This is a genomic window from Nocardioides sp., assembly GCF_025965415.1.
Lineage (GTDB): Bacteria > Actinomycetota > Actinomycetes > Propionibacteriales > Nocardioidaceae > Nocardioides.
Window position 1 is genome coordinate 1 of sequence record NZ_JAOPWY010000085.1, and the last position, 86,006, is coordinate 86,006.

Sequence of the window (86,006 nt, forward strand, 5' to 3'; positions counted from 1 at the left end):
GTAGTCCAGGACGTGGCCGTAGCGCGCGCCCAGCAGGTCCGGACGGCGCACGGAGAAGTCGACGCTCGCGAGGTCGATGGGCGGGTGGTCCGCGGCGAGCCGGTCGACGTGCTCGACGAGCCGCCGCTCGGTCGCGGCCACCGTGGTCACGGGGAGGATCCTAGGGTTCATCGTGTGAGTACTTCGGCACCGGCCAGCGTTCGGCTTGGAACGACGACGGGCCGGGCCGTCGTCGCGGCCGCCGTGCTCGGCTCGGGGATGACCCTGCTGGACGGGACGGTCGTCAACGTCGCGCTGAAGACCATCGGCGAGGACCTCGACGCGAGCCTGGCCCAGCTCCAGTGGGTGACCAACGGCTACCTGCTGTCGCTGGCCAGCCTGATCCTGCTCGGCGGCTCGCTGGGCGACCGTTTCGGGCGGCGTCGGGTCTTCGTGCTCGGCACCTGGTGGTTCGCGCTGGCCTCGCTGCTGTGCGGCCTCGCACCCAACCCGGAGGTGCTGATCGCGGCGCGCGTGCTCCAGGGCGTCGGCGGCGCGCTGCTCACCCCGGGCAGCCTGGCCATGATCCAGGGCGCGTTCGTCAGCGAGGACCGGCCCAAGGCGATCGGCGCCTGGTCCGGGCTCGGCGGGATCGCGGCCGCGATCGGCCCGTTCATCGGCGGGGTGCTGATCGACTACGCCAGCTGGCGCTGGATCTTTCTGGTCAACCTGCCGCTGGCCGTGGTCACGGTCGTGATCGCGCACCGCTGGGTGCCGGAGACCCGCGATCCCCACGCCTCCAGGCACTTCGACGTCCCCGGCGCCCTGCTCGTGGTCGCGGCGCTGGGCGGTACGACGTACGCGCTGATCGAGTGGGGCGGCCGGCTCGCGCCGTGGGCGGCCGTGGTCGCGCTGCTCACCGGCGCCGCGTTCCTCCTCGTCGAGCACCGCACCCCCGAGCCGATGCTGCGCCTCGGGATCTTCCGCGACCGCACGTTCAGCGCCGCCAACGCGATGACCCTCCTGGTCTACGCGGCACTCGGCGCGATCATGTTCTTCCTGACCCTCCAGCTGCAGACCGTCGGCGGGTACGGCGCGCTGGCGGCCGGGCTGGCCACGGTGCCGGTCACGGTCTGCATGCTGTTCCTCGCGGCCAAGGGCGGCGAGCTGGCCGCGCGGATCGGCCCGCGTGTCCCGATGACGCTCGGGCCGGTGGTGATGGCCGCCGGCACCGTGCTGCTCCTACGTGTCGACGCGGACGTCGTCTACTGGACCGACGTACTGCCCGGGATCACGGTCTTCGGGCTCGGGCTCGCGCTGATGGTGGCGCCGCTGACCGCGACCGTGCTCGCCGCGGCGCCCGACGAGGACACCGGCATCGCCAGCGGCATCAACAACGCCGTCGCCCGCGCCGGCTCCCTGCTCGCGGTCGCCGCCCTGCCCATGGCCGTCGGCCTCGCGGGCGACGACTACCGCGACCCGGCCCGCTTCGACACGGCGTACGGCTCCGCGATGCTCGCCTGCGCGCTCCTGCTCGTGGTCGGGGGACTGGTCTCGTGGATCGCGATTCCCGGCCGGATCCGCACAACTCCTGCCTAAGGTCTCTCACATGCGCGTACGACGGGGAGCGGGGGTGGCGGTCGCGGCTGCGCTGACCCTGCTGCTCGGCGCGTGCAGCGACTCGGGCACCCCCGTCGAGCCGGACCCCACGCCCGCCTCCGAGCCCTCGAGCGCCGACCCCTCGAGCACGCCGGCCGTGCCGGTCGCCGACCCCGCGCACGCCGTGGACCCGCCGGGCAAGCGCGACGGACGGCTGTGGAGCGCCGACATCCTCGTGCAGTGGGACAAGCCCCTCGACGACGCGCTGGTGAAGCGGATCGAGAAGCTCGAGGGCGTCGCGCACACCGAGCGCATCGGCCTGGGCCAGGTCAGCCTGGAGAACCGCGTGCTGACGGTCGCGTCGGTCGACCCCGGCGACTACCGGCACTTCACGCAGGCCGACGTGGCCGACTTCCAGGAGGCCTGGGACCGGGTGGCCGGCGGCGAGATGGCGATCGACCAGGAGGTGGCCAAGCGGCTCGCCGACCAGGACGGGATGATCCGGCTCGGGAGCGACGAGCAGGCACCGACCCTGCACGTGGGGGCCTACACCCCCCAGATCCCCACCATCGACATGGTCGTCAACACCGCATGGGCCGGCGACATCGAGATGGCCACCGACAACGGCCTGCTGATCTCCACCGACGACATCACCCCCGCCACGATCCGCAAGCCGCTGGAGAAGCTGGTCGGCAAGGACGCGTCGGTCCAGATGCTCGACGTGGCCTCGCGGATCGGGCTCGACCCCGACGCCAAGCTCACCGCGATCCCCACCGGTGACACGCTGGGCAGCGTCGTCGGCACCTACCGCTACCGCGTCATCGGCGGTGGACGGATCGCCCCGGAGTCCTCGTGGGTCGCGGCCAACATCCGCACCGAGGTGGTGCCGATCCTCGGCAGCGTCACCTGCCACAAGGACCTCTTCCCGCAGCTGCGCGCCGCCCTGCTCGAGGTGCAGCAGCGCGGCCTGTCCGACGCGATCCACCCGGGGGAGTACGCCGGGTGCTACTACCCGCGCTTCATCGCCAACACGACCACGCTGTCCAACCACTCCTTCGGCCTCGCGCTCGACCTCAACGTCCCCGGCAACGGCCGCGGCACGGTCGGCCAGATGGACCGCGACGTGGTGGCGATCTTCAAGACCTGGGGCTTCGCCTGGGGCGGGGACTGGCGCTACACCGACCCGATGCACTTCGAGCTCAGCGAGGTCAAGGCCGTCGGCTAGCCTCCGGTCCCATGAAGGCAGTCCAGGTCGTCGCGCTCACGGGTCCCACCGACATCGAGGTGCGCGAGGTGGACCCACCCACCCCGGCCGCCCACGACGTTCTGGTCGAGGTGCACAGCGTGGGCGTCGCCTTCCCCGACCTCCTGCTGAGCCGCGGGGAGTACCAGTTCAAGCCCGAGCCGCCCTTCACGCTCGGCGTCGACTTCGCCGGCGTGGTCCTCGACCCCGGTGCCGGTGACTCGAGCGGCTTCACCGTCGGCCAGCGGGTCGCGGGCGTCAACCTCCACGGCGGCGCCGCCGAGGTCGTCGCCAACCCGGCGATCTTCACCTTCGCGCTGCCCGACGAGATGTCGTACGACGAGGGCGCCGCGCTGCCGATGAACTACCTCACCGCCCTCTTCGCGCTCGAGGAGCGCGGCGGCCTGCGCGACCGCGAGACGGTCCTCGTGCACGGCGCCGCCGGTGGCGTCGGCACGGCGACCCTGCAGGTGGCCAAGGGCCTCGGGGCGCGCACCATCGCCGTCGTCAGCACCGAGGAGAAGGCCGCGTTCGCACGGGCCGCCGGTGCCGACGAGGTCGTCATCGGCCCGGACTTCAAGGGTGCGGTCAAGGAGCTCACCCAGGGCCGCGGGGTCGACGTGGTGCTCGACGTGGTGGGGGGCGACGCCTTCACCGACTCGCTGCGCTGCCTGGCCGAGCAGGGCCGGATCCTCGTGGTCGGCTTCGCCGCCGGCCAGGGCATCCCCGAGGTCAAGGTCAACCGGCTGCTGCTGGGCAACACCGACGTCCGCGGCGTCGGCTGGGGCGCCTATGCGATGACCCGCCCGGGCTACATGCAGAAGCAGTGGCACCGCCTCGCCCCGATGATCGAGTCGGGCGTCATCAGGCCGCCGATCGGCGCGACCTACGACATGGCCGACTTCGGGCGGGCGCTCGTCGACATGGACGAGCGCCGCACCCTCGGCAAGTCGGTCGTGCGGGTGCGCTGACCGCCGGCGGCGCATTTCCAGTCGTGCCAGCACGTGGTCTGGACCAGTGCGCGGTGGTCTGTCTGGCCTGCCGGGTTAGGGTCGGCGGGTGACGATCCTCGACGCCGCCCGCGACGGCATGAACCCCGACATCCGACCGCAGGACGACCTGTTCGGCCACGTCAACGGCCGTTGGCTGGAGGAGACCGAGATCCCCTCCGACAAGTCGAGCTGGGGCGCGTTCATCGCGCTGGCCGACGCCGCCGAGCAGCAGGTGCGCGACATCATCACCGACCTCGCCGACCGTCCCGCCGACGAGCTCGACGAGGACGAGCGCAAGGTGGGCGACCTCTACGCCTCCTTCATGGACACCGACACGATCGAGTCCCTGGGCCTGCGACCGGTGCAGGGCCTGCTCGACCAGGCGCACGGGATCAGCGATCTCACCGAGCTCGCGGCGTTCCTCGGCATGTTCGAGCGCATCGGCGGCCCCGGGCTGTTCGGCTCCTACATCACGCCCGACCGCGGCGACGCCTCGAAGAACATCGTCTACCTCGCCCAGGGCGGGCTCGGCCTGCCCGACGAGTCCTACTACCGCGACGAGAAGTTCGCCGAGATCCGCGAGAAGTACGTCGCCTACCTCACGAAGCTGCTGACCCTGAGCGGGCACGACGACCCGACGGGCGCGGCCGCGACCGTGCTGGCGTACGAGACCCGGCTGGCCGAGGGCCACTGGGAGGCCGCCGAGACGCGCGACGTGCAGAAGACCACCAACCACAAGAGGCTCGAGGAGCTGCAGGAGCTCTGCCCGGCCTTCGACTGGATCACCTACGTCACCGCCCTCGGCGGCACCGAGGAGACCCTGCGCACCACGATCGTGATGCAGCCCGACTTCTTCTCCCACCTCTCGGCGGTGCTCGAGGAGACGCCGATCGAGGCGTGGCGCGACATCCTGCACGTGCGGATCATCCGCAGCTCCGCGCCCTACCTGCCCGACGAGTTCGTCCAGGCCAACTTCGACTTCTACGGCCGCACCCTCAACGGGACCCCGGAGCTGCGGGCCCGCTGGAAGCGCGGCGTCGACTTCGTCGAGGGCGCGATCGGCGAGGCCGTCGGCAAGGTCTACGTCTCGCGCCACTTCCCGCCCACGTCGAAGCAGATGATGGACGAGCTGGTCGCCAACCTCGTCACGGCCTACCGCCGCTCGATCGAGACGCTCGACTGGATGGGGGAGGACACCAAGCAGAAGGCGTACGACAAGCTCGACCGCTTCTACCCCAAGATCGGCTACCCGACGGAGTTCCGCGACTACTCCGCGCTCACCATCTCCGCCGATGACCTGATGGCCAACGTCAACGCGGCGTCGGCCTTCGAGACCGACCGGCAGCTCGAGAAGGTCGGCCAGCCCGTCGACCGCGACGAGTGGCTGATGCTCCCGCAGACCGTCAACGCCTACTACCACCCGGGCACCAACGAGATCTGCTTCCCGGCCGCCATCCTCCAGCCGCCCTTCTTCAGCCCCGACGCCGAGGAGGCGGAGAACTACGGCGGCATCGGCGCGGTCATCGGCCACGAGCTGGGCCACGGCTTCGACGACCAGGGCGCGCAGTACGACGGCGACGGCAACCTGCACGACTGGTGGACCGCGGCCGACAAGGCCGCCTTCGAGGCCAAGTCGCAGGCCCTGATCGCGCAGTACGACGAGTTCGAGCCGCGCACCCTGCCCGGTGAGCACGTCAACGGCAGCCTGACCGTCGGCGAGAACATCGGCGACCTCGGCGGCCTGACGATCGCGCACAAGGCGTACGTCATCAGCCGCGACGACCAGGCGACGCTCGAGGAGCGGCGGACCCTGTTCCTCAACTGGGCGCACGTCTGGCGCACCAAGCGCCGCAAGGAGCAGGAGCTCCAGTACCTCACCATCGACCCGCATAGCCCGGCCGAGTTCCGCGCCAACATCGTGCGCAACCTCGACGAGTTCCACGAGGTCTTCGAGACCCAGCCGGGCGACGGCCTGTGGCTCGAGCCGGAGGGTCGCGTCCGGATCTGGTGATCAGGGACGCGGAGCGGACCTGATCGATGGTGGTCGAGCAGCGACCACGGCTGAGGGACCGCCTGCGTCAGTGGAGCGCGGGGACGGACCCGGCGCCCCCGCGCTCCAGTGTCGGAGGGGTCAGCGCGCGACGGTGGCGCAGACCACGTCGAGGTCGAGGCTGTTGGCCCCGATGGGCAGCGCGCTGAGCGCCGTCGCCTTGAAGGCGGTGTCACTCAGGCGCGTGACCTGGGTGAGCACACCGAGGAGGGGGTTGCTGGCCCCCCCGGTGGCCGCGATGGCCTGCTTGCCCGCGGGGCACGCGGCACTCGTGACCCCGCTCAGCAGACCGGTGAGGGGGATGGAGGACCTGACCACCTCGAAGCCGCTCAGCCCGGCAGGTCCTGCAGGTCCTGCAGGTCCTGCAGGGCCGGTCGCTCCCGTGGCACCCCGATCGCCCGCGGATCCGGCCGGGCCGCGGAGCGTGCTCTTCGCACCGGCGGAGAAGTCCCTGGCCTTGAGGGAACGGTTCTTCACGTCCGCGGTGGTGACGGTCCCGTCCTTGATCTGCTTGCCGGTGATGAGGATCGACGCGGTGGCTCCGGCGCCCGCCGAGAGGATCAGTGCCAGGACGGCGACGAGGACGGCGACGGCCGTCCGGGGGGTTCCCTTCACGATGACTCCTCGTGGATGTTCTGTGGATTTCTGGGTTACCAGAGAGTAGGTGGTCCCGACACTCGCGCGCGGAGAAATGACGCAACCGCCGGCTCCCACCACGCAGACGTTTCCGGGATCACGATCCGCGGCTGTTGAATGGTCCCGTGACGCTGCCCGGCCATGACCAGTCCACCCACCGGCTCCGTATGGAGTGGGGGCCGACGGGTGCCGCCGAGGTGCCGGCGGACTACGCGGTCGTGGTCGACGTGCTCTCCTTCACCACGACCCTGAGCGTTGCCCTCGAGCGCGGCATCGAGGTCTTCCCCTTCCGCTGGAAGGACTCCCGCGCCGCCGAGCACGCCCTGCGCCACGGCGCGACGCTGGCGATCGGGCGCTTCGAGGCGCTCTCGCGCGGGGATGCGCGGCACGTCTCGCTCTCGCCGGCGAGCCTGTCGGAGGTGGAGGGGATCGAGCGCCTGGTGCTGCCCTCGCCCAACGGCTCGACCATCGCCTTCGCGCTCGCCGACTCCGGGGCCGAGGTGGTCGGGGCGTGCCTGCGCAACGCCGGCGCGGTGGCCCGGTGGTTGGCGCCCCGGGTGGCCGACGGCGCCAGCGTGGTTGTCGTACCCGCGGGGGAGCGGTGGTACGACGACACGCTCCGCCCGGCCGTGGAGGACCTGTGGGGTGCGGGTGCGGTCCTGGCGGCGCTGGTCGGTGAGCTGGAGTCCCCGGCCGCCGCGAGCCCCGAGGCCCGGATGGCCGTGGCCGCCTGGCGGGCGACCGCCATGCCCGCCGACCTGCTCAACGCGGCGAGCGGGATCGAGCTGGCCGAGGCCGGCTTCATCGCCGACGTGGAGATCGCCGCCCAGCACGACGTCAGCGAGGTCGTGCCGGTCCTCGTGGGCGAGTCCTTCCGCGACGCCGCGGCCCTGCCGCCGCCCGGTCCCCGGCTGCGCCGCGTGCGGTCCTGACGGGCGATCGGTCCGGCAGCCCTGACCGTTCGGTCTGGTGGCGACGGCGGTGACTCCCTAGTGTGATGGCGGCCACACTCGGGTGGCCGTCGATCTCGGAGGACCCACGCATGACTCGCACGCCTTCATCCCGCCTCGTCGCGGTGCTCGGCTCGGCCCTCGTCGGCCTGCTCAGCCCCCTGCTGCTCCAGCCCGCCCAGGCTGCGGCGCCGGCCTATGTCGCCCTCGGCGACTCCTACGCCTCCGGCACCGGCACCCGCTCCTACATCAGCGACGGCACCAGCTGCCAGCGCTCCGCGCAGGCCTACCCGAGCCTGATCGCGGCGGCCCGCGGCTACGCCCTCAACTTCCGCGCGTGCTCCGGCGCCACGATCCCCGACGTCACCAACACCCAGCTCTCCGCGCTCACCTCGGCCACCACCTACGTCACGATCTCCGTCGGCGGCAACGACGCCGGCTTCGCCAGCGTGCTGACCGAGTGCGCCCTGCCCGGCTGGGCGAGCAACTGCAACGGCAGGATCGACACCGCCCAGGCGTTCGTCAACAGCACGCTCCCTGCCCAGCTCACGACCCTCTATTCCTCCATCCGCGCGCGGTCGCCGTACGCCAAGGTCGTGGTGGTCGGCTACCCGCGGATCTTCATGGGCGAGGACTGCAACGCCCTCACCTGGTTCTCCCCGGCCGAGGAGGCGCGCCTGAACCAGATGGCCGACCTGATCAACACCAGGACCGCCGCGGCCGCCTCGGCGGCGGGGTTCTCCTTCGCCAACCCGACGAACGCGTTCATCGGCCACGCGGTGTGCGACAACCCGGAGTGGATCAACGGGCTCTCCAACCCCATCAGCGAGAGCTACCACCCCAAGGCCGCCGGCCACGCGGGTGGCTACACGCCGACCGTGAGCCCACTGCTCACCGGCGCCGCCGTCGCGGTGACCGCGCAGGTCGCGGCCGACGCGTCCGCCAGCGGTGCCGAGCAGGCCGCCCTCCAGAGCCAGTACGCCGACGCCGACCGCTCCATCGAGCCGGAGGTCGTGCTCGCCCCCGACCTGACGACGACCGAGGTCCGCCGGGCCGCGCGCAAGGCCGGCATCGACCTCGACCGCTTCATCGCCGACAGCCAGCGCCGCTGACCTCCGGGCCCCGTGCCACGCACGGCGTCGGTCCCTGTTGGTAGACAGTGCGCATGAGCACCTCCGCCCAGCCCGCCGTCACCGACGACGTACGCCAGTCCGCCCGCGCGGCCGCCGAGCGCCACCTGAAGGCGCTGGTCGGCCGCGACGACGCCGTGCTGCGGGAGGACCAGTGGGCTGCCATCGAGGCGCTCGCGGTCGACCGCCGCCGCGCCCTCGTCGTGCAGCGCACCGGATGGGGCAAGTCGGCCGTCTACTTCGTGGCGACCAAGCTGCTGCGCGAGGCCGGTGCCGGCCCGACGGTCATCGTGAGCCCGCTGCTGGCGCTGATGCGCAACCAGATCGCCGCGGCGGAGCGCGCCGGCATCCGGGCGGTGACGATCAACTCGACCAACATCGACCAGTGGCAGCCCATCCACGACCAGATCGCCTCGGGCGAGGTTGACGTGCTGCTCGTCAGCCCGGAGCGGCTCAACAACCCCGGCTTCCGTGACGAGGTGCTGCCCCGACTGGCCGCGACGTGCGGGCTGCTCGTGGTCGACGAGGCCCACTGCATCTCCGACTGGGGCCACGACTTCCGCCCCGACTACCGCCGCCTGCGCACGCTGCTCGCCGAGCTGCCGTCCGGCATCCCGGTGCTGGCCACCACGGCGACCGCCAACGCGCGCGTGACCAACGACGTCGCCGAGCAGCTCGGCGTGCACGCCGACGGCTCCTCCGACGCGGTCCTCGTGCAGCGCGGCACCCTCGACCGGGAGTCGCTGCGGCTCGGGGTCGTGCAGCTCAAGATGCCCGAGCAGCGGCTGGCCTGGCTGGCCGACCACCTCGCCGAGCAGCCGGGGTCGGGCATCGTCTACTGCCTCACCGTGGCCGCCACCCAGGAGGTCGCGGGCTACCTCCGCGCCCGCGGGCTGGAGGTCGCGGCCTACTCCGGCCAGACCGAGGCCGACGAGCGGCACGGGCTCGAGCAGGCGCTGGTCGAGGGCCGGGTGAAGGCGCTCATCGCGACCAGCGCGCTGGGCATGGGCTTCGACGCCAGCCTCGGCTTCGTGATCAACCTCGGGGCGCCCCAGTCGCCGGTGGCCTACTACCAGCAGGTCGGCCGCGCGGGCCGCGGCACCGACGACGCCACCGTCGTGCTGCTGCCGCAGATCGAGGACCGCGACATCTGGGCCTACTTCGCCTCCCTCGGCTTCCCGCGCGAGGAGCAGGTGCGCGAGACGCTGGCCGCGCTGGCCGACTCCGAGCGCCCGCTCTCCACCGCGACGCTGGAGACCCGCGTCGAGCTCGGCCGCAACCGGCTCGAGTCGATGCTCAAGGTGCTCGACGTCGACGGCGCCGTCCAGCGGGTGCAGGGCGGCTGGGTCGCCACCGGCCGGCCGTGGGACTACGACGCCGAGCGCTACGCCCGGGTCGCGGAGGCCCGCGAGCGCGAGCAGCAGGCGATGCTCGGCTACCTCACGACCGACCAGTGCCGGATGCGCTACCTCCGCGAGCAGCTCGACGACCCCGACGCGACCGACTGCGGCCGGTGCGACAACTGCGGCGGACTCACCCTCTCCACCTCCCTCAGCGAGGCCGCGGTGGCGGAGGCCGGCGAGCGCCTCTCGCGCCCCGGCGTGACGCTCGAGCCGCGCCGGATGTGGCCCACCGCGCTCGCCAACCTCGGCCTCGACCTCAAGGGCAAGATCGCCGACGGCGCCGAGCCCGGGCGGGCGGTCGCCCGGCTCACCGACCTCGGTCACGGCCAGGCGCTGCGCGCCCTCTTCCGCGAGGACACCCCCGACGGCCCGGTCCCCCCGGCGCTGGCGCAGGCCGTGATGGACGTGATGAAGGACTGGGCCCCGGAGTGGACGTCGCGCCCCGACGTCATCGTCGTGGTCGAGTCGGCGACGCGGCCCACGCTCGGTCGCGACCTCGCCGACGGCCTCTCCCGGGTCATGCAGATCCCGGTGGTCGGCACCTGGGCGATCCGCGACGGCTCGGTGCCGCCGCGGGCCGGTCAGTCCAACTCGGCGCAGCGCGTCGCCGCCGTACGCCGCCGGGGCGGGCTGGACGCCGAGGTCCCCGCCGGCGCGACGGTCCTGCTGGTCGACGACCAGGTGGCGTCCGGATGGACGCTCACGGTCGCCGCGACCGCGATCCGTGCGGCCGGCGCGGCCGCGGTGCTGCCGCTGGTGCTGGCCACCCAGGGCTGAGCGTCAGGAGCCGTCGTCCATCGGGCGGCGGTGGAGCCGGGTCGTCAGCAGCCGACGCTCCGCGTCGTTGGTCGTCAGCGCGAGGGCCCTGGTGTTGGCCTCCGCCGCCTCGGCGTCGCGGCCCAGCGCGGTCAGCAGGTGGGCACGAGTGGCATGGAACGGGTGGTAGCCCGCGAGCGGGCCCGCCAGCGACTCCAGGCGCGCGAGGGCGTCCGCCGGCCCGGCCACCTGGGCGTGGGCGACCGCCTGGTTGAGCCGGACGACGGGCGACGGGTCGTGGTGGGCCAGCTCGTCGTAGAGCAGGGAGATCTGGAGCCAGTCCGTCTCCGCCCAGCTCGACCCGGTGGCGTGCACGGCCGCGATCGCCGCCTGGAGCTGGTAGGGGCCCGGCCGGCGCAGGGCTGCGGCCCGCTCGATCAGCCGCTCGCCGTCCGCGATGGCCGCCGCGTCCCAGAGCGCCCGGTCCTGGTCGCGCAGCAGGACGAGGTCGCCGTCGGCGAACCGCGCGCGGCTCCGGGCGTGCTGGATGGTGAGGAGGGCGGCCAGGCCCCACGCCTCGGCCTCGCCGGGCAGCGCGGTGGCGACCACGCCGGCGAGCCACACCGCGTCGGCCGCGGGGTCACGGTCCTGGGTGGCCCCGGTGGAGGAGACGAACCCCTCGTTGAACATGACGTAGACGACGGCCAGCACGTCCCCCAGGCGCGCCGACAGCTCGGTCGGGGGAGGCACGGTCAGTGCGATGCGGGTCGAGACGATCTTGCGCTTGGCGCGGACGATGCGCTGGGCCAGCGTGGTCTCGTGCACGAGGAAGGCCCGGGCGATCTGGGGCGTGGTGAGGCCGACGACCGCGCGCAGCGTGAGGGCCAGTCGCACGTCGGGTGCGAGGGCCGGGTGGCAGCACGCGAAGAGCAGCGCCAGCCGGTCGTCGGTGCCGTTCGTCGGGTCCTCGGACCCGGCGACCCGTGGGTCGGCCCGGGCGGCGAGGGCGCGCTGGCGGTCGCGGTGCCGTACGCCGTCCATCGCGTTGCGGGCCGCGGCGACCTGGAGCCAGGCTCCGGGTCGCTGCGGCGGACCGTCGCGACGCCACGACGTGAGTGCCTCGACCACCGCCCCCTGCACGGCCTCCTCGGCCAGGTCGAAGTCCCCGAACCGGCGCGAGAGCCGGGCCACCAGCGGGCCGGCCTCCTCGCGCAGGGTGCGCGCGAGGAGGTCGTCCGTGGTGGTCGGCCGCCGGTGCGTCACCCCTCCATGTGGGAGTAGTCCTCGACCATGGGCCGGATCTCGACGGCGACCCCGGCCAGGTCGAGCATCGGCCAGGTCCGGACGACGGCGATGGCGGCGTCCATGTCGGGCACGTCGATGACGCTGAACCCGCCGACGACCTCCTTGGCCTCGTTGAAGGGCCCGTCGACCACGACGGGGCCCTCGGGGGAGTGCCGGACCGTGGTCGCGGTCTCGACGCCGAGCAGCTCGGCGCCCGAGTCGGCCATGACGCCGGCGTTCTCACCGAACCACTCGTAGACCCGCTTGTAGGCGGCCTGGGCGGTCTCGGGGTCGACGCCTGCGGCCAGGTCGGGGCGGGAGGTGTACATCAGGACGTACTTCATGGCGGTGCCTCTCGTGCTGCGGCCCCGCCGGTCGGGGCCCCTCATCACCTCGTCGCCGCTCGCCACCGGAAATCGACAGCTCGCGACGATCTCCTTCCCATCATGCTCCGCACGTGCAGCGACCGGGCGGCTCCCCGAGGGGAACCGCCCGGTCGCCGGGACGTGCTGTGCGGTCAGTGACCCATCATCGCCGCCGGGTCGACCGGGGCGACCTTCCTGCGCGGCAGGAAGGCGGCGGGGATCAGGCAGCAGGCGACGAGGATCGTCGCGACGATGAAGACCGTCGCGAACGCGTCGGCGAGCGGCGCCTGACCGGACGCCGCGAAGCCGGCGAACTGGTCGGCGGACATCCCGAACTTCTCGGCGATCGCGGCCAGCACTCCGGGGTCACCCTCGGCGGAGCGCGACGCCAGGTAGGCACCGGCCGTGTCGCTGCCCTTGATCTGGTTGGTGAGGATCACCGAGAAGAGCGCGGTGCCGATGGAGGCGGCGACCTGCTGGGTGATGTTGAGCAGGGTCGAGCCGCGGGCCACGTTGTGCGCGGTCAGCGTCGCGAGCGCGGCCGTCATGATCGGCATCATGGTGCCGCCCATGCCGAGGCCCATCACGAACAGCGCGCCGAGCATGTAGGCGTACGACGTGTCCGCCCCGATCTGGGTGAACATCGCCATGCCCACGGTGATGACCGTGACGCCGACGAGGACGATCTTGCCGGGGCCGATCTTGTCGGCCAGGACGCCGGCGATCGGCATGGTGATCATCGCGCCGATGCCCTGCGGGGCGAGCAGCAGTCCGGCGCCGAGGGCGTCCTCGCCGCGGACCTGGATGAAGTAGAGCGGGAAGAGCAGCGAGGCGCCGAAGAAGGCGATCGCGAACAGCATCATCGCCAGCACCGCGACCGTCATGTCCTTGTTCTTGAACAGGCGCAGCTCCACCAGCGGGTGGAGGTTGCGACGTGCCAGCGCCCACGGGACGAAGGCGGCGATCAGGACCAGGCCGAGCGTCGCGGGCAGCCACACCTCGGTGGCCGTGGCGGTGCCGTGCTCGGGGATCGAGCTGACGCCGTAGAGGAACGCGGCCAGACCCGGGGACAGCAGCACCATGCCCAGCCAGTCGAAGGTCTCCGACGGCTCGACCGAGTCCTTCGGCAGCACGATCCAGGCGTAGACGAGGGCCGCGATGCCGATGGGCAGGTTGATCAGGAAGATCCAGTGCCACGAGGCGCTGTCGATGAGCGCGCCGCCGAGGATGGGGCCGAAGATCGGGCCGAGCAGCATCGGGATGCCGAGCACGGCCATCACGCGTCCGACGCGCTCGGGACCGGCGGCGCGGGTCAGGATCGTCATGCCGAGCGGCATCAGCATGCCGCCGCCGAGGCCCTGGAGGACCCGGTAGAGGACGAGCAGCTCGAGCGAGGTGGCCGTCGCGCAGAGCACCGAGCCGGCCGTGAAGAGCAGCACGGCGAGGAGGTAGAGGCGCTTGGTGCCGAAGCGGTCCGCGGCCCAGCCGGTGAGCGGGATGACGCTGGCGAGCGCGAGGGTGTAGCCGGTCATCGTCCACGCGACCTCGGCGGCGGTGGCGTTGAACTCGCGCTGGAAGGTCTCCAGCGCGACGGAGACGACGGTGATGTCGAGGATCGACATGATGGCGCCGAGGACGACGACGCCGGCCACCATCAGGACGCCCTTGTCGAGCTTGTCGGAGTGGTCCGGATGGGTGTCGCCGGGCTGGATCTGGGTGTCGGTCACCCGACCACGGTATTGGTTGCACACGACAACGACCCAATCCTTTTCGGGGTGGGCTGGATCACGTCGGTCGCGACGACCGCGCGTGACAATCGCGTGTCAGACTGCCCCCGGGTCAGGCGCCGTCGAGGTCCTCGATCCGCGCCAGGCTCGGGCCGCGCACCTGCTGCAGGTCGGTCGCCACCGCCCGGACCTCCCGCATCACCCGCAGGACGTTGCGGCAGGTGAGCCGGGACAGGTCGTCGGCCGACCAGCCGCGGTCGCTGAGGGCCGCGAGCAGCGCGGGGTAGGTGGAGACGTCCTCGAGGCCGGCCGGCAGCACCTCGACGCCGTCGTAGTCGCCGCCGAGCCCGATGTGCTCGATCCCCGCCACCTCGCGCACGTGCTCGCAGTGCGCCACCACGTCGGCCAGGGTCGCCGGGGGCTGGGGGTGGTCGACGACCCACTTCTCCTCGAAGGCGCCGAACCGCAGGCCGTCGGCCTCGGGGATGCCGTCGGCCGCCGCCGCGGCGACCATCTCGCGGTGCCAGTCGGCGCAGGCGGCGTTCACGAACTTCGGCACGAACGTCACCATGCACACGCCGTTGCCGCGGGCCATCTGCTCGAGCACGTCGTCGGGGACGTTGCGCGGGCTGTCGGTGACCGCACGCGCCGAGCTGTGGCTGAAGACCACCGGCGCCTCGGCGACCTCGAGCGCGGCCCGCATGGTGTCGGCCGAGACGTGCGAGAGGTCGACCATCATCCCGATCCGGTTCATCTCGCGGACCACCTCGCGGCCGAAGGCGGTCAGCCCCCCGGCCGCCGGTCGGTCGGTCGCCGAGTCTGCCCAGGGGGTGTTGGCGTTGTGGGTGAGCGTCAGGTACTGCACGCCCAGCGCGTGCAGCTGGCGCAGGGTGCCCAGCGAGCTGTTGATGGAGTGCCCGCCCTCCGCGCCCATCAGCGAGGCCATCCGGCCGGAGGCCCACGCGGCCTCGACCTCGTCCGCGGTCGTGGCCCACGCGAGCTGGTCGGCGTACGTCCGCGTGAGGTGGCGGGCGGCGTCCACCTGCTCCAGCGTCGCGCTGACCGCGTCGTCGCCGGTCAGGCGGCACGGGACGTAGACCGACCAGAACTGCGCGCCCATCCCGCCGGCTCGCATCCGGGGCAGGTCGGTGTGGGTGGGCGTGCCCCCCGCGCCGACGTCGAGGCGCGTGAAGTCGTACGCCGTCGCGACGCGTGCGGTCCACAGCAGGTCGTTGTGGCCGTCGACGACCGGGTGCGCGGCGAGCAGGTCGGCGATGTCCGTGCGGGATCCCATGGGCGTCGACGCTAGCCGGTCGGGGTCGGTGGGGAACGTTGTGTCGGTGCCAGGCGTTACGGTCGCTGTCGAGACGTGGGACCGCTGGTTGAGCAGCGAGCGCAGCGAGCGTGTCGAAACCAAGGTCCTGCTGGAGGTCGCATGAGCTTTGTCCCGGTCACCGGTCCCGCCAGGCTGCTGGTGGGGGAGCCGCCCCGGGAGGGCTCGATCGAGTTCACCGACGAGCGGCGCACGATCGTGATGCCGATCCGTGGCGCGCTGCCGGTGCTGGGCAAGGTCCGCGACCGGGACGACATCCACCCCTCCGTCGCGCTGCTCGCGGGCGCCGCGCTGATGGGGCTCCAGCTGGTCGCCTCCGGCCGGTTCGCCCCCGACCCGGAGGGCCGGCACTGGCAGGCCGCCGGACTGGACGCCGCCGACGAGCGCCGCATCGGCGACCTCGCGCGCTCGCGCGCCGGTGCGGGCTTCGACGAGGCCACCGCGGAGGGCATGGTCCGCGGACTCCTCGACGCCGTCGTCGACACGATGCCGCGCACGACGCCCGGCCGGTCGCGTCGCGGCGCGCTGGCCCCGGTGGCTCGCCCGGCGGCGACCAGTCCCGACGACTTCAGCGACCAGCTGCAGCGGCGCATCGCGCACATCCGCTCCCGCGGTCGCGACGACCGCCCGCACCTGGTGTCGATCTCGTTCCGGATCGAGGCCGACGAGGAGGAGCTCGTCGCCGGCGCGGTGCGGCTCGTGACGCAGGTCCACGCCGTCGACAACGCCGCCCACATGGCCGACGCCTCCGAGCTCTGGGCCGAGACCGGGCCCGACGCCGGGCACGGCTTCGGTGAGCGCGCCCGCACCCACGCGGCCATCGCGCTGCGCTCCGCGGCCGACGCGTGGCCGGTGCTGGAGCGGCTGCTCGACCTGCGGATCCCCGACGAGATCACGCTCGACACCGACGAGATCCTCTCCCTCCTCGACGTCGGCGCCGCCGCGCTGACCGAGGTCGGTCACCCCGTCATGTGGCCCACTTACCTCGACCGCGAGGTGACCCAGCGCGTCGAGCTGGGCCGGCAGTCGGCCGCCGGCACCCGCGACGAGCCGCTGCAGGACGGGCTGTTCGGGCCGCAGGCGCTCTTCGGCTTCGAGTGGCAGCTCTCCCTGCACGGCGAGGAGCTCTCCGACGACGAGATGGACGAGCTCGCCCGCGCCACCAGCCCGATCATCAGGCTGCGCGACAACTGGGTCGCCGTCGACTCGGGCGTGATCAAGCGGGCCCGCAAGCGGCTGATCCGCACCATCGCCCCCGTCCAGGCCCTCGCGGCCACCCTCACCGGGGTCGTCGACATCGAGGAGGTCCCCTACGAGGCGGTGGTCGGCGCGAGCCTGCTGCGGGTCCGCGACCGCCTCCGCGACGCGGCGTCCGGCGAGCCCGTCGACGTACCCCCCGGCCTCCGGGCCGAGCTCCGCGACTACCAGCGCCGCGGCCTGACCTGGCTCGCCGAGCTCAGCTCGCTGGGCCTGGGCGCCTGCCTGGCCGACGACATGGGCCTGGGCAAGACCATCACCCTCATCGCGCTCCACCTGCACCGCGGCGGTGCCCCGACGCTCGTGGTCTGCCCGGCGTCGCTGCTCGGCAACTGGGAGGCCGAGATCCGCCGCTTCGCCCCCGGCGTCGCCGTACGCCGCCACCACGGCAGCGCCCGCGACCTGGACGGCGTCACCGACGGCTTCGTGCTCACGACCTACGGCACCATGCGCAACGACGCCGCGCTGCTGGCCGAGGTGCCGTGGGACCTGGTCGTGGCCGACGAGGCGCAGCACATCAAGAACTCCAGGTCGGCCGCGGCCCGCGCGCTCCGCACGATCCCGAGCAGCGCCCGCGTGGCGCTGACCGGCACCCCCGTCGAGAACGACCTCACCGAGCTCTGGTCGATCCTCGACTGGGCGATCCCCGGCCTGCTCGGCAGCCGCAACGCCTTCCGCAAGGTGTGGGCCGGCCCGATCGAGTCCGGGCTCGAGCCGACCAAGGCGCGGCAGTTCGCCGACCTGATCGGGCCGTTCCTCCTGCGTCGGCGCAAGTCCGACCCCGGCATCGCGCCCGAGCTGCCCGCCAAGACCGAGACCGACCACGTCCTCGGCCTGACCCGCGAGCAGGTGGTGCTCTACGAGTCGCTCGTGCGCGAGTCGATGCGCCGCATCGAGGAGGCCGACGAGGAGACCCGGCGGGGGCTGGTGCTGAAGCTGCTCACCGGCCTCAAGCAGATCTGCAACCACCCCGCCCACTTCCTGCGCCAGCCCAACCCCAAGCTGCGCGGGCGCTCGGAGAAGCTCGAGCTGCTCGACGAGCTGGTCGGCACGGTGATCGCCGAGGACGGCGCCGTCCTCGTCTTCACCCAGTACGTCGCCATGGCCCGGCTGCTCGAGCGCCACCTGGCCACGACCGGCGTGCCCCACCAGTTCCTGCACGGCGGCACCCCCGTCCGCGAGCGCGACGCGATGGTGGCCCGCTTCCAGGCGGGCGAGCTGCCGGTCTTCCTGCTCTCCCTCAAGGCGGGCGGCACCGGGCTCAACCTCACCCGCGCCGACCATGTCATCCACTTCGACCGCTGGTGGAACCCCGCCGTCGAGGACCAGGCCACCGACCGCGCCTACCGCATCGGACAGACCCGTCCCGTGCAGGTGCACCGCGCGATCACCCAGGGCACCATCGAGGAGAAGATCGCCGAGCTGCTCACGCGCAAGCGCTCCATCGCCGACTCCGTCCTGACCCGCGGCGAGACGGCCCTCACCGAGCTGTCCAACGCGGAGCTGCGCGACCTCGTGGAGCTGAGGAGATGAGCTCGACCGGCACGACCCACCCTCGCCTGCCCGCGCGGCGCGGCGGCGGGTCCGGCACGTGGTGGAGCAAGGCCGTGCTCCGCGCGGTCGAGGAGGCCGCCTTCAGTGCCGCCGACCTCCGCGCCGGGCGATCCCTGGCGCGCGCCGGCGCGGTCGGCGCCATCACCGTCGGCGACGGCAGCGCCGTGGCGGCCGTGACCCAGGGCCACGACGCCTTCACCGTGGAGGTGACCGTCCCGGTGCTCGGCGACTCCGACGCGGCGGCCTTCACCGAGCTCGTCGCCGCGGAGTCGGGCCGGATCGCCGCGCTGCTCGCCGGTCAGCTGCCGCACGCCCTGGTCGAGGCGGTGGAGGAGGCCGGCGTCGAGCTCCTGCCGTACGGCGGGGAGCTGGGCTCGGCCTGCTCGTGCGAGGCCTGGCTCGACCCCTGTCCCCATGCGCTGGCGGTGCTGACCCAGCTGGCGTGGTTGATCCAGGCGGACCCGTTCGTGCTCACGCACCTGCGCGGGCTCTCGCGCGACCGCGTGCTGCGTGACCTGCACTCGATCACCCGGCCCCACCCGCACGAGGTCCGCCGTGACGCCGAGGGCGACGAGGCCGGTGAGGGTCCCGACGAGGTGGACGACCTCGTCGTGGCCGAGGACGCGGCGGTGCGGGCGGCACGCCTGCTGCAGCAGGAGAGCCCCTTCGAGGCGATGTGACGGGAGCCGTGGCGATCCCGGTCAGCGGACCTCGGTGGTCGCCACCGGGCGCGCGCCGAGCTCCTCGTCGAGGCGGAGCAGGCCGGGGCCGTCGTCGTCGATCATCTTGACCCGGCCGACGATCTCCTTGACCGTCGCCTCCTCCTCGATCTGCTCGTCGAGGAACCAGTTGAGCAGCGGGCGCGAGTCGAGGTCGCCCTCGGCCTCGGCGAGGCGGTAGAGGTCGCGGATCGAGGCCGACACCTTCTCCTCGTGGGCCAGCGCGGCCTCGAAGGCGTCGAGCACCGAGGCCACCGGCGCGCTCGGCGCCGCGGTCGCCCCGATGCGCGGGTGGTTGTCGCGATCGGCGACGTGGTCGATGAACTTGTTGGCGTGCACGATCTCCTCGTCGGCCTGGTGGCGCAGCCACGCCGCCATGCCGGGCAGGTCCATCAGCTCGAGCTCGATCGCGAGCTGGCGGTAGACCAGGGAGGCCTGCAGCTCGAGGGTGATCTGCGCGTTGAAGGCCTTTTCGAGGGTGTCGCTCAGCTTCATGCACGAGAGCGTAGCGGGGGAAGGAGCAGACGGATCAGGCGAGTCCGAGGGCGCCGTGCGCCATGTCGCGGAGCACGTCGTGCATCTGCGGGTCGGGCAGCCGGCCGCTGTGCGGTGTGGAGTTGAGCAGGCCGAAGAGCACGTGCGCGCGGGTGCGGGAGGTCTCGGGGCTGAGCTCGGGGTGGAAGCGGCGTACCTGCGTGGCCCACACGTCGACGTAGGCGCGCTGCAGGGCACGGACCCGCTCGCGCGCGGCGTCGGGCAGGCTGCTCCAGTCGCGGTCCTGGACGACGATCAGCGCGCGGTGTTCGATGGCGAACTCGATGTGCCACTCGACCAGCGCCACGAGCGCCTGACGGGCACCGTCGGCGGTGGCGACGCGGCTGCGGCCCTCGGTGAGCAGGGTCTCGCTGATGGAGACCAGCATCTCGGCGAGCATCGCGTCCTTGGACTCGAAGTGCTTGTAGAGCGCCGGGCCGGAGATCCCGCAGGCGGAGCCGAGCTCGGCGACGGAGACGCCGTGGAACCCGCGCGCGGCGAAGAGCTCGGCCGCGATGTCGAGGATCTGCTGTCGCCGGGGGGTCACGGGCCTGAGGTTAGTGCCTGTTAACCCGTCGGAGGACGCTCGAGGTGCCGGAAGCGCCACCAGGCGCTTCGGCGTCTCCCAGACAGCAAGCGGAATCACGCGTGCCTCCCCTACCGGTGCTCCCAGTGGGCCGCACCCCCGCAGCGGCCCACTGATCCCCACGATCAGCAGTCCCTCTTCCTCAGGTATCAGTGTGCCTCGCCGTGCCTCGCGAGGGAAGTCGTACCAGCACCCGCCACTGGACGCCGGAGGTTAACGATCGCTAACCTGACCCGGTGTCCGACCCCGTGAGCACCACCCCGGATCCCGCGCCGGTCCCCCCGACCATGCGCGAGCTCGTCGACGACCTCCGCGTCCGGCTGGCCCGGGTCCGACAGGGCGGCTCGGAGCGCGCCCGCCAGAAGCACACCGACCGCGGCAAGCTGCTGGCCCGCGACCGCGTCGACCGGCTCCTCGACCCGGGGAGCCCGTTCCTCGAGCTGGCGCCGCTGGCGGCCCACGGGATGTACGGCGCCGAGGGCGACGACTACGCCGTCCCCTCCGCCGGCGTCGTCGCCGGGATCGGCCGGGTCTCCGGGCGCGAGTGCGTGATCGTGGCCAACGACGCGACGGTCAAGGGCGGCACCTACTACCCGATGACGGTCAAGAAGCACCTGCGCGCGCAGACCGTCGCCGCGGAGAACCACCTGCCGTGCATCTACCTCGTCGACTCCGGCGGCGCCTTCTTGCCGATGCAGGACGAGGTCTTCCCCGACCGCGAGCACTTCGGCCGGATCTTCTTCAACCAGGCCAACCTCTCGGCCGCCGGGATCCCGCAGATCGCCAGCGTGATGGGCTCCTGCACCGCCGGCGGGGCCTACGTCCCGGCGATGTCCGACGAGACCGTCATCGTCCGGGGCCAGGGCACGATCTTCCTCGGCGGCCCGCCACTGGTGAAGGCCGCGACCGTTGAGGTCGTGACCGCCGAGGACCTCGGCGGCGGTGACGTGCACGCCCGCACCTCGGGCGTGGTCGACCACCTCGCCGAGGACGACGCCCACGCCCTGGCGATCGTCCGCTCGATCGTCGACACGCTGCCCGCGGCGCTGCCCGCCCGCGAGCCGCAGGCCGACGTCGAGGAGCCCCACGACCCGCCGGAGTCGCTCTACGACGTCGTCCCCACCGACACGCGCACGCCGTACGACGTGCGCGAGGTGATCCGGCGCGTGGTCGACGGCAGCAGGTTCCACGAGTTCAAGAAGCTCTACGGCGACACGCTGGTGTGCGGCTTCGCCCGGATCCACGGCCACGAGGTCGGCATCGTCGCCAATAACGGCATCCTCTTCAGCGAGTCGGCCCTCAAGGGCGCCCATTTCATCGAGCTGTGCAACCAGCGCAAGATCCCGCTCGTGTTCCTGCAGAACATCACCGGCTTCATGGTCGGCCGGGAGTACGAGAACAAGGGCATCGCCCGCGACGGCGCCAAGCTCGTCACCGCGGTCGCGTGCAGCGTCGTGCCGAAGTTCACCGTCGTCATCGGCGGCTCGTTCGGCGCCGGCAACTACGGCATGTGCGGGCGTGCCTACGACCCGCGCTTCCTCTGGATGTGGCCCAACGCGCGGATCTCGGTGATGGGAGGCGAGCAGGCCGCGTCGGTCCTCGCGACCGTGCGCACCGACCTCGCCGACGACGAGGCGGTGGAGGCCTTCAAGGCGCCGGTCCGCGAGCAGTACGAGACCCAGGGCTCGCCCTACTACGCCAGCGCGCGGCTGTGGGACGACGGGATCATCGACCCCGCCGACACCCGCCGGGTGCTGGGCATGGCCCTCGCCGCCACGTCGTACGTGCCCATCCCCGAGCCCCGCTACGGCATCTTCCGCATGTGACGCGCCTTGTTTTTCGACACGCTCGCTTCGCTCGCTGCTCACCCAGCGGCGCCGCCGGTCGAGCAGGGCCGCCAGGCCCGTGTCGTCACCGAGGCCGCCGAGAAGGAGACACATGAACACCCTCTTGATCGCCAACCGCGGCGAGATCGCCCTGCGGGTGATGCGCACCGCGCGCCGCCTGGGCTGGCAGACCGTCGCGATCCACACCGATCTCGACGCCGACGCACCGCACGTGCGGGCTGCCGACGCCGCCGTCCGGGTCGGCTCCTACCTCGACATCGACGCCGTCGTGGCCGCGGCGCGCGAGAGCGGTGCCGGACACGTCCACCCGGGCTACGGCTTCCTCTCCGAGCGCGCACCCTTCGCCCGGGCGCTGGCCGACGCCGGCATCACCCTGGTCGGTCCGACGGCCGAGGTGATGGACGCGATGGGCCGCAAGGACAGGGCGCGGGACATCGCGGTCGCGGCGGGCGTGCCCGTGGTGCCGTCGTACTCCCTCGATGACGACCCGACGACCTTCGCCTACCCGGTGCTGGTCAAGGCCGCGGCTGGCGGCGGCGGCAAGGGCATGCGCGTGGTGCGCTCGGCGGACGAGTTCGCCGAGGCGTGCGACGCGGCCCGGCGCGAGTCGCTCAAGGCCTTCGGTGACGACACGCTCCTGGTCGAGAAGTACGTCGAGTCCGGCCGCCACATCGAGGTGCAGGTCATGGGTGACGCGCACGGACGCGTGCTCCACTTCTTCGAGCGGGACTGCTCCACCCAGCGCCGGCACCAGAAGGTGCTCGAGGAGGCGCCCGCACCGACGATCGACGACGCTCAGCGCGCGGCCATCACGGCGTCGGCCGTCGCGTTGGCGCAGCAGTGCGGCTACACCGGCGCCGGCACGGTCGAGTTCCTTCTGGACAACGCGAGCGCCGAGTTCTACTTCCTCGAGATGAACACCCGGCTCCAGGTCGAGCACCCGGTGACCGAGGAGGTCGTCCGGGTCCGGTCCGCGTCGGGGAGCGAGCGCGTCGACCTCGTCGAGCTGCAGCTCCTCGTCGCGACCGGCGAGCCGCTGCCCTTCGACCAGGACGACGTGACGCTCGAGGGCCACGCGATCGAGGCGCGCGTCTACGCCGAGGACTCCTTCCACGGCTTCCTCCCGCAGGCCGGGCGTACGTCGATCGTGCGGTGGCCTTCCGGCGACGGTGTTCGCGTCGACCACGCGCTCGAGCCGGACCAGGAGGTCAGCACCTCCTACGACCCGATGCTCGGCAAGGTCATCGCCCGGGGTGCCGACCGCGAGGCGGCGCGCGCCGGCCTCGTCGCGGCCCTCGACGAGACCGCGATCCTCGGCATCACGACCAACACCGGCTTCCTGCGCGCGCTGGCGGCCTCGGACGAGTTCCGCGACGCCGCCATCGACACGGCCTGGCTCGACGACCACGAGGTGCCGGCGCCCGACCCCGACCTGGCGCGGATCTTCGGCGCCTGGACCGAGGTGCTGCTCGACACGATGCCCGGCTCGCGGCAGGGCGGCACCGGCCCGTGGCGGTCGGACGGCTGGCGGATGGGCGCCGACCCGGCTCCCGACACCGTCGTGCTCGGCGACGACCTCGTGGTGGTCGACCGGCACCTCGGCCGCGTGACGCACGACGGGCGCGACCACGACGTACGCCTCGTGTCGGCGGCCGACCACACCGTCCACCTCCTCGTCGACGGCCGCGCCGAGCACGCCGTGCTCGACGTGCAGCGGGACCTCGTCGAGGTCGTGCACCGCGGCCAGCGCTGGACGTGGGAGCGGCCCGACCCGTTCGGCGACCACGGCGTCGCGGCCGGTGACGGCACGCTGCTCGCGCCCATGCCCGGCACCGTCCTCGCGGTGAACGTCGAGCCCGCCCAGGTCGTGGCAGAGGGTGAGACGCTGGGCGTCATGGAGGCGATGAAGATGGAGCTCGCCCTCAAGGCGCCCTTCGCCGGCACGGTCACGACCGTCGGTGCGGCCGTCGGCGACCTCGTCACGCTCGGCGCGACGCTCTTCGTGGTGGAGGCGCTCGATGACTGAGCTGCCCATGACCGTCCCCGCCGACGGACTGCCCGGCCGGGTCACGATCTATGAGGTCGGCCCCCGCGACGGCCTGCAGAACGAGCAGGCGATCGTCCCGGTCGAGGTCAAGGCCGAGTTCGTACGACGCCTCGTCGCCGCCGGGCTCCCGATCGTCGAGGCGACCAGCTTCGTGCACCCCAGGTGGGTGCCGCAGCTCGCCGACGCCGCGGAGCTGATGGCCGACCTCGGTGAGGCCGGCCGCCACCTGCCCGTGCTGGTGCCCAACGAGCGCGGCCTCGACCGGGCCCTGGAGCTCGGGCTCGAGCACATCGCGATCTTCGGCAGCGCGACGGAGACCTTCGCGACCAAGAACCTCAACCGCACCTTCGACGAGCAGTTCGCGATGTTCGAGCCCACCGTGGCGCGCGCCCGGGGGGCCGGGATGGACGTGCGGGCCTACGTCTCGATGTGCTTCGGCGACCCGTGGGAGGGCGCCGTGCCGATCGAGCAGGTCGTCACCGCCGGCACCCGGCTGCTCGACCTCGGCGCGAGCCAGCTCAGCCTCGGCGACACCATCGGGGTCGCCACCGCGGGCCACGTGACCGCGCTGGTCGCCGCCTTCGCCGAGGCGGGCGTGGGCACCGACCGGCTCGCGATGCACTTCCACGACACCTACGGCCAGGCCCTGGCCAACACCTTCTCCGCGCTGCAGGCCGGCATCACCACCTTCGACGCCAGCGCAGGAGGTCTCGGCGGCTGCCCCTACGCGAAGTCGGCGACCGGCAACCTCGCCACCGAGGACCTCGTCTGGATGCTCACCGGGCTCGGGATCGAGCACGGTGTGGACCTCGGCGCCGTCGTCGCGACCAGCGTGTGGATGGCCGACGAGCTCGGCCGCCCGAGCCCGAGCGCCGTCGTACGAGCGCTCGGTGGCGGACTGGCACAATCGCCCCCATGAGCCGCGTCGTCCACCTCCACATCGGCGCTCCCAAGACCGGGACGACCTACCTCCAGGACCGGCTGCGGCTCAACACCGCCTCCCTGGCCCGGCACGGCGTGACCGTGCCCGCCACGCGCCCTGGACGCTCCGACATGTTCCACTTCCGCGCCGCGCTCGACCTGCTCGAGCAGGACTGGGGCGGGCCGCCCGGGCACGCCAGGGGCGCCTGGGACGCGATGGTGAGGCGGGTCAATCGCGGCGAGGACAACGTCGTGATCAGCCACGAGATCCTCGCCGGCGCCAAGCCCGACAAGATCGCCAAGGCGATGAACGACCTCGCCGGCAACGAGGTGCACATCGTCTACTCCGCGCGCGACCTCGCCCGCCAGATCCCCGCCGCGTGGCAGGAGTCGATCAAGCAGGGCCGCAAGTGGCAGTTCCGCCGCTTCATCGACCGCTACGAGTCCGGCAAGACCTTCTTCTTCCGCCAGGCGCTGGACCTGCCCGAGGTGCTGACCGCCTGGGGCGCCAAGATGCCGCCGGAGCGGATCCACGTGGTGACCGTCCCCCACGACCGCGGACCCGACGGCGACGAGCTGTGGCTGCGCTTCTGCCGGGCGTTCGGCATCGACCCCGCGTGGGCCCCGCTGGACTCCGAGCGCGACAACCGCTCGCTCGGGATCGCCGAGACGTCGCTGCTGCGCAAGCTCAACCGCCGCCTCGAGCTGGGCGTGTGGCGCGACCCCGTCTACGACGCCCTCATCCGGCAGCTCCTCGCCCAGGAGGTCCTGGTGGCGCGCGACGCCGTCCCCGTACGCCTGCCCCCCGACCGCTACGACTTCGCCGAGCAGCAGGCAGAGCTCTGGATCGAGTGGGTCAAGGGCAGCGGCGTCGACGTGATCGGCGACCTCGAGGACCTGCGTCCGCGGCGCCCGGCCGAGGACGCGGAGTGGCGCAACCCCGACCGCGTCCGCGCCAAGCTGGAGCTCAGCGCCGCCCTGGACGCGCTCACGGTGATGACGCGCGAGGCCGCCAGCCACGCCTCCAGCGGCGCGGTGGGCGGCCGGCTGCGCGAGACCGCCCGCCGGCTGCGCGACCGTTGACCGGCGCCTCCGCGTCCGACCCGTCCGGCCGCGCCCACAGCTGGATCGCGCACCTGCGCGAGGGGGGTACGACGCCCTGGCTGGCGTGGTCCCACCACGGTGCGGCCGCGGGCGGCCCGCTCCCCGGTGCCCAGCAGCTCGAGCTGCTGCGCCGGATCAACCTCGCTGCCCCGGCCGATCGAGCCCTCGCTGACCGCGTGCTGGCCGCCCCGGCCGCGGGCCGCGGCAAGGCCGACCTGCCGCTCCTCGGGCTCGCCCCCTCCGGCTTCGGTCCCCGCCCGGTCGACCCGGCGACCGTCAGCGCCCACGAGCTGCTGCGCGTCGCCTCGGTCCTGCTCGCCGACGACCTCGTCGGCCTGGGCGCCGACCCGGTCCGCGCGACGTGGCCCCGCCCGTGGCGACGGAGGTTCCGGCTGGTGGGCGACCCCGTGCTGGTCGGCGCCCTCCGCGAGGACCTGCTCGCCCGCGGGCGCCCCGAGGGCGGGCCGCGCACGTTCGTCGTCGCCGTCGGCGCGCCGCTCGACGACCTGCTCGCGCACACCTGGACCCAGCGCTGCTTCGAGACCGGCACCAAGCCGTGGGCCGAGTGGCTGCGGTTCTGGCGCGAGCGCGACCAGCTGCCCGCCAGGGCCGACCTCCTCGCCTCCGTACGCCGCTGGAACGCCCGCCGTCCCTTCGTCCGGATCGTGACCGACCTCGACCAGCTGCCCCGGCAGGTCGGCGTACGACGCCTGCCGGAGGTCCGCGTGCCTGGCGCCGACCAGGCCGAGCTGGCCCGCCGGGTGGCCGCGGTCGTGGGCCTCAGGGTCCCCGCCGACCAGCGCCCCGGCCTGATGCGGACGCTCCAGCGACGGATGCCCGGCAGCGGCGCCGCGCCCATCGGCGTACCTGCCCGCGAACGGGAGTGGGTCGCCGCCTCGGCCGAGCGGATGTCCCGGAGCCTGACGCGCGCTGGCTACTCTGTCGTCGGCGACCTCGCCGATCTCGCGCCGCGCGCCGCGTCGGCCGCGACCGGCACCGGCGGCGCCGACGACCGGCAGGTGCTGGACCTGGCGATCCGGATGGTGGTCGACCCGAGCTGGCGGAGCCGGCGACCGAGTGAGGGGGAGGGGCAGCAGTGAGCAAGCGAGTGCTGCTGCACGTCGGCTGCCCCAAGACCGGCACGTCGTACCTCCAGGACGTGCTGTTCCGCAACCAGGAGATCCTCCGCGAGCACGACATCCTCTATCCGGCCGACCGCTTCGACGCCCACTTCCTGGCGGCCCTCGACCTCATGACGCTGCCGTGGGGAGGCCTGGAGACCGAGGCGGTCGGCGCGTGGGACCGGCTGGCCGAGCAGGTCCGCGAGTGGCACGGCACCGCGATCATCAGCCACGAGATCTTCGCCCGCGCCACGCCCACCCAGGTCGAGCGCGCCCTCGCCTCGCTCGGTGACGCGGAGGTCCACCTCGTCCTTTCGGTGCGCGACCTGGTGCGTCAGATCCCGGCCGAGTGGCAGGAGAACGTCAAGCACCGCAGCCACATCACCTATGCCAGGTTCCTGCAGGCCGTCCGCGACCCCGCGCGCGAGTCGAAGATCGGATCGTGGTTCTGGGCGGTCCAGGAGATCCCCGACATCCTCGATCGCTGGGGCGCCTCCCTGCCGGCCGACCGCGTCCACCTCGTCACGGTGCCGCCCTCGGGCTCCGACCGGGGCGAGCTGTGGCGCCGCTTCTCGCGCACCTTCGGCCTCGACGACCTGCCGCTCGACCTCACCGCCGAGCGGGAGAACCCGTCCCTCGGCGTGCCCGAGACCTCCCTGCTGCGCACCATCAACCAGCGGGTGACCTCGATCCTGGCACCGCCCGACTACCGTCCGCTGGTGCGCGAGCTGCTCGCCCACCAGACCCTGTCGCGCGGCGTCGCCTCGGCGCGCCTCGGGCTGGCGCCGGACGACCACGCCTGGGCGCAGGGCCTGTCCCGCAGCTGGGTGAGGCTGCTCGCGGAGCGCGGCCACGACGTCGCCGGCTCGCTCGACGACCTGCTCGGTCCCGACCTCGGCCCCTTCGCCGACCCCGACACCGCGAGCGCCGAGGAGCTGCTGCCGCCGGCGCTCGATGCGATCTCCGCCCTGCTCGTGGAGGCCGCCCGGCTGCGCGCCGTGGAGGAGCGGCTCCACGAGGAGCTCCGGGAGGCGCACCAGGAGCGCGACCGCGCGCGGCTGACACCGTCGTACAGGATCCGCCGCAAGGTGGTCACCAGCCTGGAGGACAGCGCCGTGGGGCGCGGCACGCTGGACACCTATCGTCGGCTCAAGGGCAGGGGCAAGGGCCCCGCCTGACCCGCTCCTCGGGTGTACTGTCGGAGGTAGCCGCGGGTCACTCCTTCGAACCGACGGTGGGTCTGCAGCGTCTCGTGACGAGCGCCTCTCTGTGTGCCTCCTTCGAGCTCACGCGAGAGAACCTCATGGTCCCTGCATCCGATGCCTCCTCCTCCGACTTCACCCAGTCGATCGCCGAGGCCGCCCGCACGCTGAACAAGCCGCGGAGCCTCGACGACACCCTCCAGACGATCGTCGAGGTCGCCTGCAACTCCGTGCCCGGCTTCGAGCACGTGGGCATCGCGACGCTCGAGAAGAAGGGCGTGATCCAGACCCGGGCCTTCACCGGCGTCCTGGTGCAGTGCCTCGACGCCACGCAGTACGCCCTGCAGGAGGGTCCGTGCTCGGAGGTGCTGCGGGGCGACGGTCCGGTGTGCGTCTCGAGCCTCACCACCGAGGACCGGTGGCCCCGCTACGCCCCACAGGCGCGCGAGGCGGGGGTCCGCTCGCAGCTCGCGGTCAAGCTCTACCTCGACCGGGGCACGCTCGGCGGCATCAACTTCTACTCCACGGTCAACGAGGTCGTGAGCGAGGACGCGCAGGCGCTGGCCCGGCTGTTCGGCACCCACGCGGCGATCGCCCTCGGTCATGCCCGGGAGCGGGAGACCTTCACCGAGGGACTGGAGACCAGACGCGCCATCGGCCAGGCCATCGGCATCCTCATGGAGCGCTACGACGTGAACGAGGACCGGGCCTTCGCCTTCCTCGTCCGGGCCTCCTCGCACGCGAACATCAAGCTGCGTGCGGTGGCGCAGGCGCTGGTCGAGGAGGGCAACGTCCGGTAGCGGGCACCGGACAGCGCTGGCCTGCCCCGTGAGGTCCTGCGAGGCTCGGCGCCATGCCCTCCAGCCCCTGGCCCGTCCGCACCGGCGACCTGCTCCTCCGGGACGCGGTCGAGACCGACCTCGAGGCGCTGCTGTCCTTCCGCAACGACCCGCGCGTCAACCGCTTCATGGTGCACACCTACGTCGACCCCGCTGACCTACGGCGCGACTGGCTCGCCGCGGCGGACCGCCCGACGGACTTCTCCTGCGTGGTCGAACGGTCGGGCCGGGTCGTGGCGATGGGCTTCCTCGACGTCGTCGACGGCCCCGGTCAGCCGGGCAGCCCGACGGGCACGGACGGGCTGATCGGCTACATCGTCGACCCCAGGTTCGCCGGCCGGGGCATCGGCTCGGCCACCGCGCGTGCGCTGCTGCGGGCGGCCTTCGAGGTGCTCGGGCTGCGCCGGGTCACCGCGGCGGCGTACGCCGACAACGCCGCGTCCGTGCGCATCCTCGAGAGCGCGGGCATGCGCCGCGAGCGGCTCTCCCGCCAGGCACTGTGGCACGCGGAGCTCGGCTGGCTGGACGAGGTGGGCTACGCGCTGCTGGCCGACGAGTGGGCGGCGCCCGGCGATCGGTGAAGCGGGCGGGGCCGCGCTCGGTCGACCGGCTCGGTCGCCAACTCACGAGTTGGTCAGCCAACCGGTGAGTTGGCACCACACACGCCAGCCGTGCCGCACCCCCGGGTCTCACCGACGGCGCGGCAACAGCTCCCGGTCGGCGTAGCGACCGATCTTCCACGTCGCGAAGCCGTCGGCGCCGGCCCCGACGACGCCGCCGACGACCGGCACCCGGCGCCCGACCGTGGTGGCCAGGCGCTTGCCGGCGATGCGCGTGATGATGTTGCTGGCGACGACGGCGGAGATCGTGCCGTCGAGCGTCGGGTCGTGCGCGGGAGCGGTGGCCAGGGCCATCGGGGTGGCGGGGAGCTTCTTCTTCGTGACCAGCTCGAGGACCTGCTCCTCGCCGAGCAGGAGGGCGAGGATCGCGTTGCGCACGCGCGGGTCTGCCAGGTCGTGGCCGCGCAGGTGCGCGATGCCGGCGACCATGCGGCACTGGATGACCGCGAGCCCGGTGACGTTGGCGGGCAGGGTGATGGCCATCGTCACGAGCCCGCCGACGTTGGTCGCGAAGCCCTGGGCGCCGGCGATGCGGACGTTGTTCTCGATGACCTCGTGGATCGCCCGCTCGACGTTGCCGCGCTGCTCGGCGAGCTGCTTGTCAGCGGCCGTGGCCGCCGGCGCCAGGGGTCCGATGCCGTCGATGGCGCGGTTGAGTGCCTCGCGCACGAAGCCGGTGGTGAGCCCCGGTGCGAGCTCCTGGATCCTCGGTGCGAGCTGTCGCCCGACGGTCTGCCTCAAGCCCATGCCCCGATCGTACGGTCAGTCGCTAGCGTGAGGGGGTGCCGATCGCTCCCGCTCCGACGCCGTGGGGCTTCCCGCACCACGCGACGTGGGATCCCGACGACGACCTCGTCGCGCTCGGCGCCGACCTGGAGCCGGGCACGCTGATCACCGCCTACGCCGGCGGCCTGTTCCCGATGCCGGTCACGATGGACGGTGACGAGCACCTCGGCTGGTTCTCGCCGGTCGAGCGCGGCGTGCTGCCCGTCGACGGGATGCACGTCTCGCGGTCGCTGCGGCGCTCGGCACGCGACTTCGAGATCCGCATCGACACCGCCTTCGACGAGGTGGTGGCGCAGTGCGGGAGCCCCGACCGGCCCGACGGGTGGATCACGGCCGAGTTCGCCCGCGCCTACGGTCGCCTGCACCGGCTCGGCTGGGCGCACTCGGTCGAGACGTGGCGCGACGGCCGGCTGGTCGGTGGGCTGTACGGCGTCAGCATCGGCGGCCTCTTCGCCGGGGAGTCGATGTTCCACCGCGAGCGCGACGCGTCCAAGGTCGCGCTGCTCGGGCTGGTGGACCTGCTCCGCGACCACCACGCCGAGCATCGGGTGCTCGACGTCCAGTGGCAGACCCCGCACCTGGCCTCGCTGGGCGTCGTGCGACGTCCGCGTGCGGAGTACCTCGAGTCGCTCGAGCACGCCCTCGGCATCCCGCTGCCCCCACCGTTGCAGGTGGACGACTAGCGCTGATCGCGCAAGGGTGGGCGCGAACGTGATGCCGCTACGACGTCCCGATGAAGGGGAGAACATGACCGTCCACACCCGCCTGTCCCTGGCGAGCGTCGTCCTGCTGGTCGGTGCCGTCACCACGGCCTGCGGTGGAGACGGCGGCGATGGTGCCGGTGGAGCCGGTGATGCCGGTGATGCCGGCGCACCTACGAACGCCAGCGAGAAGGAGTTCTGCCAGACGCAGTCGAGCCTCTTCGAGGACCTGCTGCCCGACGACATGGCCGACCCCGAGCTCCCCACGGACGAGGAGATGGCCACCGCCGTCCAGGACTGGGGCACGAACCTCGAGCAGGTCGGCACCCCCGAGGACATCCCGGACGACGCGCGCAAGGGCTTCGAGGTGATCGTCGAGGGCGCTGGCGACGTCGACCCCGCCGACTTCTCCATCGACCAGCTCGAGCAACTCGAGCAGGGGGGCGAGGATGCGTCCGCCGAGGTGAAGAAGCAGGCACAGGCCTTCTCGGACTACCTCGCCAGGACCTGCGGCAACCCCCTGGACGACCTCGACCTGCCTGAGATGCCGGAGGTGCCGGAGATGCCCGACTCCACCGAGGGACAGCAGGATCCGTGACCGGGCGAGTAGCATCAGGGCACTTGGGCGACGGGGAGGGTGGCGGGGGCATGGCGATCACGCGCGAGGGCAGGATCTGTTCCTTCTGCGGCACGGCCGGCGGCCCGGGCACCGAGGTGCCGCTGATCGGCGGTCTCGGGGCCCAGATCTGCCAGGGCTGCGTCGACGACTTCCACGCGCTCGTGCACGACGAGGCGCGGGCCGCCGAGGCCCGCGGCTCGATGCCGTGGGACCGGATGTCCGACGCCGAGGTGCTCGCGGTCCTGCCGCAGATCATGGCCTCGGCCGACCAGAACGTCGCTTTCGCGCATGAGTGGGTCGACCTGCTGCGTGCGCGCCGCGTGTCCTGGGCCGAGATCGGTCGGGTGCTCGGGGTGTCGCGCCAGGCCGCCTGGGAGCGATTCGCCAAGAAATCCGGAGACAAGAGCGCCACCGCGTGAGACGATCTACCCCTGTCAAGCTAGACTTGACGCATCGGGTGTCGGTCGGACTTCACGGGGGTGAGTCCGATCGACACCCGTGACTCATTTCAGCAGCCGTGACATCCGTCGGTCGGCCAACGGCTTCCCGCCGGTCTGACACGTCGCGCAGTACTGCAGGCTCGAGTCCGCGAACGACACCTCGCGCACGACGTCGCCGCACACCGGGCACGCCTGGCCGGTCCTGCCGTGGACCGCGAGGTTGCTCTTCTTCTCACCCTTGAGCTGGCTCGCCGCGAGTCCGCTGGCGCGTCGGACCGCGTCGCCCAGCGTGCTGCGGATGGCGTCGTACAACGTCTGCAGATCGGCCTCGTCGAGGCTGTTGGCCGGCTTGAACGGCGACATCCTCGCGGCGTGCAGTATCTCGTCGCTGTAGGCGTTGCCGATGCCGGCGATGATCGACTGCATCCGCATCACGCCCTTGATCTGCTTGCGCCCCTCCGCCTCGAGGATCGCCCTCAGCGCCTCGAGCGTGAAGGCGTCGCCGAGGGGGTCCGGACCCAGGCGCGCCACGCCCGGCACGTCGGCGGGGTCGCGCACGACGTAGATGGCCAGGCCCTTCTTGGTGCCTGCCTCGGTGATGTCAAGGCCCGGTTGGGTGTCGAGGTCAGGGTCGTCGATGACGATGCGGGCAGCGAGGGGGTTCTTGCTGTTGGGACGGGCGGGCAGGGCGGGCACCTCGTCGCGCCACCGGATCCAGCCGGCGCGGGCGAGGTGGATCACGACGTGCACGCCGCTCGCGTCGATGTCGAGGAACTTGCCGTGCCTCGTCACGTCGTCGACCAGCGTGCCGTGCAGGGCGTGCAGCGCCGGGTCGAAGGTCTTGAGGGCGCTGAAGGCGGTCAGGTCGACCCGGCTGATGGCCTTGCCGACCAGCCGTCCGCGCAGGTCCTGGACGAGGGCTTCGACCTCCGGCAGCTCGGGCACGGAGCGAGTCTAGGCGCGTGACCCTCTTGGAATCACGCCCCGAGAGAGTCACCATGGGACATGGCCCGGCATCACCTTCCTCGCACCGGGGCGGTCTTCCTCGACCCCCGCGCCGATGACCGCTCGCTCCGGGTCACCTGGCACCAGGAGTCGCAGTTGGTGGTGCTCTCGCTGTGGCGCGACAACGTCTGCGCCGGCACCTTCCGGCTCGCCGCCGACGAGGTGCCCGACCTGATCGCCCTGCTCCGCCAGGGCCTCGACGAGGCGTACGACGCCGCGCGGGAGCGGGTCGAGCGCGTCGAGCGGCCGAGCGAGGCGGGCTGAGGCCTCCTCTCACGAACCACCGGGTACCCGGTGGCTCGTGAGGTTCCTGCCCGTTGCAACGGTCGACAAGCCGAGGAACCGGCGGGTACCCGGTGATCGCGACAAAGGCGCGACTCGCCAACTATCCGACCATCTACGATCATCCCTAGATTCCCCGATACCGTCTGATCGTGGACCCGATCCGAAACCCGTACGCCCCGGGCGCGGGCCAGCGCCCGCCCGAGCTCGCCGGTCGTGACGAGCAGCTCGCGGCCTTCGACGTCGTCCTCGAGCGGGTCGCCAAGGGGCGCCCCGAGCGCAGCCTGGTGCTCACCGGCCTGCGCGGCGTCGGCAAGACCGTGCTGCTCAACGCGCTGCGCGGTGCCGCCGTGCGCAAGGGCTGGGGCACCGGCAAGCTCGAGGCCCGGCCGGGCCAGGGGTTGCGGCGGCCGCTCAGCAGCGCCCTGCACCAGGCCGTGCGCGAGCTCGGCCACCGTGACGAGGAGTCGGTCGACCACGTCCTCGGGGTGATCAAGTCCTTCGCGCACCGCGACGCCGGCACCGCCGCCAAGCTCAAGGACCAGTGGAGCCCCGGCATCGACGTGGCGGCCGTGCGCGGTCGCGCCGACTCCGGCGACATCGAGATCGACCTCGTCGAGCTCTTCACCGACCTCGGCGGGCTCGCCGCCGACGTGGGCAAGGGCATCGGGATCTTCATCGACGAGATGCAGGACCTCGGCCCCGACGACGTCTCCGCGCTGTGCGCCGCGTGCCACGAGCTCAGCCAGTCGGGCCTGCCCGTCATCGTCGTCGGCGCCGGCCTGCCGCACCTGCCCGCCGTGCTCAGCGCTAGCAAGTCCTACAGCGAGCGGCTCTTCCGCTACCAGCGCATCGACCGGCTGGCCCGCGACGCGGCCGACCGGGCGCTGGAGGCCCCTGCGGCCGACGAGGAGGCCGCCTTCGAGCCTGACGCCCTCGCCGCGATGTACGACGCCACCGGCGGCTACCCCTACTTCATCCAGGCCTACGGCAAGGCGGTCTGGGACCTCGCACCCCGCTCGCCGATCACGACGGCCGACGTCGCGGTCGCTGCACCCGAGGCCGAGTCCGAGCTCGCGGTCGGCTTCTTCGGCTCCCGCTACGAGCGCGCGACGCCGGGGGAGCGCGACTACCTGATGGCGATGGCCGACGTGGCCGTCGACCAGGACGACGCCGAGGGCGACGCGGTCCTCAGCGCCGACGTGGCGGCGCGGCTGGGCAAGAAGCCGCAGTCGCTGTCACCGGCGCGCGACTCGCTGCTCAAGAAGGGCCTCGTCTACTCCGGCGAGCGCGGCCGGATCGCCTTCACGGTGCCCCACTTCGGCCGCTACCTGCGCGAGCGCGGCTGACGACGTCGGAGTGGCTCAGCACCACTCGCGTACGCCGTCGGGCGTGAGGTCGCGGTCGCGCAGCACCACCGCCAACCGGTCGCCGTACGCCGCGCAGGTCCGCGCGAAGTCGCGGGCGCGGTACTCCACGACCAGCACGTGGTCGCCGTACGACGCGACGTAGCTCCCGCACTCGTCGTAGCGCCCGCACTCCTCGGCGATCGCGAAGTCGAAGCCGGCACTCGAGCCGTCCCACTCGGCCCAGTTCTTCTGCGCCACGGCCAGTCCGGAACGGTGCGCGGCGGCGGTGAGCAGGCGGGCGAACGCCCGGGCGTGGCGGGCGCGGACCAGGCCGCGGCTGCGCGAGAAGGAGTCGAGGTTGTCGAGCTCGACGGCGTCGAAGCCGTCGCGGGAGCAGCCGCCGATCCAGCGCCCGACGATCCTCGCGAGCCGGTCGCGGCGGGCCGACGTGCGGATGTCGAGGAGCCACTCGCCCCAGGCCTCGTCGACCACGAGCCCGCCGTCGTCGCTCAGCAGCAGGTCGCGCCGCTGCAGCCAGAAGCGACGCGCGTCGGGCTGCGTCTGGAAGCCGTTGACGTAACAGACGTTGTAGCGCCCGGGCACCGGCGCGTCGGTGTGATCGCGCACCACGATGCCGACGTGGTCGGGCGGGTCCGCCGCGCCACCGAGCTGGTAGTCGACGTCGGTGCCCGTCGGTGGTGGGACGGGGTCGGTCGTCGTCGTCGCCGTGGCCGTGCCGGGGACGAGGACCAGCAGGAGCAGGACGGTCGCGACCAGACGCATGGGGCCACCGTGCCACAGCCGCTCAGGCGGGCGGCGTCCGGAACTCCCGCGGCAGCTCCTCCAGCAGCCGCAGCCACAGCTCGCTCGCCGTCGGGTACGACGCCACCGCGTGGCGCAGCACGTGGACGGGGACGTCGCCGACGATGGCCACCGTCGCCGCATGGACCAGCTCCCCGGTCTCGGGACCGACGAACGTCGCGCCGAGCAGCAGCCGCGACCCAGCGTCGACGACCAGCTGCGACTCGCCCCTGACGTGGTCGCGCAGCAGGCCGGTGCCGGCCGCGGACGAGGTGGGCACCCGCGTGAGGACGACGTCGTGGCCCGCGTCGCGCGCCTCGGCCTCGGTCATCCCGACACTGGCCACCTCCGGGTCGCTGAAGACGACCTGGGGGACCGGTGCCTCGCGGTCGGGCTCCCACGCGACCTCGCCGACCGCCGTGGCGGCGATGCGCGCGCCGACCACGCGGGCCTGGTGCTTGCCCCAGTGGGTCAGTGGCGGACCACCGCTGGCGTCGCCGACGGCGTGCAACCACTCCGGCAGCCGTCCGCCGGTGACGTCGTCGCGGGTGAGGCCGACCGCGTCGAGGCCGAGGTCGTCGAGCCGCGGCGCCCGTCCGACGGCGAGGAGCAGCTCGTCGGCCTCGATCTCGCCGGCCGTGGTGGTGAGCCGGACGAGGCCTCCGTGGATCCGACCGAGGCCGGTCGCGGCCGCACCGTCACGGCGTACGTCACTGACCTCGGTGCCGAGGAGGACCGTGACCCCGCGATCGCGCAGCCCGGCCAGGACGGCCTCGCCGGCGAACGGCTCCGCGCGGCCCAGCAGGCGGGTCCCGCGGACGACGAGCGTCACCTGTGAGCCGAGCGCGCTCATCCAGATCGCCGACTCGCAGGCCACCACCCCACCCCCCACGACGACCAGTCGCGCCGGCACGTCGACGACGCCGGTGGCGTCCCGTGAGCCCCAGGGCAGGACGTCTGCGTAGAGGGCCGGAACGGCGGCCTCGCTGCCCGTCGCGATCACGACCGCGTGGCGCGCTCGCACGGTGCGCTCGCCCGCTGCGGAGGTGACCCGGACCGTGCGTTCGCCGACCAGCCGGGCCTCGCCGCGCAGCACCGCGATGCCCGCGCCAGTGGCCCAGGACTCCTGGCCGCTGTCGTCGTAGTGGGAGACCCAGTAGTCCCGCCGCTCGAGCAGCGCCTTGGGCGCGGCGTGGGCCGTGGAGACCCCACCCAGGTCGGCGGTCAGGTCCGCCACCGCGACCGGCCGCAGGAGCGCCTTGCTGGGCATGCAGGCGTAGTAGCTGCACTCGCCGCCCAACAGCTCGCGCTCGACGAGCGCCGACGTCATGGCCCGGCCGTCCACGGTCACACCCTCGACGGCGTACTGCGCGGCGTTCTCGCCGGCCGGCCCGCCGCCGATCACCACCACGTCGTACTCCACGGTCCCTGCGCCACCCACCACGTCGCCAGTCATGGGGGCGAGACTACGGCGCCCTCGAATGGCGATCCCCTGGTCCGTTCACCTATCCTTCGGCGTGAGGGGAGTACCCCGCCCAACATCCGTCGGTCAGTACGGTGCCTCGACAGGCACCCCGGCGGAGACCGCCTCGGAGGCGGTGGGGGAGACCTCAGGAGCTCGATCCTGAGGAGACCCATGTCGTCCATCGCGTCCCCCACCCTGTGGTTCATCACCATGGCCGTGGTGCTCGCCCTGCTCGTCGTCGACTTCATCGCGACGCGCCGGCCCCACGAGGTCTCGATGAGGGAGGCCCTCGCGTGGTCGGCGTTCTACGTCGCGCTGCCGCTGGCCTTCGGCCTCTACGTCTGGTCGGCCCACGGCGGCGACCGCGGGCTGGAGTACTACACCGGATACCTCGTCGAGAAGACGCTGAGCGTCGACAACCTCTTCGTCTTCATGCTGCTGCTGGCGGCGTTCGCGGTGCCCGAGGTGCTCAAGCAGCGGGTGCTGCTCTACGGCATCATCGGCGCGCTCGTGCTGCGCGGGATCTTCATCGCCCTCGGTGCGGCCGCCCTGTCGAGGTTCGACTGGGTGTTCCTGATCTTCGGCGGCGTGCTGCTGCTCACCGGCATCAAGCTGCTGCGCGACGCGATCCGCGGCACCGAGCACGAGGTCGACGTGTCCCAGCTGCGCGCCGTGAAGGTCGCGCGCCGCTTCATGCCCGTCACCGAGGACTACGAGGGCGCCAGGCTCACCGTGGTGAAGGGCGGCGCGCGCGCCCTCACCCCCTTCGCGCTCGTGACGATCGCGGTGCTCGCCACCGACATCGTCTTCGCCGTCGACTCGGTCCCCGCCGTCTACGGCATCACCGGCGACCCCTACCTCGTCTTCGTGACCAACGCGTTCGCGCTGCTCGGCCTGCGGGCGCTCTACTTCGTGCTCGAGGGCGCCCTCAGTGCGCTGGTCCACCTCAGCTACGGCCTGGCGGCGATCCTGGGCTTCATCGGCGCCAAGCTGGTGCTGCACTGGGCCCACCTGGTGTGGCCCTCGATCCCGGACGTGCCGACCCTGGCCTCGCTGTTCGTGATCGTCGCGATCCTCGCCGTGACGGTGTGCACCAGCCTGGTCGCCAACGCGCGCTCGAAGGCGGCCACGAAGGCGGGCACGGAGGCCGGCACGGAGGACGAGGCGGACGACGACGCGTTCGTGACGCGCTGACGTCTAGACCATGTCGTCCTGGCGACCCACCCACGTCCCTCGCCGGGGGCACGGTGTCGACACGGGTGGGTAACAGTGACCTCACGGGTCGACCGAGTCCGTACCGTCATTACCAGACAAAAGCGTGGAATCGCGGGAGCAACGCCACGGAATCATTGGCCAATGGGAGGAGTGGGTCATGTTCCAGCACACCGACACACAGCCGTACGACGTGCTGTCCCATGGCGACTCCGTGCTCGGACGTCCGGAGAACCTCGGCATCGGCCGCACGAGCTGCGGAGGTGCCGTCGCCGATCAGGAGGTGCCGCTGTTCGCCCTCCTCCGGTCGACCCACGGGCTGCCGCTCGACGACCGGCGGTGGTGGCCCGAACGCCCCGTGCGCCACCGGCGCGCGCCCGCTGCGGAGGCGACCGACGGGGAGGACCCCTTCGCGGCCGGGGGCCGCACCATCGTGGCGGACGGGGTGTTCCCGACCGCCCGCGAGCTGAGCCCACCCACCACCGAGCTCCTCGAGCGGACCCTCGCCGGGCTCCGGGCCTGGAGCACCGTCGCGAGCGCCGACCGGCTCCGGCCCGTGGGACGGCACCAGCTTGCTCCGAGCGTGACGCTCGCAGGCGACCGGGACGTGATCGGTCGACGGTGATCAGTCGACGGTGAGCATGGTCGCGCCGAGGCCGATCATCATCGTGCCCCCGGTGGCGCTCAGCGCGTCGAGGCGCGTGGGGCGACTCGCGAACCAGGTGCGGGCTGCGCCCGCGGCCAGCGCCCACATGCTGTCGGAGGCCACGGCGAGCAGTCCGAAGACCAGTCCGAGCACCATGGTCTGGACGGCGACGGGCCCGGCCGGGTCCGTGAACTGCGGGAGGAAGGCCACGAAGAAGACGATCGTCTTCGGGTTGGTCGCCCCGACGGTGAAGCCGATCCGCACCGGGTGGCCGCGCCGGACCGGGGTGGCGTCGGCCATCGCCCGTCGCGCGTCGCTGCGGTGCCGGATCGCCTGCACGCCGAGCCAGATGACGTACCCCGCGCCGATCATCTTGATCGCGGTGTAGGCCGTCGCACTGGCCGCGACGACGGCACCGAGCCCGACGGCGACCAGGCTCACCTGGGCGAGCAGCCCGAGGGCGTTGCCGACCACGGACAGCAGCACCTCACGGCGCCCGACGGTGAGGGCACGCCCGATGGTGAAGAGCAGGCTCGGACCCGGCACCTGGATGAACAGGATGGATGCGACGAGGAAGGCGACCCACTGGCTGGACGACGGCATGGCCCCAGTGTGGGGCCACGCCGCCGTCGGTGTCGGACCAGTTCCGAGGAGTGGTGCGAGACGGCCGGGTCAGCAGCCGCAGGAGTAGTAGGTGATGTCCCAGTGGCTGCCCTCGCGGGCGTAGGCGTTGCCCGAGGGGGCCGTGTAGAGCGCCGCCCCGTCGCTGCGCGTGCCGGAGTAGGCGTAGTGGCTGGTGATGTAGCTCGAGACGCACGTCGTCGGGCTGACGTCGACCTTGTAGCCGTTCCAGTGGCTGTAGGTGCCCGACGCGTGCCCGGTCTCGGTGCCGCCGGTGATCGTGATCGCGCAGCCGCTGACCGACCGGAAGGTCTTGATCCCGGTGACGGTGTCCTGGTTGATCTGGTCGTAGGACGTGCAGGTCGAGCCGTTGCGGTTGGTGCACCCGCCGCTGGAGACGCGGGAGATGCCGGATGCCGAGAGCTGGCTGGCCGCCTGCGCGTCCGTGAGCCTGGTGACCGCGTGGGAGGGGCTGGCGAGGCCAATCACCGCGACGAACGAGGCGATGACGGCCAGGGCGGTCCTGCTGGTGCTGGTGGCACTGGGCATGGGGATGACTCCGATGTCGTGGCGAGACCCCCGATGGGCTCGCCGCTCCCTCCACCCGACCCGATCCGCGACGCCGGGTCAACCCCGCGCCCAGCCCACGCGTCGGCCCCAGTCCGTGCGAGATGGCGAAGGGGAGCAGATCCTCGGGCATCCATGAGTCGCATCGTTGACGCCCGCTGCAGCGGCGTACTGGGGACGCAGCGCAGTCGAAGGTGATCACGATGACCAGGGACAGTGACTTCAAGCAGGTCGTGCGTGCGCGGATGGCCGAGACCGGGGAGACCTACACGGTCGCCCGCGCCGCGGTCGAGGCGACCCGCAGCCCGCACGAGGCGTCGTACGACGCTGCGCGGGCCGAGCAGGAGAAGCTGGTGGGCCGGCTCTTCAGCGGCGGCCGCATCGAGCGGGTCCCGGCGAGGCGCAAGGTGCGTGCCGCGGTGCTGCTGGAGGTGCTGAGCCGCTTCGAGCCGGGCCGTGACTACTCCGAGCCCGAGGTGAACGAGATCCTGCTCGGGGTGCACGACGACTTCGCCTACCTCCGCCGCGAGCTGGTCAACTACCGCTACCTCGAGCGAGGCGACGGTCGCTACCGCACCGCAGCGCAGGCGCCGCCGCGTGCGGCGGTCGAGCACCAGGAGATCCCGGCGTGGGAGGCGCACTGGCTGCCGGCCTTCCTCTCGGGCCGATGACGGGGCAGGACCACGTCCTCTGAGGCCCGCGGCGATCAGCAGCCGGACGCCTTGAAGGTGAAGGTGCTGAGGAAGACGGCCTGGTTGCCGTTCCCCCGCGCGTTCCAGTAGGTCAGCGTGATGTCCTGCACGTCACCCACGTAGGTGACCTCGATGTTGCCGGAGGCGTCGCCGTTGTCGGTGGCGACGACCCCGTTGTCGTACATCCGCCAGGGTCCCTCGGTGGTGGAGCTCTCCGCGCCGGAGACGCCCGCGCCGATGACGTAGACGTTGTCCACGTCGCGACTGGTGGCGGTGAAGGTGCGGGTGCCGCTGAGCTCCACACGGTCCCAGAAGTCGGCGGACCGGTTGTTGCCGGCGACGTTGTTGGAGTCGATGTCGGTGATCGTGAACTTCAGGCCGGTCACGGCGCGGTCGAACTGGATCCTGAGCTCCTGACGGCTGGTGTTCCGCCCGGCCGAGATGTCCTGGTGCTGGAGCAACAGGCCGGTGCTGCCGGTGGCGCCGACGTTGGGGTAGGTCGTCGAGTTGACCGTGAGGTTGTTGCCGGTCCGGGTGTCGACGCCGACGTTCCTGCTGGTGAAGGTCGCGACCACGGGCGTGGAGCCCGCCGGCCCGTCGACCGTGGCGGTGCCCGTCTTGACCCGGTTGGCGGCCGGGCCGGTCGTCACAGTGCTGTACGCCACGGATCCCCAGTTCAGCGTGTAGGGGTAGACCGTGGTCCCGCACGAGGCGGCGAAGGCCGGGGCACTCACGCCGACGGCGACGACCGGGACGGTCCAGGCCGCGGTCCGGACCACCGTGCGTCGTGAGGGCAGCATGACGTCGTTCATCGAATCCTCAATCCCACGCGGCCCCTGGCGGATCCCCACACGCATCGATGCGATGCCGCACGCCGAGACTAGGAGTGTCGGGATCGATCACCCGGTCTTGGTGATTCCTGCGGAATACCTTGAGAATCGCGCGGAAGGATGGGATCGGTGGTCCAGACACTGGTGGCGGAGAACCCGCCGCAGCAGTGCGCCCGCACCGATCGGGATACGTGCCATGCTCACCCCATGCGTCGTACGCCGCGCATCCGCCGCGCCCGTGAGCCCCGTCAGCGACCACAGGTGGTGGCGCACCGGGGCAGCAGCCACGACACCCCGGAGCACACCCTCGCCGCCTACGTGAAGGCGCTCGACGAAGGGGCCGACGCGCTCGAGTGCGACGTCCGGCTCACCGCCGACGGGCACCTCGTCTGCGTCCACGACCGCAACCTGCGACGTACGGCGGCGACCCCTGGACTGGTGTCGACGATGAACCTCGCCGAGCTGGACGAGCTCGACTTCGCGTCGTGGAAGAGCCCGTGGGCCGACCTGGACGACGAGGCACCCGCGCGCGATCCCGAGATCGGCAAGGTGCTGACGCTGCGCAAGCTGCTGGAGATGGTCGCCGACTACGACAGGCACGTGGAGCTGGCCATCGAGACCAAGCACCCCACCCGGTACGGCGGGCTCGTCGAGCGGCGGCTGGTCGAGACGCTGGGCGACTTCGGCTGGGACCGGGCGGGCTCGCCGGCGCGCATCATGAGCTTCTCGCTCAACGCGATGAGCCGCGTGCGCCGGCTGGCGCCCGAGCTCGACGTGGTGATGCTCGTCGAGAAGGCGCACCACTGGCCGGTGCTGCGCCCGGTGGTCGGTGACGACTGGATCATCGGCCCCGGCATCAAGGAGCTGCGCGAGCACCCGGGACTCGGCCGGCACCTCGTGAAGGCCGGGCGGGAGGTCCACGTGTGGACCGTCAACACCGCCGAGGAGCTGGAGGTCTGCCTCGACCTCGGGGTCACCGCGGTGATCACCGACCGCCCGTCGTACATGCTGGAGCTGCTGGGCGGATAGGTTCTGGCAATGGCCAAGAAGTCCCGCAACCGCACCCAGTCCGCCGACACCGCTCCCGGGGAGGTCGGTCCCCGCCAGCCCTGCCCCTGTGGCTCCGGGAAGCGCTACAAGGCCTGCCACGGTGCGGCGGGTGGCGCCGCGCCGACCTTCGTGGCCCGTCCCTTCGAGGGGATGCCCGACGAGTGCGACGTGATCGCGCTGCGCGAGCTCGTCCCCGCAGCGACCACGCCCCTGACCCTGGAGGACGGCCGGACGGTCCGGCTGGCCACGCTGCTCCCGGGTGCCGCGCCGGCGATGGTGCGCGAGTCCGGCGACATCTGGCTCGGTCTCCAGGTGCAGCACTCCTACGGCAACCCGGCCCGCGACCTGGGTGCCGTGCTCGAGGCGGCGCTGGCGAGCGAGGAGCCCGGCATCGTCGGCCTCCCGAACGCCCCCGGCGAGGGCCCGAGCCTGCAGGACCTGATCACCGACACGAGCCTCGACATCACCGTCCACAAGGGCTTCGAGTACTGGATCGACGACATCCCCGAGCGCGACGCCAGCATGGAGGCGGCGCTGGAGCAGGCCAACGGCGGCGTCATGCCCACCGTGCGGTTGACCTCGGTCGAGGCCGCCTACTGGACCGACGTCGGCACCAAGGAGCACCTGCGCTGGGTCATGCCCCACCCCGAGGACCAGCTCCTCGACGCGCTGGCGCGCCTCCACGCGGCCGGCCAGGACTCGGTGGCCGAGGGGTCGCGCTTCGTCGGCATGTTCCGTGCCCACGGGTTGCTCGCCCCGGTGTGGGACCTCCCCCTCGGCACGGGCGCCGAGGTGCTCGAGGAGCCGGCCGCACGCTTCGCCGCGGACCTCGAGGAGGCCATGAAGGGCGGCGCGCTGACGGCCGAGGAGCGGTCGGCGCGCGCCGGTCTGGCCAATCGTCAGGTGACGATCCGGTAAGGAACGGTCCACATCGCCACCACGAGCCGAACACAACCGGGACAAAGGTTGTGCGGGCGCTCGCGCGCGGAGTAGATTCGTCTTCGCCCGGTCGTTGTTGTTTCCCCCGTCAACAACGACCGGGCCTTCACGTCTCGGCAGGCTCCGGATGGTCCTCGCGACTGGGCCGCACCCGCCACGCCTCGAGGTGGTCGAAGCCCTTTGCGGAGACCCGGCGGAGCCGGCGCCAGCGCCACGACTCGTCGTCCGCGGCCGTCAGCGCCTCGTGGACGCCCGCGTCGACGAGCACCGTCCCCGGGCGGGCGGCCGAGGTCAGGCGGGAGGCCGCGTTGACGGTCGAGCCGAAGACGTCGCCGAGGCGTCGTACGACGGCTCCGTGGGCGATGCCGGCGCGCACCGCGGGGAACGGGTCGTCCGGGTCGTCGCCGCGGGCGGTCAGCGCGAGCGCGATCGTCACGGCGGCCGCCGGGTCGGCGACGGTGAAGAGCACCTCGTCGCCGATCGTCTTGATGACCTGGCCGGCGTGGTCGACCACGAGGGTGGTCGTGTCCTGCTCGAAGCGGTCCACCCACGCGACGAGCTCGGCGCCGTCGAGGCTGCGGCTCTGGGTGGTGTAGCCGACGATGTCGACGAAGCAGACCGCCAGCAGTGCCTCGCCCTGCGTCAGCGCGCTGGTGTCGGTGAGCAGGTGCTGGGCGGCGCTGGCCAGGTGGCGGCGCCACACGTAGGTCTGCAGCGCCTCGACGCGGGGCAGGACGTCGGTGGCCAGGTCGGCGAGCGTGGTGGCCGGGTCGCCACCCTCCACGGCGAGGCCGGCCAGCAGCGTGGTCTGCCACTCGGCGAGCCGGGCATAGCTGCGGCCCCACGTGCGCACGAGCGCCGCCTGCGACTCGGGCGGCAGGATGCCGATCTCGACCAGGTCGGCGCTCAGCCGCAGCGCCTCGACGTCGCTCTCGGCGAAGGCGACGTCCTCGTCGTCGTGGTGGGGGAAGCCGAGCTGGTGCCAGAGCGTCACGGCCCGGTCGAGGGGTACGCCGGCCCGCTGGGCGACCTGCACCCGCGTCAGGCTGGGCTCCTGGCCGAGCAGGAAGGACTCCAGGGCGTGCGCCACGTCGGCGGGGACGTCGAGCTCCGGCCCGTCCGGCTCGTCGCCCACGGGGTCAGCGTCCCTCGAGGCGCCCCGCGACGGCGGCCCGCAGCGCGGCGCCGAAGGCGGGGACCTCGTCGGCCAGCTCCTCGAGGCGCTCGCTGGTGAAGTGGACGACCTTGAGCGGGGTCAGCGCGATGACGGTGGCCGAGCGCAGCGTCCGGTTGACGATGGCCGCCTCGCCGACGACGGCGCCGGGACCGAGCGTGGCGATCTCGACGCCGCTCTTGCGCACCGACACCTCGCCCTCGGTGATCAGGTAGGCCTTGTCGGCCGGGGTGCCGGCCGCGATGGGCGACCAGCCCTGCGGCAGGGTCAGCGCCCGTCCCGCGGCCAGCACGCGCTCGGCGTCGGCGGGGTCGAGGGCATCGAGGATGGAGTCGTTCATGCTCCGTCAACGATCCATCCGGGCGAACGTGATGCCCATTCGGTCAACAGCTGTCCACTCAGTCGACGAGCAGGGGCTCCCGGGAGATCGGGCAGCTCATGCAGCGCGGTCCGCCACGTCCCGAGCCGAGCTCGGAGCCCGCGATCCGGACGACCTCGATCCCGGCGTCCTCGAGCCGGTCGTTGGTCTCGTCGTTGCGCTCGTAGGCCACGGCCACCCGGGGCGCGAGCGCCAGGGTGTTGTTGCCGTCGTCCCACTGCTCGCGCTCGGCGGTGACCGGGTCGAGGCCGGTGTCGATCTGGTGCAGCGTGTCGATCTGCATCGCCTTGGCGGCGGCCACGAGGAACGGCTCGGACTCGCTCACGCTCAGCGTCAGGTCGGACTCGTCGGAGCCCTGGTCGGCCAGGGTCACGGTCACCGCGCGCAGGGTGTGCGCGACGTTGGGGTACATCACGACCTTGTCGACGTCGACCATGGTGCACACGGTGTCGAGGTGCATCGTCGCGCGCTCCTGCGCGATCGGCACGGCCAGGACGGTGTGCGCGAGGTTGGCGTGGAAGACCTGGCGGGCCAGCCGCTCCACGCCGGCGGGCGTCGTACGCTCCCCGACCCCGACCGCGATCACGCCGGGGGCCAGCAGCAGGACGTCGCCGCCCTCGACGTGCTCGTTGTGCCAGCCGTGGATCTTGCGGGTGCCGGCGAAGCGCGGGTGCTCGGTGTAGATCAGCTCGGTCAGCTGGGTCTCGCGCTTGCGCGCGGGCATGGCCAGGCTGGTGACCGCGACCCGGTCGCGGACCCACACGCTGGAGTCGCGGGTGAAGAGCAGGTTGGGGAGCGGGTCGATCAGGAAGTCGTGCGGGTCGAGCAGGCTGGTCACCAGACCGTGGCCGCCGCGGACCTCGTCGTTGCGGATGCCGGCGGTCAGCACGTCGGTGAGCTCGGCGGGCGCCAGCTCGCGCAACGACTGGGCGAGGTAGCGGCGCATGGTGTCGCCGAGGTGCAGCCCCGACAGCGCACTGGTGATGGCGTGGTTGCGGGCGAGCTCGGTCTCGAGCGTCTCGGTGAGGAGCTCGGTGAGGTAGAGCACCTCGACGCCGCGCTGACGCAGCGTCTCCGCGAAGGCGTCGTGCTCGTCCTGCGCCCGGCTCACCCAGGGGATGCCGTCGAACAGCAGGCGGTCGTTGTTGCGGGGCGTCAAGCGCTTGAGCTCGTTGCCCGGGCGGTGCAGCATGACGGTGGCCAGCCGGCCGACCTCGCTGTCGGCGCCGTGGGGGCCGGATGGGGTGGAGACCATGCCGGGACTCTAGCGCTCACCCACGGGGGGACACATGCCCGAGATGTCGTCGCCCGGCCGGTCGACGCCGGACCGCTCGGCGGACACGTGCCCGAGGTGCGAACGGCATCAGGCCCGCGCGCGCCACTCCTCGGCGAGCAGGGCGTACTCGTAGGAGTCGGTCCAGGTGCCCTTGGACCAGAAGTCGCCGACCTTGTGGCTCTCGCGCCGCATCCCGAGGCGCTCGCAGAGCGCGGCGGAGCGGTCGTTGCGCGCGTCGAGGTTGGCGACGATGCGCCGCAGCCCGTAGTGGTCGAAGCCCAGCCGGAGCACCGCCTGCGCGGCCTCGGTGGCATAGCCGCGACCGCCGTGCTGCGGCAGGATCGTCCAGCCGATCTCGCCCTCGCTGAGCCCGGTGCCCTGCAGGTGCAGCATCGAGTCGCCGATGACCGCCCCCTCGTGCTCGACGGCCATGCCCACGAACCGCCCGTCGCCGGGCTCGGTGCGCCGGCGCACCATCTCCCGCACCTCGGCCGGGTTCTGCTGACGGCTCAGCAGGAGGCTGGTCCACTCCTCGGAGGCCCAGGCGTCGACGAACGCGTCGGCGTCGCGGGCCTCGAAGGGTCGCAGCACCAGCCGCTCGGTGCGCAGCGGCCAGGTCGGCGTCGCCGGCGTCAGGAACTCCCGGCGCGGGGCGTCGACCCACCTCTCGCGCACGGTCGGTCCGGCGAAGCGCAGCCGGTCGTACGCCGTCATCGGCAGCAGCAGCGAGTCGAGCCCGGGGACGGCGAGCACGCCGTCGACCGCCTCGCCGAGCATCCCGCGCGCGACGGGGTCGTGCGGGTCCTGGCGCAGGAGGTCGACCGCGGCGGCGGCCTCGGCCACGCGCTCGGTCTTCTGCCTGATCCGCACCGGCGAGACCTCGCGCAGGCAGACGTGCTGCCCCGACAGGTAGTGGAGCCACTCCCGCTGACCGGTCGCGGTGTCGTCGTCCCAGAACGCGACGAACCAGTCGTGCAGCCGGTCCACCCCGCCGGCGATCTCGGCCGGCCTCCCGTGGGCCGCGGGCACCATCGGCGTGCCGTCGTGGAGGACGTACGACGGCAGCGGCAGGAGGTCGTCGAGCATCAGGGCCATCGCCTCGGGCGTGGCGGGGACGAAGTGCTCGCGGACGTAGGCGTCGTCCTCGGCGGTCATCGGGTGGTCGCCGTTGACGGCGACGTAGCGGTCGTGGACCGCCATCGCGACCCGAGGCGTCAGCTCGTCATCTCCCACACGGTCAACCCTGCCATCAACACGCAGACCGTCGCACCCACGTAGTGCAGGGCCGAGAGCCTGACCCGCTGGAGCAGCAGGCGCCCGACGATCACCGCGAGGCCGGAGACCGCCAGGAGCGCGCCCCAGGCGCCGAGGAAGACCGAGACCGGGTCGTCGTACTTCGCGACGAGGGAGATCGTCAGGAGCTGGGACAGGTCGCCCCACTCGGCGGCGAAGAGCACGAGGAACGACGTGACCACGACGCGGAACCCGTGGGCGGTGGAGTCGGCCTTCGCGGCGTACTCGTCCTCCTGCCCGGGCTCGTCCGCGTCGGCGGTCCGCGCCTCGCGGAACAAGATGACCGCGCCGATCACGAACATCAGCGCGGCGATGCCGTGGACGAGCTGCTCGGGCAGGAAGGAGGCGGCCTTGCCGAGGCCGACCGCGACGCCCGTCTGCACCAGGAAGGCCAGCGCGACCCCGATCCAGACGAAGAGGGGTCGCATCTTGGTCGACATCACCAGCGTGGCGATGAAGGTCTTGTCGGGGAGCTCGACGACGAAGATGGCGCCGAACGCGAGGGCCACCACGAGGAGATCGATCACCGGCAGAGTGTGTCAGCCGGTGCCCGACCGGGGGCTAGGCACCCCGGAACGCGTCCGCCGCATAGACCCCGAGGACCTTGACCTCGGTGGTGAAGAAGGCCAGCTCCTCCAGCGCGTTGCGCACGCCCGGGTCGTCGGGGTGGCCGTCGACCTCGGCGAGGACCTGCGTCGCGGTGAAGTGGCCACCGACCATGTAGCTCTCGAGCTTGGTCATGTTGACGCCGTTGGTGGCGAAGCCGCCGAGCGCCTTGTAGAGCGCCGCGGGGAGGTTGCGGACGTTGAAGATGAAGGTCGTCACGACGGGCCCGTCCCCGGCGCTCGCCTGCTCGAAGTCGCGGGACAGCACCACGAAGCGGGTCGTGTTGTGGTCCTCGTCCTCGATCTCCTCGCGCAGCACCTGGAGGCCGTAGATCTCAGCGGCCAGCGGCGGCGCGATCGCGGCCTGGGTCGGGTCGCCGGACTCCGCGACCTCACGGGCCGCGCCGGCGGTGTCACCGGCGACGACGGGGGTGAGGCCGAGCTCGCGGATCACCCCGCGGCACTGCCCGAGCGCGTGGACGTGGCTGTGCACGGTGCGCAGCGACCCGATACTCGCCTCCGGCAGCGCCATGAGAGAGAACTGGATGCGCAGGAACCGCTCACCGACGATGTGCAGGTCGGAGGTCGGCAGGAAGTGGTGGATGTCGGCCACGCGGCCGGCGATCGAGTTGTCGATCGGGATCATCGCGAGGTCGGCGTGGCCGTTCTCCACGGCCGCGAAGGCGTCCTCGAAGGAGGCGCACGGCACCGCTTCCCAGTCCGGGTAGGCCTGCTGGCACACCAGGTGGGAGTTGGCTCCCGGCTCGCCCTGGTAGGCGATGCGGCGGGTCGGGCCCGGCCCCTCTGGCTGCGTCACGTCGGGGAGTCTGGCACGACCGGCCGTGTCCGACCGGCCCTGACCGCCCCGCGAACATAGGCTCGGGGCGTGCTCGCCCTCTCCGTCGCCGCCGTCGTCCTCGCCGCCCTGGCCTGCGTCCTCGCCGGCCTCGCGCTGCGTCGTACGCCCCCGCGTCCCGGCGGTGACGGTGTCGATGCGCTGCCCGAGGACGTGCACGGCCTCCGGCAGGAGGTCGCGGCCCTCAAGGCGGAGAACGCCGACGCGCTGCGCCACCTCTCGGTCGTGCGCTACGACGCCTTCGGCGACGTGGGCGGTCACCTGAGCTGGAGCCTGGCGCTGCTCGACGACGCCGGCCACGGCACCGTGCTGACCTCGATCCACGGCCGCAGCGAGGCCCGCACCTACGCCAAGTCCATCGCCGGCTGGACGTGCGAGCAGCAGCTCTCCCCCGAGGAGCTCGAGGCGATCGAGCACGCCCGCCCCTGAGCGGTCACCGGCGCACGTGCGCGAGCCGTCAAGATCGCGCACCCGGCGCGTCAGTAGGGCATCAAGACCCTGTTGCCGGGCCTTGCGCGGTGCTTGCCTGAAGGGATGGTCCTCTCGCCGAACCCGGCCGCCGACCAGAAGGCGTGGTGGCAGTCCCCGTCGCTCGTCCGCGGCGCCGCGGTCGTCGTACCCCTGGTCGTGTGCGCCGTGCTCGCCACGGTGCGTGACCTCCTCCCGGCCGCGAGCGCGGTGCTGGTCCTCGTGCTCTGCGTCGTCGCCGTCGCCGCCACCGGCGACCGCCCGGCCGGTCTGGTCGCCGCCCTGTCGAGCGGGGCGTGGTTCGACTTCTTCCTCACCGAGCCCTACCTCCACCTCGCCATCGACGACGGCGACGACGTCCAGGCGGCGGTGCTGCTGGTCCTCATCGGCGTCTCGGTGACCGAGCTCGCCCTCTGGGGACGTCGCCAGCAGGAGCAGGCGTCGCTGCGCTCCGGCTATCTCGACGGGGTGCTGTCGGCGGCCGCCACGGTGGCCGAGGCGGACTCGGGCCCCGACCAGGTGGTGGCCGTCGTGGGTGCCCACATCGCCGAGGTCCTCGGCGCCGACCGCTGTGCGTACGTCGTCGGCCCCGTCCACGACCCCAGGGTCGCCGTGCTCGACCGCGACGGCGTGCTGACCCAGCACGGGCAGCACCGCGACGTCGATCGGACCGGGCTGCCCGTCGACGACTACGTCGCGCTCGAGGTGCGGCGCTCGGGGCGGGTGATCGGGCACTTCCTGGTGACCGCCTCCACCCGGATGGCGCGGCCCTCGCGCGAGCAGTGCCGAGTGGCGGTCCTCCTCGCCGACCAGGTCGCCCCGCTCATCGAGGGCTGAGCGGCAGACAGCGCCGGTGCGGGCGGGCTCACACCGACGACAAGTGGCCGTCAACGGGCGCTAAGACGGCGCCAAGACCGGCCTCTCGAGCCCCACACGGGTCGACGCTCGATGGCATGAGCATCGAGAGCGGCCTGCTCGTGGGCGCGGTCATCGTGATCGCGCTCTACGTCCTCGCGGCCCTGGTCTTCCCGGAGCGTTTCTAGTGTCCGACACCCTCGGCGGTCTGTTGTCGATCGCCCTCCTCATATCCCTGCTGGCTGCCGCCTACGTCCCCCTGGGCGACTACATGGCGCGCGTCTGGACGACCCCAAGGCACCTGCGCATCGAGCGCGGCATCTATCGCCTGAGCGGGGTCGACCCCGACGCCGAGCAGGGCGCGCGGTCCTACTCCACGAGCGTGGTGGGCTTCAGCCTGGTGAGCATCGTGGCGCTGATGGGGGTGCTCGTCGGCCAGGCCGCGCTGCCGATGGACCGCGGCCTGCCGGGCATGCCGTTCTGGATGTCCTTCAACACGGCCGTCTCCTTCGTCACCAACACCGACTGGCAGTCGTACGCCGGTGAGTCGACGCTGGGCTTCACGGCCCAGATGGCCGGGCTCGCGGTCCAGAACTTCCTCTCCGCGGCCGTCGGCATGGCGATCGCCGTCGCGCTGGCCCGGGGCTTCGTCCGCTCACGCAGCGGAACGCTCGGCAACTTCTGGGTCGACCTGACCCGGGGCACGATCCGGATCCTGCTCCCACTGGCCTTCGTCGCGGCGGTGCTGCTCATTGCCGGTGGAGTCGTGCAGAGCTTCGCCGACACGACCGTGTCGACCCTCGCCGGCCACTCGCAGGTGCTCACCGGCGGTCCGGTCGCCAGCCAGGAGGCCATCAAGGAGCTCGGCAACAACGGCGGCGGCTTCTTCAACGCCAACTCCGCGCACCCCTTCGAGAACCCGACCGCGCTCACCAACCTCTCCGAGGTCTTCCTGATCCTGGTGCTCCCGGTGTCCCTCACCCGGACGCTCGGCACGCTGCTGGGCAACCGCCGCCAGGGTCTCGCCTTCCTGGGTGTGATGGGCGTCCTCTGGGTCACCTCCCTCGTCGTCGCGACGTGGGCCGAGGTCGGCGCGCACTCACCCGCGGCCCAGGCTGCGGGTGCTGCGATGGAGGGCAAGGAGACCCGCTTCGGCGAGTGGGCCTCGGCACTCTTCGCCGTCGCCACGACCGGCACCTCGACCGGCGCCGTCAACGCCTCCCACGACTCGCTCACGCCGGTCGGCGGCGGCACGGTGCTGGTCAACATGATGCTGGGCGAGATCGTGCCCGGCGGTGTGGGCGCCGGCATCTACGGCATCCTCGTGATGGCGATCCTCGCCGTCTTCGTCGCCGGCCTGATGGTGGGGCGCACCCCCGAGCTGCTCGGCAAGAAGATCAGCGCCCGGCAGATGACGTACGTCGCCCTCTACACGCTGACCACCCCGGCACTGGTACTGGTCGGCACCGGGGTCGCGATCGCGCGCGGCTCGACCGCCGACGCCATGGGCAACTCGGGCGGCCACGGCTTCTCGGAGGTGTTGTACGCCTACACCTCCGCGGCCAACAACAACGGCAGCGCCTTCGGCGGGATCACCGTCACCTCGGACTTCTTCCAGATCACGCTGGGGTCGGCGATGCTGCTCGGCCGGTTGCTCCCGATCGTCCTGGTCCTGCTGCTCGCGGGATCCCTCGCCGAGCAGGGCAAGGTCCCGGCCACGGCGGGGACGCTGCCCACCCACACACCCCTCTTCGTCGGGATGCTGGTCGGGGTCATCGTGATCATGACCGGCCTCACCTACTTCCCGGCGCTCGCCCTCGGACCGATTGCTGAGGCCCTCGCATGAGCACCCCCGACAAGCGCCTGACCACCGCATCCACCGGCGCCCTCCTGACGCAGGCGGCGCAGCAGCTGCCGGAGGCCGTGCGCAAGCTGGACCCCCGCCACATGTGGCGCTCGCCCGTGATGTTCCTCGTGCTGCTCGGCTCTGTGGCGTCGACCGTCGCCGCGGTCACCGGCCCCAGCGTCTTCACCGTCTCCATCGCCGTGTGGCTGTGGCTCACCGTCCTCTTCGGCAACCTCGCCGAAGCAGTGGCGGAGGGCCGCGGCAAGGCCCAGGCGGCGTCCCTGCGCGCGACCCGCACCGACACCGTCGCCCGCCGGCTCGGCGACGACGGGACCGAGGAGCCGGTCCCCGCTACGCAGCTCAGGGTGGGCGACCGGGTGGTCGTCGAGGCCGGTGAGGTCGTCCCCGGGGACGGCGACATCGTCGAGGGCATCGCCTCGGTCGACGAGTCGGCCATCACCGGTGAGTCCGCCCCGGTCATCCGCGAGGCCGGCGGCGACCGGAGCGCTGTGACGGGCGGAACGCGCGTGCTGTCGGACCGGATCGTCGTCCGCATCACGTCGGCCGCGGGTGACACCTTCCTCGACAAGATGATCGCCCTGGTCGAGGGCACGTCGCGGCGCAAGACGCCCAACGAGATCGCCCTCTCCATCCTCCTCGCGAGCCTGACGCTCGTGTTCCTCTCGGCGGTCGCCACCCTCGCGCCGATGGCGGCGTACTCCGGGGCTCCGCAGGACGTGGTCGTCCTGGTCGCGCTGCTGGTGTGCCTCATCCCGACGACGATCGGGGCCCTGCTGTCGGCCATCGGCATCGCGGGCATGGACCGGCTGGTCCGGGTCAACGTGCTGGCCATGTCGGGCCGCGCGGTGGAGGCGTCCGGCGACGTGAGCACCCTGCTGCTCGACAAGACCGGCACGATCACCTACGGCAACCGGCAGGCCAGCCGGTTCGTCGCGGCGCCGGGGGTGGGGCAGGACGAGCTGCGCGACGCCGCCCGGCTCTCCAGCCTGGCCGACCAGACTCCCGAGGGCCGCTCGGTCGTCGGCCTCGCGCTCGCGCAGGGTGCCGACGACCGCGACCTGCCCGGCGAGGCCACCTTCGTCGAGTTCACCGCGCAGACGCGGATGTCCGGCGTGGACCTCGCCGACGGCACGGAGGTCCGCAAGGGTGCCGGCTCGGCGATCGGCTGCTGGCTCGGCGGCGAACCCTCGCAGGAGGTCCGCGACGTGGTCGACGCGATCGCCCGCGAGGGAGGGACGCCGCTCGTGATCGGCCGCAAGGACGCGTCGGGCGCCGGCACGGTGCTCGGCGTCATCCACCTCAAGGACGTCGTCAAGGAGGGCATGGCCGAGCGGTTCGCCGAGCTGCGCTCGATGGGCATCCGGACGGTGATGATCACCGGCGACAACGCGCTGACCGCCCAGGCGATCGCCGCGGAGGCGGGGGTGGACGACTTCCTCGCCGAGGCCACCCCCGAGGACAAGATGGCCTACATCCAGCGCGAGCAGGAGGGCGGCCGGCTCGTGGCGATGACCGGTGACGGGACCAACGACGCCCCGGCGCTCGCGGCGGCCGACGTCGGCGTGGCGATGAACAGTGGTACGGCGGCGGCCAAGGAGGCCGGCAACATGGTCGACCTCGACTCCGACCCGACGAAGCTCATCGACATCGTCGAGATCGGCAAGCAGCTGCTGATCACCCGCGGTGCGCTCACCACGTTCTCGATCGCCAACGACGTCGCGAAGTACTTCGCGATCATCCCGGCGATGTTCGTGGCGGCCTACCCCTCGCTCGACCGGCTCAACGTGATGGGCCTGTCCACCCCGCAGTCCGCGATCCTCTCGGCCGTCATCTTCAACGCGCTGATCATCGTGGCCCTCATCCCGCTGGCCCTGCGCGGCGTGCGCTTCCGCGCCGCGTCGGCCACGTCGGTGCTCCGGCGCAACATCCTGGTGTTCGGGCTGGGCGGGATCCTCGTGCCCTTCGCCGGCATCAAGCTCATCGACGTGCTCGTCTCCACCATCCCCGGACTGAGCTCCTAGAAAGGGGCTGCCCACCATGCTGCTCTCCGACCTCACCCGCCAGTCGCTCGCCGCGCTGCGCCTCCTCGTCGTCCTCACCGTGCTCCTCGGCGTCGGCTATCCCGTCGCCGTCTGGGGCGCAGGTCAGGCCTTCGGCGACCGCGCCGACGGGCAGCCGGTTCGTCTCGAGGGCCGGGTCGTCGGGTCCCGGCTGATCGGCCAGCACTTCGAGGGGGACCACTGGTTCCACTCGAGGCCGTCCCCCCACGACTACGACACCCTCGCCTCGGCCCCGAGCAACCTCGGCCCGCTCGACCCCGACCTGATCGCCACGATCGGGGAGCGCCGCACCGAGGTGGCGGAGCGGGAAGGGGTGGCCGAGGCCGAGGTGCCCGCCGACGCCCTGACCGGCTCCGGCTCCGGGCTCGACCCGCACATCTCCCCGGCGTACGCCCGGCTGCAGGTCGCCCGCGTCGCCGGGGCCAACGGCCTGGCTGTCGCCGAGGTGGAGCAGCTGGTCGCGGACGCCACCGACGGCCGCGGCCTCGGCTTCCTCGGCGAGCCCGGTGTCAACGTGGTCGAGCTCAACCTCGCCGTCGCGAGCGCGGGTCAGGGTGGAGACTGATCGCATGCCCCTGCCCACCGATCGTGGACGGCTGCGCGTCTACCTCGGCGCGGCCCCCGGTGTGGGCAAGACCTACGCCATGCTCGACGAGGGCCATCGGCGGCTGGAGCGCGGCACCGACGTCGTCGTCGGCTACGTCGAGACCCACCGGCGGCCGAGGACCGAGGGAGTCGTCGCCGGGCTGGAGGTCGTGCCCCGGCGCAGCGTCGACTACCGCGGCACGACCCAGGAGGAGATGGACCTCGACGCGGTCCTGGAGCGGGCGCCGGACGTCGTCCTGGTCGACGAGCTCGCCCACACCAACGTCCCGGGCAGCACCCACGAGAAGCGGTGGCAGGACGTCGAGGCGCTCCGTGACGCCGGCATCGAGGTCATCACCACGGTCAACATCCAGCACCTGGAGTCGCTGAACGACGTCACCGAGGCGATCACGGCGGTGCGGCAGCGCGAGACCGTGCCCGACCACGTGGTGCGCTCCGCCGACCAGATCGAGCTGGTCGACATGAGCCCCCAGTCCCTGCGCCGCCGGATGGCCCACGGCAACATCTACACCGCGGACAAGATCGACGCCGCCCTGTCGCGCTACTTCCGCGAGGGCAACCTCACCGCGCTGCGCGAGCTGGCCCTGCTCTGGCTCGCCGACCGGGTCGACGAGGGCCTCGAGCGCTACCGCGACCAGCACCAGATCGACGCCACGTGGGCGACGCGCGAGCGCATCGTCGTACCCGTCAGCGGTGGTCCGGAGTCCTTCACCCTGATGCGCCGCGCGTCCCGCATCGCGACCCGCCGATCGGGGGGCGAGTGGCAGGCGTTGTACGTCACCCGGCGCGACGGCCTCACCGGCATCGCCCCCGACACCCTCACCCGGCTCGCCGCCAAGGCCGACGAGCTCGGCGGCACCTTCCACACCGTCGTCGGCGACGACCCCGCCGACGCGATCCTGGCCTTCGCGCGCGCCGAGAACGCGACCCAGGTCGTCATCGGCGCCAGCCGGCGCGGCCGGGTGTCGACGCTCGTGCGGCCCGGGGTGGGCGAGCGTGTCGTCGCGGGCTCGGGCGACATCGACATCCACATCGTCACCCACGACTACGCACGCGGCCGCACGGCCGGGCGACGTCCGGAGGTGCACAACGTAGGACCGCGCCGCCGCCTCGCCGGCCTCGCCTTCGGGCTGCTGGTCCCCGCGACGCTGAGCCTGCTGCTCTACCTCACCCCGGACCTGCACGGCCTGCCCGTGGAGGCGATGTCGCTGATGGTCGTCGTGGTGGCCACGGCGCTGATCGGGGGGCTCGCCCCTGCGGTCGTCTCCGCCCTCGCGAGCGCCCTGCTGCTCAACTACCTCTTCACCCCGCCGCTCTACACGCTGACGATCGCCGAGCCGGAGAACGTCGTCACCATCGCGATCTTCGTGACGGTCGGCATCGCCGTGGCGTCGGTCGTCGACAACGCCGCCCGCCGCACGGCCCAGGCCGGTGCCGCGCGGGCCGAGGCCGACGCGCTGACGGTGCTGGCGCACAGCCTGCTCACGTCCAGCCAGGACCTCGAGGGTCTGCTCTCCTCGGCGTGCCGCCTGCTCAACGCCCACGGCGCGGCCGTGCTCCGGCGGGAGGAGACGGGGGCTGAGGTGGTGGTCGCGAGCTGCGGCACCGCACCGACCTCGGTGGAGCGGGCCGACATGTCCGCGGTGATCGACGACCGCAGCACGCTCGTGCTCGCCGGCGGCACGCTGCCGGCCAGCGAGCGCGGCCTGCTCAACGCCTACGCCGCCTACGCCAAGGTGATGGAGGAGCGCCGCCGGGCCACCCTCGCCGACGTGGAGCGCCTGCGCCTCGCCGAGCTGGACCGGACGCGAACGGCGCTGCTGGCGGCGGTCTCGCACGACCTGCGCAACCCGCTCGCCGCGGTCAAGGCGGCGGTGGCCAGCCTGCGCAGCACCGAGGTGACGTGGTCCGCGGACGACGAGGCCGAGCTGCTGGAGACGATCGAGGAGTCGACGGACCGGCTCAGCTCCCTGGTGGCGAACCTGCTCGACATGAGCCGGATCAGCACCGGCTCGCTCAGCGTCCTCCTGAGCGAGGTGGACCTCGCCGACGCCACCCGCGCCAGCATCGCCCCCCTCGCGTGCGGGGAGCGCATCGAGGTCGACGTCCCGCCCGAGATCCAGGTCTGGGCCGACGCGGGGCTGCTCGACCGGGTGCTGGCCAACATCTGCGAGAACGCCCTGAAGTACACCCCCGAGTCCGCGCGGGTCCGGGTGGATGCGACGGTGGTGGCCGACCGCGTGGTCGTGCGGATCGCCGACACCGGGCCCGGGGTGCGCGACCACGACCAGGCCCGCCTCTTCGCCCCGTTCCAGCGGCTCGGCGACGTGCCCCAGAAGGACGGCGTCGGTCTCGGCCTCGCCGTGGCCCACGGGTTCACCGAGGCCATGGGGGGCACGATCACCTCGGAGGAGACGCCCGGGGGTGGGCTCACCTTCGTGCTGGAGCTCGCCACCCCACCGGACCAGGTCCCCGTGGACCGGGAGGCGGCCCCGTGACCTTCGTCCTGGTCGTCGACGACGACCCCGCCATGCGACGTACGTTGGCGATCAACCTGCGCGCCCGCGACTACGAGGTCGAGACCGCCGGCGACGGCCGCTCGGCCCTCCAGATCGTCGACGAGCGGATGCCCGACGTGATCCTGCTCGACCTCGGGCTCCCCGACCTCGACGGCGTCGCCGTGCTCACCCGGCTGCGGTCCTTCACCCAGGTGCCCGTCATCGTCGTGTCCGCGCGCACCGAGTCCGACGACAAGGTCGAGGCCCTGGACCTCGGCGCCGACGACTTCATCACCAAGCCGTTCTCGATCGAGGAGCTGATGGCGCGCGTGCGGGCCACCTCGCGCCGGGTCGGGCGCGAGGAGCCGGAGCTGGTCGTCGAGGTCGACGGGCTGCGGCTCGACGTCTCCGACTCGCGTGCCACGCGCGACGGCGTGGAGATCCACCTGACGCCGACGGAGTGGCGGATCGTCGAGGTCCTCGCCCGCCACCGCGGCCGGCTGGTCCGCCAGGGCGAGCTGCTCGGCGCCGTGTGGGGGCCGCAGTACGAGCGGCAGACCAACTACCTGCGCGTCCACATGGCCAGCATCCGGCGCAAGCTGGAGGTCGACGCGGCCCGGCCGGTCCTGTTCGTCACCGAGCCGGGGATGGGCTACCGCTTTGCCGCCGCGTGAGGCGCGTCAGCGCGGGACGCGCACCAGCAGCCGGCCGTGGACGCACTCCATCCACAGCTCGCGGCCCAGGCCGATCGAGTCGCCGTCGAGCTGGCGGGGGGTGTCGGTGGACGCCTTGATCCGCACCCGCACGCCCGTACGCCGGTCGATCAGCTCGTCGACGGTCTGGCTCTTGGCCAGCACCCGCACGGCCAGCGGGATCCAGGAGAGGAACTTCTTGGGGTGCAGGATCACCACGTCGAGCACGCCGTCGTCGATCGCCGCGTCGGGAAGGAGCGGCATGCCGGCCTGCAGGAAGCCCACGTTGCCCACGAGGACCGTGCGCGCCCGGTGGACGGTCGGCTCCTCGTCGTCGATCTGGATCTCGATCCTGATCGCGGGGAACATCAGCGACTTCAGGCCGGAGATGACGTAGGCGACCCAGCCGATCTTCTTCTTGATGTCCTCGTTGACGCCCTCCATGATCGCGGCGTCGAAGCCCATGCCGGCCATCACCATGAAGTGGGTGTCCTCGATGCCGTCGCCGCCGACGTTGACGAGGTCGATCGCCCGGTCCTGGCCGTTGAGGGCGACGTCGATCGCGGAGCGGAGGTAGAGCGGGATGTCGAGGTTGCGGGCCAGCAGGTTGCCGGTGCCGGCCGGGATGATCCCAACCGGGATTCCGGTGCCCGCGAGCTCGGCGCACACCTCGCGGACGGTGCCGTCGCCGCCGCAGACCATCACCAGGTCGGCGCCCGAGACCGCGGCCCGCTCGGCCATGCCGGTGCCGGGGTCCTCGATCGTCGTGTACTGCCAGGTCGGCTCGGACCAGCCGGACTCCCTCGCCATCTCGCCGACGGTCGCGCGGAACGCGCCGACGTCCTCGACCTTGATCGGGTTGAGGATCACGGCGAGGCGGCGCTCGGAGGCGTAGACCTCCGGGAGCGGCTCGGACCTCGCCGCGGTGGAGCGCGGGAGGGGGTCGATGAACGCCAGCGCGAGGAAGAAGATGGCGACGGCGAGGAGCGACCCGGCGATGACGTCGGTGGGGTAGTGGCGACCGAGCAGCACCCGGTCGGCGCACACGACCAGCCAGAAGCCGAGCGCGAGGGTGATGCCGAGGCGGCGCAGGCTCGCGCGGCGTACGAAGAGCACGAGCAGCAGGACCAGGATCGCCGCGTAGGCGGCCGTCGACGAGGCGTGCCCGGACGGGAAGCTGTAGGAGCTGAGCAGCCCGAGCTTGTCCTGCCAGTCCGGACGGTCGCGGCCCAGCCAGACCTTGAGGCCGGAGGTCGCCAGGGACGTCGCGATCATCACGACTGCGGCCAGCAGCGCGGCCCAGCGCTGCCGACGTACGACGAGGAGGACCACGAGGACGATGGTCAGGATCGTCATCCCGAGCGTGCCGAAGGCCACCTCGATCAGCCGCAGCGCGTGCATCACCCACGCGGAGTCGTTGGCCCAGTCCTCGAGCTGTCGACCCTCGGTGTCGAACGCGTCGAGGGGCGCCCGGTCGCGGGTGACGAGGAAGGCCAGGACGCTGAAGAGCGCGCCGCTGAGGAGCACCCAGGCCAGGCTGCGGTTGCGGGAGGCGGGAGTCACCCGCGAAGTATGCCCAAACCGGTTCGGATTCCCGTGGTCGCGGCGGCTAGCCTTCCCCCATGACGCGACCCCACGACGAGCCTCGCTGCGCTCCCCTCGCCGCAGGGACCCCGGAGTGATCGACCCCCGGCTCCTCCGTGACGACCCCGACCGCGTGCGCGCCGCCCAGGCCAAGCGCGGCCTGTCCGCCGACGTGGTGGACCGGGCGCTGGAGGCCGACTCCGCTCGGCGCCAGGCGATCGCCGACTTCGAGACCAAGCGGGCCGAGCAGAAGGCCAGCGGTGCCCTCGTCGCGCGGGCGCAGGGCGAGGAGAAGCAGGCGCTGCTCGCCCAGGTCAAGGAGCTGGCCGCCGGCGTGAAGGCCGCCGAGGCCGCCCGCAACGAGGCCGAGGCCGCGTGGGACGACGCCATCAAGGCCATCCCCAACCCGGCCGCCGACGAGGCCCCGGCCGGCGGTGAGGACGACTTCGTCGTGCTCGAGCACGTCGGCACCCCCCGCGAGTTCGACTTCGAGCCGCGCGACCACATCGAGCTCGGCAAGATGCTCGGCGCGATCGACCTCGAGCGCGGCGCCAAGGTCAGCGGCTCGCGGTTCTACTTCCTCACCGGCATCGGCGCGCAGCTCGAGCTCGCGCTCGTCAACATGGCGATGGACCAGGCGCGCAACGCCGGCTTCACGCAGGTGATCGCGCCGTCGCTGGTCAAGCCCCGCGCGATGGAGGGCACCGGCTTCCTCGGCCAGGCCGCCGACGACGTCTACCGCATCGAGGGCGAGGACCTCTACCTCGTCGGCACCAGCGAGGTCGCCATGGCGGCCTTCCACAGCGACGAGATCCTCGACGGCGGCGCGCTGCCCTTGCGCTACGCCGCCTTCAGCCCGTGCTTCCGCAAGGAGGCCGGCTCGCACGGCAAGGACACCAAGGGCATCATCCGGGTCCACTGGTTCGACAAGGTCGAGATGTTCGTCTACACGACCGTCGAGGAGTCGTACGCCGAGCACCAGAGGCTGCTGGAGTGGGAGAAGGAGTTCCTCGACAAGCTCGAGGTCGCCTACCGCGTGATCGACGTGGCGGCCGGCGACCTCGGCCTGAGCGCGCAGCGCAAGTTCGACTGCGAGGTGTGGATCCCGACGCAGGGCAAGTTCCGCGAGCTCACCTCGACGTCCAACTGCACCGACTTCCAGTCGCGCCGCCTCGACATCCGCACCCGCGAGGACGGCCAGACCGTCCCGGTGGCCACCCTCAACGGCACGCTCACCGCGATCACCCGCACGATCGTCGCGATCCTCGAGACCCACCAGAACGAGGACGGCTCGGTCACCGTGCCGCAGGCGCTCCGCCCCTACCTCGGCGGCCTGGAAGTGCTGAAGACCGTTGTCTGACTGGACGCCCCGGCTCGTCGCGCTCGACATCGACGGCACCCTGCTCAAGTGGGTCGAGGGCCAGACCGAGGACTACGAGACGATCACCGAGCCGGTGCTGGACGCGGTCCACCGTGCTCTCGACGCCGGCGCCCACATCGTCCTCTCCAGCGGACGGTCGCCGCACGGCATGACCCGCATCGCCGACCTGCTGAAGATCCCGCGCGAGGAGGCCGACCGCCTGTGGGTGGTGGCGTCCAACGGTGCCGTGGTCTTCCGCTACCCGCCGATGGAGGTCGTCCACGAGGAGACCTTCGACGCAGCGCCGGCCGTCGCCGCCGTGCTGGAGCACCACCCCCGCGCGCTCGTCGCCGTCGAGGAGCGCGGTGTCGGCGGCTACCGCGTCAACCGGGTCTTCCCCGCGGGCGAGATCTCCGGTGAGCAGATCATCACCGACGTCGCCGACATCGTGGGCGAGCCCGTGAGCCGCGTCATCATCCGCGACCCCGACGCCACCGCCGACGACTTCATCGAGCTCGCCGCCAGGCTGGGCCTGCACGGCACCGACTACGTCGTCGGCTGGACGGCGTGGATGGACCTGTCCCCGGTCGGCGTCTCGAAGGCCTCCGGGCTGCAGCACGTGTGCGACCGGCTCGGCCTCAGCGCCGCCGACGTGCTCGCGATCGGCGACGGTCGCAACGACATCGAGATGCTGCGCTGGGCCGGTCGCGGGGTCGCGATGGGTCAGGCCGTCGACGAGGTGAAGGCGGTCGCCGACGACGTGACCGCCTCCGTCCACGACGAGGGCGCGGCCGTCGAGATGTCGCGTTGGTTCCCCGTCGATGGGTGAGGTGCGAGCGCAGCGAGCCTCGGACCTCCCTCGTCTGGTCGCCACCGACCTCGACGGGACCCTGCTCCACTCCGACGGCACCGTCACCGCCCGCACCCGCGCGGTCCTGGCCGAGCTCGATGCGCGCGGTGTGCCCGTCGTCTTCACCACGGGCCGTCCGATCCGCTGGATGGAGGAGCTCTGGGAGGACGTCGGCGGCCACGGGCTGGCGATCTGCAGCAACGGCGCCCTCGTGTACGACGTCGCGCGCCGGGAGGTGCGCGACTTCCGCGCGGTGCCGCGCGAGGTGGGCATCTCGATCGCCGAGCAGCTGCGCGAGTCCGTCCCGGGCACGACGTTCGCGATCGAGCACACCGCCGGGTGGGCGAGCGAGACCGACTTCCCCCGCCACCCCGACGACCGGGCCGAGCGCCTGAGCGGCGACCTCGTCGACATCTTCCGCGACGACGTCGTGAAGGTCCTCGCCGTCCACCGCGAGCTGGAGCCCGAGGAGTTCTGGCGACAGGTCGAGGCGGTGGTCGGCGACCAGGTCGTGACCACCTGGTCGTCCTCCTTCGCACTGGTCGAGATCAGCGCCGCTGGGGTCACCAAGGCCACCCGGCTGGCGTCCCTCGCCGAGGAGATGGGCGTCGTCGCGGCCGAGGTGCTGGCCTTCGGCGACATGCCCAACGACCTCCCGATGCTCGAGTGGGCCGGCACGTCCTACGCGATGGCCAACGCCCACCCGTCGGTGCAGGACCTGGCCGACCACCTCGCGCCGAGCAACGACGACGACGGGGTGGCCGTGGTGCTCAGCGACCTCTTCGGCCTCGCTCGCTAGGCTCATCGCCATGTTCCGTGCCGTCCGCATCGCCGCCGCGATGCTGCTCGCGTGCCTGGGCCTGCTCCTCACGACCACGGCCCCGGCCTCCGCCGCCTGCACCTGCAAGCAGGGCGAGCTCGGCCAGCAGGTCAAACGGGCCGACGTGGTCTTCATCGGCACGATCGACCAGGTCGAGACCCAGGGCGACGACCACACCTACGACATCACCGCCTCCCGCGCCTACCGGGGCAGCCCCGAGCGCTCGACGCAGGTCGTGTCCGTCGGCGGCCGCAACGCCTGCGGCCTGGGTGCGCTCGAGGTCGGCGCGACCTACGTCTTCCTCGCCACCGGCAACGAGGCGCCGTACGCCGCCGACAGCTGCGGTGGCACGAGCGTCGCCAACCCGGCCAAGGTGGACAAGATCGAGAAGCTGCTCGGCGAGGGCACCTCGGTCGAGCCGCCTCCGCCGCCGACGGCGGTGCTGACCAAGGTCGAGGACTCCGCTCCGCCCCGCTTCGCCCGCGCGGCCGCACCCGGGGCCGCCGCGGTGCTGCTCGGCCTCCTGGGCCTCGTCGTCGTACGACGGCTCGCGCGCCGCTGAACCTCCGGCCTCCCCAATAGTCCGCATCAGTTGGCTCCCCGTAGCCGTTCCGGGAGGAGTCAATTGATGCGGACTATCGAGGGGGCGGGGGTCAGAGGTACATGCCGCCCGACGAGCCGCCGGGCTCGCGCGCGTCCTCGGTCGGCATGTTGGGCATGCCCATCGGCTGGTGGGACTCGTGCCCGCCGCTGCCCGCCGGGAGGGCGCGGCGCATCTGCTCGAGCTGCGCGCGCGAGGCCATCTGCTGGGCGTAGATCGCGGTCTGGATGCCGTGGAAGAGGCCCTCGAGCCACCCGACCAGCTGGGCCTGTGCGATCCGCAGCTCGCCCTCGGACGGGGTGCCGTCCTCGGTGAAGGGCAGCGAGAGCCGCTCGAGCTCCTCGACCAGCTCGGGCGCCAGGCCCGACTCGAGCTCCTTGATGGAGGCCGCGTGGATCTCCTTGAGCCGCTGGCGGCTGGCCTCGTCGAGCGGGGCCGCCTTCACCTCCTCGAGGAGCTGGCGGATCATGGTGCCGATCCGCATCACCTTCGCCGGCTGCTCGACCAGCTCGGTGATGTGGCGCTCACCCTCGCCCTCGCCCTCACCGTCCCCCTCCGCACCGGCCGGCTGGGTCATGGCGGGGAGCGCACTCGCCGGGATGGTGCCGATGGGCTGGCCGTCGGGTCCGACCACGACCACCTGGTCCTCGGACTCGGGCGTGCTGGGCTGCTGCTGGTCGGTCATACGTCCACCCTAGTTGGCGTCCCGAAGCACCCGGACCCCCTCCGGGCGGTGGCCGAGCCACATGCGAGGCGTCCGGACGGTGGCTGGACCACCGCCCTGCGGGAGTGTCGTACGCCGACGCGCCGGACGGCGGTGCCCCAGCCACCGTCGGCGCCCCAGGAAGGTGGCTGGACCCCGCTCGAAAGCGGAGTCAGAGGGTCAGCACGATCTTCCCGGAGTGGCTGCCGTCCTCCATGAGCTGGTGCGCCCGGGCGACGTCCTCGAGCGGCATGGTGGTCTCCACGATCGGACGGATCTTCCCGGCGGCCACGAGGGGCCAGACGTTCTCGACGACGCCGCAGCAGATCGCCGCCTTCTCCGAGGCGGGTCGCGCGCGCAACGACGTCGCGGTGACCGAGGCGCGCCTGCGCAGCAGGGCGTTGATGTCGAGCTCGCCCTTGCTGCCGCCCTGCATGCCGATGATCACGAGCCGGCCGCCCGTGGCGAGCGCGGTGACGTTGCGGCCGAGGTACTTCGCACCCATGTTGTCGAGGATCACGTCGGCCCCGCCGGCCTCGGTGAGCACCTCGACGAAGTCCTCCTCGCGGTAGTCGATCGCGTGGCTCGCGCCCAGCGAGCGGCACAGCTCGAGCTTCTCCGGGGAGCCCGCGGTCGTGAAGACCTCGGCCCCGCGCGCCGCGGCCAGCTGGATGGCCATCGTGCCGATGCCGCCCGCGCCGCCGTGCACGAGGAAGCGCTCGCCCTTCTGGAGGTGGGCGGTCATGAAGACGTTGGACCACACGGTCGTGGCGACCTCGGGCAGGCAGGCGGCCTCGACCAGCGAGACGCCGCTAGGCACCGGCATGACCTGGCCGACCGGCACCGCCACGCGGGCGGCGTACCCGCCACCGGCCAGCAGGGCACAGACCTCGTCGCCGACGGCCCAGCCCTCGACACCCTCGCCGAGCTCGGCGATCCGGCCGCTGCACTCGAGACCGATGATCTCGGAGGCGCCGGGCGGCGGCGGATAGAAACCCTGTCGCTGCAGGGTGTCGGCACGGTTGACCGCCGTCGCGACGACGTCGATCAGCACCTCGCCGGCACCGGGCCGCGGGTCGGCGACCTCGCCGACGGACAGGACATCAGGCCCACCGTCTCCGGTGGTCACGACTGCGCGCACGGAATCAGTCCTCGTAGAGATCGGTGGAGTGGTCGACCGACGAGTCGTCGGGAACCTCATCGTCCACGTCGAGCGGGTCGGGCGTGTCGGCGGGGCGGTCCCAGCTCTCGGCGAGCACCTGGGCCTTGGCCGCGATCCGCTCGACCTTCTCGGGGTCCAGGTCGCCGGCACCCGCGGCGAAGCCGAGGAGGTACGCCGTGATCGGCGCGGCGGTCTTCTGCACGTTGTGCGCCGCCACCCGGGCCAGGTCGAGAACCAGGCCCTCGTCGACCTCCGTCTCGACGTCGAGGACGTCGGCGAGCTCATCGATCCAGTCGTGAAGGTTCACGACCCCAATGTCTCGCAACCGACAGGGCGGCGGCAAGGGACGGCGGTCTCAACCACCCAGGTCACGCAGGTCGGTCCACGAGTCGATGTCGACCGCCTCGTCGCCGCTGGAGGCGACGACGGCCAGGTGCAGGGGGGCGAGGAGGCTGTGCAGCGCCATGCCGTGCTGCCCCTCCAGGTCGGGTCGCACCTCAGCGAGCCGGCCGGCATCGAGGACGCCGGCGAGCTGGCGTCGTCCGTCGCCGTCGGCCAGGAACGCGCCGTCGTGGCCGGCGGCGGCCGCGCGCAGGCGACGCATCGTCGCCGGGGTGACGCGGGGCATGTCCACCGCCAGTACGCCGACCAGCCGGGGGCGCCGCAACAACGCGTCGACCCCCGTCAACAACCCGGCGACGGGTCCGCCGCGCGGCGGGTCCTCGCACACGAAGGTGACCGGCCGGCTGGTCGGGACAGCCTCGGGCGCCACCACCACGACCTCGTCGGCGTCGAGGAACGCGTCGAGGGCCAGCTCCAGCAGGGTCCGGCCGTGCAGCTCCACGCCGGCCTTGTCGACCCCGTCCATCCGCGCGGCGGTACCGCCGGCGAGCACCACGCCGCAGAAGCCACCTGCGGTGAGGTCGAAGTCCATGCCGGCATCGTGCCAGTCTTGGACACATGAGCGATCACCCCCACACCGACCAGCTGCGGGTGCGCGTCCTCCAGTGGGCGAGCGGGCTCGACCCCGCGGACAACCGGGCCCGGCTGGCCGAGGGCGTGACGCCCGGTGCCGACCTGGTGGTCCTCCCGGAGGCCTTCGCCCGCGACTTCGGCGAGGCCGGGTCGGACGTGAGTCCCTTCGCCGAGACCCTCGACGGACCCTTCGCCAGCGAGCTCGGACGCGTCGCCGACGAGGCCTCGTGCGCCGTCGTGGCCGGGATGTTCGAGGTCGCCAAGGACCCGGAGCGGCCCTACAACACCCTCGTCGTCGCGGGCCCCAGCAGTGCGTCGTACCGCAAGATCCACCTCTACGACTCCTTCGGCTACCGCGAGTCCGACCGGCTGACCGGTGGGCCGACCGAGCCGGTCGTGGTCGACGTCGCGGGGTGGCGGGTCGGGTTGATGACCTGCTACGACCTGCGTTTCCCGGAGCTCGCGCGGCGACTGGTCGACCTCGGCGCAGAGGTCCTCGTCGTCCCGGCCGCCTGGCTGCCGGGGGAGCGCAAGGTCGAGCACTGGCGCACCCTGCTGGCGGCGCGCGCCATCGAGAACACCTGCTTCGTGGTCGCCGCCGGTCAGCCGGAGCCCCGCTACGTCGGTCACTCCGCGGTCTTCGGGCCGCTCGGCGAGACCCTCGCCGCGGCCGGCGGGGCGGAGGAGATCCTCGAGGCCACATTGGTGCGCGACGACCTCCTGGCGGCCCGTCGTACCAACCCGTCCCTGGCCAACCGTCGGCTGTAACCTCGTCCGACGTGCCTTCCCCCACCTCCGAGAGCCCCCGCGGGTCGTCCCGCGGCAAGCGGGCCGCCGAGCGGCCGCCGTCGCGGCTGCGCCGGTCACGCAAGGTGGGACCCACCCCGATCGCGCCCGCCGCGGCGCCGCCCGGTCCCACGTCGGTGCAGGCCCCGGGGCCGCAGCGGCCACCGGAGGGCCCGCGCCGGACCCTGCTGATCGTCTGCTTCGCCGTACTCCTCCTCGGCACCGCCGCCCTCGCGTGGTCGGCGGTCAACGGCGTGATCCGCACCAGCGCCTCGCTCAGCTCCCTCGGTCCCGCGCCCGGCTGGCTGGACGGGGCCGGTGCGGTGGCCGTGGTGACGTCCCTGTCGTGGCTGCTCGCGACCCGCACCGCGGGCCGGGCGGTGGTCTCCGCCGGGCTGGCGCTGGTCCTCGGGGTCGCCAGCCTGCTGATCGGTGGCCGAATCCTGCCGACCGGCGCCGCGGTGATGACGTGCGTCGTCGGCAGCGTGTACGCCGTGATGGTGACGGTGCCCGCGGTCACCTGGTGGAAGGCGGTGCGCGAGACGGTCGTCGCCACCCTCGTCGCCGCGGTGACGGCGCTGGCGGCGGTCGGCTTCGAGCCGACGGTGGCTGCCGAACGCTTCGACCTCGTGGCCCTGATGCTGGCGCTGGTCCTGGTCTTCACGATCGTCTACCGGCTCGGCGCGGGCCTCCACGGCCTCGGCCGTCGCGGGCTCATCATCGTCGCGATCGGACTCGCGGTGCTGGTCGCGACCCTGGCGTACGCCGAGCTGCTGCGGCGCTACGGCGCCCAGAGCTTCGTGTCGTCGATCCTCGACTTCGCCGACGCGACCTCCGCCCGCATCGGGGCGTTCCCCCGCCCGCTGGTCGTGCTGCTGGGCATCCCCGCCATCGTGTGGGGGACCCACGTCCGTGCCCGGCGCCGGCAGGGATGGTGGGTCTGCGCGTTCGGGGTCGCGGCGACCGTGCCGCTGGCGTCCGGGCTGGTCGCACCGGACAGCTCCTACCTCGAGGCGGCCCTGCGCGGGGCGTACTCGCTCGTGCTCGGCCTGCTGGTCGGCTACCTCGTGATCCGGGCCGACCTCGCGCTCACCGGCCCCAAGGGACGCGGCGCACGCCGTGCGGAGGAGGCGGGGCCGCACCGGCCCGAGCCGAGCCGCTTCGCCGAACTCTGACGGCGACGGGCGCCGATCGGCGGCTACGGTCGGGTAACCGCTAGCGTCGGGCGCATGGCCCGCCAAACGTCGCTCGAGATCGTGTCCGAGCTGGTCGCCAACGTGCTGAGCATCGACGTCGCCGAGGGTGACCGCGTCGAGGCCGGTGACACCGTCGTGCTGCTGGAGTCGATGAAGATGGAGATCCCGATGCTCGCCGAGCGCGGGGGCACCGTCACCGCGATCAAGGTGACCGTCGGCGACGTCGTGCAGGACGGCGACGTGCTCGTCGTCCTCGACTGACCCGCTGGCGAGGTCCTCGTTCGGCGTCGCTCCAGAGCCCTACGCTCCTGCCATGACTCCGGCCCGGGCCCGCACGGTCCACCTCGTCGTGGCGGTGGTCGCCTGGGGAGCGGTGCTCTTCCAGCTCGTGCTCGTGCTGATGGGCTCGGCCGTGCTCGTCGAGGAGGATCCGCCGAGCCTCGGCGAGAGCATCTACCGCTTCTTCGCCTACTTCACGATCCAGAGCAACCTGCTCGTCGCGGTCGCCTCGTCGGTCCTCGCCCGCGACCCGCTGGCGAGCCAGCCCTGGTGGCGCGTCGTGCGCCTGGCCGGCCTGGTCGGCATCACGGTCACCGGCCTCGTCCACTTCTTCCTGCTGCGCCCGCTGCTCGACCTGGATGGCGCCGACTACGTCGCCGACAAGGTGCTGCACATGGTGGTCCCGGTCCTCGCGATCGCGGCCTGGGCCTGGTGCGGTCCTCGACCGCGGGTCGTCCGGCGCGAGATCGCGTACGCCCTGGCCTGGCCGGTCGCCTGGACGACCTGGACGCTGGTCGCGGCCCAGGCCAGCGGCTGGGTGCCCTACCCGTTCATGGACGCCGACAAGGACGGCTGGGGTCCGGTCGTGGTGGCGTGCGTGGCGATCACGGTGCTCTTCCTGGCGTTGTTCGCGCTCGCCGCGTGGCTGGACCGCCGGCTGCCCGCGGTGCCGGTGGACGGCTCCGCCGACACCGCCCTCGGCTGAGGCTCACCCCGTCGGGCGGGGCCCTCGGCGCGGTGTGGCTAGGTTGGAGCCATGGAGTTTCGATACCTCGGCAACAGCGGACTGAAGATCTCTGAGATCACCTACGGCAACTGGCTCACGCACGGCTCGCAGGTGGAGAACGACGTCGCCACGCAGTGCGTACGCGCCGCCCTCGACGAGGGCATCTCGACCTTCGACACCGCCGACGTCTATGCCAACACCGCGGCGGAGACCGTGCTCGGCGAGGCGCTCAAGGGCGAGCGGCGCGAGTCGCTGGAGATCTTCACGAAGGTCTACTGGCCCACCGGACCCAAGGGCAAGAACGACACCGGCCTGTCGCGCAAGCACATCATGGAGGGCATCAACGGCTCGCTGGAGCGGTTGCAGACCGACTACGTCGACCTCTACCAGGCCCACCGCTACGACGTGGAGACCCCGCTCGAGGAGACGATGCAGGCCTTCGCCGACGTCGTGCGCCAGGGCAAGGCGCTCTACATCGGCGTCAGCGAGTGGACCGCCGACCAGATCCGCGCAGGCGTGGAGCTGTCGAAGGAGCTCGGCTTCCAGCTGATCTCGAACCAGCCGCAGTACTCCATGCTCTGGCGGGTCATCGAGAAAGACGTCGTGCCGACCTCCGCCGAGCTCGGCGTCTCCCAGATCGTGTGGAGCCCGATCGCGCAGGGCGTGCTCACCGGCAAGTACAAGCCCGGCCAGCCGCCGCCCGAGGGCTCGCGCGCCACCGACACCAAGGGTGGCTCCGACATGATCTCGCGCTGGATGCAGGACGACGTCCTCACCGCGGTGCAGGACCTCGAGCCCATCGCCGCCGACTGCGGCCTCAGCATGGCGCAGCTCGCCGTGGCGTGGGTGCTGCAGAACGACAACGTCGCCGCCGCTCTCGTCGGCGCCTCGCGCCCCGAGCAGGTCTCCGACAACGTCAAGGCCGCGGGCGTGAAGCTCGACGCCGATGTCATGAAGCGCATCGACGACGCCGTGGGCTCCGTCGTGATCAGCGACCCCGGCAAGACAGCCGAGGGCACGCCGAAGGGTCGCGTCGTCTGACGCCCCCTTCCGACCTCCGCTCCGAGCGGTGCTGGCAGGCGGTCAGGCCACCCGCGTGACGCGGTAGCGCACGAACGCCGGCACGGCGAGCGCCGCGACGACGGTGAAGACGATGACCAGTACGCCGCCGCCCGCCGCCGCGACCGCGGCCCCGGTGGCCGCGGCCGCGGCGCCGTGACCCACGTCGGCGATCCGCGGGCCGCCGGCGACCACCACGATGAAGATGCCCTGCAGCCGACCGCGCACCTCGTCGGCCGCGGCGGACTGCAGCATCGACGTACGGAAGGCGGCCGACGCCATGTCGGCCGCCCCGCCGATGGCGAGCATGAGCACGGCGACGACGAGCATCGCGCCAGGGGCGAAGGACGCCAGCATTGCCGCGACGCCGAAGCCGACCATCGCCAGGCCCCACACCAGGATCGCGACGATCACCGCGAGTCCCTGGCGCTCGACGTGCGACACCCAGCCCGACAGCACGCCGCCGACGACGGCACCCAGAGGGATGGCGGCGAAGAGCAGCGCGAAGGCGAGCCCGCCCTCGCTGGGGCCGCCGAAGGCGACGTCCGCCAGCTCCGGGAAGAGTGCGCGGGGCATGCCGAAGACCATCGCGATGATGTCGACGACGAACGACATCATCAGCACCGGCTGGGTCCGGAGGTAGCGGAAGCCGTCGATGACCGCCCTGATGCCCGGCGTCACCGCCGCGCCCATCACCGGGAGGGCCGGCAGGCCGACGACCGCGCCGAGGGTGGCGAAGAGGGTGATCGTGTCGAGCAGGTAGAGCCAGGAGAAGCCGACGAGCGGGATCAGCGCGCCGCCGACGAGCGGACCGGCGATGCCGCCGGCCTGCATGACCGTCATGTTGAGCGAGTTGGCCGCCGGCAGCAGGCCCTTGTCGAGGATCCGCGGCAGCAGCGCCGAGCGGGTCGGCTGGTTGACCGCGAAGAACGCCTGCTGCACGGCGAACAGGCTCAGCAGCAGCCACACGTCCTCGGCGCCGAGCGCTGCCTGCAGCCAGAAGCCTGCGCTGGTGAGGATGAGACCCACAGTGGTGATCATCAGCAGGGTGCGGCGGTCGAACACGTCGGCCAGCGCCCCGCCCCACAGCCCGAAGACCACGAGCGGGACGAGGCCGAAGACCCCGGTGAGACCGACGTACGCCGACGAGCCGGTCATCGCATAGATCTGCGCCGGCACGGCCACGACGGTCAACTGCGCGCCGACGACCGTGACGATGTTGGCCAGCCACAGCCGGCGGAAGTGCGGGTTGGCGAGTGGCCGGGTGTCCGCCAGCAGTCGCCTCTCCACGTCGGAAGGCTAGGTCACCGGCGCAGCGCCACGAGAGGGCGGTCGGTGATGACGAGGTACGGCACGGCGTCGCGCGTCTCCCCGGCATGCGGCTAGCATCGGCGTGTGACGATGAAAGCGATGGACACCGCGAGCCGGCCCCTCGACGAGACTGCCGGGCTCACCGCCGCGGCCTGCCTGTTCCACGGGTTCTCCGAGCCCTCGCGCCTGTCGATCGTGCGGCACCTTGCCCTCGGCGAGCACCGGGTGGTCGACCTGACCGCGCACCTCGGGCTTGCGCAGAGCACCGTGTCCCAGCACCTGGCCTGCCTGAAGGACTGCGGCCTCGTCTCCTCCCGCCCGGAGGGGCGGGCCTCGATGTGGTCGCTCAACCACGTCGACACCGTCATGGCCCTGCTCGCCTCCGCCGAGAAGCTCCTCGCCCTCACCGGCGACGCCGTGGCGCTGTGCCCCCGCTACGGAGTGGATGCCCTCCACCACGGAGGAACGTGATGGGCACCGGACACGGGCACGGGCACGGCGGCCACGCGGGCGGACGGCACCGCTGGCGGCTGGCCGTCGCCTTCGGGCTGGTCGCGGCGTTCTTCGGCGTCGAGCTGGCCGTCGGACTCGTCAGCGGCTCGCTCGCCCTGATCTCCGATGCCGGCCACATGGCCGCCGACGTGGTCGCACTGGGTGCCGCACTGGTGGCGACGAAGATCGCCACCCGGCCCGACGGCACCGGGCGTCGTACGTATGGCTCCTACCGCGCCGAGGTCTTCGCCTCCGGCTTCACCGTGCTGATCATGCTCGGCGTCTCGGTGTACGTCGTCGTGGAGGCGGTCCGCCGGATCGGCGACACGGTCGAGGTGTCGCCCGGTCCGATGCTGGTCGTCGGCGCCATCGGCCTGGTGATCAACCTCGTCTGCCTGGCCCTGCTCCGTGGCGGGGCGCAGGAGTCGATCAACGTCAAGGGCGCCTACCTCGAGGTGGTCGCCGACGCGGCCGGCAGCGTCGGCGTGCTCCTGGCGGGCCTCCTGGTGGGTCTCACCGGCGCAGCCCAGTGGGACACCGTCGTCGCCGTGGCGATCGGTGTGTTCGTCGCGGTGCGGGCCCTCCTGCTCGGGCGGGAGGTGCTCGCCGTGCTGGGGCAGCACGCGCCCGGGGACGTCGACCTCGATGCCGTCGTGCGCGACCTCGAGGCCGTCACGGGAGTCGCCGAGGTTCACGACCTCCACGCTTGGACGCTGACGTCGGGGATCAACGTCGCCACCGCGCACCTCGTCCTCCGCGGCGGCGCCGACGCGCAGTCCGTGCTGGCAGGCGCTCAGGACATCCTGCGCGAGGGGCACGGCATCGTGCACGCGACCCTCCAGGTCGAGGTCACCCCTGCCCGCGAGTGCCGCGCCGCCACGTGGTGACACGCCGACGGCCCGGGGTGGACCCGGGGTTGACGTACCTCACACGGCCGACGACTTGGATCGTTCCAATCGAGTCGCCAGACTGGACGCAGAGGTCCCAACCCTGAGGAGAGACCCATGCGTCTGATCGACGAGCTCAACGAGCTCCACGACTACTACGCGAGCAAGATCGAGGCCGCCATCGGCCGCGACGACGTCGAGTCGGCCGAGGCCCTGGCCCAGGCCTACGAGGACGACGCCATCCAGCGGATGGCCGAGCGCGAGGGCCTGACCCACCTGCTCCCCCTGGAGCGCGCCGTCACGCACGAGAGCTCGCTGCACCGCCTGGCCCGCCGCCTGCGCCCCAGCCGCGCCGCCTAGACCTTGTCCTAGGACCTGTCGCCGGGGAGGTCCGCGCGCAGGTGCAGGTGCTCGATCAGCGGCACCACGTCGGCGATCGAGTCGACGATCTTGGTCGGGCGGTAGGGGAAGCGGCCCACGTCGCGGCGCTCGGTGGCGCCCGTGGCGACGAGGATCGTGCGCATGCCCGCCTCGAGGCCGCTGATGATGTCGGTGTCCATCCGGTCGCCGATCATCACGGTGGTCTCCGAGTGCGCCTCCAGCTGGTTGAGCGCACTGCGCATCATCAGCGGGTTGGGCTTGCCGATGAAGTAGGGCGCGCGCCCGGTCGCCGTGCTGATCAGCGCCGCCACCGAGCCCGTGGCCGGCAGCATCCCCTGCGCGCTCGGCCCGCTCGGGTCGGGGTTGGTCGCGATGAACCTGGCTCCACCGTTGATGAGCCGGATCGCGCGGGTGATGGCCTCGAACGAGTAGGTCCGGGTCTCCCCGAGCACGACGTAGTCGGGGTCCTGGTCGGTCATGACGTAGCCGATGTCGTGGACCGCCGCGGTCAGGCCGGTCTCTCCGACGACGTACGCCGACCCTCCCGGACGCTGGTCGTCGAGGAACTGCGCCGTCGCCAGTGCCGACGTCCAGATCGACTCCTCCGGCACGTCGATCCCGCTGCTGCGCAGCAGGCGCACCCGCAGGTCGCGCGGGGTGAAGATCGAGTTGTTGGTCAGGACCAGGAACGGGATGCCGGTCTCGCGGAGGGTGGCGATGAACTCCTTCGCCCCGGGGATCGGGTCCTCCTCACGCACGAGGACCCCGTCCATGTCGGTGAGCCAGGTGCGTACGGGTCGGGGTTCGGTCACGGAGTCATTCTCGACCACGGGGTCCGCATCCACACGATCTCGTCCATCTGGTCGGCCCGCACGTAGTCGACCTCTCCGCTTGACTTCGCCTCCACCCAGGCGGTTCGGTGCTCCCGTGCCGGCACCCGAGGAGTCGACCCGTGACGTGATCCCGTTGAGGGTGGCGGCGCGGGCCTGGTTCGCGATCTCGCTGCAGACCTTCGGTGGTCCCGCGGGCCAGATCGCGGTCATGCAACGGACGCTGGTGGAGGAGAAGCGCTGGATCGGCCAGCAGCGGTTCCTCTTCGCGCTGTCCTACTGCACGCTGCTCCCCGGCCCCGAGGCCCAGCAGCTGGCGACGTACGTCGGGTGGTTGCTCAACGGCGTGCGCGGTGCCCTGGTCGCCGGCATCCTCTTCGTCCTGCCCGGCGTCGTGGCGCTGCTGGTGCTGTCCGGCGTCTACGTCGCCTTCGGCGACACGACCCTCGTCGAGTCGCTCTTCCTGGGCCTCGCGCCCGCGGTCATCGCCATCGTCCTGCAGGCCGTGGTCCGCGTCGGTCGCAAGGGGCTGGGACATCCGGCCCTCGTGGCGCTCGCGGTGGCGTCGTTCGTCGCCCTCGCCGGCTTCGGCGTGCCGTTCCCGGTGGTGGTGCTGGCTGCCGCGGTCGTCGGGTGGGCACTGGGCCGCCGGATCCCCACCCTCACCCGGGCCCCGCGGGCCGCGGCCGACGACGGTCCGCCCCCGCTCGTCAGCGACGACGCGCTCCACAGCGAGCGCCCGTCCGGGCGCCGCGCCGCCCTGGTCCTCGTCATCGGGCTGGTCGCGTGGTCCGCGCCGGTCGCCCTGGCCGCGCTGCTCTTCGGGCGCACCAGCATCTTCGTCGACCAGGGCGTCTTCTTCTCCGGCGCTGCGGTGGTGACCTTCGGCGGGGCGTACGCCGTCCTCGCCTACGTCGCCCAGCAGGCCGTCGAGGTCTACCACTGGCTCGCGCCCGGCGAGATGGTCCGCGGCCTCGCCCTCGCCGAGACCACGCCCGGCCCGCTGATCATGGTGGTGCAGTTCGTCGCGTTCGTCGGCGCCTACCGCGCGCCCGGCGACCTCGACCCGTGGGTCGCGGCCGTGATCGCCGCCCTGCTCACCACGTGGGTGACGTTCGTGCCCTGCTTCCTCTTCATCCTGCTCGGGGCGCCGTACGTCGAGCGTCTCCGCGGCAACCGCGACCTCGCCGCCGCGCTGGCCGGCATCACCGCGGCCGTCGTCGGCGTGATCGCGAGCCTGGCGGTCTTCTTCGCCCTGCACACGCTCTTCGACGAGACCGGTCGGGTGACCACGGGTCCGCTCGACCTGGAGCACCCGGTGCTCGCGTCCCTCGACCCGGCCGCCCTCGCGATCACCGCGCTGGGGTGCGTGCTGATCTTCTGGCGGGGCTGGTCCGTGCTCCGGACGCTCGGCGCCTGCGCGCTGGCCGGGATCGTGGTCGGGCTGGCGCTGTCGGCGTGAGCCTCAGCCCCGGACGTCCACTGGGACGTCGTCGGCCGCGTGGTGCACCGGGTGGGTGCGCTCGAGCTTCGCGCCCTCGACATCGACGTCCGGGAGGATCCGGTCGAGCCACCTCGGCAGCCACCAGGCGCTCTCGCCCAGCAGGTGCATCGCGGCCGGGATGAGCAGCATCCGGACCACGAACGCGTCGAGGAGCACCCCGAACGCCAGCCCGAAACCGATCGGCTTGATGGTCGCGTCGTGGGAGAAGATGAAGCCCGCGAAGACGGAGATCATGATGATCGCCGCGGCCGTCACCACGGCCCGGCCGGCCCGCAGGCCGTGCTGGACGGCCACCCGCGCCGGCGCCCCGTGGGCGTAGGCCTCGCGCATGCCGGACACCAGGAACAGCTGGTAGTCCATCGCCAGGCCGAACAGGATGCCCGTGGCGATGATCGGCAGGAAGCTCAGCACCGGTCCCGGCGCGTGCACGCCGAACAGGTCGGCCAGGAAGCCGATCTGGAAGATCGCGGTGATCCCGCCGAAGGCCGCGAGCAGCGAGAGCACGAAGCCGAGGGTCGCGGTCAGCGGCACGAGGATCGAGCGGAAGACGAGGACCAGGATGAGCAGCGAGAGCCCGACCACCAGCACGAGGTAGAGCGGGAGCACCTCGGACAGCTTGTCGGAGATGTCGATGCCGGCGCTGGCGTTGCCGGCCACGCCGAGCGTGGCCTCGCCGCCGGAGACCGTGGTCGGGGTGTACGACCGGAGGTTCTGGACCAGCTCGGCGGTCGACTCGCTCGACGGTGAGCCAGCGGGGACGACCTGGAACGCCAGGGCACTGCGATCCTCCGACGCGCCGATCGGCACGACGGCCTCGACGTTCCAGACCCGGCCGAGCTGCTCGCCGACCGCGGCCTGCTCGGCGATGACGTCGTCCTCGCTCACGGGCCCGGGCAGGTCGGCGACGACCAGCAGCGGGCCGTTGGAACCGTCACCGAACTTCTCCGCCTGGATGTCGTACGCCTTGAAGCCGGCGGAGTCCGGCGGCTGGGTCGAGCCGTCGGGGAGCCCGAGGCGCATCTGCGTCGCGGGGGCGGCCACGACGAGGAGCGCGGCCACGCCGAGGCCGAGCACCGTCCACGCGCGGGTGGTGCTCATCGGCTTGTCGCGGTCCGTGATCGCCGCGTCGTCCTCGTACGTCGTACCGGCGTCGAGGAGTGCCCGCTCGCGGCGGCGCAGGATCCGCCGGCCCACCAGGGCGAGGACGGCGGGGGTGAGGGTGATGGCCATCAGGATGGCGACGAGCACGGCGACGGCGCCGACCGTGCCCATCAGGCCGAGGAACCCGACGCCGGTGACGTTGAGGGCGAGCAGCGCCACGATGACGGTCACGCCGGCGAAGACGACCGCGTTGCCCGACGTGCCGTTGGCCAGGCCGATCGACTCGTGGAGCTCGGCGCCCTGCTTCAGCTGGCGGCGGTGGCGGTTGATGATGAAGAGGGAGTAGTCGATGCCGACCGCGAGGCCCAGCATCACGCCGAGCACCGGCGTGACGGAGACGAAGTCGACGATCCCGGAGAAGGACAGGGAGGCGAGCGACGCGACGGCGACCCCCAGCAGCGCGGTCAGCAGCGGCAGGGCGGCGCCGAGCACGGTGCCGAGCATGACGAACAGGACGATCGCGGCGACGACGACGCCGGCGATCTCGCCCGGGCCGAGGATCGACGGGACGGTCTGCGCGATGTCCTGCGAGGGATGGACGTCGACGCCGTCGATGCCGGCGTCGGCGACCAGGGCCTCGATCTCGGTCTTGACCTCGGCGGTGACCTCGTTGGTCGACACGTCGAAGGTGACGTTTGCGACAGCGGCACTGCCGTCGGCCGACACCGTGCGGAAGCCGGACCCCAGCTCGGAGAGGGTGGCGCCCTGCTCCAGCCGGGGTGCCTGCTCGTCGACCAGTGCCCGCTGCCGGTCCAGCACTGCCTGGCCGTCGTCGAGCTGCTGCTCGGCGGCATCGAGCTGGTCGCGGACGGCGGCGAGGGTGCCGGCCTCGCGCGCCTGGGCGCGCTGGTCGGCCAGCGCCGCACGGCCGGCGTCGATCTGTGCCTGACCCTCACTGAGCCGCGCCAGGCCGTCGTCGAGCTGCTGGCGGCCGTCGGCCACCCGCTCGGCCGACGAGTCCAGCTGGTCCTGGGTGGCGAACGGGTCCGACACGTCGGCGACGGAGTCGACCTCCGCGACCTGGTCGAACAGCGTGGCCAGGCCGGCCTGCTGCTCGGCGGTGAGGGCCGAGCCGTCGGTCGTCTCGGCGACGATCGCGCCGGCGCCGCCGCCGGCCCCCTCGAACTCGCGCTCCAGCTGCTGGGAGACCCGCGTCGTGGGGGTGTCGGGCAGCGTGATGTTGGTGGACAGCGCGCCCGCGAACGACACGTACGTCACCGCCGTCAGCGCCAGGAGGGCCAGCCAGGAGCCGATCACGATCCAGTGGCGGCGCGCGGCGAGGCGGCCGATGCGATAGAGGAGCTCAGCCATGTCGGGTGAGGGGCCTTTCGTGCCGTGGGTGGGTGGGTGGGGTGGTCGGGTGGCTCAGCCGGCGTAGCCGGACCGGAGTCGGTGCATGAGGCGGTCGAGCAGTCGGTCCCAGTCGGTCCGGGCATCGCCCGGCACGGCGGTGGTCAGGTCGGGGTGCTCCTCGACCCAGCGCCGACCGATCGCGGCGAGCCCACTGGTGAGCAACGCCAGGGTGAGCTCGAGATCGAGGGGGTCGACGCCGGGCGCGCGGGCCACGAGTCGCTCGCGGAGCCGTCCGACGACGTGCTCCAGTGCGGTGCGGGAGATCGTGTCAGCGCGCTCGTCGGCCGGGTCGGGTGCACCGAGGACCCGGTGGATCGTCGCGACAGCGGTGGGCAGGTCGACCGACCGGGTGGACTCGCACAGGGCCTCGAGCGCCGCTCGGCTCCCGGCCTCGCCCGCCGGGAGGGTCGCGGTGCCCCGCTCGAGGCTGTCGAGGAGCTCGACGGTGACCTCGGTGAAGATCTGTTCGCACACCGCGACCAGCAGCTGGTCGACCCCGGCGAAGTGGTTGAAGACCGTCCGTCGGGAGACGCCGGCGACCTCCGCCACCCCCTCGACGGTGAAGCCGTCGGGACCGTGGTCGGTGGCCAGCGCGCGGGCCGCCTCGACGATGGCGAGGTGCCGCTGCTCGCGCAGATGGGTGCGCCTGTCGTCGGAGGAGGAGCAGATCACGTGGCCTAGTGTTGCACTCAGTGCAAATGCCCGGGTCATTGCCGGTGGTCGAGCCCGTCGGACAGGATCTGCGCATGGGCGGCGGCGAGGCAGGGACCAGTACGACGCGTGCGGCAGGGCCCGGACTCGGTCCGTGGGTGGCGGCGGCGCTCGTCTTCGGCTCGTCCGCCGCGGTCCTGGTCGTCGAGCTGGTCGCGCTGCGGCTGCTGGCGCCCTACTACGGGCTGACCCTCGAGACGAACACGATGGTGATCGGCCTCGCCCTGACCGCCATCGCTGTGGGCACGTGGGCCGGCGGCTCGAGCGCCGACCGGGTCGCGCCGCGCCACCTGCTCGGCCCCCTGCTCGGCATCTCCGGTGCCGCGGTCGCGCTGACGCCGACCCTCGTGCGGGGCGCGGCAGCCTCCGGCAACCCGGGCCTGCTCCTCATCACCGCCACCCTGTCGATCCTCGTCCCGGGCGCGCTGCTCTCGGCCGTGACGCCGGTCGTGATCAAGCTGCGGCTCACCAGCCTCCACCAGACCGGCAGCGTCGTCGGCCACCTGTCGGGGGTCGGCACCGTGGGTGCGATCGTCGGCACCGTGCTGACCGGCTTCGTGCTGATCTCGCGTGTGCCGGTCAGCGGGATCCTCGTCGGGCTCGGCATCGTCCTGCTCGTGACGTCGGTGGCTGTCCAGGTGGCCGGTCGCCGCGGCCGCGGCGACGTCGTGCTGGGCCTCGTGGTGGCGCTGGCGAGCCTCGGCGCGGCGCTCTCACCGAGCGGCTGCGACGTCGAGACGACGTACCACTGCCTCGCGGTCACCGCCGACCCCGACCGCTCCACCGGCCGGACCCTGGTCCTCGACGGGCTGCGCCACTCCTACGTCGACCTCGAGGACGCGACCCACCTCGAGTTCGCCTACGTCGAGGCGATGGCGTCGGTGACCGACACCGCCTTCGCGGAGAACGAGCCCCTGGCCGTCTACCACCTGGGGGCCGGTGGGCTCACGCTGCCGCGCTACCTCTCCACGACCCGTCCGGGCACGACGAGCGACGTGTCGGAGATCGACGCCGGCGTGGTCGCGGCCGACGTACGCCTGCTGGGCGGATCGCTGCCCGACGGCGTCGAGGTCGATGTGGAGGACGGCCGCCTCGCGATCGCCGACCTGTCCCCGGACAGCCTCGACCTCGTCGTCGGCGACGCCTTCGGCGGCGTCAGCGTCCCGTGGCACCTCGCGACGGTCGAGGCGGTCGGCGGGCTGGAGGAGGCGCTGGCCGAGGACGGCGTCTACGTCGCCAACCTCATCGACTTCGGCCCGCTCGACTTCGCCCGCGCCGCCGTCGCGACGACGGCGGAGGTCTTCGACCACGTGGCCCTGCTCGCCGAGCCGTCCGCGCTGGCGGGCGAGGACGGGGGCAACCTCGTCGTGGTCGGCTCGGACGCACCGCTCGACGTCGCGGCCGTGGTCGAGGCGATGGGCGAGCGCGACCTCGCGTGGGACGCGCTCGCCGGCGACGGGCTCGACGACTGGATCGGCGACGCGCCCGTCCTCACCGACGACTACGCCCCGGTCGACCAGCTGTTGACGCCGTACTCCCGCTAGCCCCTCGCGTCAGCGGGTGGGATCGATGATCGTCATGCCGGCGACGGTCGCGCCGTCGAAGCCGGGCAGCAGCGCCGCCGCCTCCTCGAGCCCGATGGTCCGCTCGACGAGCCGCTGCGGCTGGAGCGCCCCGCTGCGGATCAGCTCCATCATCGGCGGGTAGTCGGCCGCCGACATGCCGTGGCTGCCGAGGAGGTCGAGCTCCCACGCGATGACGCGCGCCATCGGCACCCGGGGGTGACCCTCGACGGGTGGCAGGAGCCCGACCTGGGCGAGGCGACCTCTCCGGCGGAGGCTGAGGATCGCGTCGGCGCAGGTCTGCTCACTGCCGACGGCGTCGACGGCGACGTGGCTGCCGCCGTCGGTGAGGCGGCCGACGGCCGCAGGGACGTCCCTCCCGTCGGCGAGCAGGGTGTGCTCGGCGCCGAGGTCGGCGGCCACGGCGAGCGCCTCCGGGTTGCGGTCCACCGCGACCACCCGTGCACCGACCGCCCGCGCGATCATCACTGCGCTGAGCCCGACACCGCCGGCGCCGACGACGGTGACCCACTCGCCCTCCGCGACCCGGGCCCGCCCGACGAGCGCGCGGAAGGCCGTGGCGAACCGGCACCCGAGGCTCGCCGCGGTGGCGAAGTCGATCGCGGCGGGCAGGGCGACGAGGTTGGTGTCGGCGGCGTGGAGGGCGACGTGCTCTGCGAACGACCCCCAGTGGGTGAAGCCCGGCTGCTCCTGGTCGGGGCAGACCTGCGCGTTGCCCGACCGGCACCACTCGCAGCGCCCGCACCCGCACACGAACGGGACCGTGACCCGGTCGCCGACCTGCCAGCGGGTGACGTCCGGGCCCACCTCGGCGACCACCCCGGCGAGCTCGTGGCCCGGCACGTGCGGAAAGGCGATGTCGTCGTGTCCCGCCCACGCGTGCCAGTCGCTGCGGCACATCCCGGTCGCCATCACGCGTACGACGACCCCGCCCACGGGTGCCGAGGGCTGCGGGACGTCGCGGACCTCGGGCTGGGAGCGGACGGCGTCGATCATCACTGCGCGCATGGGACGTGATCCTGTCGCACGGACCCCGGACACGACGATCGGGCCGGCCCACGAAGGACCGGCCCGATCGGTTGGCGGTGGCGGTGGGATTTGAACCCACGGTGGGTTTGACCCCACACAACATTTCGAGTGTTGCACCTTCGGCCGCTCGGACACGCCACCGCGAGGAACATTAGCGGAGGGTGAGCGCGAGCCGAAAATCCAGCAACTGGGCCAGTGCCGTGGTGCGTGGGGGCGTACGACGGTAGTTTGCGCCACACGCAGGTGCTCGCGCAGAGCGCGGGGGAAAGGAGCGGTGCCGACCGTGACTGCCGTCCGACGCATCCGAGAGGTCGCCAAGGCCGCCCTGCCCCGAGCCGTGGGCGAGCGGCTCCCGGCCGCCCCGCCGCAGGAGGTGGGCGAGCTCCTCCACGACAAGCGGTTCCAGCGCGCCGTCGCCGACGCCGCGGTCGAGCAGGGGCGCCCCGAGGAAGAGGTCTGGTCGGAGGTCAAGGGCTACCTCCACGAGATGTCCGCGGCCCACGACGACCGCGCCTCGCAGGGCTGGGCCCGGATGGGCGACTGGTTCCTCAGGGCGTACGACGTGCTCGTCGACGAGGAGCAGATGCACCAGCTGCGGAAGGTCGACCGCACGCACAGCCTCGCCCTCGCCTTCAGCCACCGCTCCTACCTCGACGGCATGGTCATCCCCAACGCGCTGTCGTCGCGGCGCTTCTCGCCGACCTACACGTTCGGCGGCGCCAACCTCAACCTCCCGCTCATCGGCTCGGTGGCCAGCCGCACGGGCCTCATCTTCATCCGCCGCTCGACGCAGGAGATCCCGGTCTACCGGCTCGCCCTGCGCTCCTACATCCGCCAGATGGTGGCCAACAAGCGCAACATGGCGTGGTCGATCGAGGGCGGCCGCACCCGCACCGGCAAGCTCCGCCCGCCCGTGCACGGGATCCTGAAGTACCTCACCGACACGGTGGACGGCGAGGACGCGCCCGACGTGCAGGTCGTGCCCGTCTCGGTCGTCTACGACCAGCTCCACGAGGTCTCCTTGATGACCGAGGAGTCGCGCGGCGCCAGCAAGACGCCGGAGGACTGGCGCTGGCTGGTGCGCTTCGCCCGGCTCCAGCGCAAGCGCATGGGCCGCGCCTACCTCACGGTCGGCGAGCCGTTCTCCCTGCGCGAGCGGATGGACGAGCTCGCCGCCGAGGGCGTCACCGGGCACCAGGCCGTCGAGCGGGTCGCCCTCGACATCTCCCACCGGCTCAACCGCGCCACCCCGGTCACGGTGACCGCGATCGTGTCGCTGGCCCTGCTCGGCGCCGACCGCGCGCTCACCGTCGACGAGGTGCTCGACACCGTCGAGCCGCTCGCGGCCTACATCGACGCGCGGCACTGGCCCGTCGCCGGTGCCGCCGACCTGCGGGACCGCTCGACCATCCGCCGGGCGCTGGCCGAGCTGGCCCAGAGCGGCGTGCTGACGGCGTACGACGGGGGCAGCGAGCCGGTGTGGAAGATCGGTGACGACCAGCACCTGGTCGCCGCGTTCTACCGCAACACGGTCATCCACATCCTCGTGGAGCGCGCGATCGGCGAGCTGGCACTTCTCACCGTCAGCGAGCTCGAGCCCGACGCCGACCTGCCCGCGGGCGGCGCGCTGCAGGTGGGCTGGGAGGAGGCCAAGCGGATGCGCGATCTCCTCAAGTTCGAGTTCTTCTTCCCCAGCCGCGCCGGCTTCGAGGACGACCTGCGCACCGAGCTCCAGCTGCTCGTCGGCGAGGACGTCACCGACATGACGCCCGACCGGGCGCGCGAGCTGCTGGTGAGTGCGCGGCCGCACCTGGCCCACCTCGTGCTCCGGCCGTTCCTCGACGCCTACCTCGTGCTCGCCGACCGGCTCGCCGACCACGGCGACAGCCCCGTCGAGGACGACGAGCTGCTCGCCGACTCCCTGGCCGTCGGCCAGCAGTGGGCGCTGCAGCGCCGCGTCGCGAGCGCCGAGTCGATCTCCCTCGAGCTCTTCCGGACGGCGCTCGCGCTGGCCCGGCACAAGGGACTGCTCGAGGGCGGCGACGGCGCGGGCTCGGCGCGCGAGGCGTTCGCCGCCGAGCTGCGCGAGGCCGTGCGGCGGGTCAACATCGTCGGGGAGATCGCCACCGACGTGGCGCCGTCGATCCACCCCGAGGTCCACCCGGTGAGGACGCGGTGAGCGGACTCTCGGCTGCCGCGCAGGCGGCGATCGACGCGATCGAGGCCGGTCCGCAAGGACCCGCGGTCGGTGCGTTCTTCGACCTCGACGGCACCCTCGTCGCGGGCTACACCGCGGCGACGTTCTACGGCGACCGGATCAAGGGACGCGACGTGTCGCCGGCCGAGTTCCTCCGCACGGTCGTGACGGCGGCCGACGGCGAGCTCGGTGGCGACCCGACACGGATCGCCCACGTCGCCTTCTCCGCGATGCGCGGGGAGTCGGAGGAGGCCTTCGCCGACCTCGGTGACCGGCTCTTCCGCTCCAAGATCGCCGGCACCATCCGCCGCGAGTCCCGCGCGCTCGTCCAGGCCCACCAGCGGGCCGGGCACACCGTCGCGGTCGCGTCGGCCGCCACGAAGTACCAGATCGCCCCCGTCGCCCGCGACCTCGGCGTCGAGCACCTCGTCTGCACCCAGCTGGTCGTCGAGGACGGGCAGTTCACCGGAGCCACCGACGGCCCGATGCTGTGGGGCCGGCACAAGGCCAGCGGCGTACGCGCCTTCGCACGCGAGCACGCCCTCGACCTCGCCCAGTCCTACGCCTACGGCAACGGCTACGAGGACGTCGCCTTCCTCTCCTCCGTCGGCCACCCGACCGCCCTCAACCCGCACCGCGACCTGCGCTCGGCGGCCACGCGGCTGGGCTGGCCGGTGCTCGACCTCTCCGACCCGGTCGGCGGCTCGCTCGTCGCGGCCGGTCGTACGGCGGCAGCGCTGGCGGGCATGAACACAGGCGTCGTGGCCGGGCTGGCCTACGGCCTGCTCCGCCGCGACGGCAAGGAGGGCCGCAACCTCGCGGTCAAGCTCGCCACCTCGGTGCCGATGGCGCTGGCGGGCGTGACGATGGACGTCCAGCACCGCGAGCGCCTCTGGACCCACCGGCCGGCCATCTTCGTGGCCAACCACCAGAGCTCGCTCGACATCCCGATCCTCGGCAACCTGCTGGAGCGCGACTTCACGATCGTGGCCAAGAAGGAGGCGCGCTGGGACCCGCGCGCGATCGTCGGGTCGGTGGTGATCGACCCGGCCTACATCGACCGCTCCGACCCCGCGTCGGCCCACGCGACGCTGGACGGCGTCGTCGAGCGGATCCGCGGCGGCACGTCGCTGATGATCTTCCCCGAGGGCACCCGGTCGCCGACCCCGGTGCTCGGGCCCTTCCGCAAGGGCGCCTTCCACCTCGCCGCGCAGGCGGGCGTGCCGGTCGTGCCCGTCGTGCTGCGCAACACCGGCGAGCTGATGCGGCGCAACTCCCTCGTGCTCAACCCCGGCGTCGTCGACGTGTGCGTCCTCGAGCCCGAGACCGACTGGGACGTGGACGACATGAGCGAGCGCATCGCTGCCCTGCACGCAAAGTTCGAGCAGACACTGGCGACGTGGCCGTCAGCGGAGTCGGCATGAGCGCCCGCGAGGACTTCGAGCGCTGGGGTGGCGCGGCCGCCTTCGGTGCCACACCCGAGCTCACGCCGATGCAGACGCTGATGTGGCGCGCCGAGCGGCACCCCGTCCAGTCGTCCACCTCGACCGTGATCATCGACCTGGACCGGGCGCCGGACTGGAAGCGCTTCGTCGCGGCGACCGAGTGGGGCACCGGCCTGGTGCGCCGGCTCCGCCAGCGGGTCGTGGACCCCGCCGTCCCGACCGCAGCACCGACGTGGGCCGACGACCCGACCTTCGACCTCGGCTACCACCTCCGCCGCGAGCACGTCGCCAGCCGCGAGGAGATGCTGGCCCAGGCCGCCCAGATCGCGCTCCGCCCCTTCGACCGCTCCCGCCCACTGTGGGAGGGCGTGCTCTTCGAGGGCATGCCCGAGGGAGCGGCGTACGTCCTCAAGATCCACCACGCGCTCGCCGACCCCCTCGGCACCGTCCAGCTGCTGTCGATGCTGCAGTCGGGCAAGCGCGCCCACACGGCCCGCAAGCCGGTGGGCGAGGTGAGCGCCGAGCCGGGCGCCGAGCCGGTCGACCTCGCCGTGTCCGGGCTGCGCAGCGGCGTCGCGACCCTGCCCG

82 protein-coding genes and 1 tRNA gene are annotated in these 86,006 nt (G+C 72.4%); 52 read left to right on the forward strand and 31 right to left on the reverse strand.

Annotated elements, in window-relative coordinates:
• Positions 1-174 precede the first annotated feature (174 nt).
• The 4 genes from JWN97_RS08705 to JWN97_RS08720 all read left to right on the forward strand — a co-directional run bounded on the left by JWN97_RS08705 (position 175) and on the right by JWN97_RS08720 (position 5,824).
• Complete coding sequence (locus tag JWN97_RS08705; RefSeq protein ID WP_297621379.1) at positions 175-1,578, forward strand: MFS transporter; 1,404 nt, start codon at positions 175-177, stop codon at positions 1,576-1,578.
• 10 nt (positions 1,579-1,588) lie between these two features.
• The gene (locus JWN97_RS08710; RefSeq protein WP_297621381.1) at positions 1,589-2,803 is read left to right on the forward strand and encodes a M15 family metallopeptidase; all 1,215 of its coding nucleotides are present in this window, start codon (positions 1,589-1,591) and stop codon (positions 2,801-2,803) included.
• A gap of 11 nt (positions 2,804-2,814) precedes the next feature.
• Complete coding sequence (locus JWN97_RS08715; RefSeq protein ID WP_297621383.1) at positions 2,815-3,792, forward strand: NADPH:quinone oxidoreductase family protein; 978 nt, start codon at positions 2,815-2,817, stop codon at positions 3,790-3,792.
• Between the two features lie 88 nt (positions 3,793-3,880).
• Entirely contained in the window at positions 3,881-5,824 is a 1,944-nt protein-coding gene (locus tag JWN97_RS08720; RefSeq protein WP_297621385.1) for a M13-type metalloendopeptidase, read from the forward strand.
• Between the two features lie 120 nt (positions 5,825-5,944).
• Here the strand turns inward: JWN97_RS08720 and JWN97_RS08725 are convergent, their stop codons facing one another.
• The gene (locus JWN97_RS08725; protein ID WP_297621387.1) at positions 5,945-6,478 is read right to left on the reverse strand and encodes a hypothetical protein; all 534 of its coding nucleotides are present in this window, start codon (positions 6,476-6,478) and stop codon (positions 5,945-5,947) included.
• A gap of 146 nt (positions 6,479-6,624) precedes the next feature.
• Between JWN97_RS08725 and JWN97_RS08730 the strand changes: the two genes are divergently transcribed.
• The 3 genes from JWN97_RS08730 (at position 6,625) to JWN97_RS08740 (ending at position 10,759) form a co-directional block, all read left to right on the forward strand.
• A complete protein-coding gene (locus JWN97_RS08730; RefSeq protein WP_297621389.1) occupies positions 6,625-7,431 on the forward strand; it encodes a 2-phosphosulfolactate phosphatase in 807 nt (268 codons plus the stop codon).
• A 110-nt stretch (positions 7,432-7,541) separates the two neighbouring features.
• Entirely contained in the window at positions 7,542-8,561 is a 1,020-nt protein-coding gene (locus JWN97_RS08735) for an SGNH/GDSL hydrolase family protein (RefSeq protein WP_297621392.1), read from the forward strand.
• A gap of 53 nt (positions 8,562-8,614) precedes the next feature.
• Positions 8,615-10,759, forward strand: coding sequence for a DEAD/DEAH box helicase (locus JWN97_RS08740; protein WP_297621394.1), 2,145 nt, complete (start codon positions 8,615-8,617; stop codon positions 10,757-10,759).
• A 3-nt stretch (positions 10,760-10,762) separates the two neighbouring features.
• On the opposite strand, the gene JWN97_RS08745 is transcribed toward JWN97_RS08740, so the two are convergent.
• From JWN97_RS08745 to JWN97_RS08760, 4 genes are all read right to left on the reverse strand, one after another.
• Positions 10,763-12,001, reverse strand: a complete 1,239-nt coding sequence (locus JWN97_RS08745; RefSeq protein ID WP_297621396.1) for a DUF6596 domain-containing protein — start codon at positions 11,999-12,001, stop codon at positions 10,763-10,765.
• Positions 11,998-12,366, reverse strand: a complete 369-nt coding sequence (locus JWN97_RS08750) for a YciI family protein (RefSeq protein WP_297621398.1) — start codon at positions 12,364-12,366, stop codon at positions 11,998-12,000. Before JWN97_RS08750 ends, JWN97_RS08745 begins: the two co-directional genes overlap by 4 nt.
• Before the next feature lie 173 nt (positions 12,367-12,539).
• Positions 12,540-14,114: a DHA2 family efflux MFS transporter permease subunit gene (locus JWN97_RS08755; RefSeq protein ID WP_363321268.1), complete on the reverse strand. Its 1,575-nt coding sequence runs from the start codon at positions 14,112-14,114 to the stop codon at positions 12,540-12,542.
• 112 nt (positions 14,115-14,226) lie between these two features.
• The gene (locus tag JWN97_RS08760; protein ID WP_297621400.1) at positions 14,227-15,408 is read right to left on the reverse strand and encodes a dipeptidase; all 1,182 of its coding nucleotides are present in this window, start codon (positions 15,406-15,408) and stop codon (positions 14,227-14,229) included.
• 141 nt (positions 15,409-15,549) lie between these two features.
• Here JWN97_RS08760 and JWN97_RS08765 point away from each other — a divergent pair, with 141 nt between their 5' ends.
• Positions 15,550-18,237 carry a DEAD/DEAH box helicase gene (locus JWN97_RS08765; RefSeq protein WP_297621402.1) on the forward strand — a complete coding sequence of 896 codons (2,688 nt, stop codon included), beginning with the start codon at positions 15,550-15,552 and terminating at the stop codon, positions 18,235-18,237.
• Complete coding sequence (locus tag JWN97_RS08770; protein ID WP_297621405.1) at positions 18,234-18,938, forward strand: SWIM zinc finger family protein; 705 nt, start codon at positions 18,234-18,236, stop codon at positions 18,936-18,938. Before JWN97_RS08765 ends, JWN97_RS08770 begins: the two co-directional genes overlap by 4 nt.
• A gap of 21 nt (positions 18,939-18,959) precedes the next feature.
• On the opposite strand, the gene JWN97_RS08775 is transcribed toward JWN97_RS08770, so the two are convergent.
• Both JWN97_RS08775 and JWN97_RS08780 read right to left on the reverse strand, forming a co-directional pair.
• Positions 18,960-19,472 (reverse strand): ferritin, encoded by a 513-nt coding sequence (locus tag JWN97_RS08775; protein WP_297621406.1) that lies wholly within the window; start codon positions 19,470-19,472, stop codon positions 18,960-18,962.
• Positions 19,473-19,506: 34 nt separating this feature from the next.
• Positions 19,507-20,058: a TetR/AcrR family transcriptional regulator gene (locus tag JWN97_RS08780; RefSeq protein ID WP_297621408.1), complete on the reverse strand. Its 552-nt coding sequence runs from the start codon at positions 20,056-20,058 to the stop codon at positions 19,507-19,509.
• Positions 20,059-20,384: 326 nt separating this feature from the next.
• Between JWN97_RS08780 and JWN97_RS08785 the strand changes: the two genes are divergently transcribed.
• The 8 genes from JWN97_RS08785 (at position 20,385) to JWN97_RS08820 (ending at position 29,759) form a co-directional block, all read left to right on the forward strand.
• The gene (locus JWN97_RS08785) at positions 20,385-21,923 is read left to right on the forward strand and encodes a carboxyl transferase domain-containing protein (RefSeq protein WP_363321271.1); all 1,539 of its coding nucleotides are present in this window, start codon (positions 20,385-20,387) and stop codon (positions 21,921-21,923) included.
• A 112-nt stretch (positions 21,924-22,035) separates the two neighbouring features.
• Complete coding sequence (locus tag JWN97_RS08790) at positions 22,036-23,970, forward strand: biotin carboxylase N-terminal domain-containing protein (protein ID WP_297621413.1); 1,935 nt, start codon at positions 22,036-22,038, stop codon at positions 23,968-23,970.
• Complete coding sequence (locus JWN97_RS08795; RefSeq protein WP_297621415.1) at positions 23,963-24,910, forward strand: hydroxymethylglutaryl-CoA lyase; 948 nt, start codon at positions 23,963-23,965, stop codon at positions 24,908-24,910. Before JWN97_RS08790 ends, JWN97_RS08795 begins: the two co-directional genes overlap by 8 nt.
• Positions 24,907-25,995, forward strand: coding sequence for a hypothetical protein (locus tag JWN97_RS08800; RefSeq protein WP_297621417.1), 1,089 nt, complete (start codon positions 24,907-24,909; stop codon positions 25,993-25,995). The genes JWN97_RS08795 and JWN97_RS08800 overlap by 4 nt, the downstream gene beginning before the upstream one ends.
• Positions 25,992-27,116 carry a hypothetical protein gene (locus tag JWN97_RS08805; RefSeq protein ID WP_297621418.1) on the forward strand — a complete coding sequence of 375 codons (1,125 nt, stop codon included), beginning with the start codon at positions 25,992-25,994 and terminating at the stop codon, positions 27,114-27,116. Before JWN97_RS08800 ends, JWN97_RS08805 begins: the two co-directional genes overlap by 4 nt.
• On the forward strand, positions 27,113-28,315 hold the full coding sequence (locus JWN97_RS08810) for a hypothetical protein (protein WP_297621420.1): 1,203 nt from the start codon (positions 27,113-27,115) through the stop codon (positions 28,313-28,315). Before JWN97_RS08805 ends, JWN97_RS08810 begins: the two co-directional genes overlap by 4 nt.
• A 125-nt stretch (positions 28,316-28,440) precedes the next feature.
• Complete coding sequence (locus JWN97_RS08815) at positions 28,441-29,139, forward strand: GAF and ANTAR domain-containing protein (protein ID WP_297621421.1); 699 nt, start codon at positions 28,441-28,443, stop codon at positions 29,137-29,139.
• Between the two features lie 53 nt (positions 29,140-29,192).
• Positions 29,193-29,759 carry a GNAT family protein gene (locus tag JWN97_RS08820; RefSeq protein ID WP_297621423.1) on the forward strand — a complete coding sequence of 189 codons (567 nt, stop codon included), beginning with the start codon at positions 29,193-29,195 and terminating at the stop codon, positions 29,757-29,759.
• A gap of 108 nt (positions 29,760-29,867) precedes the next feature.
• Here the strand turns inward: JWN97_RS08820 and JWN97_RS08825 are convergent, their stop codons facing one another.
• Complete coding sequence (locus tag JWN97_RS08825; protein ID WP_297621425.1) at positions 29,868-30,545, reverse strand: EcsC family protein; 678 nt, start codon at positions 30,543-30,545, stop codon at positions 29,868-29,870.
• A gap of 35 nt (positions 30,546-30,580) precedes the next feature.
• Here JWN97_RS08825 and aat point away from each other — a divergent pair, with 35 nt between their 5' ends.
• The 3 genes from aat to JWN97_RS08840 all read left to right on the forward strand — a co-directional run bounded on the left by aat (position 30,581) and on the right by JWN97_RS08840 (position 32,323).
• A complete protein-coding gene (aat, locus tag JWN97_RS08830; protein ID WP_363321269.1) occupies positions 30,581-31,267 on the forward strand; it encodes a leucyl/phenylalanyl-tRNA--protein transferase in 687 nt (228 codons plus the stop codon).
• Between the two features lie 64 nt (positions 31,268-31,331).
• Positions 31,332-31,883: a hypothetical protein gene (locus tag JWN97_RS08835; protein ID WP_297621427.1), complete on the forward strand. Its 552-nt coding sequence runs from the start codon at positions 31,332-31,334 to the stop codon at positions 31,881-31,883.
• A gap of 50 nt (positions 31,884-31,933) precedes the next feature.
• On the forward strand, positions 31,934-32,323 hold the full coding sequence (locus JWN97_RS08840) for a hypothetical protein (protein WP_297621429.1): 390 nt from the start codon (positions 31,934-31,936) through the stop codon (positions 32,321-32,323).
• An 84-nt stretch (positions 32,324-32,407) separates the two neighbouring features.
• Here the strand turns inward: JWN97_RS08840 and JWN97_RS08845 are convergent, their stop codons facing one another.
• Positions 32,408-33,289 carry a DNA-formamidopyrimidine glycosylase family protein gene (locus JWN97_RS08845; protein ID WP_297621431.1) on the reverse strand — a complete coding sequence of 294 codons (882 nt, stop codon included), beginning with the start codon at positions 33,287-33,289 and terminating at the stop codon, positions 32,408-32,410.
• A gap of 60 nt (positions 33,290-33,349) precedes the next feature.
• Here JWN97_RS08845 and JWN97_RS08850 point away from each other — a divergent pair, with 60 nt between their 5' ends.
• Positions 33,350-33,613: a hypothetical protein gene (locus tag JWN97_RS08850; protein ID WP_297621433.1), complete on the forward strand. Its 264-nt coding sequence runs from the start codon at positions 33,350-33,352 to the stop codon at positions 33,611-33,613.
• Positions 33,614-33,783: 170 nt separating this feature from the next.
• On the forward strand, positions 33,784-34,980 hold the full coding sequence (locus JWN97_RS08855; protein WP_297621435.1) for an ATP-binding protein: 1,197 nt from the start codon (positions 33,784-33,786) through the stop codon (positions 34,978-34,980).
• A 15-nt stretch (positions 34,981-34,995) separates the two neighbouring features.
• Here the strand turns inward: JWN97_RS08855 and JWN97_RS08860 are convergent, their stop codons facing one another.
• Together JWN97_RS08860 and JWN97_RS08865 are read right to left on the reverse strand one after the other, a co-directional pair.
• The gene (locus JWN97_RS08860) at positions 34,996-35,763 is read right to left on the reverse strand and encodes an endo alpha-1,4 polygalactosaminidase (RefSeq protein WP_297621437.1); all 768 of its coding nucleotides are present in this window, start codon (positions 35,761-35,763) and stop codon (positions 34,996-34,998) included.
• 22 nt (positions 35,764-35,785) lie between these two features.
• Positions 35,786-37,237: an NAD(P)/FAD-dependent oxidoreductase gene (locus JWN97_RS08865; protein WP_297621439.1), complete on the reverse strand. Its 1,452-nt coding sequence runs from the start codon at positions 37,235-37,237 to the stop codon at positions 35,786-35,788.
• A 180-nt stretch (positions 37,238-37,417) separates the two neighbouring features.
• On the opposite strand from JWN97_RS08865, the gene JWN97_RS08870 reads away from it, so the two are divergent.
• Together JWN97_RS08870 and JWN97_RS08875 are read left to right on the forward strand one after the other, a co-directional pair.
• On the forward strand, positions 37,418-38,440 hold the full coding sequence (locus JWN97_RS08870; RefSeq protein WP_297621441.1) for a TerC family protein: 1,023 nt from the start codon (positions 37,418-37,420) through the stop codon (positions 38,438-38,440).
• A gap of 178 nt (positions 38,441-38,618) precedes the next feature.
• A complete protein-coding gene (locus tag JWN97_RS08875; protein ID WP_297621443.1) occupies positions 38,619-39,083 on the forward strand; it encodes a hypothetical protein in 465 nt (154 codons plus the stop codon).
• Here the strand turns inward: JWN97_RS08875 and JWN97_RS08880 are convergent, their stop codons facing one another.
• Positions 39,084-39,707: a LysE family translocator gene (locus tag JWN97_RS08880; RefSeq protein WP_297621445.1), complete on the reverse strand. Its 624-nt coding sequence runs from the start codon at positions 39,705-39,707 to the stop codon at positions 39,084-39,086.
• Positions 39,708-39,776: 69 nt separating this feature from the next.
• Positions 39,777-40,274, reverse strand: a complete 498-nt coding sequence (locus JWN97_RS08885) for a hypothetical protein (protein WP_297621447.1) — start codon at positions 40,272-40,274, stop codon at positions 39,777-39,779.
• A 221-nt stretch (positions 40,275-40,495) separates the two neighbouring features.
• On the opposite strand from JWN97_RS08885, the gene JWN97_RS08890 reads away from it, so the two are divergent.
• Positions 40,496-40,963 carry a DUF2087 domain-containing protein gene (locus tag JWN97_RS08890; protein WP_297621449.1) on the forward strand — a complete coding sequence of 156 codons (468 nt, stop codon included), beginning with the start codon at positions 40,496-40,498 and terminating at the stop codon, positions 40,961-40,963.
• Between the two features lie 35 nt (positions 40,964-40,998).
• On the opposite strand, the gene JWN97_RS08895 is transcribed toward JWN97_RS08890, so the two are convergent.
• Positions 40,999-41,796: a hypothetical protein gene (locus JWN97_RS08895; RefSeq protein ID WP_297621450.1), complete on the reverse strand. Its 798-nt coding sequence runs from the start codon at positions 41,794-41,796 to the stop codon at positions 40,999-41,001.
• Positions 41,797-42,021: 225 nt separating this feature from the next.
• Here JWN97_RS08895 and JWN97_RS08900 point away from each other — a divergent pair, with 225 nt between their 5' ends.
• A complete protein-coding gene (locus JWN97_RS08900) occupies positions 42,022-42,843 on the forward strand; it encodes a glycerophosphodiester phosphodiesterase family protein (protein ID WP_297621452.1) in 822 nt (273 codons plus the stop codon).
• A 9-nt stretch (positions 42,844-42,852) separates the two neighbouring features.
• Positions 42,853-43,782: a DUF5926 family protein gene (locus JWN97_RS08905; RefSeq protein WP_297621454.1), complete on the forward strand. Its 930-nt coding sequence runs from the start codon at positions 42,853-42,855 to the stop codon at positions 43,780-43,782.
• A gap of 127 nt (positions 43,783-43,909) precedes the next feature.
• Here JWN97_RS08905 and JWN97_RS08910 read toward each other — a convergent pair whose 3' ends face one another.
• The 6 genes from JWN97_RS08910 to JWN97_RS08935 form a co-directional block, all read right to left on the reverse strand.
• Positions 43,910-44,938 (reverse strand): adenylate/guanylate cyclase domain-containing protein, encoded by a 1,029-nt coding sequence (locus tag JWN97_RS08910; protein WP_297621456.1) that lies wholly within the window; start codon positions 44,936-44,938, stop codon positions 43,910-43,912.
• Positions 44,939-44,942: 4 nt separating this feature from the next.
• The gene (locus JWN97_RS08915; RefSeq protein WP_297621458.1) at positions 44,943-45,317 is read right to left on the reverse strand and encodes a cyclic nucleotide-binding domain-containing protein; all 375 of its coding nucleotides are present in this window, start codon (positions 45,315-45,317) and stop codon (positions 44,943-44,945) included.
• 58 nt (positions 45,318-45,375) lie between these two features.
• Positions 45,376-46,611: an arginine deiminase gene (locus tag JWN97_RS08920; protein ID WP_297621460.1), complete on the reverse strand. Its 1,236-nt coding sequence runs from the start codon at positions 46,609-46,611 to the stop codon at positions 45,376-45,378.
• Positions 46,612-46,719: 108 nt separating this feature from the next.
• Positions 46,720-47,865: a GNAT family N-acetyltransferase gene (locus tag JWN97_RS08925; RefSeq protein WP_297621462.1), complete on the reverse strand. Its 1,146-nt coding sequence runs from the start codon at positions 47,863-47,865 to the stop codon at positions 46,720-46,722.
• The gene (locus JWN97_RS08930; protein ID WP_297621464.1) at positions 47,847-48,452 is read right to left on the reverse strand and encodes a TMEM165/GDT1 family protein; all 606 of its coding nucleotides are present in this window, start codon (positions 48,450-48,452) and stop codon (positions 47,847-47,849) included. The genes JWN97_RS08925 and JWN97_RS08930 overlap by 19 nt, the downstream gene beginning before the upstream one ends.
• 34 nt (positions 48,453-48,486) lie before the next feature.
• On the reverse strand, positions 48,487-49,347 hold the full coding sequence (locus JWN97_RS08935; protein ID WP_297621466.1) for a prephenate dehydratase: 861 nt from the start codon (positions 49,345-49,347) through the stop codon (positions 48,487-48,489).
• Between the two features lie 69 nt (positions 49,348-49,416).
• Here JWN97_RS08935 and JWN97_RS08940 point away from each other — a divergent pair, with 69 nt between their 5' ends.
• The 8 genes from JWN97_RS08940 to JWN97_RS08975 all read left to right on the forward strand — a co-directional run bounded on the left by JWN97_RS08940 (position 49,417) and on the right by JWN97_RS08975 (position 58,414).
• Positions 49,417-49,815 (forward strand): DUF4446 family protein, encoded by a 399-nt coding sequence (locus JWN97_RS08940; RefSeq protein ID WP_297621468.1) that lies wholly within the window; start codon positions 49,417-49,419, stop codon positions 49,813-49,815.
• Between the two features lie 105 nt (positions 49,816-49,920).
• Positions 49,921-50,691 carry a DUF4118 domain-containing protein gene (locus tag JWN97_RS08945; protein WP_297621470.1) on the forward strand — a complete coding sequence of 257 codons (771 nt, stop codon included), beginning with the start codon at positions 49,921-49,923 and terminating at the stop codon, positions 50,689-50,691.
• A 116-nt stretch (positions 50,692-50,807) separates the two neighbouring features.
• A complete protein-coding gene (locus JWN97_RS08950) occupies positions 50,808-50,897 on the forward strand; it encodes a potassium-transporting ATPase subunit F (protein WP_297621472.1) in 90 nt (29 codons plus the stop codon).
• Positions 50,897-52,555: a potassium-transporting ATPase subunit KdpA gene (gene kdpA / locus JWN97_RS08955; RefSeq protein WP_297621474.1), complete on the forward strand. Its 1,659-nt coding sequence runs from the start codon at positions 50,897-50,899 to the stop codon at positions 52,553-52,555. The genes JWN97_RS08950 and kdpA overlap by 1 nt, the downstream gene beginning before the upstream one ends.
• Positions 52,552-54,597: a potassium-transporting ATPase subunit KdpB gene (kdpB, locus tag JWN97_RS08960; protein WP_297621476.1), complete on the forward strand. Its 2,046-nt coding sequence runs from the start codon at positions 52,552-52,554 to the stop codon at positions 54,595-54,597. Before kdpA ends, kdpB begins: the two co-directional genes overlap by 4 nt.
• A gap of 16 nt (positions 54,598-54,613) precedes the next feature.
• A complete protein-coding gene (gene kdpC, locus JWN97_RS08965; protein ID WP_297621478.1) occupies positions 54,614-55,201 on the forward strand; it encodes a potassium-transporting ATPase subunit KdpC in 588 nt (195 codons plus the stop codon).
• Positions 55,202-55,205: 4 nt separating this feature from the next.
• Positions 55,206-57,740 carry an ATP-binding protein gene (locus JWN97_RS08970; protein WP_297621480.1) on the forward strand — a complete coding sequence of 845 codons (2,535 nt, stop codon included), beginning with the start codon at positions 55,206-55,208 and terminating at the stop codon, positions 57,738-57,740.
• Positions 57,737-58,414, forward strand: a complete 678-nt coding sequence (locus JWN97_RS08975) for a response regulator transcription factor (RefSeq protein WP_297621482.1) — start codon at positions 57,737-57,739, stop codon at positions 58,412-58,414. Before JWN97_RS08970 ends, JWN97_RS08975 begins: the two co-directional genes overlap by 4 nt.
• Before the next feature lie 6 nt (positions 58,415-58,420).
• Here JWN97_RS08975 and JWN97_RS08980 read toward each other — a convergent pair whose 3' ends face one another.
• Positions 58,421-59,995 carry a YegS/Rv2252/BmrU family lipid kinase gene (locus JWN97_RS08980; RefSeq protein ID WP_297621484.1) on the reverse strand — a complete coding sequence of 525 codons (1,575 nt, stop codon included), beginning with the start codon at positions 59,993-59,995 and terminating at the stop codon, positions 58,421-58,423.
• A 115-nt stretch (positions 59,996-60,110) separates the two neighbouring features.
• Here JWN97_RS08980 and serS point away from each other — a divergent pair, with 115 nt between their 5' ends.
• The 4 genes from serS to JWN97_RS09000 are packed head-to-tail and all read left to right on the forward strand — an operon-like array spanning position 60,111 to position 63,608.
• Entirely contained in the window at positions 60,111-61,376 is a 1,266-nt protein-coding gene (gene serS / locus JWN97_RS08985; RefSeq protein WP_297621486.1) for a serine--tRNA ligase, read from the forward strand.
• Positions 61,369-62,205: an HAD family hydrolase gene (locus JWN97_RS08990; protein WP_297621488.1), complete on the forward strand. Its 837-nt coding sequence runs from the start codon at positions 61,369-61,371 to the stop codon at positions 62,203-62,205. The genes serS and JWN97_RS08990 overlap by 8 nt, the downstream gene beginning before the upstream one ends.
• Positions 62,198-63,025, forward strand: a complete 828-nt coding sequence (locus JWN97_RS08995; protein WP_297621490.1) for a Cof-type HAD-IIB family hydrolase — start codon at positions 62,198-62,200, stop codon at positions 63,023-63,025. The genes JWN97_RS08990 and JWN97_RS08995 overlap by 8 nt, the downstream gene beginning before the upstream one ends.
• A 10-nt stretch (positions 63,026-63,035) precedes the next feature.
• Entirely contained in the window at positions 63,036-63,608 is a 573-nt protein-coding gene (locus tag JWN97_RS09000) for a hypothetical protein (protein WP_297621492.1), read from the forward strand.
• 91 nt (positions 63,609-63,699) lie between these two features.
• Here the strand turns inward: JWN97_RS09000 and JWN97_RS09005 are convergent, their stop codons facing one another.
• From JWN97_RS09005 to JWN97_RS09020, 4 genes are all read right to left on the reverse strand, one after another.
• On the reverse strand, positions 63,700-64,224 hold the full coding sequence (locus JWN97_RS09005; protein ID WP_297621540.1) for a bacterial proteasome activator family protein: 525 nt from the start codon (positions 64,222-64,224) through the stop codon (positions 63,700-63,702).
• A 298-nt stretch (positions 64,225-64,522) separates the two neighbouring features.
• Positions 64,523-65,491: an NAD(P)H-quinone oxidoreductase gene (locus JWN97_RS09010; RefSeq protein ID WP_297621495.1), complete on the reverse strand. Its 969-nt coding sequence runs from the start codon at positions 65,489-65,491 to the stop codon at positions 64,523-64,525.
• A 4-nt stretch (positions 65,492-65,495) separates the two neighbouring features.
• Positions 65,496-65,819 (reverse strand): DUF6457 domain-containing protein, encoded by a 324-nt coding sequence (locus JWN97_RS09015; protein WP_297621497.1) that lies wholly within the window; start codon positions 65,817-65,819, stop codon positions 65,496-65,498.
• A 48-nt stretch (positions 65,820-65,867) separates the two neighbouring features.
• Entirely contained in the window at positions 65,868-66,446 is a 579-nt protein-coding gene (locus JWN97_RS09020) for an NTP transferase domain-containing protein (RefSeq protein WP_297621499.1), read from the reverse strand.
• A gap of 26 nt (positions 66,447-66,472) precedes the next feature.
• On the opposite strand from JWN97_RS09020, the gene JWN97_RS09025 reads away from it, so the two are divergent.
• From JWN97_RS09025 to JWN97_RS09045, 5 genes are read left to right on the forward strand one after another with little or no spacing between them, the layout of a single operon-like run.
• Positions 66,473-67,255: a carbon-nitrogen hydrolase family protein gene (locus JWN97_RS09025; RefSeq protein ID WP_297621501.1), complete on the forward strand. Its 783-nt coding sequence runs from the start codon at positions 66,473-66,475 to the stop codon at positions 67,253-67,255.
• An 11-nt stretch (positions 67,256-67,266) separates the two neighbouring features.
• Entirely contained in the window at positions 67,267-68,448 is a 1,182-nt protein-coding gene (locus JWN97_RS09030) for a hypothetical protein (protein WP_297621503.1), read from the forward strand.
• Positions 68,449-68,502: 54 nt separating this feature from the next.
• The gene (locus JWN97_RS09035; RefSeq protein ID WP_297621505.1) at positions 68,503-68,730 is read left to right on the forward strand and encodes a biotin/lipoyl-binding carrier protein; all 228 of its coding nucleotides are present in this window, start codon (positions 68,503-68,505) and stop codon (positions 68,728-68,730) included.
• 52 nt (positions 68,731-68,782) lie between these two features.
• On the forward strand, positions 68,783-69,454 hold the full coding sequence (locus JWN97_RS09040; protein WP_297621507.1) for a Pr6Pr family membrane protein: 672 nt from the start codon (positions 68,783-68,785) through the stop codon (positions 69,452-69,454).
• A 51-nt stretch (positions 69,455-69,505) separates the two neighbouring features.
• Positions 69,506-70,516, forward strand: a complete 1,011-nt coding sequence (locus JWN97_RS09045; RefSeq protein WP_297621509.1) for an aldo/keto reductase family protein — start codon at positions 69,506-69,508, stop codon at positions 70,514-70,516.
• A 42-nt stretch (positions 70,517-70,558) separates the two neighbouring features.
• Here JWN97_RS09045 and JWN97_RS09050 read toward each other — a convergent pair whose 3' ends face one another.
• The gene (locus JWN97_RS09050; RefSeq protein WP_297621510.1) at positions 70,559-71,824 is read right to left on the reverse strand and encodes an MFS transporter; all 1,266 of its coding nucleotides are present in this window, start codon (positions 71,822-71,824) and stop codon (positions 70,559-70,561) included.
• A 120-nt stretch (positions 71,825-71,944) separates the two neighbouring features.
• Here JWN97_RS09050 and JWN97_RS09055 point away from each other — a divergent pair, with 120 nt between their 5' ends.
• The 3 genes from JWN97_RS09055 to JWN97_RS09065 all read left to right on the forward strand — a co-directional run bounded on the left by JWN97_RS09055 (position 71,945) and on the right by JWN97_RS09065 (position 73,584).
• Complete coding sequence (locus JWN97_RS09055; RefSeq protein WP_297621512.1) at positions 71,945-72,316, forward strand: metalloregulator ArsR/SmtB family transcription factor; 372 nt, start codon at positions 71,945-71,947, stop codon at positions 72,314-72,316.
• Entirely contained in the window at positions 72,316-73,224 is a 909-nt protein-coding gene (locus tag JWN97_RS09060; RefSeq protein ID WP_297621514.1) for a cation diffusion facilitator family transporter, read from the forward strand. Before JWN97_RS09055 ends, JWN97_RS09060 begins: the two co-directional genes overlap by 1 nt.
• A 117-nt stretch (positions 73,225-73,341) precedes the next feature.
• Positions 73,342-73,584, forward strand: a complete 243-nt coding sequence (locus tag JWN97_RS09065; protein WP_297621516.1) for a hypothetical protein — start codon at positions 73,342-73,344, stop codon at positions 73,582-73,584.
• 8 nt (positions 73,585-73,592) lie between these two features.
• Here JWN97_RS09065 and JWN97_RS09070 read toward each other — a convergent pair whose 3' ends face one another.
• Positions 73,593-74,417 carry an HAD-IIA family hydrolase gene (locus JWN97_RS09070; protein WP_363321270.1) on the reverse strand — a complete coding sequence of 275 codons (825 nt, stop codon included), beginning with the start codon at positions 74,415-74,417 and terminating at the stop codon, positions 73,593-73,595.
• 115 nt (positions 74,418-74,532) lie between these two features.
• Between JWN97_RS09070 and chrA the strand changes: the two genes are divergently transcribed.
• Positions 74,533-75,897: a chromate efflux transporter gene (chrA, locus tag JWN97_RS09075; protein WP_297621518.1), complete on the forward strand. Its 1,365-nt coding sequence runs from the start codon at positions 74,533-74,535 to the stop codon at positions 75,895-75,897.
• Between the two features lie 3 nt (positions 75,898-75,900).
• Here chrA and JWN97_RS09080 read toward each other — a convergent pair whose 3' ends face one another.
• Together JWN97_RS09080 and JWN97_RS09085 are read right to left on the reverse strand one after the other, a co-directional pair.
• Entirely contained in the window at positions 75,901-78,411 is a 2,511-nt protein-coding gene (locus JWN97_RS09080) for an MMPL family transporter (RefSeq protein WP_297621520.1), read from the reverse strand.
• A gap of 54 nt (positions 78,412-78,465) precedes the next feature.
• A complete protein-coding gene (locus tag JWN97_RS09085; RefSeq protein ID WP_297621522.1) occupies positions 78,466-79,125 on the reverse strand; it encodes a TetR/AcrR family transcriptional regulator in 660 nt (219 codons plus the stop codon).
• A gap of 74 nt (positions 79,126-79,199) precedes the next feature.
• Between JWN97_RS09085 and JWN97_RS09090 the strand changes: the two genes are divergently transcribed.
• Entirely contained in the window at positions 79,200-80,708 is a 1,509-nt protein-coding gene (locus tag JWN97_RS09090; protein WP_297621524.1) for a fused MFS/spermidine synthase, read from the forward strand.
• Between the two features lie 9 nt (positions 80,709-80,717).
• Here JWN97_RS09090 and JWN97_RS09095 read toward each other — a convergent pair whose 3' ends face one another.
• Both JWN97_RS09095 and JWN97_RS09100 read right to left on the reverse strand, forming a co-directional pair.
• Positions 80,718-81,755 (reverse strand): zinc-dependent alcohol dehydrogenase family protein, encoded by a 1,038-nt coding sequence (locus JWN97_RS09095; protein ID WP_297621526.1) that lies wholly within the window; start codon positions 81,753-81,755, stop codon positions 80,718-80,720.
• 72 nt (positions 81,756-81,827) lie between these two features.
• Positions 81,828-81,917: transfer RNA gene (locus JWN97_RS09100), tRNA-Ser, on the reverse strand.
• Positions 81,918-82,059: 142 nt separating this feature from the next.
• On the opposite strand from JWN97_RS09100, the gene JWN97_RS09105 reads away from it, so the two are divergent.
• The 3 genes from JWN97_RS09105 to JWN97_RS09115 all read left to right on the forward strand — a co-directional run.
• The gene (locus tag JWN97_RS09105; protein WP_297621529.1) at positions 82,060-83,955 is read left to right on the forward strand and encodes a lysophospholipid acyltransferase; all 1,896 of its coding nucleotides are present in this window, start codon (positions 82,060-82,062) and stop codon (positions 83,953-83,955) included.
• On the forward strand, positions 83,952-85,397 hold the full coding sequence (locus JWN97_RS09110; protein ID WP_297621531.1) for an HAD-IB family hydrolase: 1,446 nt from the start codon (positions 83,952-83,954) through the stop codon (positions 85,395-85,397). Before JWN97_RS09105 ends, JWN97_RS09110 begins: the two co-directional genes overlap by 4 nt.
• Positions 85,373-86,006, forward strand: a 634-nt coding sequence (locus JWN97_RS09115) for a wax ester/triacylglycerol synthase domain-containing protein (RefSeq protein ID WP_297621533.1), incomplete at its 3' end; no start/stop codon positions are given. The genes JWN97_RS09110 and JWN97_RS09115, both read left to right, overlap by 25 nt.

Coding starts and splice junctions, on each gene's coding strand:
- JWN97_RS08840 (WP_297621429.1), top strand. CDS start 31,934: ATGGCGATCACGCGCGAGGGCAGGATCTGTTCCTTCTGCGGCACGGCC.
- JWN97_RS08950 (WP_297621472.1), top strand. CDS start 50,808: ATGAGCATCGAGAGCGGCCTGCTCGTGGGCGCGGTCATCGTGATCGCG.
- JWN97_RS08850 (WP_297621433.1), top strand. CDS start 33,350: ATGGCCCGGCATCACCTTCCTCGCACCGGGGCGGTCTTCCTCGACCCC.
- JWN97_RS09000 (WP_297621492.1), top strand. CDS start 63,036: ATGTTCCGTGCCGTCCGCATCGCCGCCGCGATGCTGCTCGCGTGCCTG.
- JWN97_RS09055 (WP_297621512.1), top strand. CDS start 71,945: ATGGACACCGCGAGCCGGCCCCTCGACGAGACTGCCGGGCTCACCGCC.
- JWN97_RS08770 (WP_297621405.1), top strand. CDS start 18,234: ATGAGCTCGACCGGCACGACCCACCCTCGCCTGCCCGCGCGGCGCGGC.
- JWN97_RS08890 (WP_297621449.1), top strand. CDS start 40,496: ATGACCAGGGACAGTGACTTCAAGCAGGTCGTGCGTGCGCGGATGGCC.
- JWN97_RS08885 (WP_297621447.1), bottom strand. CDS start 40,274: ATGCCCAGTGCCACCAGCACCAGCAGGACCGCCCTGGCCGTCATCGCC.
- JWN97_RS08820 (WP_297621423.1), top strand. CDS start 29,193: ATGCCCTCCAGCCCCTGGCCCGTCCGCACCGGCGACCTGCTCCTCCGG.
- JWN97_RS09045 (WP_297621509.1), top strand. CDS start 69,506: ATGGAGTTTCGATACCTCGGCAACAGCGGACTGAAGATCTCTGAGATC.
- JWN97_RS08825 (WP_297621425.1), bottom strand. CDS start 30,545: ATGGGCTTGAGGCAGACCGTCGGGCGACAGCTCGCACCGAGGATCCAG.
- JWN97_RS08710 (WP_297621381.1), top strand. CDS start 1,589: ATGCGCGTACGACGGGGAGCGGGGGTGGCGGTCGCGGCTGCGCTGACC.
- JWN97_RS08790 (WP_297621413.1), top strand. CDS start 22,036: ATGAACACCCTCTTGATCGCCAACCGCGGCGAGATCGCCCTGCGGGTG.
- JWN97_RS08860 (WP_297621437.1), bottom strand. CDS start 35,763: ATGCGTCTGGTCGCGACCGTCCTGCTCCTGCTGGTCCTCGTCCCCGGC.
- JWN97_RS08905 (WP_297621454.1), top strand. CDS start 42,853: ATGGCCAAGAAGTCCCGCAACCGCACCCAGTCCGCCGACACCGCTCCC.
- JWN97_RS08865 (WP_297621439.1), bottom strand. CDS start 37,237: ATGACTGGCGACGTGGTGGGTGGCGCAGGGACCGTGGAGTACGACGTG.
- JWN97_RS08875 (WP_297621443.1), top strand. CDS start 38,619: ATGTTCCAGCACACCGACACACAGCCGTACGACGTGCTGTCCCATGGC.
- JWN97_RS08715 (WP_297621383.1), top strand. CDS start 2,815: ATGAAGGCAGTCCAGGTCGTCGCGCTCACGGGTCCCACCGACATCGAG.
- JWN97_RS09090 (WP_297621524.1), top strand. CDS start 79,200: ATGGGCGGCGGCGAGGCAGGGACCAGTACGACGCGTGCGGCAGGGCCC.
- JWN97_RS08795 (WP_297621415.1), top strand. CDS start 23,963: ATGACTGAGCTGCCCATGACCGTCCCCGCCGACGGACTGCCCGGCCGG.
- JWN97_RS08870 (WP_297621441.1), top strand. CDS start 37,418: ATGTCGTCCATCGCGTCCCCCACCCTGTGGTTCATCACCATGGCCGTG.
- JWN97_RS08785 (WP_363321271.1), top strand. CDS start 20,385: ATGCGCGAGCTCGTCGACGACCTCCGCGTCCGGCTGGCCCGGGTCCGA.
- JWN97_RS09095 (WP_297621526.1), bottom strand. CDS start 81,755: ATGCGCGCAGTGATGATCGACGCCGTCCGCTCCCAGCCCGAGGTCCGC.
- JWN97_RS08970 (WP_297621480.1), top strand. CDS start 55,206: ATGCCCCTGCCCACCGATCGTGGACGGCTGCGCGTCTACCTCGGCGCG.
- JWN97_RS08895 (WP_297621450.1), bottom strand. CDS start 41,796: ATGAACGACGTCATGCTGCCCTCACGACGCACGGTGGTCCGGACCGCG.
- JWN97_RS09020 (WP_297621499.1), bottom strand. CDS start 66,446: ATGGACTTCGACCTCACCGCAGGTGGCTTCTGCGGCGTGGTGCTCGCC.
- JWN97_RS08815 (WP_297621421.1), top strand. CDS start 28,441: ATGGTCCCTGCATCCGATGCCTCCTCCTCCGACTTCACCCAGTCGATC.
- JWN97_RS08765 (WP_297621402.1), top strand. CDS start 15,550: ATGAGCTTTGTCCCGGTCACCGGTCCCGCCAGGCTGCTGGTGGGGGAG.
- JWN97_RS08880 (WP_297621445.1), bottom strand. CDS start 39,707: ATGCCGTCGTCCAGCCAGTGGGTCGCCTTCCTCGTCGCATCCATCCTG.
- JWN97_RS08775 (WP_297621406.1), bottom strand. CDS start 19,472: ATGAAGCTGAGCGACACCCTCGAAAAGGCCTTCAACGCGCAGATCACC.
- kdpC (WP_297621478.1), top strand. CDS start 54,614: ATGCTGCTCTCCGACCTCACCCGCCAGTCGCTCGCCGCGCTGCGCCTC.
- JWN97_RS09035 (WP_297621505.1), top strand. CDS start 68,503: ATGGCCCGCCAAACGTCGCTCGAGATCGTGTCCGAGCTGGTCGCCAAC.
- JWN97_RS08800 (WP_297621417.1), top strand. CDS start 24,907: ATGAGCCGCGTCGTCCACCTCCACATCGGCGCTCCCAAGACCGGGACG.
- JWN97_RS08900 (WP_297621452.1), top strand. CDS start 42,022: ATGCGTCGTACGCCGCGCATCCGCCGCGCCCGTGAGCCCCGTCAGCGA.
- JWN97_RS08835 (WP_297621427.1), top strand. CDS start 31,332: ATGACCGTCCACACCCGCCTGTCCCTGGCGAGCGTCGTCCTGCTGGTC.
- JWN97_RS08915 (WP_297621458.1), bottom strand. CDS start 45,317: ATGAACGACTCCATCCTCGATGCCCTCGACCCCGCCGACGCCGAGCGC.
- JWN97_RS08740 (WP_297621394.1), top strand. CDS start 8,615: ATGAGCACCTCCGCCCAGCCCGCCGTCACCGACGACGTACGCCAGTCC.
- JWN97_RS09080 (WP_297621520.1), bottom strand. CDS start 78,411: ATGGCTGAGCTCCTCTATCGCATCGGCCGCCTCGCCGCGCGCCGCCAC.
- JWN97_RS09040 (WP_297621507.1), top strand. CDS start 68,783: ATGACTCCGGCCCGGGCCCGCACGGTCCACCTCGTCGTGGCGGTGGTC.
- kdpB (WP_297621476.1), top strand. CDS start 52,552: ATGAGCACCCCCGACAAGCGCCTGACCACCGCATCCACCGGCGCCCTC.
- JWN97_RS09065 (WP_297621516.1), top strand. CDS start 73,342: ATGCGTCTGATCGACGAGCTCAACGAGCTCCACGACTACTACGCGAGC.
- JWN97_RS08995 (WP_297621490.1), top strand. CDS start 62,198: ATGGGTGAGGTGCGAGCGCAGCGAGCCTCGGACCTCCCTCGTCTGGTC.
- JWN97_RS08735 (WP_297621392.1), top strand. CDS start 7,542: ATGACTCGCACGCCTTCATCCCGCCTCGTCGCGGTGCTCGGCTCGGCC.
- JWN97_RS09025 (WP_297621501.1), top strand. CDS start 66,473: ATGAGCGATCACCCCCACACCGACCAGCTGCGGGTGCGCGTCCTCCAG.
- JWN97_RS09060 (WP_297621514.1), top strand. CDS start 72,316: ATGGGCACCGGACACGGGCACGGGCACGGCGGCCACGCGGGCGGACGG.
- JWN97_RS08760 (WP_297621400.1), bottom strand. CDS start 15,408: ATGGGATCCCGCACGGACATCGCCGACCTGCTCGCCGCGCACCCGGTC.
- JWN97_RS08750 (WP_297621398.1), bottom strand. CDS start 12,366: ATGAAGTACGTCCTGATGTACACCTCCCGCCCCGACCTGGCCGCAGGC.
- JWN97_RS09005 (WP_297621540.1), bottom strand. CDS start 64,224: ATGACCCAGCCGGCCGGTGCGGAGGGGGACGGTGAGGGCGAGGGCGAG.
- JWN97_RS08920 (WP_297621460.1), bottom strand. CDS start 46,611: ATGGTCTCCACCCCATCCGGCCCCCACGGCGCCGACAGCGAGGTCGGC.
- JWN97_RS08945 (WP_297621470.1), top strand. CDS start 49,921: ATGGTCCTCTCGCCGAACCCGGCCGCCGACCAGAAGGCGTGGTGGCAG.